This window comes from Aeromonas sp. ASNIH4, assembly GCF_002934425.1.
Lineage (GTDB): Bacteria > Pseudomonadota > Gammaproteobacteria > Enterobacterales > Aeromonadaceae > Aeromonas > Aeromonas hydrophila.
Genome location: NZ_CP026217.1, coordinates 600,664 through 716,006 on the forward strand (window position 1 = coordinate 600,664; position 115,343 = coordinate 716,006).

Consider the following 115,343-nt stretch of genomic DNA (forward strand, 5'->3'; position numbering starts at 1 on the left):
GCCTTCATGGGGGTCACCTTTCCGGTCAGCGCCATGGGGGATTTCGCCCAGTTCTGGCGCAGCCTGCTGCCCATCTCCCACTATGTCGAGCTGCAGATAGGCCAGACCAACTACGGTCAACCGTTGGCGGCGGCGCTGCCCCAGTTTGGCGCCCTACTGCTGTTTCTGCTGCCCCTGCTGTTGGTGGTTCGCCGCTATCAGGCCCAGGCGAGCGCGGCCCCCGTTAATGAGGAGCCCAGGTCATGATGGAATGCTGGGGTTTGCCACGCTTCGAGTGGCGGCCGATTGATCTGTGCCTCTCGCTGGCGCCACAAATCGCTGCCTCCTGGCGGTGGAAGGAGCCAATGGCATGCTAGGTTTCTGGGATCTGCTGCGCCTCGAGCTGCGTACCCTGCTGGCGGACAGGGCCATCATGCTCACCCTGTTCGGCGGCGTCTTCTTCTACTCCTTCCTCTATCCGCAGCCCTATCTGCACCAGCTGCCGCGGGAAGAGGCGGTGGTGGTGGTCAACGAGGATGGCAGTCAGCTCTCGCGCCAGCTGGAGTTCATGGCCGATGCCACGCCGCAGGTAAAACTGGTGGCGCGGGCGGGCAGCCTGGATGAGGCTCGTGCGTTGCTGCTGGCGGGGCAGGGCAGCGGCATTTTGCACATCCCTCGCCACTTCTATCGGGATCTGATGCAGGGCAAGAGCGTCACCTTGGGCTATGCCGGCGATGCCTCCTACTTCCTGGTTTACGGTACCATTGCCGAGGGGCTGGCCCAGGCGGGCGGTACTCTGGCCGCCCAGGTGAAGGTCGCCAGATTGCTGAGCCACGGTGAAGCCCTGCCGCAGGCCGCCATGGGCTGGAATGCGGTGGCGCTCAACGTGCTGCCGGTGTTCAACCCCACCATGGGCTATGTGAACTACGTGGTGCCGGCGGTGTTCGTGCTGATCCTGCACCAGGTGCTGCTGATGGGCACCGGCATCCTGGGGGCGACCCAGAACCAGCGCAGCCAGCGTGGCGAGGCGGGCTACTGGCAGCATGCTCCCATCCTGCCACTGCTGCTGGCCCGCACCCTGGTGGTGGGGGGGCTGTTCGTGCTGCCGGTGAGCTACTTCTTCGGCTTCTGCTTCGATCACTACAACATAGTGCGCACCGCCGAGCCGGCCGCACTCTGGTTGTTCACCCTGCCGTTCCTGCTGGCCACCACCTGGCTGGGAGTGGTGCTGGGGGCACTGTTTACCCGCCGGGATCTGCCGACCCAGGTGGTGCTTGTCTCCTCGCTGCCGCTGGTCTTTCTGGCCGGCTTCATCTGGCCGCTTGAGCTGATCCCGACTCCGCTCAACTGGCTGGCGCAGTGGGTGCCGAGCACCCCGGCCATCGAAGGCTTTTTGCGGCTCAACCAGATGGGGGCCGAGTTTGCTCAGGTCTCCCACTACTGGTGGCAGTTGTGGGGGCTGGCGCTGCTCTACGGTGTACTGGCCTGCCTGCTGTTGCGCTGGCGGCAGCAGTCGTTGCCGGTTGCCAGCCAGCCAGCCTGCCTTGCAGAGTGAAACCACCGCCGGTTGAGCGGGATGGTACCAGCGCGCGTGAGACGGCGTGTGCGGTAAAGCGAAAAGCGGTCAGCCCTTGGGCTGACCGCTTTTGTATGCGCTGGGCTCAGTGAAGCTGGCGCAGCTTTAGCCGCGCTGGAGCTCGGGATCGCCGATGGCGTAGATCTGGCTGTGTGCCGCCTTGTCACTCAGCAGACGCAGCCCGCAGGTGGCGACATCGGCACGGCGTACCAGGCCGTGCACCTCCTCGCCCTGGCTCAGCACAGCCTGACCGGTGGCCTCGCCATCCTGCAAACCTGCCGGACGCAGTATGGTCCACTCGAGCGCACTGGTCTGCAGCCAGCTCTCCGCCAGACTCTTCAATCTGACCTCGTGACCGAAGGCTGCCCGCGCCCGCTGCGGCAGATATTGCCAGCTGTCGCCGCAACCGAGGGAGGTCACCAGCAGCAGGCGTTTGAGCCCGGCCAGCTCCATCTGATCGATCACCTGACGATTGCCCAGATAGTCGACAGGCTCTGCCTGGCGAAAACTGCCGAGGGTGGAGATGACCTGCGCCCCGTCACCGGCCAGCTGGCAGGCCACCGCTACCGTCTGCGGGTCGAGGGCATCACCGTTGACGACCTCGACTCCCAGAGCGCGCAGCTCGGTGGCCATCTCGGGACTGCGGATCAGGGCGATGACCCGCTGGCCCTGCTGCAGGGCTTGTTCGGTGAAGGCGCGGCCCAGCCCGCGGCTGGCTCCGAAGATGAGTGTGGTTGGCATGCTGCTGCTCCCTTTGACGAAAGGGCTAGCCTAGAGGGTTGTGGGGAAGCTGTAAATGAGAGTTGTTTTTATTTGTCTGGAAAAGAGGGAAGCGGCGAGCCAGGGGGGGGGCCTGGCTCGCACGGGGATCAGCCGTTGTAGTGGCCGATATGGGGGCGACGGCTGGGGCCGCTCAGGTGGATATCCACCGGATTGAACGCCTTGATCGCTTCAAAAGCGAAATCACCTATCGCCTGATGCAGGCTCTGGGGATTGTGGTTGGTGATGAGGATGACGCTTTTCGACAGGTTGCGACGGCGGCGCAGCAGGTGGCCGAGGAAGCTGGACTGGCTCTCCGCCATCTTGGCGCGGTTGGCCGAGACCTCGTCGATGATCAGCAGATCCACCTCTTCCAGGGCGCGCCGGTACTGGTTGCGCTCTTCCTGATCCTGGATCACGTTGAAGAACAACCTGTCCACGATGGAGGCCCACTGTTGGAAGATCACCGACTTCTGGTGGCGTGCGATCAACTCGTGCGCCACGGCGCCGGCCAGGGTCGACTTGCCGGTGCCGTAGTCACCGTAGATCAGCATGCAGCCGCCACCGCTCTTCTCCCAGTGCTCGAAACCGCTGATGAAGTAGCGGGCGGTCTCGATGGGATATTGCAGCGCCGGATCGCCGGCATCCATCCGTTCAAACACCCAGTCGGGGTTGAGGTCGGCCTGGGCGATCAGCTTCTGGATCCGCTCCTGGCGCGCCGCCTTCTGTAGCTCGCGTACCTCGGCATTGGCCTTGGCATCGTACTCCTTGCGCAGGGTCTCGTAGTCGTACTGGCTGCCGCCGGTCTCTTGCTGAAGGCGACGAATGCGCTCCAGCAGGCCTCCTACGTGGCGGCTCAACTCCGGGTCGTGAACGCGATGATCCTGCTTGGCCTTGGCGATCTTCTGGCGCTTGGCTTCGATCTCTTCCAGCTCCTGGCGCAGGGGATCGTGCGGGTCAGTCATGGAATGCTCCTTCTGCTCGGTCTGGGGTGGGGACAGGTCTCTGATTTTGCCTGCTGGCAGTGTCTGCTATCAATCATTATCCGGCTCCTGCGGCTGGCCGGCCAACCGCTTGGCCTCTTCGATCATCTCCTGCGCCCGCTTGCTTGGGCCCGCCTCGAGCGGTGCCTGGGTCACCTGCTGGTAGCCCTGCACCTCCATCGGCTTGCGGCGGGTATAGCGGCGGGTCTTGAGGGCGCGGATGAACTTGAGCATCCACTGGTGCTGGGAGTCGAATACTTCGGGTCGCCCCAGCCAGTAGGCGATGAACTCGCCGAGATCCTCTTCGTTGTAGCTGGCATCGATCACCCCGCACAGGCGGGCGAGGGCTGGCAGCTCTGCATCCGGGCGCCATTGCAGGTGCATCTGGAACGGGCGCTCCGGCAGCGGACTGCGCACACGCTGGGTCAGCAGCGGCAGCTGGAACGGGCACTGATGGTAGTGCTCACTGTCGTTTTGTGCCTCGACTTGCAGCAAACCTGCCTCCATCAGCTCATCGAACAGCTCGGTCAGCTGGCGGGCATTGACCTGAAAGGAAAAGCCGCTGGGATCGCCCGGGTCGACCACCGCCAGCGCCCGGCCGAGTTCGGGGTAGTTGAGCCTGGCCAGCTGATTTTCCAGCACCAGTCGGCGCAGCTGCAGGGTATAGAGGCTGCGGGCCGGGTGGGACAATCTGGGATGGGCGAGGGCGCTGTATTCGGCAGGGGTCATGGCATGCTTCATTGACGGACGTGGCGGTATTATCCCCCATGGCGCAGCCTCATACAATTGATGGCATGCCCGGCACCGCCGGCGGGTGGTCGGCTCGCCCGCAATCGGGAATACTTGTTTTCGTATGACACTATTTTTTTGTCGACCAAGCTGCAAAGAGGAGAAAAAGCTGAGTTCCGATGAGCATCATTAGCTGCTTTATTTCAAGCAGTTGGCCGCCAGAATAGCTAGCGGGCATGGATTTTTCGGCGATTATTCAATCATCTGATTGGTCAATGCAGTCGGTTATGGTCTAGGCTTGAGGCTAAATAACTGGTTGACTAATAAGAGCTTTATCAAGATGTCAAAAGCCGGACTACGGATCCTGGTGGTGGAGGACGAAGCCGTTTTTCGCCACTCGCTGGTCAATTATCTCGCTCACGATGGTGCCTGCGTTTTCCAGGCCGAAGACGGCATTGAAGGTCTCTCTGCCGCCGCCCTCTATCACCCCGATGTGGTGTTATGTGATTTGAACATGCCCAACATGGATGGGCATGAGGTGATCGCCTGTCTCACGGCCCGCTATCCTCATATTCCTGTCATCGTCATCTCGGCCCAGAGCAAGATGGAGGCGGTCGAGCGAGCGCTGCGCGCCGGTGCCCGCGATTTCCTGCTCAAGCCCATCTCTGACTTCGGTCAGGTGCGTCGCAGCATAGAGCAGTGCCTGAGCGCCAACCACGGTTATGGACAACAGCTGGAGTTGATGGAGCACATCGACTTCTTTCGCGAACACGACCAGGCGGCGACCCGGCTGCTGGCCTGGTTGAAGCCGCCGGGCCTGCAGGAGTGGGGGCCCTGGCAGGTCACCTTTGAAGGGATGGGCAATCTGTTCATTCCCGATACCTTCAAGGTGGATGACAAGCTGCTGGTGCTGGTGATGGAGCTGCCGATCCTCGGGGTGGATGCCGCCTTCTGCGGCGCCCTGGTGCGCTCTCTGATGAACGCCCCGTATCGCCAGTTTCAGCGTGGCGAGAGTCTGCTGCTGACCCAGCCCCACCGGTTGCTTGATTACCTCAATCTGCAGCTGGTCGAATCCGGTCTGCGCCACTCCTTCGCCATGGCCGCCCTGTTGTTTGATCAGGAGGACGGGCTGGTCTTTGCCAATGCCGGGCTGACTTCGCCCCACTGGCTGGTGCGCTCCGGCGGCCTGCCGCTCGGTCTGCTGCGTACCAGCCACTACGCCTTGCACAGACGCAGCTGGCATGAACCCTTTGACCTGCAGTTTCGCAGTGACAGCGGCAGTGCCCTGCATGTGCAGGTTCGACATCATTGAGGCCGTGTCAGACGGCCACATACAAAGAGGGCGCCCAATGGGCGCCCTCTTTGTTGCTGACAATCTTGACCGCTTAGACGGCGGCAGATTGCAGCTTCTTGTCGTGTTCCTGCGGCTCTTTGGCCGGACCTTCTGCACCGTGCATCCAGTAGACCAGGCGATTGGCCATGGTCAGCAGGATCAGCGCGCTGATCACGGCGGCCAGTGCGATGCCACCGAAGATGGCCATGGCACCGGATTCGCCGACGAAGGAGCCGATGAAACCGGCGGCATAGTTGGCCAGGGCCACGAAGCCGAACCAGGCACCCATCATCAGGGAGGCCAGGCGCAGCGGAGCCAGCTTGGTCACCATGGAGAGGCCGATCGGGGAGAGGCAGAGCTCGCCCAAAGTGTGGAACAGGTAGGCACCGACCAGCCAGAACATGGAGGTCTTGACGGCCTGATCACCACCTTGCTCCAGCACGGCACCGATCATGAACAGGAAGCCCACGGCCAGGAACAGCAGACCCATGGCGAACTTCACCGGGGAGTTCGGCTCTTTCTTGCCGAGCTTGATCCAGATGGCGGCAACGATGGGGGCCAGCGTGATGATGAAGAAGGGGTTCAGGGACTGGAACCAGGCGGTCGGCACTTCGAAGCTGCCGATCATGCGGTCGGTATACTCCTGCGCGTACAGGTTCATCAGACCACCGGCCTGCTCGAAGCCTGCCCAGAAGATGATGGTGAACAGACCCAGCACCAGGATGACCTTAATGCGATCCACTTCTTGCTTGGTCAGCGGAGCCTTCTGCTCCTTGGAGCGCTGCTCGGCGGCGCGCTGGGCGGCCGGCACGCGGCCGATGTCACCCAGGAAACGCTGAGCCATGGTGGCCTGTACCACCAGGGAGAGCAGCATGCCGATACCGGCGCTGACGAAGGCGGCTTGCCAGCCATAGGCGGTTGCGGCAGCGCCACAGATCACGCCGGCCAGCAGGGAGCCCAGGTTGATACCCATGTAGAAGATGGTGAAGGCACCGTCACGACGGTGGTCACCTTCCTGATACAGGTCACCCACCATGGTGGAGATGTTGGGTTTGAACAGACCGTTACCCACGATCAGCAAGCCGAGACCCGAATAGAAGACGGTGTTGACCATGTCCGGGAACATGGCGTGCGGCAGCGCCAGGGTAAATTGGCCGGCGGCCATCAGCACGGCACCAAACAGAATGGCGCGGCGTTGGCCGAGGAAGGTATCTGCCAGCCAGCCGCCGATGATCGGGGTGATGTAGACCAGACCGGTATAGATGCCGTACAGCTTGAGGGCATCGGCCTGAGTCCAGCCCATCCCGCCGTTGGCAGTCATGTCAGTCAGATAGAGCACGAGCACGGCACGCATGCCGTAATAGGAGAATCTCTCCCACAGTTCGGTACTAAAGAGCAAAAAAAGCCCTTTAGGGTGACCTAAAAAGGTCCCTTTGGACGGATTATTCATTGGAACTTCCACCTGTGTCTTATATTTTTTTAGAAATTTTATGCAAGGGCTAGGAACAAGCCATAATCCTTATAGAACAAGCGTGATTAAATTACAATATTATGATTTAGCGATATTTTATCTATCAATGGTTGAATATATGTTTATAAAATGAAAAAGGGCATCGAATGATGCCCAGTGTTTTATTCCATTAATAGGTTAAATATTCAGCTATTACAGCTGCTTGGCAAACTGTTTCAACCAAGTGATAAATTCGCCGTTCAGTTCCGGATGGCGCACTGCATATTCCACATTGGCTTTCATGTAACCAAACTTGCTGCCGCAGTCGTGGCTGCGCCCTTTCATGAAGTAGGCATTCACCTGCTCCTGCTCCATCAGCATGGCGATGGCATCGGTCAGCTGGATCTCGTCACCGGCACCGGCGGGGGTCTTCTCCAGCAACGGCCAGATGTTGGAAGAGAGCACGTAACGGCCGACCACGGCCAGATTGGAGGGGGCCTCGTCACGGGGCGGTTTCTCGACGATGGCCTGCATCGGCAGAGACATGCCCTCGCTCAGCGCTTCTCCCTTGATGTCGGCGATGCCGTATTTGTCCACTTCGCTCTCGGGGACGGCTTCCACCATGATCTGGCTGATGTGATCCTGTTCGAACATGTGCACCATCTCGGCCAGGTTGTCCTGCTTGAGGTCGCTGGCCACCTCGTCGATCAGCACGTCCGGCAGCAGCACCGCAAACGGGTTGTCGCCGATCAGCGGACGGGCGCAGAGCACCGCGTGTCCCAGACCTTTTGCTTCCCCCTGGCGGACGTGCATGATGGTGACGTCTTTCGGGCAGATGTGTTGCACCTCTTCCAGCAGTTGCCGCTTGACCCGCTTCTCGAGGGTCGCTTCCAGCTCGAAGCTCTTGTCGAAGTGGTTTTCGATGGAGTTCTTGCTCGAGTGGGTGACCAGAATGATCTCCTTGATGCCGGCGGCGATGGCTTCGCGCACCACATACTGGATCAGCGGTTTGTCGACGACGGGCAGCATCTCCTTGGGGATGGCCTTGGTGGCTGGCAGCATGCGGGTGCCCAGACCGGCGACGGGAAGAACGGCTTTGCGTACAACGAGCGGTGTCTTTTTCATGGAGAGAGTCCAGAGATACAAAGTGGGCCCATGATACCCGAAGAAAAATAGGGCAGCCACAGGCTGCCCTTATGATGGAAGGGGTATGGATCGGTTACTTGACGATAATCATGTCCCGATTTGCTTCCAGCGTGGCTGGCCCGATGCCGCTCACATCGGCCAGCTGATCCACGGTAGTGAACTTGCCCTGCTTCTCGCGGTAATCGACGATGGCCTGAGCCTTCTTCTCACCAATGCCCTTGAGCGCAGTCAACTCATTGATACTGGCAGTGTTCAGGTTCACCTTGCCGCTCTCCTTGGCGGCGGTGACCGTGGTTGCCGGCTTGGCAGCAGGCTTGTCGGCTGCCAGCAGAGGTTGGCTGAGCAGGGGCAGGCAGCTCAGCAGCAGGGTGGCGGTGAGGGTCTTGTAGTTCATGGCGTCACGTCCTTGTGTTGTGTGGAATGCCTATTGAGAATTAGCCGAGTTGCGCCACTTTTTGTCTGTCAGAAGTAACAGGGTTATAACTCAGCTGAATCGGCTATAACCCACGCCATTCCAAAATAGGTACACTGTGCTAACCATTTGACCAGGATGTCTTTTCTTATGTTTTTTCCCGCGATTTCCGAGCTGGAGCCCATCGCCCGTGCCGCCGGTGACGCCATCATGGCCATCTACAGTCAGCCCTTTGCGGTAGAGTACAAGCAGGATGAAAGCCCCTTGACCGCCGCCGACAAGGGCGCACACGAGGTGATCGTGCAGGCGCTGGCCCGGCTGACGCCCGACATCCCCGTATTGTCCGAGGAGTCCGGGCCCGAGGTGATGGCGGCGCGCCACGGCTGGTCCCGCTACTGGCTGGTGGACCCGCTGGACGGCACCAAGGAGTTCGTCTCCCGCAACGGCGAGTTCACCGTCAATATCGCCCTGATTGAAGAGGGGACTCCGCGCTGGGGACTGGTCTATGCCCCGGTATTGGACCAGCTCTGGTATGGCGGCAAGGGGCTGGGGGCCTGGCGGGTGGCTGATGGCAAGCGTGAGGCCATCCAGAGCCAACCTCATCAGGAAGGTACGCCCTGGCGGGTGGTGGGCAGTCGCAATCACCTCTCCCAGGCCACCCTGGATTACCTGGCGGGCTTTGGTGACATGGCGCGGGGCGAGATTGAGCTGGTCTCCATGGGCAGTTCGCTCAAGTTCTGCATCATCGCCGAAGGGGGGGCCGAGCTTTACCCGCGCCTCGCCCCCACCTGTGAGTGGGATACCGGTGCGGCACAGGCGGTGCTGGAGGGGGCGGGCGGCAGTGTCACCCAGCTCGATGGCTCGCCGCTGTGCTACAACAAGCCAGACATCCTCAACCCCTGGTTCGTGGCCAAGGCATAAAACGGTATATCGGGATAGAAAAAGGCCGGACTGGCGTGAACTGCCAGCCCGGCCTTTTTTATTTCGCTATTCGCGTTGGGTCAGAAGACCTTCTTGAACGGCTTGATGGTCACCTTGGCATAGACACCGGCCGCCACATAGGGATCGGCATCGGCCCAGGCCTTGGCATCCGCCTGTGAGGCGAACTCGGCGATGACGGTGCTGCCGGTAAAGCCGGCATCGGCCGGATCCTCGGCATCGATGGCCGGGTTGGGGCCGGCGGTGAGCAGCCGCCCTTCATCCTGCAGCGCCTGTAGCCTGGCCAGATGGGCCGGGCGCGCCTGCTTGCGCAGCGGCAGGCTGCCCTGGACATCTTCGGAATAGATGAGATACCACATGAGAGGATCCTTTTCTTGATGGCAGTTATTTTTTCATTTCATTTTTCTGCTCGGCGGGCAGGTGGCGATAGAGATAGACACCGCTCAGCAGAGTGAATACCAGGGTCATGCCAAGCAGACCGAACACCTTGAAGTTGACCCACATCTCCTGCGGCAGGTTGAAGGCCACATAGAGGTTGAGCAGGCCGCAGACGGTAAAGAAGCCGACCCAGCCGAGGTTGACCCGATCCCAGACGGGATCCGGTGCCTGCAGCTCCTTGCCCAGCATCTGCTTGATCAGGTTCTTGCCAAAGCCGTAACGGCTGATGAGCAGGCCCAGCGCAAACAGTACGTTGATGACGGTGACTTTCCACTTGATGAAGGTGTCGTCGTGGAAGAAGACGGTGAGGCCGCCAAAGAAGCCGACCAGCAGGAAGGTGAACAGCTGCATCTTCTCGACCTTGCGATAGCGGATCCAGCTGTAGGCGAGTTGCAGACCGGTCACCACCACCAGGGCGCCGGTCGCCATGTAGATGTCGTAGAACTTGTAGACTGCAAAGAAAACGATAAGAGGAATAAATTCAATAAATTGCTTCATGTCTGGCTCGTCGCCCTCAAAAGTGGACCGCAAAATTTGATTCAGTGTACCTGCCCGATGGGCAACGGCAAATGAATAAGACCGCTCATTCGCCAGCCAGTTCCTCAGCCAAATAACTGCCTTGCGATCTCGGCGCCCAGCCGCTGCTGATCCGCCAGCAGATCGCGGATATGGCGCTCTTCGATGAGCGGATTGAGCAGCACGGCCCGCAGCAGGGTGAGCGGCTGGGGGCCGTAGCGACCCACGGCGCGCTGGGTGCGGGAGACAAAACTGTGCCCCTCGGCGCGTTGAGCCTTCTGCAGGGCGACGTTGAAGGCATTGACTTGTTCGTTGGCGGCCTCGTCCAGCAGCTTGCCCTGCAGATGAGGGGGGATGCAGCGATAGGAGAGCAGGTTCATCACCGGGGCTGACATCAGTTCGAAGGCGGGATCCTGGTCGATAAGGCCGGCCATCAGGCGGGCCCGGTCGTAGTTGGCCTCGATGAGCTCGGCATAACCCTGCTGGCCGAACAGCTGGAAGGCGGCATCCAGATAGAGCGCATTGGCCGGGCGGGTGCCCTCCAGGGTGAAACGCCCCTGATCAAAGGAGCTGGCGCGGATGGCGTAGGGGGCCTCCCGCTTGACCGCCATCATCAGGTCCGGCTGGCGGCAGAGCAGCATGCCGGTACCGAGCGGCACCAGCAGTTGCTTGTGGCCATCCAGGGTGACGGTATCGGCTCGCTCGATCCCCGCCAGCAGCGCCTGATAGCGGGGCGAGAACAGGGTCGGGCCGCCCCAGGCGGCATCCACGTGGAAGTGGATCTGCTCGCGCTCGGCGATGTCCGCCAGCTCAGGCAGCGGGTCGATGGAGCCGAAATCGGTGCTGCCGGCCACGCCGACCAGTGCCAGCACCTTGAGCTTCTGCTCCTTGCACTGGGTAAGGGCCTGCTCCAGCGCGGCCATGTCGAGCCGGTTCTGGTCGTCGGTGGGGAGGCGCCAGACGCTGCGCGCCCCCAGCCCCAGCAGATCCATCCCCTTGTCGAAGGAGTAGTGCATCAGCCGCGAGCCCAGGATGACGGCGCCGCGATAGCCCTGCTCATAGAGCGCGAACAGGTTGTCGCCGCAGGCGCGGTTGCGAGCCAGCCAGAGAGCGGTGACGTTGGCGATGGTGCCGCCGCTGGTCATGACGCCAAGGGCGGCATCCTTGGCATGCATCTGCTCCTCATAGAAAGCGTCGTCGGCGCGATAGATGAGACGGTGCAGTTTGGCCAGCACCTCCCGCTCCAGAAAGCTGAGCAGACGGGAGGACTCCATCTTCATCGGGTTCTGGTTGAGCATCACCACCAGGCGGGACAACTCGGCAGTGAAGGCCGGTAACGGGGCCGTCATGTGACCCATGTAGCGTGGCGAGGTGAGGTGAGATGCGCCAGGCACCAGGGTGGCCAGGCGTGCCAGATAGTCATCCATGGCGATGCCGGTGGCCGGCATGCGGGATTGATCGAGCTGGTGGGTGAACTGGTCGCGCTGGTAGGGGGCCTGACTGTCATCCGAGTGGTGGAAGGTCTCCAGCAGATTCGTCATGGCCTGGCCGAAGGCCGGATCCGGTAGTGCAAACAGTTCAGTCAACTTCATCAGGTTCTCCAGACCGGGTTGCCAGGGAGTCACTGGGTGGTGAGCAAGCGCGGTGGCAACAGCTACGTGGGCATCGGCCGCAGAGCATACACCAAAGGCCAGCGGGTGACAGCCATGCTCATCTCCTCAACACATGGCAAATGGCATGAAAATCACTTTAAGCTAACACTTGTACTCTGAAATGACGACGGCTAGAGTGAGCGCAGTTTGGGTAGGAGTATGCAATGAGCAGTGTGACGGATTATTCGCCCCGCGAGGAGCTGGCCAACCGCCTCAGCCACGGCCTGGGGCTGGTGTTGGGGATCCTGGGGTTGGTGTTGTTGTTGAACAAAGGCTGGGCACAGGGCCCTCAGGCGCTGGTCAGTTACAGCCTCTATGGCGGCAGTCTGGTGCTGCTCTATCTGGCCTCTACCCTCTACCACAGCATGGCGGAAGGGCCGGCCAGACGCTGGTGCAAGGTATTCGACCACTGCGCCATCTATCTGCTGATCGCCGGTACCTATACCCCCTTCCTGCTGGTGGCGCTCGACACGCCGCTGGCACAGGGGTTGATGGTGGTGATCTGGGGGCTGGCGCTGGCGGGGGTGGTGTTCAAGCTGCTCTTCATCAACCGCTTCAAGAAGCTGTCGCTGTTTACCTACCTGATGCTGGGCTGGCTGTCGTTGCTGGTGGTCTATCAGCTTTATATCCATCTGGAGGGGGAAGGCTTGCTGCTGCTCGGGCTGGGTGGTCTCATCTACAGCCTGGGGGTGATTTTCTATGTGGCCAAACGTATCCCCTACAACCACGCCATCTGGCATCTGTTCGTGCTGGGGGGCAGCGTTTGTCACTTTATGGCCATTTATGGCTACGTCGCCTAACTAGCCCTTAATTGGTATTTTTTGCTGCTCAAAAGGATAAATTCGTGCGGTATCACACAGTTGGCCGCGACGTTTGCTGACAAGCTAGGGGCAGTTCAATTCGCAAAGGATGCACGAAATGAGTGATATCGCGCTTTCCATCAGCATGTTGTCGCTGGTGGCAGTGCTGGGGCTCTGGCTGGGAAACTGGCGAGTCTATGGCGTCGGTCTCGGGATCGGTGGGGTGCTGTTCGGCGGCATCATAGTGGGCCACTTCGCCGGCCTCTCGGGGCTGGCGCTTGATGAGCAGACCCTGCACTTCATTCAGGAGTTCGGCCTGATCCTGTTTGTCTACACCATCGGCATTCAGGTCGGCCCCGGCTTCTTCTCCTCCCTGCGCAGCTCCGGCCTCAAGCTAAACGGCTTCGCCGCCCTGCTGGTACTGCTTGGCTGCGCCGTGGCAGCAGCCCTGCACCAGCTGTTCGACGTGCCGCTGCCGGTGATCCTGGGGGTCTTCTCCGGTGCCGTGACCAACACCCCTTCTCTCGGTGCCGGCCAGCAGATCCTGGCGGAGCTTGGCGCTGCGCCCGGTTCCACCGGCCTGATGGGGATGGGCTATGCGGTCGCCTATCCGTTCGGCATCTGTGGCATCTTGTTGACCATGTGGCTGATCCGTATGTTCTTTCGCATCAAGATCGACGAAGAAGCTGCCCAGTTTGAACAGCAGGCCGGCAAGACCAAGGAGAGTCTGCAGACCATCAACATCGCGGTGCGCAACCCCAACATCCACGGTCTGATGCTGAGCGAGATCCCGAGTCTCGACGAGGCAGACGTCATCTGCTCGCGCCTCAAGCGCGGCGAGGAGCTGATGGTGCCGCGGCCGGATTCGCGCATCGAACTGGGCGACCTGCTGCACCTGGTGGGTGAGCGGCACGCCCTGCGCAAGGTACTGCTGGTGCTGGGGGAGGAGGTGGAGACCTCGCTCTCCACTCGCGGCACCGATCTGCGGGTAGAACGGGTGGTGGTGACCAACGAGCAGGTGCTCGGTAAGAAGATCCGCGATCTCGACATCAAGCAGAAGTACGACGTGGTGATCTCGCGCCTCAACCGGGCCGGCATCGAGCTGGTCCCGACCAGCCAGACCAGCCTGCAGTTCGGCGACATCCTCAACCTGGTGGGACGGCTCGACGCCATCGAGGCGGTCACCAATGTGGTGGGCAACGTGCAGCAGAAACTGCAGCAGGTGCAGATGCTGCCGGTGTTCATCGGCATCGGCCTTGGCGTGCTGCTCGGCTCCATCCCCTTCTATCTGCCCGGGTTCCCGGCGGCGCTCAAGCTGGGTCTGGCGGGCGGTCCGCTGGTGGTGGCGCTGATCCTGTCGCGCATCGGCAGCATCGGCAAGCTCTACTGGTTCATGCCCCCCAGTGCCAACCTAGCGCTGCGGGAGATCGGCATAGTGCTGTTTCTGGCGGTGGTGGGCTTCAAGTCCGGCGCCGGCTTCATCGATACCCTGATCAACGGCGATGGTCCGGCCTGGATGATGTATGGGGTGGCGATCACCCTGATCCCGCTGCTGGTGGTCGGTGTGCTGGCCCGTCTGTACGGCAAGATGAACTACCTCACCCTGTGCGGCTTGCTGGCCGGCTCCATGACGGATCCTCCCGCCCTGGCGTTTGCCAACGGCATGCACCCCACCAGTGGTGCCAGTGCCCTGTCGTACGCGACCGTTTATCCGCTGGTGATGTTCCTGCGCATCATCTCACCCCAGTTGCTGGCCATCCTGCTGTGGGCTGGCGCCTGATATGAAGCCCCTGACGGGGGCACTCGCAGCGCTCCCGTCATCAAAATGCAACACATTGATCATCTTGATTTTATTTTCCATCCCCGCCGTTGTTGACCCTTCTGTTTAACCGACCGTTCCAGCCTCAAATCAGTCTATCCATTCGAATTTTCTAACTGGTTTCCGGCGCCATTCGCGGGCACATTAGACGGTGGAATATTGCATGCCAATAGAGATTCAGGAGAGAACATGAGCAGCCACAATATCGCATTGGATCAGGACGTCGTCGTTACCCAGTTGAAAGGCAAGGTTTACCTGGTGGCCGCTGATGGCAGCCAGAAGCAGCTCGCCGAAGGCGATATCCTGCCCAAGGATGCGGTGCTGATCACTCCTGAAGGCGCCAGCTTCAAAGGCGGCAACCAGACTTTCACCCTGAGCCCGACCAACGAGCAGCAGGTTGAGGATGAAACGTCTCAAGAGCCGCAGCTTGCCCAGAATGTGCCGTCCGGCAATCCCAATGACATCGCGGCCCTGCAGCAGGCCATCCTGGGCGGCGCCGACCCGACCAAGGCATTTGAAGCATCTGCCGCGGGTGGGGCGCCTGCCGCCGGTGGTGGTGGCATTGGTGGCGTGGCTGGCGCCAGTGGCAACGGTGGTTTCGTTACCATCGATCGTACCGGTGATGCCACCATAGCAGCGGCCGGTTTTGATACGGCCAACCAGACCGATGCCGGCGTGATCGCTGATGCACTGCCGGGTGAAGAGAATCGCCTGATTGATCTCGTCCCGCCGGTGATCACCGTCTCTGCACCTGACAATACCAACGACACGACCCCGACCATTACGGGAACCACGGATGCCACCGCAGGCAGTACCGTGACCCTGCTGGTGACCGATGCCAATGGCAACCAGCAAACCCTGATCACCACCGTCAATCCGGATGGCACCTTCAGCGTGGACGTGACCACTCCGCTGGTTGATGGCTCCTACACAGTGACTGCCAGCGTCACCGATCCGGCCGGCAACACCGGCACCGCGACCGATGACGGCAGCGTGGACAGTACCGCTCCCTCGGCGCCACAAGTGGAAATCCAGGACGGCGCGGACAATGTCATCTCCGCCAACGAGCGCGAAAACGGGGTGGATGTCATCATTCGGCTGCCGGGCGATGCCAAGGCTGGTGATCGTCTCGATGTGGACTGGAACGGTGATGGCGTGCCTGACTCCAGCAGAATTCTGACGACCGACGACATCGGCCGTACCCAGGTCACCCTGACCATCCCTACCACGGATCTGCCGGTCAACGGCCCCATCACTGTGGATGCCACCCTGACCGACCCGGTGGGCAACACTTCGCCAAAGGGGACCGACAACAGCGTGGTGAATGCCGCGCCTCTGCCGGGTGACGACCAGTTCACCGTGGCGGAGGACGGCACCGTCACCATCAATGTGCTTGGCAACGACACGGATGTGGATGGAGATCGTCTCACCATTACCGCCATCAACGGCCAGACCATTGCCGAAGGCGGCACGGTAGCGATCAGCAATGGTTCCGTCACCCTGAGCAATGGCCAGCTGATCTTCACGCCGGCTCCGGATTTCAATGGCAACATCGCGTTTGAATACACCATCACCGATGGCCTGAACAGCGCCACTGGCGGCGTGACCGGGACTGTTACGCCGGTCAACGATGCGGCTGTCATTACCGGCACTGACACCGGCGGCGTGGTGGAAGACGAAACCAACCCGACCCTGACCGAGACCGGCACCCTGAGCGTGACCGACGTGGACGGTGCCGACGAGGCCAAGTTTGTGGCCGGCAACGGCGTGGCCAGCGCGGGCGCACTGGGCAGCCTGACCATTACCGAAGGCGGTGCCTGGACCTACAACGTTGACAACAGCAAGGTGCAGTACCTGGGCGAGGGCGAGACCAAGGTCGAGACCTTCACCGTGGCCTCGGTCGATGGCACCACTCACACCGTCACCATCACCATCACTGGCGTCAACGATGCGGCTGTTATTACTGGCACCGACAGCGGTGCGGTGACGGAAGATGCCAGCCCGGATGTACTGACTGACAGCGGCACTCTGACCGTGACCGATGTGGACGGCGCCGACGAGGCCAAGTTCCTGGCTGGCAACGGCACGCCGAGTGCGGGTGCACTGGGTAGCCTGACCATCACCGAGACCGGTGCCTGGACCTACAACGTCGACAACAGCAAGGTGCAGTACCTGGGCGAAGGTGAGACCAAGGTCGAGACCTTTGTGGTCAAGTCGGTGGATGGCACCGAGCACACCGTGACCATCACCATCACCGGCGTCAACGATGCCGCGGTTATTACCGGTAGCGACACTGGCGCGGTCACCGAAGACGAAACCAACCCGACCCTGACCGAGACCGGCACCCTGAGCGTGACCGACGTGGACGGCGCCGACGAGGCCAAGTTTGTGGCCGGCAACGGCGTGGCCAGCACTGGCGTACTGGGCAGCCTGACCATCACCGAGACCGGTGCCTGGACCTACAACGTCGACAACAGCAAGGTGCAGTACCTGGGCGAGGGCGAGACCAAGGTCGAGACCTTCACTGTGGCCTCAGTCGATGGCACTACTCACACCGTCACCATCACCATCACCGGCGTCAACGACTCTGCCGTGATCGGTGGCACTGACAGCGGTGTGGTCACCGAAGATGAAAGCACCCCGCTGCTGACCGAGACCGGCACCCTGAGCGTGACCGACGTGGATGGGGCGGATGAAGCCAAGTTCCTGGCTGGTAACGGCACCCCGAGCGCGGGCGCACTGGGTAGCCTGACCATCACCGAAGGCGGGGCCTGGACCTACAACGTCGACAACAGCAAGGTGCAGTACCTGGGCGAGGGTGAAACCAAGGTCGAGACCTTTGTGGTCAAGTCCGTGGATGGCACTGAGCACACCGTGACCATCACCATTACCGGCGTCAACGATGCGGCGGTGATCGGTGGCACTGACAGCGGTGCAGTCACCGAAGACGAGACCAACCCGCTGCTGACCGAGACCGGCACCCTGAGCGTGACCGACGTGGACGGGGCCGACGAGGCCAAGTTCCAGGCTGGCAACGGCACCCCGAGCGCCGGTGCACTGGGCAGCCTCTCCATCACCGAAGGCGGTGCCTGGACCTACAACGTTGACAACAGCAAGGTACAGTACCTGGGCGAAGGCGAGACCAAGGTCGAGACCTTTGTGGTCAAGTCCGTGGACGGCACCGAGCACACCGTCACCATCACCATTACCGGCGTCAACGATGCCGCGGTGATCACCGGTAGCGATACTGGCGCAGTCACCGAAGACGAAACCAACCCGACCCTGACCGAGACCGGCACCCTGAGCGTGACCGACGTGGACGGGGCCGACGAGGCCAAGTTCCAGGCCGGCAACGGCACCCCGAGCGCCGGTGCGCTGGGTAGCCTCTCCATCACCGAAGGCGGTGCCTGGACCTACAACGTTGACAACAGCAAGGTACAGTACCTGGGCGAAGGCGAGACCAAGGTCGAGACCTTTGTGGTCAAGTCGGTGGATGGCACCGAGCACACCGTGACCATCACCATCACTGGCGTCAACGATGCCGCGGTGATCACCGGTAGCGATACTGGCGCAGTCACCGAAGACGAGACCAAGCCGCTGCTGACCGAGACCGGCACCCTGAGCGTGACCGACGTGGACGGGGCCGACGAGGCCAAGTTCCAGGCTGGCAACGGCACCCCGAGCGCGGGTGCACTGGGTAGCCTGACCATCGATGCCGATGGCAACTGGACTTACAACGTGGCCAACGGCGACGTGCAGTACCTGGGCGAAGGCGAGACCAAGGTCGAGACCTTCACCGTGGCCTCGGTCGATGGCACCACTCACACCGTCACCATCACCATCACTGGCGTCAACGATGCCGCGGTCATTACCGGTAGCGATACTGGCGCAGTCACCGAAGACGAAACCAACCCGACCCTGACCGAGACCGGCACCCTGAGCGTGACCGACGTGGACGGCGCCGACGAGGCCAAGTTCCAGGCTGGCAACGGCACCCCGAGCGCGGGTGCACTGGGTAGCCTGACCATCGATGCCGATGGCAACTGGACTTACAACGTGGCCAACGGCGACGTGCAGTACCTGGGCGAAGGCGAGACCAAGGTCGAGACCTTTGTGGTCAAGTCGGTGGATGGCACCGAGCACACCGTGACCATCACCATCACCGGCGTCAACGATGCCGCGGTGATCACCGGTAGCGACACTGGCGCAGTCACCGAAGACGAAAGCAACCCGACCCTGACCGAGACCGGCACCCTGAGCGTGACCGACGTGGACGGCGCCGACGAGGCCAAGTTCCAGGCTGGCAACGGCACCCCGAGCGCCGGTGCACTGGGCAGCCTCTCCATCACCGAAGGCGGTGCCTGGACCTACAACGTTGACAACAGCAAGGTACAGTACCTGGGCGAAGGCGAGACCAAGGTCGAGACCTTTGTGGTCAAGTCGGTGGATGGCACCGAGCACACCGTGACCATCACCATCACCGGCGTCAACGATGCCGCGGTGATCACCGGTAGCGATACTGGCGCAGTCACCGAAGACGAGACCAAGCCGCTGCTGACCGAGACCGGCACCCTGAGCGTGACCGACGTGGACGGGGCCGCCGAGGCCAAGTTCCAGGCCGGCAACGGCACCCCGAGCGCGGGTGCACTGGGTAGCCTGACCATCGATGCCGATGGCAACTGGACTTACAACGTGGCCAACGGCGACGTGCAGTACCTGGGCGAAGGCGAGACCAAGGTCGAGACCTTCACCGTGGCCTCGGTCGATGGCACCACTCACACCGTCACCATCACCATCACTGGCGTCAACGATGCCGCGGTCATTACCGGTAGCGACACTGGTGCGGTCACCGAAGACGAAACCAACCCGCAGCTGACCGAGACCGGCACCCTGAGCGTGACCGACGTGGACGGTGCTGACGAGGCCAAGTTTGTGGCCGGCAACGGCGTGGCCAGCACTGGCGCACTGGGCAGCCTCTCCATCACCGAAGGCGGTGCCTGGACCTACAACGTTGACAACAGCAAGGTGCAGTACCTGGGCGAAGGCGAGACCAAGGTCGAGACCTTTGTGGTCAAGTCCGTGGACGGCACCGAGCACACCGTCACCATCACCATTACCGGCGTCAACGATGCGGCGGTCATTACCGGCACTGACACCGGTGGCGTGGTGGAAGACGAGACCAACCCGCTGCTGACCGAGACCGGTACCCTGAGCGTCACCGACGTGGACGGCGCCGACGAGGCCAAGTTCCTGGTCGGCAACGGCACCCCGAGTGCGGGTGCGCTGGGCAGCCTCGCCATCACCGAAGGCGGTGCCTGGACTTACAACGTCGATAACAGCAAGGTACAGTACCTGGGCGAAGGTGAAACCAAGGTCGAGACCTTTGTGGTCAAGTCCGTGGACGGCACCGAGCACACCGTGACCATCACCATCACCGGCGTCAACGATGCCGCGGTGATCACCGGTAGCGATACTGGCGCGGTCACCGAAGACGAGACCAAGCCGCTGCTGACCGAGACCGGCACCCTGAGCGTGACCGACGTGGACGGGGCCGACGAGGCCAAGTTCCAGGCCGGCAACGGCACCCCGAGCGCGGGTGCACTGGGTAGCCTGACCATCGATGCCGATGGCAACTGGACCTACAACGTCGACAACAGCAAGGTACAGTACCTGGGCGAAGGTGAAACCAAGGTCGAGACCTTTGTGGTCAAGTCCGTGGACGGCACTGAGCACACCGTGACCATCACCATTACCGGCGTCAACGATGCGGCGGTGATCGGTGGCACTGACAGCGGTGCAGTCACCGAAGACGAGACCAACCCGCTGCTGACCGAGACCGGCACCCTGAGCGTGACCGACGTGGACGGGGCCGACGAGGCCAAGTTCCAGGCCGGCAACGGCACCCCGAGCGCCGGTGCGCTGGGTAGCCTCTCCATCACCGAAGGCGGTGCCTGGACCTACAACGTTGACAACAGCAAGGTGCAGTACCTGGGCGAAGGTGAGACCAAGGTCGAGACCTTTGTGGTCAAGTCGGTGGATGGCACCGAGCACACCGTGACCATCACCATCACCGGCGTCAACGATGCCGCGGTTATTACCGGTAGCGACACTGGCGCGGTCACCGAAGACGAAACCAACCCGACCCTGACCGAGACCGGCACCCTGAGCGTGACCGACGTGGACGGCGCCGACGAGGCCAAGTTTGTGGCCGGCAACGGCGTGGCCAGCACTGGCGTACTGGGCAGCCTGACCATCACCGAGACCGGTGCCTGGACCTACAACGTCGACAACAGCAAGGTGCAGTACCTGGGCGAGGGCGAGACCAAGGTCGAGACCTTCACTGTGGCCTCAGTCGATGGCACTACTCACACCGTCACCATCACCATCACCGGCGTCAACGACTCTGCCGTGATCGGTGGCACTGACAGCGGTGCGGTCACCGAAGATGAAAGCACCCCGCTGCTGACCGAGACCGGCACCCTGAGCGTGACCGACGTGGATGGGGCGGATGAAGCCAAGTTCCTGGCTGGTAACGGCACCCCGAGCGCGGGCGCACTGGGTAGCCTGACCATCACCGAAGGCGGGGCCTGGACCTACAACGTCGACAACAGCAAGGTGCAGTACCTGGGCGAGGGTGAAACCAAGGTCGAGACCTTTGTGGTCAAGTCCGTGGACGGCACTGAGCACACCGTGACCATCACCATTACCGGCGTCAACGATGCGGCGGTGATCGGTGGCACTGACAGCGGTGCAGTCACCGAAGACGAGACCAACCCGCTGCTGACCGAGACCGGCACCCTGAGCGTGACCGACGTGGACGGGGCCGACGAGGCCAAGTTCCAGGCTGGCAACGGCACCCCGAGCGCCGGTGCACTGGGCAGCCTCTCCATCACCGAAGGCGGTGCCTGGACCTACAACGTTGACAACAGCAAGGTACAGTACCTGGGCGAAGGCGAGACCAAGGTCGAGACCTTTGTGGTCAAGTCCGTGGACGGCACCGAGCACACCGTCACCATCACCATTACCGGCGTCAACGATGCGGCGGTGATCACCGGTAGCGATACCGGTAGCGTGGTGGAAGACGAAACCAACCCGACTCTGACCGAGACCGGTACCCTGAGCGTCACCGACGTGGATGGCGCCGACGAGGCCAAGTTCCTGGTCGGCAACGGCACCCCGAGTGCGGGTGCACTGGGTAGCCTCGCCATCACCGAAGGCGGTGCCTGGACTTACAACGTCGATAACAGCAAGGTACAGTACCTGGGCGAAGGTGAAACCAAGGTCGAGACCTTTGTGGTCAAGTCCGTGGACGGCACCGAGCACACCGTCACCATCACCATTACCGGCGTCAACGATGCCGCGGTGATCACCGGTAGCGATACCGGTAGCGTGGTGGAAGACGAGACCAACCCACTGCTGACCGAGACCGGCACCCTGAGCGTCACCGACGTGGACGGCGCCGACGAGGCCAAGTTCCTGGTCGGCAACGGCACCCCGAGTGCGGGCGCACTGGGTAGCCTCGCCATCACCGAAGGTGGCGCCTGGACCTACAACGTCGACAACAGCAAGGTACAGTACCTGGGCGAGGGTGAAACCAAGGTCGAGACCTTCACCGTGGCCTCAGTCGATGGCACCACTCATACCGTCACCATCACCATCACCGGCGTCAACGATGCGGCGGTCATTACCGGCACCGATACCGGCGGCGTGGTGGAAGACGAGACCAACCCGACCCTGACCGAGACCGGCACCCTGAGCGTGACCGACGTGGACGGCGCCGACGAAGCCAAGTTCCTGGCCGGCAACGGCACCCCGAGCGCGGGTGCACTGGGTAGCCTCGCCATCACCGAAGGCGGTGCCTGGACCTACAACGTCGACAACAGCAAGGTGCAGTACCTGGGTGAGGGCGAGACCAAGGTCGAGACCTTTGTGGTCAAGTCGGTGGATGGCACCGAGCACACCGTGACCATCACCATCACCGGCGTCAACGATGCCGCGGTGATCACCGGTAGCGATACTGGCGCAGTCACCGAAGACGAGACCAAGCCGCTGCTGACCGAGACCGGCACCCTGAGCGTGACCGACGTGGACGGGGCCGACGAGGCCAAGTTTGTGGCCGGCAACGGCACCCCGAGTGCGGGTGCGCTGGGCAGCCTGACCATCACCGAAGGCGGTGCCTGGACCTACAACGTCGACAACAGCAAGGTGCAGTACCTGGGCGAGGGCGAGACCAAGGTCGAGACCTTCACCGTGGCTTCGGTCGATGGCACCACTCACACCGTGACCATCACCATCACCGGCGTCAACGATGCCGCGGTGATCACCGGCACCGACACTGGTGCGGTCACCGAAGATGAAACCAACCCGACTCTGACCGAGACCGGTACTCTGAGCGTGACCGACGTGGACGGGGCCGACGAGGCCAAGTTCCAGGCTGGCAACGGCACCCCGAGCGCGGGTGCACTGGGTAGCCTGACCATCACCGAAGGCGGTGCCTGGACCTACAACGTCGACAACAGCAAGGTGCAGTACCTGGGCGAGGGTGAGACCAAGGTCGAGACCTTTGTGGTCAAGTCCGTGGATGGCACCGAGCACACCGTGACCATCACCATCACTGGCGTCAACGATGCCGCGGTGATCACCGGTAGCGACACTGGTGCGGTCACCGAAGATGAAAGCACCCCGACTCTGACCGAGACCGGTACCCTGAGCGTGACCGACGTGGACGGCGCCGACGAAGCCAAGTTTGTGGCCGGCAACGGCGTGGCCAACACTGGCGCGCTGGGCAGCCTCTCCATCACCGAGACCGGTGCCTGGACCTACAACGTCGACAACAGCAAGGTGCAGTACCTGGGCGAGGGCGAGACCAAGGTCGAGACCTTCACCGTGGCCTCGGTCGATGGCACCACCCACACCGTCACCATCACCATCACCGGCGTCAACGATGCCGCGGTCATTACTGGTAGCGACACCGGCGGCGTGACCGAAGACGAAACCACCCCGACTCTGACCGAGACCGGTACCCTGAGCGTCACCGACGTGGATGGCGCCGACGAGGCCAAGTTCCTGGCCGGCAACGGCACCCCGAGCGCGGGTGCACTGGGCAGCCTCTCCATCACCGAGACCGGTGCCTGGACCTACAACGTCGACAACAGCAAGGTGCAGTACCTGGGCGAAGGCGAGACCAAGGTCGAGACCTTCACCGTGGCCTCGGTCGATGGCACCACTCACACCGTCACCATCACCATCACTGGCGTGAACGACTCTGCCGTGATCGGCGGCACTGACAGCGGTGCAGTTACCGAAGACGAGACCACCCCGATCCTGACCGAGACCGGTACCCTGAGCGTGACCGACGTGGACGGCGCCGACGAGGCCAAGTTCCTGGCCGGCAACGGCGTGGCCAGCACTGGTGCACTGGGCAGCCTGACCATCACCGAAGGCGGTGCCTGGACGTACAACGTCGACAACAGCAAGGTGCAGTACCTGGGCGAAGGTGAGACCAAGGTCGAGACCTTCACCGTGGCTTCAGTCGATGGCACCACCCACACCGTCACCATCACCATCACCGGCGTCAACGATGCGGCGGTCATTACCGGCACCGATACCGGCGGCGTGGTGGAAGACGAAACCAACCCGACTCTGACCGAGACCGGCACCCTGAGCGTGACCGACGTGGACGGCGCCGACGAGGCCAAGTTCCTGGCTGGCAACGGCACCCCGAGTGCGGGTGCGCTGGGTAGCCTGACCATCACCGAAGGCGGTGCCTGGACCTACAACGTCGACAACAGCAAGGTGCAGTACCTGGGCGAGGGCGAGACCAAGGTCGAGACCTTCACCGTGGCTTCAGTCGATGGCACCACTCACACCGTTACCATCACCATCACCGGCGTCAACGATGCGGCTGTCATTACCGGTAGCGACACCGGTAGTGTGGTGGAAGACGAAGCCACCCCGACCCTGACCGAGACCGGTACCCTGAGCGTGACCGACGTGGACGGCGCCGACGAGGCCAAGTTCCTGGCCGGCAACGGCACCCCGAGCGCGGGTGCACTGGGCAGCCTCTCCATCACCGAAGGCGGTGCCTGGACTTACAACGTCGACAACAGCAAGGTGCAGTATCTGGGCGAGGGCGAGACCAAGGTCGAGACCTTTGTGGTCAAGTCCGTGGATGGCACCGAGCACACCGTCACCATCACCATCACTGGCGTGAACGATGGCGCTGTGGTGGCGGGGGATGACCTGGGGGCAGTGACCGAAGATCTGAACGTGGTGGGTGGCAAGCTGAGCGACAGCGGCGTGCTGACCATCAGCGATGCGGACCAGGGTCAGGCCAAGTTCGTGGCCGGCAACGGCACCCCGAGTGCGGGCGCACTGGGCAGCCTCTCCATCACCGAGACCGGTACTTGGAGCTACAACGTCGACAACAGCAAGGTACAGTACCTGGGCCTGGGCGAGACCCGGGTCGAGAGCTTCACCGTCAAGAGTGTCGATGGCACCACCCACACCGTCACCATCACCATCACTGGCGTGAACGATGGCGCTGTGGTAGCGGGGGATGACCTGGGGGCAGTGACCGAAGATCTGAACGTGGTGGGTGGCAAGCTGAGCGACAGCGGCGTGCTGACTATCAGCGATGCGGATCAGGGGCAGGCCAAGTTTGTGGCCGGCAACGGCACCCCGAGTGCGGGCGCACTGGGCAGCCTCTCCATCACCGAGACCGGTACTTGGAGCTACAACGTCGACAACAGCAAGGTACAGTACCTGGGCCTGGGCGAGACCCGGGTCGAGAGCTTCACCGTCAAGAGTGTCGATGGCACCACCCACACCGTCACCATCACCATCACTGGCGTGAACGATGGCGCTGTGGTGGCGGGGGATGACCTGGGGGCAGTGACCGAAGATCTGAACGTGGTGGGTGGCAAGCTGAGCGACAGCGGCGTGCTGACTATCAGCGATGCGGATCAGGGTCAGGCCAAGTTTGTGGCCGGCAACGGCACCCCGAGCGTGGGTGCACTGGGCAGCCTCTCCATCACCGAGACCGGTGCCTGGAGCTACAACGTCGACAACAGCAAGGTGCAGTACCTGGGCCTGGGCGAGACCCGGGTCGAGAGCTTCACCGTCAAGAGTGTGGATGGCACCAGCCATACCGTCTCGGTCACCATCACCGGCACCAACGATGCACCGACCCTGAGTATCGACAAGGGGGCCGTGGTCTCCGAAGAGGGGCTGGCCGGCGGCATTGCCGATACGGCAGGCAGCAGCGATACCACCGACAGCGTGGCCGCCAGCGGCAAGATCACGGTCGGCGATGTCGACAGCCAGGATACGCTTACCATCAGCCTGAACGGGCCTGCAGGCCTGACGGCTGGCGGTGCCGCGGTGCAGTGGAGCTGGAATGCCGCCACCAAGGTATTGACCGGTTATACCGGTACACCGGGCGGCGCCGACTACAAGGCGGTCATGGATGTGAAGCTGACCGCGCCTGCCGGTGGCAGCAAGGGCGACTGGAGTTATGACGTGACGCTCAAGGCTCCGCTTGATCATCCGGTCAAGGGCAGTGAAGACGTACTCAACTTCCAGATCGGTGTGACCGTATCGGATGGCAAGACCACCACCACTGGCAGTCTGCCCATCTCGGTCGAGGATGACTCGCCGGTGGCCGGTGACATGGCGGCCGTCTCCGTCATCAAGACCAACATCCCGGATACTCTGACCGGCCTGTTTGATCTGACCAAGTACAGTGGCAGCAACCAGACGACCCTGAACGTGAGCGGCTTCAGCATCACGGCGTTGGGCTTTACCTCGTCGACCAACTCGGCCCTGATCACCGCCAATGTCAACGGTTCCAGCTCTGGTCTGGGGGTTTCCAGCGTCGGTTCACCGAACCACAACCTCGCCAACGAGGTGGACTTCCGCCACTTTGCAAACGGTACTTCTGCTTCCGAGCAGCTGATCGTCAAGCTGGATGCGGGCAAGGTAGCCTATGGCGCCAACATCAAGTTCAGCCAGATGTTCGGTGGCGAGCTGGAGAGTGGCGTGGTCGAGTTCTACCGCGGCGGCGTGCTGATCGGTACCCAGACCTTCAGCTCCAACGCGGCAGGTGGCGACTATGCCGGCAACTTCCAGGTGCAGCAGGGTGGCTTCGATACCATGGTCATCAAGGCCACCAACAATGGTAACGGCCTCTACGCCGACAACAGCGACTTCACCGTGAAGAGCATCGAGTTCCTCGGTGCCACCACGGCGCCGGCCATCGCCTATGGTTCCGGCACGGTCACCCCACAGTGGGGCGCCGACGGCAAGGGCTACATGCAACTGGTCGGTTCTACCGAGACCGGACTGACCACGGCGACCGGCAAGCTGATCACCACCACGATGGAATCGGCCAATACTCTGGTCGGCAAGGCCAGCGATGGCACCTTGGTGTTCCGTCTGGAATTTACCCCGGCCACCGGCAAGTGGGAGTTCTTCCAGTATCAGAACATGTCCAAGCCGCAGGGAGATGGCGACATCGACTTCCAGATCAAGGTGGTGGATGGCGACGGCGACTACAGCCTGGGCTCTTTCGCAACCAAGCCGCTGTTTACGCCTATCGTACAGTCGGTCTCGAGCGAGAGTGCGGCCGAGGGCGGCAACCTGCTGCACACGGTGACGCTCTCTGATGCGACCCAGGAAGCGACCCAGTATGACTTCGGCATCAAGGGCAGCGGTACCAACCCGGCTTCCAGCCTTGACTGGGGTACTGCCCAGTTCAGCAACGGGGTAACCTACAACAGCGCCACTGGCAAGATCACCGTGCCGGCCGGGGTGTCGGGCTTTACCGTGACCATCCCGACGGTGGACGATCGTCTGGTCGAAGCGAATGAGACCCTGACGGTGACCGTGGGCGGTCAGAACGGCATCGGTACCATCATCGACAACGATCGTGCGCCGGTGACCACGGGTGGCTACAGTGCCGGCAAGGAAGACACGCCGCTGGTGCTGAAGTGGGCCCAGTTTGGTGCCAGCGATGATCAGGCCGCTTCTGACCTGAGCGTGCAGATCAACACCCTGCCGCTGAACGGCAAACTGGAGTATCTGAACGCAGCCGGCCAGTGGATCGCGGTGAAGGTGGGGGATCTTGTCTCCTACGCCGATATCGACAGCGGCCACCTGCGCTTTGTGCCTGGCCTCAATGAGTCGAGCACCAATGCCAGCAACGGCAATGGCCTCGTGACCGGCAACCTGCAGGGCGATTACGCCAGCTTTGGTTACCAGATCAGCGACGGCGCCAACCTGAGCAACAGCGGCAAGCTGGTGATCGATATCACGGCGGTCGCGGACAAGCCGGTGGTCGACATCAGCCTGACGGGCAACGGCGTCCCGCTTTATACCCAGTACCCGTCGTCCGGCATCTCCACCGGGGCGTTCCAGAGCGGCAACTTCAACAAGGGCAACTTTGGCATCACCAGCAGCTTTACCGACAGCACCACGACCCAGGACAGCGTGGTGGGGACCAGCGGCAACGACTACATCGTCAGCGTGAAGGGGGGTGGCGATTACTTCGTCGGCGGTGCGGGCAATGATGTATTGGTCGGCGGCAACTCGGTCTCCGGCGATACCCTCGACGGCGGCACCGGCAACGACATCCTGGTGGCCGGACTGGGTGGCGATACCCTGTATGGCGGCGCCGGTACCGACCTGGCCGTACTGATGGGCTCGCGTGCCAACTATGTCATCGAGCGCAGAAGTGATGGCGGTTTCAACTTCCTGGTGAAGGAGAACGGCGTCACCATCAGCAAGTCGCTCTACGACATCGAGCTGGTACAGTTTGATGACGGCATCTACCAGTTCAACCAGACCGACGGCACCCTGACGGCGGTACAGCCGAGCGTGGTGGATTACCCGTTCGAGATCAGCGCTTCCCTGACCGACCGGGATGGCAGCGAGCAGTTCGACAGCCTGGTACTGACCGGCATGCCGACGGGGTCGACCCTCTATCAGGGCTCCACCGTGCTCGGCACCGTGGGGGCAGATGGCAAGCTGACGCTGACCGGTCTGTGGAACCAGAGCGCGCTGGACGTCAAGCTGACCGGCCTGACCCTGCGGGTTCCGGGCAGCAGTGCCGGCCAGTTCGACCTGAAGGTAGAAGCCATCGCCAAGGAAGTGGCGACCGATCAGACCAGCAGTGCATCGGATCAGGATTCGATCCGCATGAGCTACTTCCTTTCCACCGAAGGGGAGCCGGGCGATCAGAACCGCACCTATGGCAACGAGCACAATATCGTGGTCGGGGATCTGGATGGCAGCGTGGTACTGCCGGGCCAGAACTACAACATCGCCTTCATGGTCGACAGCTCGGGCAGCATCGGCAGCAGCGCCATGAACACCATCAAGAGCCAGCTGGCACAGGTGTTCTCCAGCCTCAAGGCGAGCGCCGGCACCGATGGCGCCGGGACGGTCAACATCTTCCTGGTGGACTTCGACACCATGGCCAACAAGTCGGTCAGCGTGAACCTGAAGGACAGCAACGCCCTGAGCCAGCTGCAAGCCATTCTCGACAGCATGGATGGCAGCACCAACAACGGTGGTGGCACCAATTACGAGGATGTGTTCAAGACCACGGCCAACTGGTTCAACAGCTCGACCGTACAGGGTAATACCAATGCCAAGAACCTGACCTACTTCATTACCGATGGTAAGCCGACTTACTATCTGAGCAATGAAGGCAGCAACCCGCTGGTTGATGACTACACCAACAACAACAAAGACGTATATCTCAATCAGCTGCTGCAAAATGGTTATGTGCCTGGTCAGGTATACAAGAACGGTAACTTCACCGTGATTGATGGCCAGGGCGTCGTGTACAAGAGCGATACCTCAGGCAAGGTCTCCACGATCGGTTATATGCGCCCTGATGGTCTGGGTGGTTATACCTACTCGACCCTGGCAGGTAATGGACAGGATTCCACATCCACCACCATCAGCAATGCCGTTGCCGGCTTTGCCTTGCTGACGGGCATGGGGGTCACGGTGGAAGCGATCGGACTGGGGGCCAATATCTCCTACAACGATCTCAAGTCCTACGACTCTGACGGCGTCATCATGACCGGTGTCAACGCCAGTGACCTGGCCAACGCCATCCTGGGTACCTCGGTGAACAACCTGCCGGGCAGCGACAGGATTGACGGCGGTGCCGGTGACGACATCCTGTTCGGTGATGCCATCCACTTCGCCGGCATCAACGGTGAAGGCTACGCGGCCATCAAGCAGTATGTGGCCGGCAAGCTGAGCGCAGGCTCGGTGACCGATGCCCAGGTCCATGACTACATCACGGACCATGCCAGCGAGTTCGATCAGTCCTCCAACAACGACAAGGCGGACGTGCTGATTGGCGGGGATGGCAACGACATCCTGTTCGGTCAGGGTGGCGATGACTTCCTGTTCGGCGGTGCCGGCAACGACATCCTGTTCGGTGGTGCCGGCAACGACACCCTGTACGGCGAGAGTGGCAACGATACCCTGTACGGCGGTAGCGGCAACGACACCCTGTACGGCGGTAGCGGTGACGATACCCTGAGCGGTGGTCTGGGCAATGACATCCTGGTCGGCGGGCTGGGCAATGACATCCTCAAGGGGGATGGCGGCGCCGATACCTTCACCTGGCTGCAGGGCGATACCGCTGCGGGCAGCGTGGCCAAGGATTACGTGGTCGACTTCTCCAAGGCGGAAGGTGACAAGCTGGATCTGAGCGACCTGCTGGATCACGATGGTTCTCGCAACCAGAACGATCTGAAGAGCCTGCTCTCGGTCTTCCAGGACAGCGAAGGGGTTCACCTGCAGGTCAAGGAGAGCAGCGCCGCCCCCGTGACCCAGGAGATAGTGCTGATGAACCACACGTTCGACAGCCTCACCGGCAGCGCGTCGGCCACCTCGTCCCAGGTGATCGATTACATGCTCAACAACAACATGCTGGATATCGACAAGTAATCCGGTCGACCCCAGGCAACAAGCGGCAGATTCATCTGCCGCTTTTTTTATGTCATGGGATTGAAGGGGGCGCTGATTTTCATCGGATAATCAGGGTCGTATCACCGTCGACAGAGAATTGTGAGCGAATGGTTACTGACAAGCTTGAAGAGAGCCCGGCCGCGAGCCGGGTCTCGCTTTTTTTTATCAAGTTCCTGCATCATCTGGCCGACATAGGATAAGAATACGGGTCGTGTTGGGATTCTGACCCTTCTATACTATGGCGAGACTCGGGCAACGGACGTAAGGGCTTTATATGGCGAGCATATTGGATTCAGTGGACCAACGTACCCAGCTGGTAGGGGAGAACCGCCTGGAGCTGTTGATGTTCCGTTTGGGATCCCAACAGTTGTTTGCTATCAACGTGTTCAAGGTGCGGGAAGTGGTCAAGCTGCCCCATCTCAACAAGATGCCGGGAGCGCACCACAACATCAGTGGGGTGGCCAACATCCGTGGCACCTCCATTCCGGTGATCAACCTGCGCAGCGCCATCGGCATGCGCCCCATGCCCATCGATGCCGAGTCCAACCTCATCATTACCGAATACAACCGCACCATTCAGGGCTTTCTGGTGGGGCAGGTGGCCAACATCGTCAACATGACCTGGAAGGACATACTGCCGCCGCCGCGCTCGGCCGGGCGGGCGAACTACCTGACTGCCATCACCCGCATTCCCGAGGATGGAGTGGATCAGATTGTCGAGATCATCGACGTGGAGAAGGTGCTGGCCGAGATCATCACCTATGACATCCGCATCTCGGAAGAGGTGCTGGATCGAGAGATCCTGCCGGAAATGCATGGCCGCAAGGTACTCATCGTCGACGACTCCAGCACGGCCCGCAATCTGGTGCGCGAAACCCTGGGTCAGCTGGGGCTGGAAGTGATCGAATGCCAGGATGGCCTGCAGGCGCTCAATCTGCTCAAGGGGTGGTGCGATGCGGGCAAGAAGGTGACCGACGAGATCCTGCTGATGATCACCGATGCCGAGATGCCGGAGATGGACGGCTACCGGTTGACCCACGAAATTCGCAGCGATGCCCGCATGTCCGATCTCTTCATCACCCTCAACACCTCGCTGAGCGGCAACTTCAACGAGGCGATGGTCAAGAAGGTGGGCTGTGATCGCTTTATCTCCAAGTTCCAGCCAGACCTGCTGGTCGGGGTGGCCCAGGAGCGGTTGCGCCAGATCCTGGAACGCTGAAACAGGAGCAATAAACATCCCGCCTTGGCGGGATTTTTATTGGGGTTGGAACCCGGAAGATAGGCAAGGCCATGACACCGGGATCACTGGGTCAGCAGCGGCTCGATGAAGCTGGCTACCCGGTCGCGGATCTGCGGCTGGGCGGCGGCGGTAGGGTGGATACCATCGTTCATCATGAGTTCAGGGCGCAGCGCAATATCATCCATGAAGAAGGGCATCAGCGGCAGCTGATTGGCGCTGGCCAGCTCTGGGAAGATCTGCTCGAACTGGCGCAGGTAACGCGCGCCGTAGTTGCGGGGCAGCTGGATCTGGGTCAACACGGTTTTTACCTGTTGCGCCTTGGTCAGCGCCACCATCCTGGTGAGATTGTCCCGGGTGATGGCCGGCGCGAACCCGCGCAGGCCATCGTTGCCACCCAGCTCGATCAGCACCCAGTCCGGTTGATGTTCCTTGAGCAGGGCCGGCAATCTGGCCAGCGCCCCTTGCGTAGTTTCACCACTGATGCTGGCATTGATAAGCTGATGTTTACCCCCCTGCTGCTGCCATTTCTGATTGAGCAGCGCAGGCCAGCTCTGCTCCGCCGGCATCTGATAACCCGCACTCAGGCTGTCGCCCAGTACCAGCAGGGTCTGGGCCTGCACCGATGACACCAGGCAGCACAAGGCAAACAGGAAACGCGTCATGAATTCAACTCCCATTATCAACGTCAAGGGCCTGGGCAAGACAGTGCGCCTGGGCCAGGAAAGCCTCACCATCCTTGAAGGGATCGACCTGCAAGTCAATAGCGGCGAAACGGTGGCGCTGGTCGGCGCTTCCGGCTCCGGCAAGTCCACCCTGCTGGGGCTGCTGGCCGGGCTGGATCTGCCGAGCCAGGGGGATATCGAGATCCTCGGCCAGTCGCTGCTGCAGCTGGACGAGGAGGGGCGTGCCCGGCTGCGGGCCGAGCAGGTCGGCTTTGTGTTCCAGTCCTTCCTGTTGCTGCCCACCCTGAGCGCGCTGGAAAACGTCATGCTGCCTGCCGAGCTGCGTGGCGAGACCCGCTGCGAGCCGCGGGCTCGCGAGCTGCTGGCGGCGGTCGGCCTCGGCGAGCGGCTGCACCATCTGCCGCCGCGCCTCTCCGGCGGTGAACAGCAGCGGGTCGCCATCGCCCGGGCCTTCATGACCCGGCCCAGCCTGCTGCTGGCCGATGAGCCCACCGGCAACCTCGACAGCAAGACCGGGGAGCGGGTGATCGAGCTATTGTTCGAGCTCAATCGCGAGCATGGCACCACGCTCGTGGTGGTGACCCATGATCACGAGCTGGCTCAGCGTTGCCAGCGGCAGCTGGTGATGGCGGCGGGACGACTGGCGGCGGCTGCGTCAGCATCCGAAGCCGCCTCTGCAGCAAGAGTCAGGGAGCTGTCATGAATCAGTGGCGACTGGGATTCAAGTTATGGTGTGGGGAAGGCGTCCATGACAAGGGGCAGCCCGGACTGATGCAGGTGAGGAGTACGTCATGAGTCAGTTGCGACTGGGATTCAAGTTATTGCGCCGGGAAGGATTCAACGGCGAGCTGCGCTGGTTCGTGCTGGCGCTGGCACTGAGCGTGGCCTGCGTGCTGAGCGTGGCCCTGGTGGCGGATCGGCTGGATGCCGGGCTCAAAGCCTCCGGCCGCGACTTTATCGGTGCCGACCGGGTGCTGCGCTCGGCCACGCCGGCGCCGGCCGCCTGGCTCGAGCAGGCGGCAAAAGCGGGTCTGGCAGTGCAGACCACGGTCAGCTTCAACAGCATGCTGTTTCATGGCGATGCCCTGCAACTGGCCTCCATCCGTGCCGTGCCTGAGGATTTCCCCTTCTACGGCAAGCTGGAACTGAGCCCTCAGCGCGCCCCGGCGCCCGGCGAGATCTGGCTCTCCGCCCGGGTGATGCAGCTGCTGGCGGCCAAGCCGGGGGATGAGTTGGAAGTGGGCAATACGGTGCTCAAGGTGGCGGGAGTACTGGGTCAGGAGCCGGATCAGGGCTTCAGCCCCTTCCTGCTGGCGCCGCGGGCGCTGATCCACAGCGCCGATGTGGAGGCGACCGGAGCCCTGCTGCCGGGCAGCCGCCAGCAGTGGCGCTACCTGTTCAAGGGCTCCCGCGAGCAGGTGGCTGACTATGAACGCTGGCTCAAACCCAGACTCAAGGCGGGGCAGAAGCTGATCAAGCCGGACGACCAGGGCTCCCAGGTGGGCCGCTCGCTGGCCAATGCCGAGCGCTTCTTCCGGCTCGCCTCCCTGGCGGGAGTGCTGCTGGGGGCGCTGGCCATGGGCATCGCGGTGCGTCACTTTGCCGAGCGCCAGACCAACATGGTGGCGCTGCTCAAGACGCTCGGCGCGTCGCGGCGCTCGCTCTGGCAGTTGATGGGCACCCTGCTACTGTCGCTGACGCTGGTCGGCGCCCTGCTCGGTCTGGTAGCGGGCAGCGCCATGCAGTGGCTGACCCTGCACCTGCTGGGCAACCTGCTGCCCGCTGATCTACCGTCGCCGTCGTGGCGACCCTTTGCACTGGGGTTGGCGGTGGCCTTCTTCATCACCCTGTTGCTGGCCTTCGTGCCCTTCCTGCGCCTGCTCAAGGTACCGCCGCTGCGGGTACTGAGGCGCGAGCTGGAGGCGGGGATCCCGCCCTGGCTGGCGTTGCCGGTGGCGCTGCTCGGGCTGTTTGGGCTGGTGTGGGGCTTCACCGCCGATGCGACCCTGGCGCTGGGGCTGATCGGCGGCATGGGCCTGCTGATGGGGCTGCTGGCGCTGATCGCCTCCTTGCTGCTGCGGCTGGGTCGCCGGGTGCAGGGGCCCCACGCGCTGCGGCTGGCCATCAGCCATCTCTCCCGCGAGCGGGGCAGCGGCCTGTTCCAGCTGGCGGGCTTTGCGCTGGCACTCATGCTGTTCGGTCTGCTGTGGGCGGCGCGGGTCGACCTGCTCGGCGAGTTCTCGGCCCGGTTGCCGGCGGATGCCCCCAACCGCTTCCTGGTCAACGTGGCAGACGGGGAGCGGGAGGGGATCCTGGCCGATCTGCGTCAGGCGGGGGCCGTGACCTCGGACTTCTACCCCATGGTGCGCGGCCGGCTGGTCAGCATCGCCAGCGAGGCGGTGCGCGACACGGATGAAGATGGCCGCGAAGGGGTCAATCGCGAGCTCAACTTCACCACCACCGCCACCCTGCCGCCGGACAACACCCTGACCGCAGGACGCTGGCTGGATGGCCCCGGCCAGGTATCGGTAGACAAGGATCTGGCCAAACGGCTCGACATCGCTCTCGGCGACACCCTGGGCTTCACCATCGAGGGGCGCAGCTTCAAGGCGCAGGTGACCAGCCTGCGGGCCATCAAGTGGGACAACATGCGGCCCAACTTCTACATGATCTTCTCGCCGGACGTGCTGGCGCCCTTCTCCCAGACCTGGCTCGGCAGCTATCGTCTGCCGGAGCAGGGGCGGGTGGCCGAAGTGGAGTTGATCCGCCGGCACCCCACGGTGAGCCTGATCGATGTGGACGATTTGATCGTGCGGCTGACGGCGGTGTCGGATCAGGTGAGCCGGGCGCTGGGGCTGATGCTGGGACTGGTGACGGTGGCGGCGCTGCTGGTGCTGCTGACCCAGACCCAGGCCAGCATGGCCCATCGGCGCCGGGAGCTGCTGTTGATGCGCACCCTGGGGGCCGGCAGCGAGCTGCTCCGGAAGATGCTGCGCTGGGAGCTGGTTGCCAGCGGCCTGCTGGCGGGTCTGTGTGCCGCCATGGTGGTCGAGCTCTGCTCCCTCGGCCTACAGTGGTGGTGGTTCGAGGGGCAGTGGCAGTTCCACTGGGCCATCTGGGCCGGTCTGCCGCTGCTGGGGGCCGTGCTGGTGACGCTGGCGGGGCAGGGCATGCAGCGCCAGCTGCTGGCGGGCACCCTGAGCGATCGGCTGCGTGGGTTGGGGCAGGGCCTGCTCTGATCACCGCATCTTGTGCGGATGCCGCAAGGCGCCATAACAATCAGCCCGGCCAATGGCCGGGCTGATTGTTATCCGGTTGGCTGAAAAGCCCGGTCAGCGGGCAGTGCTCAGCAGATTGGCAAAAGCCTGGGGTAGCGCCGGGTAGGTGAAGTGGAAGCCTGCCTGCTGCAGACGGGTCGGCAGCACCCTCTGGCCGGTAAGCAGCAGGTCGGCCGCCTCGCCCATCAGCAACTGCAGCAGGGGGGCCGGTACGAAGAAGAGGTGCGGCCGGTGCAAGGTGCCTGCGAGGGTCTGGCTGAACTCTCGGTTGCTGACCGGCTGCGGCGCCGTGCCGTTGAACAGGCCGTCGCACTCGTCGTGCTCCAGCAGGAACAGGATGGCGCGCACCAGATCCTGGATGTGGATCCAGCTCATGATCTGGTGCCCCGTGCCCATGGGGCCACCGAGGCCGACGCGATAGGGAGGCAACATTTTGGGTAGGGCGCCGCCGTCGGTGCCGAGTACCAGCCCGATGCGTACGATGCAGACCCGGGTATGCTTGCTGCGGGCCTCGCGGGCCAGGGTTTCCCACTGCTGACAGAGCTGATGGGTGAATTCGTCGTGAGGGGTCTGGCACTGCTCGTCCAGCGGCTCATCGCCCTGACGGCCATACCAGCCGATGGCGGAGGCGTTGATCAACACCCTGGGCGGCGTATCGGAGAGCTTGACCAGGTCGACCAGCTGTTCGGTCAGCAACCAGCGGCTGTCACACAGCAGCTGCTTGCGCCGCTCGCTCCAGCGGCCGTTGGCGATGGGTTCCCCCGCCAGGTTGATGACCGCGTCCACGTCGTTGAGGTTGTCGAGCCGATCCAGGCTGTCGAGCAGCTTGACGTCGTGGCCGAGCAGATCATAGGCGCGGCTGCCCTGGCGGGTCAGCACCAGCACCTCGTGAGCCACCTTGAGATGGGCCACCAGACGGCGACCGATGAAGCCTGTCCCTCCCGTGATCAATATTTTCATATGCAGACTCCCTGACGCTGTTGGCTCTACTCTAGTGGGCCGGCACCAGATGAACAAGCAGCTGTTTTTGCAAAGATTATAATCGTCACAGCAGGCATCTGGCGCATCGCGCCAGGGGGCGTGCAGCGAACACTGCGCACATGCGAAGGGATGGCTGCGACTGCCGCTGTCGCCCCGCTGCAGACGCGATATAGTGTTGGTCAGAGCGCCCCGCTCTGCCGTCAGAGTTGTCAGAAAGGCTTGTCAGAGAAGGGGATAGGAGTAGACTCGTCCGCTTTTTCACCGTTGCCGCGAGGGTGGGTATGCCGTTTCGTCGTTTGAGGTTGCGCCAGTTTTATACCAGGCTGGGGGCGGCGTTGCTGGCCGGCCTGCTCCCCTTGCTGCTCGGGGTATTGATCGTCTCCTGGCAGACCTTTGCCGGCATGAAGCAGGATGCCGAAGAGCGCCTGCTCCATGCCAGGGAGATGCTGGAGCGTACCCTGGATCACGCCCATCAGGCGGCGGCCATGGTGCAGAGCAGTGTGGGGCGTCCCTGCGAGGAGGTGGTGCAGGGGCTGCGGGATCAGGTAGCGACCGTGCCGGATGTGCGCACCGTCAACCTGGCCAAAGGGGAAGTGGTCTACTGCTCCTCGCTCTACGGCCCCTATCAGGGTCCCTTCACGCTGGCCGATTATGCCAATGGCCAGCTGGATCTGATGCGGGGCAATCCGGTGACGCCGGGGCGGCCTCTGGTGGTCTATCGCCAACCGGTGGGGGAGTACAGCGTGCTGGTCGGCATCGATGGCTACTACCTGCACAATATTCTCGACATGCTCAGCCGCAACTCGCCGCTGACCCTGGTGATCGGGGCGCAGAGCATGCTGGCCGACGGCCAGATCCACGACGAGGTGCCGCCCGTGGCGCTGGGGTCGCTGGAGCAGACCTCCGGCAAGTATCCGTTTCGGGTGGTCACGGAGCTCTCCCACGACGAGTACGGCAGCCATATCTGGAACTACTCTCGGGCCAGTCTCATCATCTACCCATTGCTGGGTCTGCTGGCGGGCTGCCTGGTCTACTGGCTGGCCGGCCGCTCGACTTCGCCTTCCCAAGAGCTGCGGCGGGCGCTGGATCAACGGGAGTTCATCCCCTATCTGCAACCCGTGGTGACCGGTGACGACGCCCACTGGAGCGGCTGCGAGGTGCTGATGCGCTGGCAGCATCCGCGCCAGGGCCTCATCTCGCCGGATCGCTTCATTCCGCTGGCCGAAGACAGCGGCCTCATCGTGCCCATGACCCGGCTGCTGATGGAGCAGGTGCGCGAGCAGTTCGCAGGCCGAGTGCACAGCCTGCCCAGAGGGTTCCACTTCGGCTTCAACATCAGCGCCAGCCACTGCAAGGACATGAGCTTGCTGGAGGATTGCCGCGACTTCATCAACGCGTTTCGGGAGAACCCCATCAAGCTGGTGCTGGAGCTGACCGAGCGGGAACTGATCGTGGCGGACGAGACGACCGACCGCTTGTTTGCCGAGCTGCATCAGCTGGGGGTCTTCATCGCCATCGACGACTTCGGTACCGGCCACTCCAGCCTCACCTATCTGCAGCAGTTCCAGGTGGATTTTCTCAAGATCGACCAGAGCTTCGTCGGCATGATCGGCTCCGATGCCCTCTCCAGCCACATCGTCGAGAACGTCATCGATCTGGCGACCCGGCTCGGTCTGCTGCTGGTTGCCGAAGGGGTGGAGAACGAGGTGCAGGCCGCCTATCTGCGGGCGCGTCAGGTGAACTTCCTGCAGGGCTATCTGTATGGCAGGCCGATGCCGATGAAGGAGTTTGCCGGCCTGCTGGCGCAGGGCTGAGCCAAATTTCGCGCATAAAAAAACCAGCGACCGAGGTCGCTGGTTTTTTTTTCGTCCAGAGGCTGGTCAGAGCATGCGGGCGAGGGCGCGGCACAGACGCTTGACCCCCTCCTCGATGGTGGCTTCATCCACGCAGGAGAAGCTCAGGCGCAGGGTGTTCTGGATCTCGGGGCGCACATAGAAGGGGGCGCCCGGTACGAAGGCCACCTTCTCCTTGATCGCCTCGTCAAACAGCGCCATGGCGCTGACGCTCGAAGGCAGGGTCAGCCAGAGGAACATGCCCCCTTCCGGTCGGGTGTAGCTGACGCCGGGCGGGCAGTGACGGGCCAGGGCGGCCTCCATGGCGGCACGTTGACGGCCATAGACCTCCTTGATCTTCTCCAGATGGGCATCCAGCGAGTTGTCGATCAGGAAGCGGTGCAGCACCTGCTGGCTGAAGGCGTTGCTGTGCAGGTCGGTGGCCTGCTTGGCGATGGTCACCTTCTTGCGCAGCCAGTCCGGTATCAGCATCCAGCCGAGGCGGAAGGCCGGGACGACGGTCTTGGAGAAGGAGCCGAGCAGCACGGTATTGTTCGGCGCCAGCTTGGCGATGGGGGGCAGGTGTTCGCCCTCGAAGCGCAGCTCGCCATAGGGGTCGTCTTCCACCATCAGCAGCTCGTGGCTGACCAGTCGCTGTGCCAGCGCCTCGCGGTTGGCACGGCTGTAGGAGACGCCGCTCGGGTTCTGGAAGTTGGGCACGCCGTACAGCAGCTTGGCGTTGGAGCCGCTCGCCAGCAGCGCATCCAGCGCCGCCAGATCCAGCCCCTCTTCACCCAGGGTGATGGGCTTGAAGGCCGGTTGATAGACGGAGAAGGCCTGGATGGCGCCAAGATAGCCCGGCTCCTCGATGATGAGATCCTGCCCCTCGTCGATCAGCACCTTGCCCAGCAGATCCAGCGCCTGCTGGGAGCCGCTGGTGATGAGGATGTTGTCCGGATTGACCTGCATGCCGTGGCGGGCCAGATAGCGGTCGGCGATGTACTGGCGCAGCGGGGCGAAGCCCTCGGTGGCGGCATACTGCAGGGCTGCGGCGCCCTGTTCGCGCAGCACGTCCTGGCAGGCCTGGTCGATGGCCTTGACCGGGAACAGGTGCGGATTGGGCAGACCGCCGGCGAAGGAGATGATCTCCGGATTGGCGGCGACCTTGAGGATCTCGCGGATGAAGGAAGGCTCTACCTTCTCGAAGCGCTGGGCAAAAAACGGCTGCATAGGATTCTCTCTGGCATGGTGAGCGGTCGCTCCATTCGACCGCCAAGTTATCCGTTTGTATCAGATTTAAAAAATGAGGCAATGGCTGTAACAAAAATCGATAAAAAAGGGCAGGTTTGGCACCTGCCCGAATTTTATCGGTCGGGGACGGCCATGGGGCGCAAAAGCCCCGGCGTGACCCGTTACAGTCCCGGCTCCTTGAGGAAGCGGATCATCAGCTCGGTGTTGGCACCGAGCTGCTGCTGCACCCGGCCCGGGAACAGTTCGGCCATCTTGTCGAGGCGGTCATACTGGGTATGCCAGATCTTGCCCCACTGGGTTTCGCTGTCCCGATCGCAGGCGCTCTTGGTGGCATCGTCGTAGCAGTCCCACAGCGCCGGATTGGTGGTCTGGGAGTAGCCGTCGTAGCCATCCGCCCCGTTGATGGTGAAGTTGGTGGCCTCCACGTAGGCGATGGGCACTCCGAGGCAGGCGAACGGCGCATGATCGGACCAGCTGCCGGTCTCCCCTTCCGGGTAGCCGCTGTAGCTGGGGTGGATGGCAAACGGAGTGGCGGTCTGCTTGGAGATGGCCAGCAGGCGATCCCGCACCTTGGGATCGAAGCTGTAGCGGCTCGGATCGGCGCAGTTGTACTCGGCCACGTCGGAGTGGGCCGAGTGGACGTAGACGATGTCGCCCCCGGCGATGGTGTCGTAGTTCACCATCGCCAGCAGCTTGGCGACGGCGGCGCTGTCGAGGCTGGCGGCATAGGCCTTGGAGCCGTTGAGGCCGTTCTCCTCGGCGCCGAAGAAGGCGAAGCGCACCGTGTAGGGCAGGGTCTGCCCCTTGAGCGCTTCGGCCACCGCCAAGAGGGCTGCGACCCCGGCACCGTTGTCGGTGGCCCCCTCGGAGCCCTTCTTGTCGCCGGTGCTGTCATAGTGGGCACCGATCAGGATCACCTTGTCGCTGCTGCCCTTGAGCTCGGCGACCAGGTTCTGGGAGGTCTTGCTGGCCCCGCTCTTGGTGTAGGTGAAGGGCTGGTTCTGCACCTCGTAGCCCCAGCCGGCCAGGTGGTCCTGGATCCAGGCGGCGGCGCGGGTCTCGGCCTCGCTGCCGGTGGGTCTGGCGCCGATCCCCTCGGCGGTCGAACTCAGCTGCACCAGGTATTCATAGGCCTGCTCGGCGGCGGAGGGGGCCTGTGAATCGTTGCTGGAGGTGTTGCACCCGGCCAGCAGGGCTGTGATGGCAAACGCCAATGCTGTGTGTTTCATACTGCAATCCTTTGTTGTGTATGGTTTTATTTGCGCAGGTCAGCATGCACCCGGCGCCTGGCAGATTCTGTGAAGGGGGTGGCATTTGTCAATCGCAGTGGCGGAATTGGTCAGTGGCGGGGGATTTGTTGCGCGAAACACTTGCGCCCTGAGCCTATCTTGGGATAATTCGCTACCCTGTTTCGCCGAGCGATGAAATGACGAACAATTTCGCGCCTCGTCGGCGAGGTGGAACGATGAAACAACGAGCAATTCATCTCGGTTGTCTGTGACCAGCACGACGAGATAACGAGCAATCCATTTATGTGGTCTGTGACCCAGACCGATGCAATAACGAGCAATTTGATTATGCCAGTTACCCAAGATGTGTTTAACGAAGACGGCAAGTTCATGCGCAAGATCCGCAGCTTTGTCCGTCGCGAAGGCCGCCTGACCAAAGGGCAGGAGAAGGCCCTGGAAGAGCTCTGGCCGGTCATGGGTATCGATTTCGCACCGGAGCCGCTCGATCTGGTTGCCCTGTTTGGCCGCGAGGCCCCGGTGGTGCTGGAAATCGGCTTCGGCATGGGCGCCTCCCTGGTGGAGATGGCCAAGAATGCCCCCGAGAAGAACTTCATCGGCATCGAAGTGCACTCGCCGGGTGTCGGTGCCTGCCTCGGTACCGCCCAGGAGGCGGGAGTCACCAACCTGCGTGTCATCTGCCACGACGCGGTCGAGGTGCTCGAGCACATGATCCCGAACGGCTCGCTGGCCTGCCTGCAGCTGTTCTTCCCGGATCCCTGGCACAAGAGCCGTCACCACAAGCGCCGCATTGTGCAGCCGGCCTTTGCCCAGGACATCCGCCAGAAGCTGGCCATCGGTGGCGTGTTCCACATGGCCACCGACTGGGAAAACTACGCCGAGCACATGCTGGAAGTGATGAGTGCCGCCGAGGGGTATGAGAACACCTCCGCCACCGGCAACTGGGTGCCGCGTCCCGACTGGCGCCCGCTGACCAAATTCGAACAACGTGGCCACCGTCTCGGCCACGGGGTGTGGGATCTGATTTTCAAACGTGTCAACTAACTGAAGGAGCTATCATGGCCAATCGTAGCCGCCGCCTGCGCAAGAAACTGCGCGTCGATGAATTCCAGGAAATGGGCTTCGACATCAGTTTCAACTTCCCGGTCGGTACCGCCGAAGAGACCATCGATGCGGTAGTCGACGCGATGATCGATGAAGTGATCGAACCCCGCAAGCTGGCCTTCGCCGGCTCCGGCCACCTGGCGTGGGAAGGGATGATCTGCACCCAGCAGTTGGGCAAATGCAGCGAAGAAGACCGCGCCGCCGTCAAAGCCTGGCTGGAAGGCAAGGGGATGGAAGCCGTGGTGGTCACCGAGCTGTTCGACCTCTGGTACGGTGAACCGGCCTGATGACAGGCTGGCTGTGGCAGGCGCCCCGGTGTCGACAGCCTGCGACAGCAGATAGACAAATCCCGCCGCTGGCGGGATTTTTGTCGGTGGTGATGGGATCGCCACGTTAGTTATGGAATCGCTTATGGTGTTGTCATCCGAATTACTGGCCAGCATCCTGGATGAGGTGCGCCCGCTGCTCGGACAGGGCAAGGTGGCCGACTACATTCCGGCGCTGGCCCAGGTGCCGGCCGACCGGCTCGGGATCGCCGTCTGTACCGTGGAAGGGGAGCTGTTCACCGCCGGTGACGCCTGCGAGCCCTTCTCCATCCAGAGTATCTCCAAGGCCCTCAGCCTGACGCTGGCGCTCACCCTCTATCAGGAGGAGGAGATCTGGGCCCGGGTCGGCAAGGAGCCCTCCGGCCAGCCCTTCAACTCTCTGGTGCAGCTGGAATTCGAGCAGGGCATTCCCCGCAACCCCTTCATCAATGCCGGTGCCCTGGTGGTGAGCGATCTGCTGGAGACCCGCCTCACCGCGCCGCGTCAGCGTACCCTGGAGCTGGTGCGCCGCCTCTCGGGCAACCCGGCCATCATGGCGGATCAAGTGGTGGCCCGCTCCGAATATCAGCACTCTGCCCGCAACGCGGCCATCGCCTATCTGATGAAGGCGTATGGCAATTTCGAGAACGAAGTGGACAAGGTGCTGCAGAGCTACTTCAATGCCTGTGCGATCCGCATGAGTTGCGTCGATCTGGCGCGGGCATTCATCTATCTGGCCAATCGCGGGGTGCCGCTGGGCGCGACGACCCCCTTGCTGCCGGCTCGCACCACCAAACAGGTCAACGCCCTGCTCGCTACCTGCGGCCTCTATGACGAGGCGGGGGATTTTGCCTATCGGGTCGGTATGCCGGGCAAATCCGGGGTCGGTGGCGGCATCATCGCCCTGATCCCGGGAGAATTGTGCGTCTGTGTCTGGTCGCCCGAGCTCAACAAGGCGGGCAACTCGCTGGCGGGCACGGCTGCGCTGGAACTGCTGGCCGAGCGTCTGGGCCGCTCCATTTTTTAACCTTGTCACTCTGAATCGAGAGATCACCATGAAACGAATAATGAGCTTGTTACGGGCCACCCTGGCAACCTTGCTGCTCTGGCATGCCCTGCCGACCCTGGCTGCCGAGCTGCCACCGCTTTCGCTGACGGATGCCAACGCCAAACAGGCGATCATTCTGGATACCCGCGCCAGCTACTTCTATCAGGGCTGGCCGATGGAGGGCGAGCAGCAGGGCGGCCACGTGGTCGGCGCCGAGAACCTCTCCGCCGAGTGGAAGTACAGCGATGAGGAGTGGCCGGCGGCACTGGCGACCAAGGGGCTGAAGGCCGATCGGCCGGTGGCGCTCTACGGTGCCCCGCGCGAGGTGGCCGAAGTGGCCCGCCTGCTGCGCCAGCAGGGCATCAAGCAGCTGTTCGAGCTGCAGGGCTGGAAAACCGCGCCGCGCGAGCATCTGGCCCGCTGGCAGCAGCTGGTCTACCCGCGTTGGCTGGCCGACCTGCAGGAAGGCAAGCCGGTGGTGGCTGCGCCCAAGGGCGACTGGAAGCTGTTCGAGGTGGCGTGGGGTTCACCCAAGGCCTATCTGCTGAGCCACATCCCGGGGGCCGGCTACATCGACACCAACCGGCTGGAAGAGGAGCCGCTGTGGAACAAGGTCTCTGACGAGGCGCTCAAGGCGCTGCTGCTGGAGAACGGCATCCGCCACGACACCACCGTCATCCTCTACGGCCGCAACACCATGGCGGCGGCCCGTGCGGCCCACCTGATGATGTATGCCGGCGTGCAGGACGTGCGGCTGCTGGACGGCGGCCTGGATGCCTGGTTCGTGCAGCATCTGCGCACCGAGACCGGGCTGGCCAACAAGTTCACTCCGGCCAAGGAGTTCGGCGTCGCCATCCCGGCCCATCCCGAGTACTACACCACCCTGAGCCAGGCCAAGGCGCTGCTCAAGCAGCCCGACGGCGCCCTGGTCAGCGTGCGCACCTGGGACGAGTTCGTCGGCAACACCTCCGGCTACAGCTACATCAAGCCGAAGGGCGACATTCCCGGTGCCAAGTGGGGTCGTGGTGGTGTCGATGCCAACAGCATGAGCGACTTCCACAACCCGGACGGCACCATGAAGCCGGCCCGCGAGATCCTCGCCATGTGGGACGAGTGGAACATAGAACCGACCCAGCAGGCCGCCTTCTACTGCGGTACCGGCTGGCGCGCCTCCGAGGCGTTCTTCTACGCCTGGCTGATGGACTGGAAGCGGATCAGCGTCTACGACGGCGGCTGGTACGAGTGGAGTGCCGATCCCAAGAACCCCATCGTGACCGGCGAGCGCAAGCCCGCCAAGTAATCGACGACGATGACAAAACAGGCCGGACCCATGTCCGGCCTTTTTGTACCCGCTCGGGCCTGCGCCAGCCGGACACTACACTTTGCGAGTGACAATCAGGTCGATGCAAGGAGTGACTGATGAGACGGATATGGCTAGGCCTGCTGGTGGCAGGCGTGCTGGGACAGGGGGCGATGGCCGCCGAGCGGGATCGCTATCTGGTGCAGCTGAAACCGGGGGCGGAGGCGGCAGTGTTGGCCCAGAGCAAGGGAATGGGGGGCGAGCTGGCCCTGGCGCTGCTCGAGCAGCACGCGCTGGCGCTCTGGTTGCCAGCGGCGGCAGCCACGGCGCTGGCGCACAATCCCAACGTGCTCTGGGTGGAGCCGGACGCCAAACGCTATGCCAGCGCCGAGACCCTGCCCTACGGCATTCCCATGGTGCAGGCGCCGCAGCTCAGTGACGCGGCGGCGGGAGAGGTGCTGGTGTGCATCATTGACTCAGGCTACAGCGGCGGCCACCCGGACCTGCCCCACGGGGCCCAGGTGCAGGGCAGCAACGATGCCGGCACCGGCAGCTGGAGCAGCGACGAGAACGGCCACGGCACCCACGTGGCAGGCACCATCGCCGCCGTGGGCGGCAACGATCTGGGGGTCGTCGGGGTGCTGCCGAACCAGAGCGTGCCGCTGCAGATCGTCAAGGTGTTTGGGGCCAACGGCTGGGCCTACTCCTCCAACCTGGTGGGGGCGCTCAATGCCTGCAAGCAGGGGATGAGCAACCGGGGCTTCACCCGCATGGTCATCAACATGAGTCTGGGGGGCAGCGTGCCCAGCAAGACCGAGGAGCAGGCGTTCAATCAGGCCTATGGGCAGAACGTGCTGAGCGTGGCGGCAGCGGGCAATGCGGGCAACACCAGCAAGTCCTATCCCGCCTCCTACAGCAGTGTGGTGAGCGTGGCCGCCATCGATGCCAACAAGCAGCTGGCCTATTTCTCCCAGCGCAACGATCAGGTGGAGCTGGCCGCCCCCGGTGTCTCCGTGCTCTCCACCGTGCCGACCGGCTATGCCTACTACAGCGGCACCTCGATGGCGACGCCGCACGTGGTCGGGGTGGCGGCGCTGGTCTGGTCGCAGCGGCTGGAGTGCAGCAACGATCAGCTGCGCCAGACCCTGCGCAGCAGTGCCCAGGATCTGGGGGCGCTGGGGCGCGACAACAGCTATGGCTACGGGCTGGTGCAGGCGAAGGCGGCGGCAGACAGAATGGCGCTCGGCTGCGGGCCGGGGACCGGTGGCAGTGGCAAGCCGGGTGGGCGCAAGTAGCTGATTGTTGACGTTGATCCCGTTGCTGCAATGGCGGCAAACGGGCTCATCTGGTTGAACTAGGCTTCAGACACCACCCTCGTGGTGAGGGTGAAGCGGGAGGCAAAACAGGCGATGAAGCAACTGATGATGATCCTGGTGTGTGCCCTGGCACTGGTGGCGTGCAGCTCCCAGTACATCATGAGCACCAAGGATGGCAAGATGATCACCACCGACAGCAAACCCAAGCTGGACGAGAGCACCGGCATGTACCGCTATTACGATACCGAAGGGCGGGAGGTGATGATCAAGAAGGATGACGTCACCCAGATCATGGAGCGTTGAGGCTCTCCTCAAGCAACAAGGGCTGCCCGCGGGCAGCCCTTGTCATTTTCGGCCCTCACACCGTCTGGGGCACCTGGCGGTTCACCTGACCCACGAACAGCTGGTGGAAGCGGGAGTGGGAGTTGGCCAGCAGGCTCACCGGCGAGCCCTGCTCCACCACGGTGCCGGCCTCCATCACCACCACCCGGTCCACCGACAGCAGCGGCTCCAGATGGTGGGCGATCACCAGATAGCTGGCCTCGGGCCGGTAGCGATAGAGCAGTTCCGCCATCTTGCGCATGCCGATGTGATCGAGATCCGAGGTGGCCTCGTCCAGCACGATGAGCGGGCGGCGCGACAGCAGGATGCGGGCGATCACCAGCAGCTGGGTCTCGCCGGCGGAGAGCTGCAGCTTGTCGAGCTCCTCGTCCAGCCGGCCGGCGCAGCGCTCGGCCAGCCCCACCCGGGCCAGCGCTTGCTCCAGTGCCGCGTCGTCGTGCTCGGTCAGGGGGGCCAGATTGGCACGCAGGGTACCGAAGAAGGTGAGCGGGATCTGGGAGACGGTGTCGTAGAGATCGCGCACCGCCTCCGGTGCCAGCCGGGATAGCGGCTGCTCGCCGTAGTAGATCTCCCCCTGGGAGGCGGGATACATGGCCTGCAGCACCCCCAGCAGCGAGCTCTTGCCGGCGCCGGTGCGGCCGCACACGCCGACCTTCTCGCCGGGGGCCAGCTCGAAGTTGACCTTGTGCAGCGCCCACTGGCTGGCCTGCGGATAGCGCAGCCCCAGGTTGTCGAAACGCACCGCAGGGTGAGGGGTGGCGAGGGCCTCCCCCTCCTGACGCTCGCTCTCTATTTCGCTGTATTCGCGCACCCGCTCCACCGCGTTCATTACCTGCTCCACCTCGGCGAAGGTGCGGATGAGGGAGTTGAGCATGGCGGAGGCGGTAAAGGCGTAGGTGATGGCCACGGCCCCCAGCAGCGAGCTGTTGCCAAAGGCCACCATCAGCGCCACGGCGCCCACCAGGGCGGCGGAGAGCAGGGTCTGGTGCATGCCGAGCCAGCGGTTGATGGAGGTGGTGGTGTACCAGCTGCGCAGGTTGTTGTCATAGTGCAGCAGCACCTGATCCAGCGCGAAACGCTCGGCCCCGGCCAGGCGCAGGGCGGGGGCGCCGCGGATGGTCTCGCTGATGCTGATGTAGAGCGGCGAGCGCAGCACCGACGCCTGTCGCCGCAGCTTGAGCTGCACCGCCCGGTAGCGGCGCTGCAGCACATAGAGGGCCCAGCCCACCAGGGGGGCGATGAGCAGCAACAGCGGCATGTTGACGCCGATCACCACCACCTGCAGCGCCACCGACACCAGCATGCCGAACAGCCCCATCAGCATCGACAGCAGGATCTCCTGGGCTTCCCCCAGATCCCGATCGAAGCGGTTGAGGATGCGCCCCTGCGGCACCTTGTCGAAGAAGGCCATGGGGGCGCGGCTGATGCGCCCCAGCATGCCGTCGAACAGGGTCCAGGCCAGCTTGAGGCCGAGTTTGTAGTTGATGACCCGCACCACCATGATGCAGGTGAGAGAGCCCGCCCCCAGCAGCACATAGATGCCGAGCAGCTCGCTCACCCCGGTCACCCCAGCCTTGCCGCCGAGCCAGAGATCCGAGGCTATGCGCAGCCCCTCCTGGCCCAGGGTGAGCAGCAGGGCGAGCAGGATGGCGCCGGGGGCGGCCAGGCGCTGCCACATGAAGCCGAACAGCCCCCAGTCCACCTTGCCCTCCACCACCTTCTCCTCGCTGAACTGCTCCGCCTCCTGAGGCGGCACCGACGGGGTGGGGCGGGGATGCTGGATGAGATCCGCCAGCTGGTGGGCATCGAGCTCCACCAGTCGTCCCTGCTCGATGCGGATCACCCGATCGCAGTGGGCCAGCACGTCCGGGTCGTGGCTCACCAGCAGCCGGGTCGGCCCCGGCTTGAAGGCGAGCCCCTGCTCCAGCACCTGGGCCGAGACGATGGGGTCGAGCGCCGAGAGCGGGTTGTCCAGCAGCAGGATGTCGGCCTGGGCGTAGAGGGCGCGGGCCAGCGCGACCCGCTGTTGCTGGCCGCCGGAGAGGCGGGTGCCGAGCTCGCCTACCAGGGTCTGGTCGCCGTGGCTGAGCAGGGTGAGGTCGGCGCCCAGCGCACAGGCCCCCAGCACCCAGCGATAGCGCTCGCCATGCCAGGGCTGGCCGAACAGGATGTTGTTGCGGATGGTGTCGTTCATCAGCCAGGGCTTGTGACCCAGATGGGCGACCCGGCCGTGGCGACGGATGCTGCCCTCGAAGCCGTTGTCGAAGCCGGCGATGAGGTGCAGCAGGCAGCTCTTGCCCGCCCCGGTGGCACCGGTGATCCCCACCAGTTCCCCCGGCTCGATGTGCAGGCTGATCCCCTCCAGCACCGGTTTTTGCTGATGCAGGGCGGTGACGTTGTCGAGCAGCAGGCCGCCCACCGGCAAGCCGGGGTCGGTGAGATCCCGGTGCTGCTCTGGGCTGTTGAGGAACTCGCACAGCCGGTTGAAGCCGGTGTTGAAGTTGATCAGGGTGCGGATGAGGTAGGGCAGCCGCATCATGGGGATGCGCAGCACGGTGAACAGGGCGATGGTGGTGAACACCTGGGGCAGGGTGAGCTCTCTGCCCGAGACCAGATAGGTGGTGAAGGTGGCCAGGGTCACCAGCAGCGGGGTACTCAGCATCAGGCTCTCGTTGATGGCATCGAGCCTGAGCACTCGCCCCAGCACGCCCAGCTCCTGCTGGCGCTTGTGGCCGGCGGCCCGGGTGAAGAAGGCGCCGAGCCCGTTCTGGCGCACCAGCCGCAGCTTCTTGATGTACTCCGCCAGGATGCCGTTGCGCTCGTCCTGCTGACGCTTGAGCTGTTGCTCCTGCTGGTTCATGCGGCGCACCACCCGGGTGGAGATGAGCAGCAGCAGGGTGAGCACGGCGAAGCCGACCAGGCCGGCGCTGCCCACCTGCCACACCAGCAGGGCGATGGTGCCGAGCAGTTGCAGCAGCATGGTGAGCGGCATGGCGGGGTCAGCCAGGATCCAAGTGATGTCCCACACGTCCCGGTTGATGAGGTTCTGCACCCGGCCACCGGCCCGGTCGTCGAAGCTCTTGCCACCCAGCTTCATCACCTTGGCGAGCAGGGACTCGGCCAGCAGGCGGCGGATGGGCACGTGCATCTTGAGCGCCAGTTGCAGCGAGTGCTCCGCCAGCATGCCGGAGGCGAGCACCGAGGCAAACAGGGCGAACGCCAGCAGCAATTTCTGCTCGGTGGGGGCGCCGGCACCCAGCTGGGTCATGCTGTGGTTGAGCAGCCAGGGGCTGGCCAGGGTGGCCAGCATGCCGAGCATTTGCAGCAGGGTGAGCAGGCCAATGCGCCCGCGGTAATGGCGCCAGATGAAGGCGGTGATGGGCCAGGGGCGCACCGGCAGGGCGGCGGTGAGTGCGAGGAAGGCGTCGGCGCGGCCATCGCGCCTGTCTTCCGGCAGCAGGGGATAGAGATCGTCGAGGTTGACCTGGGGCTCGCTCAGCCCCTTGCGCTGCAGCGGGCCGGTCCAGTGATAGAAGAGGCGGCTCAGCCAGCCGGCCGAGATTTCCGGATGATCCAATGGGTGTCCTTATTATTTTGTGCTGCTTCCAGAGGGGCGGGGCGACTCATGGGTCGCCCTCGATATTGTCGTCTTGCTGCGGGCGCGAGCCCGGCGGGATCAGCGATCCCGATTCATGCGGATGAGCCGGTCCAGGATCTGCTCACCATCGACCCGCAGGCCGTTGTGTTCGTATTCGTTGGTGATCCAGGCGCGGCTGTTGCCAAGCCCCTTGAGGGTGTCGCGGCAGTAGTCGAACTCCACGTACATGTCCTCGGCATAGACGGCGCAGGCCACCGGCACGGTGTTGCGGGCCAGCTGCGCCGGGTCGTAGAGGGGGCCCCAGTCCGCTTTCTGGGCCAGCAGGTGAGCGGCCTCCTTCAGCGGGATGAGCTCGCGGAATTGCTCGAACATCCAGGGGAAGATCATCTCGCCGGTGAAGGCGAAGTCCTTGCCCGGTGCCCAGGCCAGGGCCGGGTATTCGCTTCTCACCCGCTCGGCCGCCCAGTTGCTGGCGCTTCCCTCGCAATAGATGGACTCGTGCAGGATGGCGAACACCGGGTTGGTGTTGAACGGCTGCATGGCCTGCACTTGGTAGAGGAAGGCGGGGTTGAGCCGCTCGCCGATGAAGGCGTCTTCCAGCAGGTAGTAGAGCTCCTCGAAGGCGCCGCTGGCACCCAGATCCAGCCCCTGCTGCTGCAACTGCTCCACCGTCAGGCGCTGGCCGTTGGGCAGGCGCACCTCATGGCTGTGCAGGTGGTTGGCCAGCCGGTTGGCGATAGCCTGGGCGTGGGGGAAGCGGGCGAAGAAGGCGCGGTTCTTGTCCGCCACCCGCTGATAGGTGGCGCGGTAGACCTCGTCTGCACGGCGGCCGATGGGGGCCACCCCGCCGGTGAGGTAGACCTCGTGCAGACTGTCCGGGAACAGGGAGAGGTAGGTGAGGCTGCAAAAGCCGCCGAAGCTCTGGCCGAGCAGGCTCCAGGGGCGCCCCGGGCTCAGCACTTCGCGAATGTATTCGGCGTCGCGCACTATGCTGTCGGCGCGAAAATGGCCGAGGTACTCCGCCTGCTGTGGGGCAGTGAGCTGGGCCAGCGCCTCGGCGCTGATGGGGCTGGAGTGGCCGGTGCCGCGCTGATCGAGCAGCAGCACCCGAAACTCCTGCAGGGCCCGTTTGATCCAGCCGCTGTCGGCGGTCGGGCGCGGGGCGCCAAAGCCGGGCCCACCCTGCAGGAACAGCAGCCAGGGCAGATCGTCGTGCAGCCGGTCCTGGCGACAGAGGGTGCGGCCGAACAGGGTGAGGGTCTCCTCGTCATCCGGTCGCTGGTGGTCGAGGGGCACGGTGAAGAAGCGGGGCTCGCAATGGATGCCATCCAGCACGTAACGCAACGGGCTGCTCATCTGGGGTCTCCCTGAGGGTAGGAAAATCGTCGGCCTCATCATAGCCCCGGCGTGGGAACGGGTCACGCCGGTTTTCCAAATTGTTAACATTGTCACGAAGGGAAAACGGGCGGTGGCAGCGTGATGAATTTATTGTCGGCAAGGGAGTTGACGGCGGCGGGCGGCTGCACAAAGATGGCTCGCCTGCCGACGGGGCAGGGGTCGTAACAGGACGAGGTGGGCTTGATGAAGCCTAAGTGGATACGATTTCGCAAAAAAGAGAAACGGGTAAACCCGGAGGGTGTGCTGCAGACCGGCTTGCTGCTGTTCAGTGCCACCTGCGGAGCGACCCTGCTGCTGGCAACCTGCAACGGCAGCTGACCGAAATGAAAAAAGCCCGCTCGATGAGCGGGCTTTTAAAATTTGGCTCCTCCTACTGGACTTGAACCAGTGACATACGGATTAACAGTCCGCCGTTCTACCGACTGAACTAAGGAGGAATTGTGGTGCCCAGAGACGGAATCGAACCGCCGACACGGGGATTTTCAATCCCCTGCTCTACCGACTGAGCTATCTGGGCAACGGCGCGCATTAAACCCTTTCTGGACTGGGGTGTCAACCTTGCAGCCCCAGTTTCTGGCATGTTTTTGCATAGGGTGAACCAAGTGGCGAGATACTGTGCAAGGAGTCCCTGACTCTAGACCGGGATCCGGTTGTCGGCAGGTTCTGCTATCGAGGTTTTTTCCCTTTATAGAATTGCCTTTTCGCTCTCTCACCCATTCGGTTCCTCCAACAAGTGAGCCCATTTTCTGTCAAAAAACGGATGAACTAACCTGCATGTTTTTTGTGCGCTGCAAAGTTACCAGAAATTGACCAGACAGGGTTTGCTGTGTCGCTGCCTCTGTACCTCCGGTCGTCAGCTCCTCAGCGTCCCTGTGAAGAAGAGAATTGATGGTGTTTCGGCGGGGGAACTCAAATTTATCGTGATCAAAGTCACAAAATAGAATCTTGGTCACACCTTACAAAAGGACTCAATTGACAATCCTTTTTCGGGGTGGCAAATCACGATCCCCCCAGCAAATCAGGCGAGTTTGCTATGAGATGCAAAAGTCGCTCTCCAGAAGGCGATCTGATGTTCGCCTCAGAATCGGCTTAAATGACTGCCTTTAGAATCCTCAACCAAGAAAAATTCATTAAATATCAATATCATGGGTGCATTTGAAGCTATTGTGATTTGAGGGGGGATATGCAAAATGCCCATAACCGTCAATCCCGGCGGTTATGGTTAGAGAGGTAGTTGTGAGCAGCGAAGTGTCAACGCCAACTGCTAAAAGTAGGCAGGAGTCGTGTGGAGAACACGTCTCCAAACAAAAAGAGGTAAAAGACGAGTACGTACCTAGGCTCATATGGATTACTTATAAATCTGGTACCAAGGTCGGCTACTTCGATACGCACAGAAAAAAGCATCGTCGGAAAAGGATTGCGAGCACCAGTGAGGCTAGCCTCAAAGTGATACGCGACAAAGCACGTAAACTGTTGGCGGAGTTCATCATTGATCCAGATGGATTCGAGCAAACCTATTACGCTAGTTTATCGGTAGAGCGCTTCATTTATGATGATTACCTACCCGCAGTGCAGGAAACTCATCTTTCTATCAGGACTATTAAGTCCCGTATAAAGCCAATCGTGGCAGCTTTTGGGCACAAGCCACTGAACCGCGTCACCCGTGATGACATCGAGCGCTTTCAAGCGGAGCAAGCTAAAACCAAATCGGTTGCTACGGTGAATCGCTACGTCGCTCAGATCAAAGCCATAGCGACCTTCGCAGTGGAGCGCGGCATACTCAAATCGTCTCCCGCAGCAGGTATACCCGCCAAATACGAGCCTGTTCTGCCTCCCAAGGGCTTACCCGATGAGGCAGTCAATAAGCTGGTCGCTCGCTTGATGGAAGACATTGACGAAGAAAAGGCTCGTCTGTTGCTCTTCCTGTTTGCAACTGGCTCCCGTATGGGAGAAGCAAGAGCTCTAAAGCTGCAAGATTGTGATCTCAATCGACAAATAGCGTACCTACCTACCAGTAAGTCTGGTCGGGAAAGGCTAATACCGCTTAATCAATTCGCGCTGGAGTTAATTCGACTTCAACTCCAGCGCCATGGCACGACTGGTCTGCTGTTTCGAGGCCAGGACTGTGTCTCTCCAATTTCAGAACCACGTCGGTATTGGTACCGAGTCTGCAATGATTGTGGGCTATCGGGGGTACGCATCCACGATAGTCGCCACTCAGTCGCGACCTCACTGCTGAACAAGGGCTGTTCGCTCGATGTACTGCAGAAGGTCTTGGGCCACAGCTCGCCTAGAATGACCGAACGCTATGCCAGATTTTATGACGCGACTTTGGTCAAGGCCGTCGACGCACTTCACACCGTCTGGGACCTCCCTAACCTCACCTGCTAACCAACTTTAGGAGATGGGGGAGGGAGACTCCCCCATTGAGAATTATGCATGAACCATTAAAAAATAGTGATGGCACTCTAAAACGTTTTCTCCGTCATCCACCCAATCAGGTACGTAGACCGACGCGTCCTAGCCAGGAGGCATCTGCGCCAGAATCGCTCCCTACGGTCGCTCTTGAATCGCAGCCGCTACTGTTGGAAAACACGAGCCTTGACGCGTCCCATGATGAAACTCATCGAGCGAATATTGCCCCCGATGCTGTGAGCCCATTGTCCGAACAGCACGAATGCTGTCAGCCACACCCTGATAGTGAGACTCAATATGAGCTTCTCGTTCGGCGTGAACTTCTTATGCTGGATCGATGTTTAGCAGAATACACGTTGTACAAGGAGGGGCGTTGCTCGATTGCCCCTGATGGGACTGTGTGTGACCCAGATGGCGTGGTGCTTTCCAGATCTGAGCCGGAGATGAAAAAACCGGTTCATTCGAACCTCATTTCTGATGGCTTTGCGATGTTCCCGTGGGGGAAATTGGCTAGCGATCATGGCAAGCCAAAAACGATACTCGGTAAGCCATTGCTGCCGGTATCAATACTCCGAGCTGACAGTGCAGCCGTTAGTGGCATTCGTTTCATGTATCTGGATGAGCGAAAGCAATGCCAGCGCATCGACCTATTCTTCGATAGGGTGATTCATGAATACAAAGCAGTGAAGGCCGAGCTATACCAAGCTGGGATTGAATGCCCTGGGGCACGGGAAGATGGGCTGCTGTCATACATGCACGCCAGCATCAGTATCCAAGGTCTTTGCGTGGTACGTCTGCATCAACAAGCAGGGTTTGATAGTGAAGATCTCTGCTATCTCTGGCCTGGTCAGTCAATTTACAAAGCTGGCTATAGTGGTCCTCAGCACGAACTGGTGTCTGCTCTTGGTGAGCATGACGCTATCCACTCGAATGGAACGTTGCTGGAGTGGAAAGAGAACGTCGCGCTTCCTGTCAAAGAGTCACCAACTATGCTCGTTGCAATCATGGTATCTCTAGCCAATGTATTCATGACGTTATCGAATATTGGGACCATGATTTGTCACTTTTTTGGTGCAAGTTCTTGTGGCAAAACGACCCTTCTACAAGTGGCGCAAAGCGTGTCGGGCGTTGCATCCGATCCTAGTGGTGGACCGGCAACGGCCATTGTGAAATGGGATGCAACGTTGGTTGGGCTTATCGCCAAGTTTCAGCAACGGACTGGTATTGGTATCTGTCTGGATGAGGTAGGTTCGTTGTCTAGCCGCGATCTACTTCAGTTCGTCTATGCGGCGACCGGGGGGCAGTCCAGACTGCGTAGTAACATTAATGGGACATGCAATCAGAGCCCATTAAGTTCTGTGGTTTGCGGTCTTTCTTCGGGGGAAGAGTCCATGAAGGAGAAGCTTGAGCGGAGCAAGGAGGGCACCAAGGGAGGGATTTTTGTCAGAGTGATGGATATTGAGATGATGGCGGAGGATGTCGCGCTGGCGGATGAAAGCCTTGAGCTGACTCGTCGCCGGGTGAATGGCTTAAAAGCCGCAGCCTCTCAGTACTACGGTACGGCGATGCCTGCATATATTCAGGCTCTGTTGAATATGCCAGACATCGATACCCCTGCTGATTTAGCGGTTATCTTTGCTGCTAAGCGTGAAGAGTGCCAAGAGTGGCTGATGAGTCGCTCGGGATTAGAAACCCCTCCGCCTCTTGCTGATCGTGGTGCTGGTTGCTTCGCAAACGTCATGGCAGCGGGGCGATTGGCCGTTGAGCTAGGTATTCTGCCGTTTGATGTGGCGTATGCAGATAATGCAGTTTTGGTATGCTTCCGACGGTGGCTCATGTCGATGGAAGGCATCATGGATGATGTCACCAGAGGAGCATTGCAGTTTATGGGTAAGGTGGCCAAGAACCAACATAAACTGCATCAAGGACGGATCGCTCTCGTGACAAAAGAGTTCTGGGGGTTCACCGAAAACGGTAGATGTTACATTCGCAAGGCCGACTTTGATGATCTAGTGGTAACCAACCGCGTAAAGGTCGTTAAGTGGTTGTATGAAAACAACTATATTGAACGATATGCAAAAGATCGCTATGTCAAAAACTTCACCATAGGCGATGCGGATGTTCCTTGCTATTCGTTCGACTTGAATAAGTTGTTTAGTGGTGATTCGCATTCCTCGCAGCCCTCAAACGATGGTGGAGTGTGTGAGACGGAGTCATCAGCAGCATCCGAACCTCCTGCTCCGAGTTTCACCCGTAGCGCTACGAGCGAGACGGGGTGCGTGATGGTTAAGTCATCACCAGACATGTCAGAGATATCGGTGGAAGTCGAAAAATTCTAAAAAATGAAAGGGGGCCAGTGCGAACTGGCCCCTTTGCTTTATGGGATTCGGTGGTAAAAGCAGGCAGCAAGGGGAGGCTCGTTTTAGCAGGCAGAGAAGGCCAAGATGATCTTGTTGCGGGGGTTTGGAGGGCGGTGCAGCCAAAACGGCTCATTGGGTCGCTAAACCGCGATACAGGTGCCTCGCCATGCGGAGATTACAGCCTGTGCTGTCGAACGGTCCAAAAAAAGAGGCCAGTAGAACTGGCCGCTTTGTCGTTACGAGCGTTTCGTGGCAGATATCGCTCACAGGAGTCAACTAATGACCAACCAACATGTACGCGTTGACGTTATCGATACACTTCATATCCGGCAGGAACGCGGTCTTCATTATCGACTTCTTCTCGGGATTCACCGATCACCCGGTTCACCCGATCCCAGAAAGCCTGGCCATCCGTTTCGGTCAGGCCGTATTCCTGCTTCACCTCGCGCTTTGCGGTGGACTCTTTCATCTGGATCATTTTACTCATGCATCACTCCTTGGATTGCTACTGCTTGATGGTTGACGACAATGTGAAACAGCGGCGACAGGTGGTGTCGCGGCATGTCAGGCGCTGTCGCCAGATGTATAAACTGCGATCTTTGTCACACATGGGTCAGGGCGGAGCATGACTCATTAGGGCCAATAAACGGCGTAAATCATAAACGATTTGCTCATGGATAAATCCGGGTGAGATCACGGTGAGCTCAGGCATCCAAGACTTGATGACAGGCAGAATTTGGTTGGCATCGAGCACACGACTGCTCAATAACAGCGCACCGTCATCCAGGGTTTTGACAATCTCTTGCTCAGGCAGCAACGGGCGGTGCTGAAAGTTGATGGCGATGGCGGCACTGGCCTTGAGGAGCACCTCGATCATGCCGGAGCGCCAGAGCGTCGGGTCGGTATCGATCTGTCGTTGAATGTACGCGTCACGGGTGAAGGTCTGTTGCGATAGCTCAACCAGTGTGATGTTGCTCAACGGATAGGCTTGCAACCGCCCCTCGCTGACGCCGACCAAGTGCCAGGTGCCCTTGTAGTTGACGAGCTGATAGGGGCTAAACAGCTGCTTGCGCTGGTCTTTGGTGATGAGCCAGCATTGCAGATGGTGGGTCAGTGCCTGCTCTAATACCGGTATCTGGTGGACTAGTAAGTCGGCTGATTGACCATCGAACCCCTTGATAGCGAAGAGACTGGGGTTGCCTCTGTCCAGCAGTTGACCCAGACGATGTTCACTGGCGCGGGGGAACAGGTCGGTGATACCAAGCTGTTCGGCCAGCTTTCGCAGTTTTTTGTCGTTCTTGTGATTGAGAAACTCAGGCTCCAGCCAGTATTGCTGGTTGCGATGCTCTATCGGTAGATAACTGAGGCGTTGATTGAAATCCCGCTGCAGGGTGCGCACGGTGACGTTGTACTCGGTGGCCAGATCACTCAGGTGCAGCTTCTCACCGCTGTACAGGCGGGTGAGGAGCATACCGAGGCGCTGAGCAATCTTGTCGTGTTCGTGCATACCATCAAGCAAGGGGAATAACCGTGTCGCGGATTATCCAAACAGGCCGCGACACGGCGTGACGAATTGGATGGCAGGCAGTTTTTCGCAAAACCCATCATCGGCGATGGGCTTTTGTCATCAGGTGAGGGGTTTTGTTATCAACCGGCGAGAAGCGGTTGAGAAGGCTCATAAGCCCCGACAGATTTTGTGTAGCGGTTTGTCGGGACGGTCGCTGAAAACGGATCATTGGGCTGCTAAACAGCGATATCGGTATCTCACCACTGGATGAGATACCGATATACCTAGCTGGCCTGAACCCACTCGCCTTCTTCGGGAAGCGGCAGCGGCTTGGATGGTACAGAACTGGTCAGGGCATCATGGATGCAGTTGGCTATTTTCTGGCTGGTCTGCTGCATCCGTGTGTTATGCAGGTGAGCATAACGCAGTGATGTTTGACTGCTCCGGTGCCCGAGCTGGGATTGCACATCAAACAAGGTGCCGCCGTTGGAGACAATCAGCGCCGCAACCGAATGGCGACAGGTGTGCAAGCAAACCCCCTCCTTATCTATACCGGCTCGCGCCAGCATCCGCTGAAAACCCTTGGTGGGATTTTGCAATGGCTGCCCTTGCCGCTTGCCTGGAAACAGGTAGGGATTTCCCTGTGTTACCGGTAAGTAGTTCAACAGCTCCACCGCCATATGGTTCAGGTGCAACACACGGCTATGGCCGTTCTTGGTGTGGGGAATATATAGGGTCTTGTCCTCCTTGTTGTAGTGCTGCCATTTGGCCCTTGCCAGCTCGGCCCGGCGCAAGCCGGTGAGCAGCAACATCTTGACATACTGACCGGTATAGAAACTCTCATGCTGATCAGCAGCCCGGAACAGGCGGCGGATTTCATCTGGAGTGAAGTAGCGTTCGCGCCGATTGTTCTCTCGCAGCAATGACACCAAGGCGGCGGGATTGTCCTTGATCAGTCCGGCACGGGCTGCCCAGGTCATGATGGCCTTGAGCAATGCTAATACTCGATTGCAGGTGGCCGGGGTGAGGCGTTTGAGCAACATCTGTTGCATGTTCTGGATGCGGGTAACGGTGATCTCTTCCGGGATCAGGTTGCCGAAGATTGGCCGTAGGTGATTACGGAAGCGATGTTCATCCGTCTTCCAACTGCGATTTCGAGATTGCAGATAGGGGAGATAGTCCTCCTGAAACAAATTGCTCAGGGTCTTCTGGTTGCGCTTGTCCTCCTTGGCCTGTTGCGGATCAACGCCTTCTGCGATCTTGCGCTTGTAGTCGAGCGCGAGCTTGCGAGCCGCGCTGACATCCAACGCGGGATAGTGCCCCAGGGCAATGGCCCGCTTGCGCCCGTGTATCTGATAACGCAGCAGGAACTTGCGGCGACCTTCCCCTTTGCCTACCAGACAGCGCAGACCGGTCACGTCAGTATCTGAATACTCCGCCTCGGTGCTGCGAGCGTCATCTGGGTTAGGGGGTAGATCGGCAATTCGCCGGTTGGTAAATTTAAATCGGGTGGGTGTTTCGTTCATGGTTCGCTCCTCAAAATGTGAGCTGATGCAACAGGGCATAAGCCCCCTTCACAGTGGAAAGGAGGTCTAATCCTTGTTCCTGGCTTGGCTGTCGAGGTGGTCGTTGCTCATCGCACCTTGGCTTGCATGGCCCGGCGCGACGACAACGCGCAAACAGTGACGGGTGACATGGCCGCTCCGGTCGATATCCGGTGCGCCCCCGTAAAAACCCGACCGCGCCCCGTGTCTGCCCCGCAAAAATGGGGAGTCACGGGGCTGGTTTTTCCCTTGGAGTGATTGGGCTTCTCCATCTCAACCCCGTGAACCCGCGAAATTTGCGGGAATAGTGGGTGGGATATTGATGTGACCGGGTTGCCCCGTGAATTCAGATTGCGCCCCGAGTCCTCCCCGCACGAACGGGGAGTAACGGGGCCGGTGTTTCCCTTGGAGTGATTGGGCTTTTCCATCTCAACCCCGTGAACCCGTGAATTTTGCGGGAATAACAGGGAGGTTATTCACACGAGAGGGTGAGGGTGTAGACGCCCAGTGACAGGTAACTCAGGAAATTGCTCTCCCATAGCTCATAGAACTCATGCAACTCAAACAACGGCACGATATGAACATGAGCAACCAACCCCTCCTGGCTTGAGAAGTCAAAATCTACCTCCTTGGCCAGCTCTGCATAATCCCCCATGCCGACATAGGAAAAGTCCGTCATATAGACCAGGGACCATAGATTTCCTCGGCGTTGCAGACGGATTTCCACGGGATGAAAACCACCACTCTCCGGGCCATAGCTCGGGTCACGAAAGTTCATCGTCACAGCACGAGCTTGCCGCCATGTGGGCTTGTGGGTGTCCAGCAGCTCAGTCAGACATACCGCGAACTTCAATGAAACTGGCAGGGGCAACCCCTGCCAGTTCAGTGCTATGTCTTGGTTATTGATTGGGTCACGGTGATTCATTCGTGAGCCTCCTCGCTGGTCGCCGTGTCACCGGTTTCGGTTTCAACATCGACCCCGGCCTCATCCATCTTGTCTGACAAACTGGCCTCGTCATTGGCTGTTTCCAAAAACGGGGCCTCATCGCATGGTTCGTTACCCGTGGCACCGTCCGGGGTCTCTTGCCCCTTCTGGCCCTTGGCCTTTCCCTTGCGAGTTGGTTTGTCCATAGACACCGGTTCACCCAACTGAGCTAACCAGTCACTCAGTGACAACCCAATCCGATGGAAGGGGGAGTTAGGCTCGGCAGCAAGCAACAGCTTCTCAGTTCGCAGAACGGCAGCCAGGAAACCGTGGTTGTTGGCACTGCCACGAACAAACAACGCCTTGAGGGCTACCGATTTAAAGGGCGCATCCTTGAGTAAATCCAACAGCGCCAGAATGTCATCCAGGGATATCCAGTGCTTGCTGAACAGGCCTCCGGTGTCGTTGGCGGTAATGCGCAATGCATAACGACCCTCGTCGTTCTTGCCGACCTCGTAGTGCAAGAGACCATTGGCCCGAGAACTCATCTTCGGAGCCTTGGCCGATTTAATAACAGTCCAGACCGGAGCAGCCGCCGCTGCCGGTTGAGTGGCTTTAGTCATGATGATTTTCCTTGTGAATGGATTACTTGAAGAAGTCAGCCGCTTTGCTGCGATGACCTTGATGGATGTGACTACCTAGCGAGGCAATGGCACCGCTGATTACCCCTAAGTCATCGGTGAGACCGACACCGGGTAGAAAGTCCGGTATCGCATCGACCGGGCACAACAGGTAGGCGAGGGCGCTGACCACAATCGTCTTGACCCACATTGGCGTCTGCTCGTCGGTCATCAACAGGTAAAGCAGGACAGCCTGCTCAACCAGTAACTTCATGCCCTTGATATGCTTGAGCTTGGCGAGCAACGAGGAGCGATTGATATCGGTCATGCGGCCCACTCCCCATCCCATTCAGACTCCAGCGCCAGGCTCACCACGCCGTCACTGATATCAACGACCGGACCGGAGTCGCGACCGGTAACGTGCAACAGCTTGAACACTGGATGAGCCTTGTCACTCAACACCGACTGCGAACCGTCCAGAGCAATCCAGCTCTCCGGTAACGGCAACCAGTACACTGCCTGCTCGGCGCTGTCGGTGGTAAAACTGCTGGCCCCCATGTTCCAGACCTCCTCAAACACCCCGGACTCGACATCATGGGTGGCTTGACCGGAGAACGAGGCAATGGACAACACCAATTGCCCTATCTGAGCGGAGGGGAGTTGGTGCAAGGCATAGATATTGGTGTGGTTAAACACGGCGACCAGCACCGGTAAACCGGGCATGGGCAGGGACTCCGGTACATAACGACCGTAGATGCGAATGGCTTTGACCAGTTGATGATGACGCTGCAAAGCCCGAGACAGAGTATCGAGATAATCCTGCGTTGCTGTTTTGCCTTCACCAACCGCATCGAACAATGACAATTCAGACATAGATATATTCTCCTTGGATTGCCCAGACCTGCATGGTCATGGGGGATCAAGGAATTCATATATGTTTGAGAAAGGGGCTTTTACGGCAAGGGGAGGGCTGCAAATCAGGATTACCAGCAAGCGATAGCGGGTAAAAAGTGGTTTTGAAAAAGGCCAGTCAGATAAAGGGGTTTGGCGTTTGAACATACATATAGGGGCAAATTTTCATGCCCTCTAATCCCACCCTGATGAACAAGGAGTCATCATGCATTACCCACATTACTATCATCCCACCATTGACGACTATCAAGCCAATGAGCTAGTGAGTTGTGACTATCGCGAACAATTAGATTTGCGTCGGTTTGACGACAAGATAAACGGCGCATTGATGTTTGTTTTCGGCGAAGATCTTGAACATGTCCACATCGGCCCAGGATTCTACGCGTACAAACTCAATGGACGATTGGCAACGCGCCAGGAGAAGGCCCGGTTAGGACGGTTGATTGTACGGCGGATCCCCGAGCTCATCCCGGCCATTAAGAGCTATCCCCTCAGCGAACCGGAACAGCTGCGACCCTGTCGTAAACTGTTCCAGAGCGTGAAGGCCAAGAAGCGATTGACTGAGATTGAGGCGCTGATTGCAGCACTGTTTAGATGATGTAAACCCCCTAGCCTTGGTTGGCTAGGGGGGTCCGTTCGTGGTTACTCATTAGTTTATCTTGCGTATGGAAAGCGAATGTAGTGGTCTAATCATATCTGACATCACTAAGCAATTACTCAAGTAGGCTACGTAGCATCCAAGCCGTCTTCTCGTGTAATTGGATACGTTGTGTCAACAAGTCAGCGGTCGCTTCATCATTTGTGCGGCCTCAACCAGAGGAAATAAGGACCGAGCTGTTTTAACAACGGCCTCCTGGCCCATAACAAGGTTTGCAATCATCACCATGGCAGCAGGAACTGACATCACTGGATTGTCAGAACATGGAACTCACCTGATTCAGGAGCGCTTGCTGCTCATAATTCAGCGCCACCCTAAGCAATTAGGATGATTGTGCCAATCGTGGCAACTCAGCCTTCAAGATCCGGCGTCGGAAGATAGGGGAAGAATTTTCTGTCCTCGCCCATGATATGCTGAACGATGACGTCGTGGGCTAGGAAGCCAAACAACTCACTGATCGAGAGCTCGTCGTGGTCAAAGCGCTCGGACATTTTAACGACTTTTCCTAGAAGCGCTTGATGGCATCGGCGGTGATGATCGATATCAGGAAAGGGCGTGGTGGCGATGAGTTCGATCTCATCCCTGAAATGACCGGCAATGATCTCCATTGCCCGATCCAGAAGAACCCGGCACTCCGCCTTGGTTTTTCCGTCCACGATGGCTGAAAGCAGAAGGTTTGCTTGATCGAAAAGAGCCTTGTGTTCTTCGTCGAGTCGGGGATGACCACTCTCGGCCATATCATTCCAGAGCAAGCGCACGAACCCTGGCCTCTTGCCGACTTCATCCTCTTGCCGGAGCCGGATCTGCGTCTGGTTTCGTCCGGAATGCTTAGCCTGATATAGTGCCTGATCTGCGAGCTCGACAAGGCTTTCGGGGGTTTCGAGTTCGCTCGCATAGCGGGTTGCGACGCCCAAACTAGCCGTCACATGAGGGGCGGCCGTATTGTCTTCATGGGGAATCTCCAATCTGGTGACAGCATGGCGAATGCGTTCTGCCAGAGCCAGTGCTCCATTGGCGCCCGTTTCGGGCGCGATGACCACGAACTCCTCGCCACCGAACCGGGCCGCGAGATCAGGGGGCCGGTGGACGGAAGCCTTGATCGCCTGGCCGATAGCCCTCAGACACTCGTCCCCTTGGACATGTCCGTAGCGGTCGTTGAAATGCTTGAAGTAGTCCACGTCTAGGATGATCAGGGAGAGCGGCGCCCCGGATCGCTTGAGCCGGAAAAACTCGGTGTTCAAAACCTCGTTGAACCGTCGCCGGTTTGCGAGTCCGGTGAGCGCGTCCGTCGTAGCCGCTAGTCGGAGGGCCTTGTTCGCAGCCTCGTGCATCAAGAGCATGAAACCTATACCGCAAACGATAGTCGCGATGAGGATGGCAACAAAGGTCAGTGATTGGATCAATCCCGGTGTGAAAATGTTCATTCCATGGGCAAATGATGGATGGAGACGGCCAAGGAAACACAGCGCCAGGACGATAAAGATCGCACCTAGCCCTTTCCGTAGCCGCGACGAACACGTGGCGCCGAACAAGCTCAACCCTCCCAGAGCATACAGGCTACTAATCACGAGACTGGAGACGAGAACATACCGTGTTTTGGCGACCGCTTGATCCGGATACAGGAAATCGATGCTCGCAAACAGCAGTGCTCCTGTCACGACGACCGCGATGAGTGGCTCTGTGAGGCGAAAGCGCGAGGGGCTGATCAGTGTGAAGGCGAATATTTCGAGTGCGATTCCGATATAGACGAGGATATTACCGACATGGGCTGATAGCAGCAGCGGAATAATGCCCCGAAAGCTGATAAGCGACATCCCGAGCGCTCTCAGGAACTGGCCGGAGACAAAGAAAGAGAGCGCGCGTTTTGATCCCCCCTCATAGCGATATAGCCACAACAGTGCAACTATCGAGAGGTCGGCCATCGAGCACAGTTTGATTGCAGTTGGTATATCGATGTCAAAGAAGGCCAATTGTCTAGCTCCTCGGATACAACAAGTAAGTGCAAAACCGTCCGCAAGGGGATGGCAGGCATACCAAGAATATAGTCTCATTGTTCTGGCAGGAGGAGTTGCGAGCAAGATCTTGATAACTAGTACCTGTCATATGTCCTTGTCCATCAAAATGGGAAGCGGTTCCATCCTGATGTTCCATTGTTCGCTCAACCGGGGATGCTTCAAAAGGCGCATAAGTAATACTGCCCATACCATATGCATTCGGACACGTTAAGCCAATTAATTGGCCATTACTGTAAAAACTCTGCGTACCAAAACGAGTTGCCATCTTGATAAATGCCATATCATTGGCTCCTTATGCCTACTCTATATCTATGTAAACAGTATGGATTAACGCTAACAAGATTCGGCACATAACTCAATGAGGGCCATGGGGTCCACAGTATCTTCCATGACTGTCCGGGAAGCAGCCCCTCTGCGATAACCGGGATTCGGCTCACGACACAACCAGTATAACGTAGAGTTGGCAGGGAGGGCACGTGTTGTTTGTAAGAAGTGGGAGTCATTTCAGGGGAGGGAGGCGTACTTTGCTATCGGTTGTCAGATGAAGCAGCGGAGCAGGAGGCGGGGATTATTAATCCCGAGCTCGGTGAGCAACCTTGCCAGAGATTGACCAGAGACGCATAACAAAAAGGCCTCGCATTGAAAGCGAAGCCTTGTGGGGTGTGCTATCCAGAGCTGTGGTATGGAAACTGTCATGGGGATTTTCAATCCCCTGCTCTACCGACTGAGCTATCTGGGCAACGGCGCGCATTAAACCCTTTCTGAACGGATGTGTCAACCGCAGGGCGCAGATAGTCGGACTGTTCGCTCGACAAGTGAGCAATCAGGGTGTTTGTTGGGCGGTTTGGCCCGTTTTCATCCTGGGCGGCAGGTCAGCAGATAAAAAAGGGGGCCTGAGGCCCCCTGGTCACAACTGTGGTACTCCTCAGTGGCGGCTGACGATGATCCGCCCGGTGCTCATGTCCCGGGCCTGGCCGGTGACGCTGATCTTGAGCCCGTATTCTGGCAGCAGGCGACCGGCATCCGGGATCTCCTTGCTCTGGTAGCTGCGGGAATCCTTGAACACCCGGTTCGGGGTGATCCAGAAGTCGCGCAGCAGGGAGCCGCTCGGGTGCTTGAGGTTGAGCGGCTGCTGGAAGCCCAGGCTGAAGGTGGCGTCGTGGATCTGGTAGCGGGTGCCGGCCACGGCGCCATCGCTCCACTTGAGGGTGCGCTGATCCGCATCCACCACCCCGAGGAAGCCCTCACCCGGGTGGACACCCACCCAGTTGTTGGCCTGGCTGTTGTCCACGTACCAGAGCAGCATGCCCGGCTCGTAGCGCATCAGCTGGTCGGCCACGTTGATGTGGGCCAGCCCCTTGTCCACCCCGGCGTGGTTGCGCCACTCGGCCAGGTAGTAGTGATCCTTGGCCTCGTTGCCGTTGCTCTTCACAAAGCCGGCCAGGGTGAAGGCAGAGCTGCCCTCGGCCCCGTCGCTCAGCAGGGTGTCGCCATCGGCGAGGATCTGCAGCTCGTCCACGAACAACCCGTTTTCGGCCACGCCGCCATCGCTCTGGTATTGCAGGGTGAGGGTGACCTGCTGACCAGCCCAGGGGGTGAGATCGAACTCGGCATCGGTCCAGCCGTTGGAGTTGCCGGTGATGCCGATCCCGAAGCCCACCCCGTTGGGATCGTCGCTGGTGGTCAGGTTGCCTGCGATGGGCTGGCCATTGACCAGCACCCGGGCGTAGTCGTACCCCTCTTCAATCTGATACCAGGCCTTGAAGCCGAGGCTGGCGCTCTGTTTGCCGCTCAGATCCAGCTTGAGGCTCATGCGGTTGTCGAGGTTGTTGCCCTTGCCGCTGTGGTATTGGTACTGGCCGGCGTAGGGCGGGTTGAGCGGGATCTGCTTGGCCGGCAGGTTGATGCGCACCACGTCGTCGTTGCGCCCCTTGTCGTTGGCCTGATCCAGCATGTAGACGTTGCCGCGGGGGCTGAGATCGGCGAGCTGCACGTTGCTGCCGTGCAGCCAGTTGCCGCCGAGGGAGGCCTGCAGGAACTCCTTGGCCCAGGCGGAGAACCCGGTTGGCTCGGTGCCGCCGATGACCCCGGCCCAGGAGCCGGAGGACATGATGGACCAGGTCGCCACCGGTTCACCCTTGCCGGTGTACTTGGTGTCGTACTCGTCCGGCAGCCCCAGGTCATGGCCATATTCGTGGGCACAGACCCCGGCCGCCGCATCGATGGGCTGGATGGTGTAGTCGTAGGCGGCAAACTGGCCGCCGAAGTTCTGGCTCGGGCTGCTGGTGCCGGGGATGGGGTAGGGGGCACCCAGGTTCCAGCGATGGGCCCAGATGGCGTCTTCGCCGAGATCGCCGCCACCGGCCTCCTCGCCGACGCTGGAGTGGAAGATCATCAGGTGGTCGATGAGCCCGTCCGGCTCGTTGCGGTTGCCGTTGCCGTTGAGATCGTAGCGATCCTCCTGGTCAAACTGCGCCAGATCGATGGCAGGGTCGTTCGCCACCTGGATCAGCGCCTCTTTCACCAGTTCCCGGATGGTGTTCGGGGTGGCATTGGCGCCGTAGTAGGCAGCGTTCTTGTCGGCGGTATACCAGCCCGCCACCTGACCGCGCACGCTGTAGCTCTGGCCGGACTGCTGCTCGTAGAACTGGCGCATGGAGATGAACCGCTCGCCGTTCGGGCCGGCATAGCCCTTGGACGAGAACAGCAGATCGTTGTAGTGCGCCGGGGTGTAATCCGGGTAGTACATCTTGGTGAGCTCGGGGCGCACGCTGTTCTTCGGGTAATCGGGGAAGTCCACCAGGATGGCGAGGATCTTGTCCTTGCGCATCTGGCCCTGGTAGTGCTCCCGCTCGATGGCCTTGAGCAGCAGGGTGGGTACCCGATCGCCGGGACGGGCGGTGCCGTTGAGGCGGATCTTCTTGAGGATGGTTTCGCGCACCTTGCCCTCTTTCACCGCCAGAGTGCCGCTGTTGCCCTGATAGGCTCGCGATTTCTCGCGATAGTAGCTGGCGAGGGCCGCCTGCTCCTGCTCGGGGGAGGCCAGGGTGGGGATGCGGCCGCTTTTTTTAAGCATCTCCAGCACCTTCACCTCGTCGGCCAAGGGGGCATCGAACGGACCGTGGACCGGGGCGGCCATGGCCTGGTTTCCAATCATAAGGGTTGAGCCGACAAGCAGGCTCATTATTGTTTTTTTAGGCATTATCTATGTGCTCCTTCACATGATAAAAAGGGAGCCTGGCTGGCTCCTCTTTCCGTACGGGCAGTGCTCCGCCCGCGTCCCTTGATACACCTCGTCCATGGCCTTTGTCACCGGGGCGGTGCTGGTGGATCCTGCTGATTTCAAACGGCTTGTTGCGGGGGTTGTGCGGTTTTCCCGTGTCTCGTTGAAGCTCCATATGGAGCAATTCATTCCTGACAAAAGATTACGCTTTATTAACCTTTTGTGATGGCACCCCATTTGGGGTGGCCGCCGCCAGCTGCTTATCTTGGCTTGCCGCATTGAGCCAAGGTGGCTGTGCGGGTATGCTTTGCCGCAACCATGCCTGCCGGGCAGGGGCGCAGCCGATACGGCGCTCGCCCGCGCGGGCATTTGATACCAACACAGTCGCATCTGGGGTTAATATGAGTCTTGATATGCAAGAGTGGCGCGAAGAGACCACCGCCATCGTCAACGAGTTGCTGGCCGATGGCAGCAACCCGGATCTGGAATACGAGATTGAGCACCACTTTGCCTGCCAGGATTTCGATCTGCTGGAGAAGGCGGCGGTCGACCTGTTCAAGGCCGGTTTCGAAGTGACCGATGCCGAAGAGATGGAGCTGGATGACGGCGCCACCATCTTCTGCTTCGATGCCACCACCGAGTGCAAGCTGGACATCGAGACCATAGTCGCCGATATCGAAAAAATGCTGCCTATCCTTCAGAAATACGGCGTGGACTACGACGGCTGGGGTACCTACTTCCAGGAGTAAGGTACCCGCTCACGCACGCGTTGCAAAAACAACAAGGCCACCCTCGGGTGGCCTTGTTGTTGCTGGCTTATTGCTCCGGCAGCTGGTAACTGCGGGCAAACTCGGCGGGGGGCAGGGGGCGGCTGAACAGGTAGCCCTGCAGCCGATCGCAGCCGGCCTGCACCAGCCACGCTTGCTGCTCCTGCGTCTCCACCCCTTCGGCGGTGATCTTGATGCCGAGCTCGTGGCCCAGCCCGATGACGGAGCGCACGATGGCGGTGGTCGCCTGGTTGGTGGCCAGCCCCTGAGTGAAGCTGCGGTCCAGCTTGAGGGTGGCCACCTGCAGCCTGGGCAGATAGGCCAGCGAGCAGTAACCGGTGCCGAAGTCATCGATGGCGAGCTGAAAGCCGGCCTCGATCAGGTTGGCCAGGTTGCTCTCAATCTCGTCGGCATTCTCCATCAGCACCCCTTCGGTGATCTCCAGCTCCAGCTGCCAGGGGGCGAGCCCGTGGCGTTCGATGCAGGCGAAGATCTGCGGGCAGAGCTCGGGGTCGCGAAATTGCAGCGGCGACAGGTTGATGGAGAGCACCAGATCCGGCGCCGCCACCTGCCAGCGGGCCAGCTGGGCACAGCCCTGCTCCAGCATGTGGCTGCCGAGCAGACCGATGAGACCCAGCTCCTCCGCCAGCGGGATGAACTCGTCCGGCGAGATCATGCCGAGCTCGGGATGGGGCCAGCGGCAGAGCAGCTCGGCCCCGTGCAACTGGCTGGTGCGGGTGCTGATGATGGGCTGGTAGACGGCGGTCAGCTGGCCGGACTTGATAGCCAGCGGCAGTTGGGCGGCGATCAGCTGGCGGCGCTTGAGCTTGGCATCGAGTTCGGGATCGAACAGGGTGCAGTGCTGCTGCTGGCGCTTGCCCTGGGCCAGCGCGGCTTCGGCGTGGCTCAGCAGGCGCTCGGCGTCATTGGCCTTGCCGTGGGCGATGCCGAGAAACACCGGGATCTGGATCCTGTGCTCTTCCACCTGGTAGGGCACCATCAGCGCCCCTTGCAGGCGGCGGCTCCAGCTGGTCAGCGGCTCGCTCAGCTCGGGCAGCAGCATGGCAAAGTCGTCGGCGGCGACCCGGCACACCAGCGACTGGGGCGGGGCCAGCTGTTGCAGGCGGCGGGCCACCTGATTGAGCAGCCGGTCGGCGACCCGGATGCCGAAGCCGTCGTTGATCTCGCGAAAGTGCTGCAAATCGACCAGCACCAGGCTCGCCTTGCGGGCGCCGAGATGGCGGCTGGTCTGCAGAAAGTGGGAGAGCTTGAGCAGGCCGGTCAGGCTGTCGTAGTGCTGCTCCTGCTGCAGTTGGGCCTGGGTGGTGCGCAGTCCGGTGATGTCGCGGCTCAGGGTGAGGATGCCGAGGGAGTTGCCCTCGTCGTCCGGCACATCGACCCGGGTGACTTCCAGATGGCGGCCCTGGCCGTTGGCGTCCACCAGGCAGTATTCACCGCGCCCCATCGGCAGTTCGGTGGAGAGGCGGTGGGCGACCCGCTGGCCGAGCGCCTCGCTCGCCACCATGCCCATGAAGTCGAGAAAGGCTTGGTTGCAGTCGATCAGCAGCCCCTGGTGGTCTTCCAGCCGGATCGGATCCGGGATGGCGTCCAGCAGGCGGCGTTGCAGCAGTTGCTGCTGGCGAAAGGTCTGCTCCAGCTCCTTGCGCTGATCAATCTCGTTGACCATGCCAAACAGGGCCACCGGTTTGCCGTGCACGTCGTAGAGCGGGATCTTGTGGATCTCCATCCAGCTGGTGGCATCGCCGCTGCTGCAGTGCAACTGCTGATAGAGCAGCGGTTTGCCCTCCGCCAGCAGGCGCAGATCCTCTTCCCGAAAGATGTCGCCCCAGGGCATGTCGGCATCGGTCTTGCCGATGAGATCCGCCGGTTGCGACAGGCCCGCCTGCTCCGTGAAGGCGCGGTTGGCAAACAGGTAGCGCCCATCCGTATCCCGGCAGAAGATATTCATGGGTAGCTGGTCGATGATCTGCTGCAGCAGGGGCAGGGTGAGCAAGGAGTTCACACAGACACTCACGGGGGAAATTTCGAGCAAATCTATGATAGCAGGCTGGTTTTGTAAAGCTTGGGTTAAGGCTGACTCATTTCTGCCGATCCCTGCTGACAGTCTGTGTCGCTGACGCCATAATAGCCGCCGGTCGGCCGATGGCCGGATTATATGGATGAGAGAAGCAGCATGAAAAAGATTGTGGGAGTAGCACTGGCCCTGTTGATGGCCGGTTGTGCCAGCGACAACAATGGCGGCGAACAGTACCGCTATACCCCGCCGGTAGCCAAGGCGACCAACAACACCCAGGAGATGCAGATCCCGGTGGATCTGGTGTGGGCCCGTGCCGAAAAGTGGTTTGGCGATCACGGTCTTAACATCGAGAACAGCCAGCGCGGCTCCGGCCTGATGACCGCCAACGTCGAGAATTCGGCCGACGGTCTGGAGTGGCTGGATTGCGGTACCATGGGTTCCAAGGTCGCACTGGGCAACCCCAACCTGCAGATCAACCTGATCATCACCCAGAGCGGCAACAACAGCGTGGCGACCGTCAACGTCAAGGGCAACACCCAGCTCTACTTCGTCGAGTCCTCCGGCGAGCGGGTACTGGCTCCTTCCATTACCCCGGTGTGCGTCTCCCGCGGCAGCCTGGAACAGAGCCTGTTCTCCACCCTCGGCAATTAAGTCGCGCCGAGTGTCAGCAAAAACCCCGTTGCTTGCAACGGGGTTTTTTGTTTCCGGCCTGGCGACAAGGTACATGTGGCCGTTGTCGATAACCGCAAAAAACAACCCCCGGCAGTGCCGGGGGTTGAATAGATACGGGTGGCTTAGCGGGCGACGTCGCCGTGAAACAGCGTCTGCTCGCCAACTTTGAGCACATAGCCCTTCCAGGGGAAGAGGGTGTAGCCGCTGCCTTGCCACGACCAGTTGCCTTCCGCCCCCTGGCGGGTGAGCAGGTGCTGCTCGCCGCTCGGCAGGGTCAGCTCGGCCTGGCTCTGATCGGCGTTGAACAGCACGAAGGCGCTACCGGTCTCGCCAGCCTCGAGGGACTGCAGCCGCACCGCCTGCTCGAACAGCCGCACGCACTGCTTGGTCAGTGCCGACCACTGATAGCCCGCACTGCCGATGCAGCCGTGGCTGTCGCGATCACCGCCAACCAGATGTTGTTCCGGGGTACTGCAGGCCGCCAGCAGCAGGGAGGCGGCCATCAGGGTCAGGGTGCGCATGCTTACTCCTTGGCGTCCCGCTCGATGACGATGTTGGAGAAGCCCAGCTCCTTGAAGTAGTTCTCCCGGTAATCCTTCACGCTCTTCTTGTCGCGCCGGCACACCTGGGCCAGCTGCTCTTCCATGGCGTGGAAGCTGGCCAGGTTGATCCCCTCGGCAGCGGCAATGGCATCGTAGATGCTGTTGAACTTGTCGTTGGCGTAGCCAATCTCTTTGGTTTTTTTGCCGTAGGTGTAGGTAATCTTGAACGCCATGGCGTTATTCCTTTGATTTGGCCTGCTTGCGCTGGACGTACAGATAGAGGCTCTCGACCTTCTCTCTGGCCCAGGGGGTCTTGCGCAAGAACTTCAGGCTGGACTTGATGCTGGGGTTATCGGTGAAGCAACGGATATTGATCTGCTGCCCGAGCTCTTCCCAGCCATAGTGCGCGACCAGGGCGGTGACGATGGCTTCCAGCGTCAGCCCGTGCAGCGGGTTGTTCTTCTGCGAGGAGACGGGCTGCTCGCTCATGCCTGCGCCGCCAGCTTGGCAAAGGGCTGACCCATGCGGGTGGTGACCCCGTTGGCCAGATGGGGCTCGAAACCGGCCAGCATGCCCGGGCCAAACAGGCAGACCACGGTACTGCCCAGTTTGAACAGGCCCATCTCGGCGCCTTTTTGCAGGGTGATGGCTTCGTCGCCGCTGTAATCCCAGCGCACGACGCGCTTCTCTTTGGTCGGCGCTATGTTGCCGGCCCAGATGGTCTCGATGCTGGCTACGATAGTGGCACCGACCAGCACCAGCGCCATGGGGCCGTGGGGGGTGCGGAAAGTGGCGACCACCCGCTCGTTGCGGGCAAACAGGTTGGGCACGTTCTCGGCGGTGAGCGGGTTGACGGAGAAGAGATCCCCCGGCACGAACACCATGCTCTCCAGCACGCCGTCCAGCGGCATGTGGATGCGGTGGTAATCCTTGGGCGCCAGGTAGATGGTGGCGAAGTCGCCATCCTTGAACGGCGCCACCAGATCCTCATAACCGCCCAGCAGCTCACGGGCGCTGTAGTCGTGGCCCTTGGCCTGGATGATGCGGCCCTGCTGGATCGGACCGAGCTGGCTGACGGTACCATCCACTGGCAGCGCCAGGGTCATGGCATCCTCGACCAGGGGGCGGATCCCCGGCTTGAGTTCACGGGTGAAGAATTCGTTGAAGCTCTTGTAGTGGGCCGGACTCTCGTGCAGCGCCTCGCTCATGTCGACCTGGTACTGCTTGATAAAGGCCTCGATCACCCTGGTGGTGAGGTTGCCTGCTTCGGCAGCCGCAAGTTTGCCGACCAGGCGGGAGAGGGCGTGTTTGGGCAGACAGTATTGACCGGCAATTTTCAGGTTGTCAGTAATGCTCATGTTCATCATCAAGGTAGGTTGAATAGGGTCACAGCCGCGCCTGTTGGCGACCGTGACGGGCTTCCTGCATTGTTTCCAGGATGCGGTGATAGTTGTGGAAGCGATCGGCGCTGATGGCGCCACTGTCGACGGCGGCCCGCAGGGCGCAGCCGGGATCGTCCTTGTGGGTGCAGTCGCGGAACTTGCAGCCACCCAGGTAGTCGCGAAACTCGACGAAGCACCAGGTGATGCGGTCGGCTTCCAGATGCCAGAGGGCGAACTCGCGGATCCCGGGGGAGTCGATCAGATCGCCGCCGCTCGGGAAGTGGTAGAGTCGCGCCGTGGTGGTGGTGTGCTGGCCGAGCCCCGAGTTCTCGGAGATCTCACCGGTGAGCACGTCCAGCCCCGGCATCAGGGCATTGGTGAGCGACGACTTGCCCACCCCGGACTGGCCGACGAAGATGCTGATCTTGTCGGTCAGGGCGGCTTTCAGCTCATCGAGCCCTTCGCCGCTCTCGCAGCTTACCAGCAACACCTCGTAACCGAGCTTGCGGTAGGTTTCGAGCTGGCGCTCGATACGGGCACGGGCCGAGTCATCGAGCATGTCGACCTTGTTCAGCACGATCAGGGGGCGGATCTCCACATCCTCGGCGGCCACCAGATAGCGGTCGACGATGTTGGTGGAGAACTCGGGCATCACCGCCGAGACGATGATGATCTGGTCGATGTTGGCGGCGATGGGTTTGACCCCGTCGTAGAAGTCCGGCCGGGTCAGTACCGAGTGACGCGGATGCACCGCCTCGATGACGCCGGCGGTTGCGGCATTGAGGCCGGGACGCCACACCACCTTGTCGCCGCACACCAGGCTGCTGATGCTGCTGCGGCGCAGGTTGCTGCGGTGGATGGCGCCATCGCTCGCCTCGACGTCTGCGTGCTGACCAAAACGGCTGATCACTACCCCTTCGATGGCCGGGCCAAACAGGGTGTCATCCACGACCGTGGTGTGCTCTTTTTGCAGCCGCCGCTCGCGGTTGGCCTGGACGCGCCTTTGTTGACCCAGATTGAGTTTTGCTTTCTTTGCCACTCGATTCGCCAGTTTATGAACAGATCCAAAGCCAGTATGATACATGCAAATTGGCAAAATTCCGCCATTCCTCCCAATAGAGAGAGCAATCATGACAGTCAGCGCGCAGAACCTGGTATGGATCGACATGGAGATGACGGGTCTGGACCCCGAACAGAATGTGGTACTGGAGATCGCCACCATCGTCACCGACAAGGACCTGAACGTGCTGGCCGAAGGGCCGGTCATCGCCATTCACCAGAGCGACGAAGAGCTGGCCAAGATGGACGACTGGAACGTCAACACCCATACCAACAGCGGTCTGGTGGCCCGGGTCAAGGCGAGCCAGCACGATGAGGCGAAAGCCGTCGCCGAGACCCTCGAGTTCATTCGCCAGTGGGTGCCGGAGCGTACCAGCCCGCTGTGCGGCAACAGCATCGGTCAGGATCGTCGCTTCATGGTCAAGCACATGAGCGAGCTGGAAGCCTTCTTCCACTATCGCAATGTCGACGTCAGCACCATCAAGGAGCTGGTGCGCCGCTGGGAACCGGCGCTGCTGGACCAGTTCAAGAAGAGCGGTACCCATCAGGCGCTGGATGACATCCGCGAATCCATTGCCGAACTGCAGTTTTACCGTAACCACGTCTTCAAGATCTGAGTCTGCGGCAAGGGCTTGTGCTCTCCCGGTTGCTAAAATCGACAGTTCGACCAGCTTTTGAGCGAACGCGCGCAACCAGACAAAAAAGCCCTTGCAATTGGAATGTCTGCTCTTATAATTCGGCTCCCGTACAGTAGCGCAAGCAACCAAATGCTGTACGGCCGTTTTAAGGTAGTTGCGGGAATAGCTCAGTTGGTAGAGCACGACCTTGCCAAGGTCGGGGTCGCGAGTTCGAGTCTCGTTTCCCGCTCCAAAAAGTTTGCTGATGACGTTCCGATGCGGGAATAGCTCAGTTGGTAGAGCACGACCTTGCCAAGGTCGGGGTCGCGAGTTCGAGTCTCGTTTCCCGCTCCAATCATCAGCACAGCCTCAAGACAACCTAATGTTGCGGGAATAGCTCAGTTGGTAGAGCACGACCTTGCCAAGGTCGGGGTCGCGAGTTCGAGTCTCGTTTCCCGCTCCAAAAATTTGTAAGTGATATTCCGATGCGGGAATAGCTCAGTTGGTAGAGCACGACCTTGCCAAGGTCGGGGTCGCGAGTTCGAGTCTCGTTTCCCGCTCCAATCACTTGCAGATGACATCCTGTTGCGGGAATAGCTCAGTTGGTAGAGCACGACCTTGCCAAGGTCGGGGTCGCGAGTTCGAGTCTCGTTTCCCGCTCCAAAAATTTGTAAGTGACATTCCGTTGCGGGAATAGCTCAGTTGGTAGAGCACGACCTTGCCAAGGTCGGGGTCGCGAGTTCGAGTCTCGTTTCCCGCTCCAATCACTTGCAGATAACATCCTGTTGCGGGAATAGCTCAGTTGGTAGAGCACGACCTTGCCAAGGTCGGGGTCGCGAGTTCGAGTCTCGTTTCCCGCTCCAATCTCTCTTCAAAGTCCTCACAATCCATTTGTATTGTCCATTACATCGCGCCGCGATGATTTGTCGTATCCGGCGTTCAGCCAGATCGGGCCCATGTCTTCTGTAGCCGCTTCGTGCGCAGGGGCTGGGGAGGGCTGTGGTTATAGGCAAGCTTGTGAGCGTGGCGGGGAAGGGGAAACAGCGGGCAAAAAAATAGGAGGGCCGATGGCTCCTCCTACAGGCTCACTGGCGTGGCTTAGAGCAGGGTAACGTTCTCAGCCTGAGGGCCTTTTTTGCCCTGGGTCACAGTGAACTGGACTTTTTGACCTTCAGCCAGGGTCTTGAAACCGGCGCTCTGGATGGAGGAGAAGTGAACGAAAACGTCCGGTCCCTGGGATTGCTCGATGAAGCCAAAACCCTTGGTCTCATTGAACCATTTTACTTGGCCGGTGCGAATGTCAGACATGTGGTAAGTCCTATCTATAACAAAATGAAACTAAGCCTTGTTGGGCAGCATTTGCCTAGAAATCAGGGGTTGAAGCATGACTGACCACGTCAATTTGTCCCAGTAGCATGTAGAACAATCCCTGTCTAAAGCACAAACGATTGTACGTGAGCGCGATCCCTTGTCAATTTGGCACTTTTCATTTTTTGAGCAAGCTAAAAATATTGTGAACTCAGCGGCTTATTTCATGGATTCAGGTCAAAAAAACGGGAGGCACCAGGCCTCCCGTTGTTTCATTCCTTGAGGGCGAATCCTTCACCCTGTCGGTCGTAGCGGTAGATGGCCTGACCGTAGGAGCGGATCTCGACCCGCTGGATGCGGCGGGTGTCATCGATCAGGATGAACACGGCCCGGCCCGATTGCAGGCGGGTCAGCGGCCGATCAGGCCCTTCGATGGCGATCAGGCGGCTGAGCTCGGCGCCCGGTAGCTCGAACTTGCGGAAGATGGAGTAGAGGGTCTCGCCGGCTTGCACGTCGTGCTGCAGCCAGGTGCCATCCACCTTCTCTTCCACCGGTTTGGCAGCAGCCGGTGCACTGCCTGCGGCACCATTACCGACGGTGAGGGCCTGCGCCGGTACGGCGATGGGGACCGCCAGCGAACCGGACGGAGCGGCTTTGGGCGCGGGGTCGGCCGGCACCCAGGCCAGCACCAGCAACCAGAGCGGGATCAGGATCAGCAGCCCTATGGTGTGCTTGCGCGGCAGCGGGCTCGCCAGCTTGAACTTGCCTGTTTTGGCTTCCTGGCCGCGTTGGCCAAGTCCGCTCATGCCCTGGCCGATGCGTTGACGCAGGGGCAGGGTGGCGGCATTGATACGATGGAGCAGGGATCCTTGTGATTCGTCTTGGCGACGCTGCTGGGCTCGTCTGTTGTGGCCACGGGGGCGACGGTCCGGGGTGGGCACGGCATTTACCTCTCACTACATTGCCTGCCATCAGGCAAATTCGTGCCTATGGTAAACGGACTCGCCCCCGAGGGGGAGAGTCCTGAGGTGGAAAATTATCAGCTGAGACGAAATTGTCCCAGTAATTGCTGTAAACGCTCGGCCGCCTGGCGCAACGCCTGGCTGGCTTTGGCCGTTTCGGTCGCATCCAGTGCGATGTCGTTGGCCAGTGCGTTGGTTTTTGACAGGTTGCCGGAGACGGTCTCGGAAACCGAGCTTTGCTCTTCGGCGGCGGAGGCGATCTGGTAGGTCATGTCGTTGATGGTGGAGATGGCCTGATAGATGCTGCCGAGCGCCTCTTCCGCCAGATCCGCCTCGCCCACCGCCTGATGGGTCAGCTGCTGGCTCTGGTTGATGGCGTTGACCGCGTTGGCCGAGCTGTGGCGGATCTTCTCGATCAGCTCCTGGGTATTCTGCACCGCCTGCTGGGTGTTGCCCGCCAGCTTGCGTACCTCGTCGGCCACCACCGCAAAGCCGCGGCCCTGCTCGCCGGCCCGGGCCGCCTCGATGGCGGCGTTCAGCGCCAGCAGGTTGGTCTGATCGGCGATCCCCTGAATGACAGTGAGGATGCTGGTGATCTGCTCGCTGTCGTGGGCCAGCCCCTCGACTACCTCGGCCCCCTTGCCGGCCTCGGCGGCCACCTTGTGCATCGACTGGATCACCTGCTGGAAGCGTACCTTGCCCTGATCCGCCGCCCCCTGGGCCTGCTTGGCCGAGTCGGCGGTGTTGTTGGCGTGGGTCGCTACCTCCTGGCTGACGTAGGACATCTCCTGCACCGCGGTCAGCATCTGCTCCATCTCTGCCTGGTGGTGCTGCAGGTTGGTGTCGGTCTGGCCGGCGATGCGATCCGTGTCGCCGGCGTGACGGTTGACCTCGCTGGCGGTCTTGAGCACATCCCCCAGCAGCACCTGCAGCTTGTCGATAAAGCGGTTGATGCCCTTGGCCAAATCCCCCAATTCATCGCGGGACTGGGTACTGAGCCGCTTGGTGAGATCCCCTTCGCCATCGGCGATGTCATCCACCAGGCTGACCATCTGGCGGATGGGGCCGGTGATGCTGCGGGCAATCACCAGCATGGTGGCCAGCGCCAGCACCAGCACGACGACGGCGCCCACCAGTTGCTGGGTCATGGCGGCCCGGTTCATGTCGCTCAGCTGGGCTTCCAGCTGGTCGGCCCCGGCCAGCACCACCTTGTAGGGCAGGGTGACGATGATGGCCCAGTTGCGGCTCATGCCAGGCACCGCGATGGGCACCGAGATACGAAACGCATCGTCGAGCTCCTGGCGCTGTACCTCGGGTTTGAGGTACTGCTGCCAGCCGTTGCCAAGCAGTTTGTCGGCGCGGCTGCCGAGCAGGCTGGCATCACCGCTGGTGCCGGTGATGACGCCGGCAGCGCTGACGATCAGGGTCTCGCCCTTGCCGTCATAGATGTTGCTGTTGAGGGACTGGGCCTGACGGCTGATGGAGTCCACCGCCAGATCGAGCGCGGCGATCCCCTTGAACTGGCCGCCCACCATGATGGGGGTGGTGATGGTGCTCACCAGCACCTGCTGGCCGTTGATGTCCACCTTGAAGGGGTCGATGAGGCAGGAGCGTCCCTCCCGTTTCGGGCAGGCGTAGTAGTCGTTGGCCGGATTGCCGAACTCATCCGGATCGCTCTTCTCGATGGAGAGCAGCAGGTCGGTGCCGATGCTCTCCTTGTCGCGATAGAAATAGGGCACGAAGCGCCCCTTGCTGTCACTGCCCAGCGCCGTCTGGCCGGCGAAGCTGGCATCCTGGCCGTCGAAGCCGTTGGGCTCGAAGCCGGCGAAGGCGCCGTAGAGCTGGGGTTCGAGGGTGAGCTGGGCCTTGAGCAGATCGGTGGCCTGCTGGCGATCCAGCGGCAGCTTGCCCTCCTGCTGCAGGGCGAGGGCGCTGGCCATCTGCTGGGTATAGGAGAGCCCCTTTTGCAGCAACTGGGTGATGGTGGCTGCTTCAGCACGGGCGTTGGCGCTGACCTTCTGCCATGCCTCCTGCTGCAGGGCGGCGCGGCTGGAGCTGATGGTCAGCTTCTGGGTCTGTTGACCCGAGTACTGGTTGAGCAGGATCAGGATGACCAGGGCGGCGGTCATAGCGATCCCGGCCATCACCAGAATGCGATTCTGGATAGAACGGAACTGCATCGTCTCTTCCTTGTTGGTGAGCGTTATTTGGATATCGGCCGGAGGAGGCAGCTCTCCAACACTTGTCATAGCAAAACGGAAACCGGGATTTTGTTTTGCGATCCCCTTCAAATATCAGGCGGCAAGCGGCCGGGACGCCTGTGCAACCCCCTACTTTTGCCCGCTGCGGCTGCATGGTTTTCCCATCCGTCATTGTCGGTGCTAAAATGCGACGGTTTTTTTAACGAATTGGCCCAAGGCCCTCTACACAAGGCTTAAAGATGAAAGTCAAAACCCGTTTTGCTCCCAGCCCGACCGGCTTTTTGCATGTCGGCGGTGCCCGTACCGCACTCTATTCCTGGTTGTTTGCAAAGAACCAGGGCGGTGAGTTCGTGCTGCGTATCGAGGATACCGACCTGGAACGTTCCACTCAGGAGGCGATCGACGCCATCATTGAGGGCATGGAATGGCTGGAGCTGAACTGGGATGAGGGCCCCTACTACCAGACCAAGCGCTTCGATCGCTACAACGGCCTGATCGACGAGATGCTGGCTGACGGCCGTGCCTACAAGTGCTACTGCTCCAAGGAGCGGCTGGAAGCGCTGCGTGAAGGCCAGATGGCCAACGGCGAGAAGCCCCGTTATGACGGCAAGTGCCGCGACCACGCCCACGATCACCCGGCCGATGCGCCGCACGTGATCCGCTTCCGCAACCCGACCGAAGGCTCCGTGGTGTTCGATGACCACGTCCGTGGCCGCATCGAGTTCGCCAACACCGAGCTCGACGATCTGATCATTCGCCGTACCGACGGCGCGCCGACCTACAACTTCTGTGTTGTAGTCGATGACTGGGACATGGAGATCACCCACGTGGTGCGTGGCGAAGACCACATCAACAACACCCCGCGCCAGATCAACATCTACAAGGCGCTGAACGCGCCGGTACCGGAGTTTGCCCACGTCTCCATGATCCTGGGTGATGACGGCGCCAAGCTCTCCAAGCGCCACGGTGCTGTCTCCGTGATGCAGTACCGCGACGACGGCTACCTGCCGGAAGCGCTGCTGAACTATCTGGTGCGTCTGGGCTGGTCCCACGGCGATCAGGAGATCTTCAGCCTGGACGAGATGATCAAGCTGTTCAGCCTGGATGCCATCTCCAAGTCTGCCTCAGCTTTTAACACCGACAAGCTGCTGTGGCTGAATAACCACTACATGCGCAGCCTGGATCCGGTCTATGTGGCCAAGCATCTGGCATGGCACATGGAAAACCAGAAGATTGACACCAGCAAGGGCCCGGCCCTGGCCGATGTGGTGACCCTGCTGGCCGAGCGCTGCAACACCCTGGTCGAGATGGCCGCCCAGAGCCGCTACCTGTTCGAAGAGTACGAGGCCATCGACGAAGCGGCTGCCAAGAAGCATCTGCGCGGCGTGGCTGCCGAGCCGCTGACCCTGGCCAAGGCCAAGCTGGCGGCACTGGATAGCTGGACCACCGAAGCGCTGCACGAGCTGATTGAAGCGACCGCCGCCGAACTGGGTCAGGGCATGGGCAAGGTCGGCATGCCGCTGCGCGTGGCCGTGACCGGTCTGGGTCAATCTCCTGGCATCGACGCCGTGATGGCGCTGGTGGGCAAGGAGCGGGTACTTGCGCGTATCGACCGCGCCCTGGCGTACATCGAAGCGCGCATGGCTGCCGAATAAGCTTGCCGTCGCACATTGCCGTCACCGGTCTGGGGTAATCTCTCCCCCGCCATCGACGCCGTGATGACGCTGGTGGGCAAGGCGCGGGTACTGGCCCGCATCGACCGCGCCCTGGCGTATATCGAAGCGCGCATCGCCGCCGAGTAAGCGCCAGCCAGTGCTTGCGAAAGGGCTCCCGTACGGGGGCCCTTTGTTTTTGGCCAAAGGCCGGTTTTGTGACATAAAACAGCGAGATAGCTGTGTCACTGCCGGTTAAATCGGCTAACTGCTTGAATTTTGACTAAACGCGCGAATCGGCGTTATTTTTGGGTTGACAGCAAAGCGGTCGGTGCCTATCATGCGCCTCCGTTGCCGGAGATAACTTTGGTAGCGCCGAGGTGAGTTGGGGTTATAGCTCAGCTGGGAGAGCGCTTGCATGGCATGCAAGAGGTCCGCGGTTCGATCCCGCGTAGCTCCACCAAATTCTCCTCGAACAATCTGGAATCCAAGGGGTTATAGCTCAGCTGGGAGAGCGCTTGCATGGCATGCAAGAGGTCCGCGGTTCGATCCCGCGTAGCTCCACCAGGTTCCTGATTGAAATGAAGTACCCAGGGCAGTGCGGTGTGTATCACCCAGGCCGACCTTTGTGGGGTTATAGCTCAGCTGGGAGAGCGCTTGCATGGCATGCAAGAGGTCCGCGGTTCGATCCCGCGTAGCTCCACCATTATTGAGGATGAATGGCCGCCAGAACCATTCATTCAGTACCGAATTTGGGGTTATAGCTCAGCTGGGAGAGCGCTTGCATGGCATGCAAGAGGTCCGCGGTTCGATCCCGCGTAGCTCCACCAAATTCAGAGTGACTCAGCGTCACTCACACACATCGGGGTTATAGCTCAGCTGGGAGAGCGCTTGCATGGCATGCAAGAGGTCCGCGGTTCGATCCCGCGTAGCTCCACCATCTTTCGTAACGAAAGTAGAAAAGGCCACCGCACTGCGGTGGCCTTTTTGTTTTGCGCTCCGTTCACCGGGCGTGCCGGCCGGCCCATAAAAAAGCCCGCATCGCTGCGGGCTTTTGGTTTGATGGCGATGGGTCATCAGCCGTGGCGACGACGCCAGGCCAGCGGCAGCAGCGCCAGCAGCAGGGCGCCCATGGCACCGCCACCGCTGTTGCTCTCCTCTTTCAGCTTGAGGTCGACGATGATTGGGTCGTGGTCGGAGGCGCTGAACGGGTTGTCCGACTTGATCATGTCGCCGGTGAAGTCCCGGCCGTACTCGAACAGGTTGCTCTCGAACGAGTTGATGTGCCAGTCGGCCACGGCGATCACCTTGCCGGCCAGCGCCGGGTTGGCGAGGGCATAGTCCAGGGTGCCGAGCTCGGCCTCGTAGCTGTAGGAGATGGCCTTCTCCTTGTTGAACTTGACGTTCATGTCCACCAGGCCGTAGCTCTTGGCCACTTCGCTGCCGGTCTGCTCAAAGACCTGGTCGCCGAGGAAGGTCTGGGAGGCGGAGACTATCTTGCGCTGGCCGTCGGTCGGCACATAGTCGGTCAGCACCCGGATCGCATCTTCCCGGGCGTAGGAGTTGAAGTCGCCCACCAGCAGCACCTGGCCGGGCAGCTTGCTCACCGCCTCGCCCAGCACCTTGGCGGCACTGACCCGGAACTCGGTACACTTGCCCTGCAGATCGGCCGGCTCCTTGCCGTCCAGGTTCTCGAGGCAGCCAGAGCCCTTGGACTTCAGGTGGTTGACCACCAGGGTCAGCGGATCCTTGCTGCCCTCGACGGTGAAGGTCTGCACCAGGGAGTCACGCTGGGAGGCCTGTTTCTCGACCCCTTTGGCATCCAGGTATTTCTGCACCGGCAGGGTGATGACGTTGGCGTCCCCTTGCGGTGCCAGCTTGGCCGGCCGGTAGATCATGGCCACCATGATGGCGTCGCCACCGAAGTAGTGCTCGCCCTGCAGCAGCGCCTTGGGCAGGGTGACGAAGGCGTACTGCTTGCCCGCCTCTTTCTGCTGGGCGTTGAGAGCCTGTACCAGGTCGCTGATGGCGGAGTGGCTGTCAAAGCCGTTGTTCTCCATCTCCATCAGGCCGAGCAGGTCGGCATCCATCTCGGTGATGGCGTTGACGATCTTGGCGCGCTGCTTCTGGAAATCTTCCAGGTTCTTGGCGCCGCGGTTGCAGCCCTTGGCGCTGTCCGCATCCGCCTGATCCTTGCACAGCACGTTGAGGGCACCGCCCACGCTGGAGTGGCTGGTGAAGTAGTTGAGCACGTTGAAGCTGCCGACGCGCAGATCGGTGCCGTCGGCACGGGCCGGGGCGCTCTGGCGGTCGTTGTCGCTGGTGCGCAGCAGATCGCCGGCGGTGATCACCTGATCCTGCGGCACGATCAGCCGGTACTCGTTGTAGCTGTAGCCCACCATGGCGTCCAGATTGACCGGGGCATCGCCGATGCGCAGGTAACCCTGTTCCGGCTCCCAGGCCGGCAGCCAGGGCAGTTTGCCGTCGGCGCCCTTGAAGTCCGATTCGAGGAACACCCGGTTGCCGGCGTTGGCCTTGGCCAGCGCCTTGGCAGCCTTGCTGTCGGCGTCGTGCAGCTGGGTCGGTTTCATCAGCGGCGCCTGGTGGGAGAGCACCAGGTTGTTGCGCCGGGCGGCGTAGTCATAGCTGAAGTTGCGGCTGATTTTGAGCGCGCTGTCGGCATCGAGCCGTACCCGCATCCCTTCGTGGCGCTCCAGCGCCCGGGCCAGGGTCTCGTTTTCCAGCACCCGCAGCGGGATGGCGGCCGGGACCGAGCCCTGGGCGACGACCTGCAGGCGCGGGGTGCCGCTGTCAAACACCGGCTTGAGCTGGGTGTGGTTGTAATACTCCTCGACCTTGGCCTCCAGGCAGACTTCGGCACCCGGCTTGATGTCCGGGTACTTGCTGGCGAAGTTCTTGTCGTTCAGGAAGACGAAGATGCCGTCCGAGGTCTGGGGGTTGCCGTCGCCCTGCACATCCAGCAGGTAGAACCCCTTGTTGAGGCTCTCGCCAAGGCCAGAGACCACCGCCTTGACCATGACGCTCTGGGGGCTTTCGAACTTGTCGGCGGGAATGAGCGGGCTCTTGTCGCCGCTGCCCTGAATGACCGGGATCGGGGTGAGGGCGCTGTCGGCCGGGCAGCTGAAGCCGGCGGCATAGACGGACGGGGAGGCGAGCGCAAGCCCCACGGCCAGCGACAGCAGGGTACGTGTTCCTTTCATAACTGTTCCTTTTTTATTTTTTGCCAGTGTTTCCATAGCCTTGGCGCATCGGCCAAGGGCGCGCATTGTCACATTTCTGGCATGTCATACCAGTGAGCCAACGCACATTACGGGGATACAAATGAGGGCAATGCCGTTTTTTTTGACTTGGCTAACAGTATGAAATTAATGACAAAACAGTTATTTCGTCACGCCAGTGAAAATGTGATCTGGCTGGCATCCACATATTTTTCCTCGAGAATGAAGATTGAGACTCGGCTGGTTGATTCCTATACTCAGCTTGTTCCTCACGGAACCCAGGTAAAGGGCAAACCGGTCGAGATGCCGGGACGCAATGCCTCCGGTCTTCAGATCGTGCGATCCAGATAGCGGGGCTTCCCAGGGTGAGGGTGACGTTTGTGGCAGGTCCATTGCCAGTTGTCTGCGCCCATCACGCAGGTTGCGCTTGTTCTTTGCCTTGGTGACCAATGCCAAGACAAAACAAGGAAGATAACAATATGCAACAGACCCTAAGGCCCAGCAGGCTTGCCATGCTGGTGGCTTTGGCTGCCATGCCCGCCTGGGCACAGGCCGCCTATCCCGCCTATCAGGCCGGTACCGCCTACAAGGCCGGCGACATCGTCAGCAACGTCGGCAATCTCTATGAGTGCAAAGAATTTCCCTACTCCGGCTGGTGCGGGGCCTCGCCCTATCACTACGCCCCCGGGGTGGGGGTGGTCTGGGCCGATGCCTGGAAACTCTATGGCGGGGACGTGCCGCCTCCGGCGATCGGCGTAGCCGTCAGCTCGCCGGCTGCCGGCGCCAGTTTCAACGAGGGGGCCAGCGTCGCGCTGGCGGTGACCCTGAGCGGCCCGGTGACGGCGCTGGTTCGGGTGGAATACCTCATCGACGGCAAGCTGGTGGCCACGGCGAGCGCCTCGCCCTGGAACGGCAGCTGGAGTGCCGCCGGTGTCGGCGCCCACGCCCTCAAGGCTCGGGCATTGGATAAAGATGGCAAGGTGCTGAGCGAGGCGGATTCGAGCTTCAAGGTCGCCGCCGTGGTGGCGCCGGAGGCGCCCAAGGTGAGCATCAGCAGCCCGGCCAGCGGCGCCAAGGTGACCCTGGGTCGCAGCGTGGCGGTGAGCGGCAACGTCACCGATGCCAACAACGACGTCGCCAAGGTCGAGCTGTTCGTCGATGGCAAGAAAGTGGGCGAAGACACCAGTGCCCCCTGGCAGGTGAACTGGACGCCCCAGAGCAAGGGGCTGGCCGGCCTCAAGCTGGTGGCGACCGACAAGGAGAACCTGAGCGGCGAATCGAGCCAGGTCGACGTGCAGGTGGAAGAGGCAGCCCTGCCGCCCACCGGCGGCAACCTCTCCTGCGATATCCGTCAGATCTACCGCCCGGACGGTTACGAGTGCATGGGGGATGACCACGCCCGTCGGGTCATCGGCTACTTCACCTCCTGGCGTACCGGCAAGAACGGCTTGCCCTCCTATCTGGTGAGCGACATTCCCTGGGACAAGATCACCCACATCAACTATGCCTTCGCGGCGGTGGACGAGCAGAGCCACACCATCAAGGTGGACGACTCGGCGACCAAGATGACCTGGGACGGCGTGCCGGGTGCCGAGATGGATCCGGAGTTTGCCTACAAGGGCCACTTCAACCTGCTGTCGAAGTACAAGAAGCAGTATCCGGACGTGAAGACCCTGATCTCGGTGGGGGGCTGGGCCGATACCCGCGGCTTCTATACCGCCACTACCAAGGGTGACTGCTCGGTCAACAGCGACGGCATCAACGCCTTTGCCAACTCGGCGGTGAGCTTCATCCGTCAGTACGGCTTTGACGGGGTCGACGTCGACTATGAGTACCCCACCTCCATGAAGGATGCGGGCAACCCCAACGACTTCCCGCTCTCCAACCAGTGCCGCGGCAAGCTGTTTGCCAACTACAAGGTGCTGATGCAGACCCTGCGCAGCAAGCTCGACAGCGCCGGCAGCGAGGATGGTCGCAAGTACATGCTGACCATCGCCTCGCCGGCCTCGGCCTACCTGCTGCGCGGCATGGAGAACTTCCAGGTCACCCAGTACCTCGACTACGTCAACCTGATGACTTACGACTTCCACGGCGCCTGGAACAACTTCGTCGGTCACAACGCCGCCCTGTTCGACAACAAGGCGGATGCCGAACTTGCCCACTGGGGCGTCTATACCCAGAGCCAGTTTGGCGGTATCGGCTACCTCAATGCGGCCTGGTCTGCCCACTACTTCCGTGGCGCCCTGGCGGCCGGCAAGATCAACGTGGGCGTGCCTTACTACACCCGCGGCTGGCAAGGGGTCAGCGGTGGCACTCACGGCCTGGCCGGCAAGGCAGCCCTGCCGAGCCAGAGCGATTGTCAGCCGGGTACCGGTGGCAGCACCATTCCGTGCGGCAACGGGGCGGTCGGCATCGACAACATTTGGCACGATCTCGACAAGAACGGCAAGGAGATCGGCGGTGGCGCCGTGCCCATGTGGCATGCCAAGAACCTGGAGAACGCCGCCAGCCTGGGTATCACCACCATGCCGAGCTACGGCCAGGCCTGGGGTCTGGATCCCAACAACCCGGCTCACGTGATGCAGGGCAAGTACGTGCGTTACTACGATGACAAGGCGCAGGCACCTTGGCTGTGGAACGAAGAGAAGAAGGTGTTCCTCTCCACCGAAGATGAAGAGTCCATGGGCCACAAGCTCGACTACATCATCAAGCGGGGTCTGGGTGGGGTCATGTTCTGGGAGATGGCGGGTGACTACGCCTTCGATCCGGCCAAGAACGAGTATGGCATGGGCAGCACGCTGACCACGCTCGCCTACGAGAAGTTCGCCAAGGCAGCCAAGTACAACACCAAGCAGAACGATCTGGCGGCGCCAACCGCCCAGCTCGACATCGCGGTGAGCCTCTCCGGCTTCAAGGAGGGGGATTCCAACTACCCGATCAACCCGACCCTGAAGCTCACCAACAACTCGACCCAGACCATTCCGGGCGGTACTCGCATCGAGTTCCTGGTGCCCACTTCCACCTCCGATACCATCACCGACCAGAGCGGGATGGGGCTGAAAGTGGTGGAGAGCGGCGGCAACCAGAACTCCGACGGCATCGCCAACGAGAAGGACTTCCACAAGGCGGCCTTTACGCTGCCGACCTGGAAGGCGTGGGCACCGGGCAGCGACGTGGAAGTGGCGATGACCTACTATCTGCCGGCCGCCGGTGTGCCGAGCGGTATCCGCATCATCAGCGGCACCCAGACCGCCGGCCTCAAGGCCGAGTTCCCGACCCTGCCGGAGGCCGTATTGGGCAGCAGTGGTGGCGGCGAGAACCCGGGCGGCGCCACCTGCAGCAGCCAGAACGTCAACCCGGCCGCCTACAAGGCCTATCCGACCTGGCCGCAGGGGGATCACGCCAACGGCGGTGACCGGATGACCAACAACAAGGCGGTGTGGCAGGCCAACTGGTGGACCAGCAGCGAGCCCAAGGCGGGCGATGGCAGCTGGAAACTGGTATGCAGCTACTGATGATCGCTTGAGGGGCAGGCCGGCACTCTGCATGGCCTGTCCTCTCGCAAGGCAATGATCCAATCCGGAGCCCAGGCTCCGGATTTTTTTATGGCGGGATAATAAATGCAGGGACATAAAAAAGACCGCTCCGGGGAGCGGCCAATTGCCACCAAGGCAATCTGCGGGGTGACCCCCTTGTTGTTGACCGGCAGGGCGGGGAGGGTGCCCGTCCTGCCGGGTGTCATTGCGTGCCATGCCGGGAACAAATCGCCCAGGCCGGCACGCCTGGGTTGCTTATTGGGTGACGGCGCCGCCCTGCTGCTCTTTCAAGAAGCTGATCCAGGGCGACGCGCGGCCACTGACGTTGCCGTTCTGGGCAGCCTGCGTGAAGGCGGAGAGCGCCTCCTTCGGTTTTTGCTGCTCAAAATAGGCGACCCCGGTCAGGAACTTCAGATCCGCCCGCTGCTCGCCGCTGGCATTGGCGGCGGGCTTGGCGGCGAAGGCCACCAGATCCTGGTAGCGCTTGCTCTGGATCATCATGCGCGCCATCTTGAGCTGCAGCTCGGCATTGGGGGCCAGCTTGTAGGACTTGGCCAGGGTATCGATGGCCGGGTCCAGCTCCTTGGCCTGGTGCCAGTAGTTGGCCAGCGCCTTGTAGTTGGCCGCGTTGCTCTCGATGGTCCCTTCCTTCATCGCCTTCTCCATCACACGGGCGGCGCGGTGGGGAATGCCGGCGAAAGCCAGGTAGTTGGCCAGACGCTGCAACTCGGCCGCCTCGGTCAGCATGCCGAGGTTGTAGGCCCCCTCCAGCGCGGCCAGCGCCTTGCCATCGTTGCCCGCCTGCATGTGCATGGCGGAGAGCTGGGTCCAGTACTTCTTCTTCTCCGGATAGCGGTCGACCAGCGCGGTCAGCACCTCGGTGGCCGGCTTGTACTGCTTCAGCTCGTAGTGGGCCGCCATCTTCAGCAGATACCAGGACTCTGGCGCCTTGCCGGCGGAGAGCTTGATCGCGTTGTCCACTGCCGGTATGGCTTCCCGATACTGCTTGAGCTGCACATGGGCGTTGGCCAGCGTGATGTAGGCGTGCGGGGTCGGCTTCTCGTCCTTGCCCAGGCTCGCAAACCACTGGTTCATGGTGCTGATGGAGGCCTTGAAGTTGCCCTCCGCCATGTAGAGCTGGGCCAGGTTGTAGCGCACCTGCTGGGCCACCGGCTGGGGCAGCCCGCCGGTAGCGATGGCGTCGGCGAAGTACTTGGTCGCCTGACCGTACTTCTCCTGCTGCGCCGCCACGAAGCCCAGGGTCTGCAGAATGACCCCCTTGTCGTAGACCCGCTCGCCGGCGCCGGACAGCGCCTCCTGCAGCTTGGCATTGGCCTCGCCGTATTTTTTCTCGGTGATCAGTGCCTGCGCCTTGTTGACCGCGCGGTAGGCGCGATCAGAGAGAGCAGGCTGCTCGGCGGCCCAGCCGGCGGTGCTGAGTAGCACCGCCATGGCGACCGGGGCGAGGATCAGGGTATGTAACTTTTTCATCGCCACCTTCCTTAGTTGGTCGCAAACTCGATCTCTTGCTGCATGCGGGTGGCCTGCGGCTTGCCATCCACCATGGCCGGCTTGAACGTCCATTTGGCGATGGTCTGGCGCGCTGCCTTGCCGAGGTCGTAGCTGCGGGGATCCTCTTTGACGATCCGCACGTTGCTGACGGTGCCGCGCTCGGTGACGGTGAACTCCACCAGCACCTTGCCGGAGGCGAGGCCGGCCAGCGCCGCCTTGCGGGGCATCATGGGCTCGAAAGTCGCCAGCGGAATGGCGCCGTTGTTGCCGCCCATGCCGCCACCACCGCTGCCGGTGCTGTAGGCACCGAGGGCGTTGCCGCCACCGATGTTGACCGGGATGTCGAGTTTGGGCATGTCCATCGGCGAACTCTCCATCTGCGGCCGATCCGTGCTGGCCACTTCCATCTCGGGAGGGGGAGGGGGCCGGTTCGGGGGCGGCGGCTTGGGCAGCTCGCGTTGTCTCTCTTGCAGGGTCTCCTGAGGCTTGATGCGGATGAAGTCGGTCATGCTGACGTCCTCCTTCTCCACCAACTCCCGGTGATCCGGTGTGATGAGCTTGTTCATTCCCAGAAACAGGAAGAACACCACCACACAGGAGACCGCCAACGATATCAGGTATCTCATGGTGCTCGCTCCGGCATCAGCTGCTCTTGCTCGCCGCGATGGAGATGTTCTGGACACCGGCCATGCGGATCTGATCCATGACCTGGACCACCAGACCTGAACGGGATTCGGTATCGGCCTGGATCACCACGGCACTCTCCGGGTTTTCGGCCCGCAGCCGCTCGATGTTGGCGCGCACGGCACCCACTTCGACGATGCGCTTGTCGACCCAGACCTGGCCGTTCTCACGGACCGCGACCATGATGTTCCCCTTCTTCACCGTCTCGGCCGTGCTGGCGCTCGGGCGGTTGATCTCCACGCCGGACTCCTTGACGAACGAGGTGGTGACGATGAAGAAGATCAGCATGATGAACACTATGTCCAGCATGGGGGTCAAATCGATGGCCGCCTCATCAGCACTGCTGTCGCTGTGACGTTTTCTCATGGCAAAAACTCCTTGCTTGTTCTGTGCCCCCGCCAGAGCCGGGCCCGGCGGGGGAGTGCATCCTGCATCAACCGTGTTTCAGGTTGTCTTCCAGCTTCTCGACCGCCAGCTTGGCCTTGTGATCGAGCTGGTTGACAAAAAACAGGCCGGAAAGGGCGGCAATCATGCCCGCCATGGTCGGTACCGTCGCCTTGGAGATCCCCGAGGCCATCGCCCGCGGTGAGCCGGTGCCGGTGATGGCCAGGGTGTCGAACACCTGCACCATGCCGACCACGGTCCCGAGCAGCCCCATCAGCGGGCAGAGGGCGATCAGCACCTTGATGACCGGCATCCCCTTGTCCACCGCCATGGCCACCCGGGAGACCAGCTCGCGCCGGATCTGCTTGGCGGACCAGGAGAGGTGATCGCTGCGGGCCAGCCAGGCGGCCTTGGTCTGCTTCACCTGCTTGGGGTAGACCGCCATGAAGTAGAACCAGCGCTCCAGCAGCAGGGCCCACATCATCAGGGTCAGGAAGAACAGGGCGACCAGTACGTCGCCCCCCAATCCCAGAAACCGGCGGACCGACTCGACTTCTTCAATCAACCAGAACCACATGGGTGACTCCTTACGCTGCGGCTTTGGAGGCGTGCAGACGTTCCTGGTAGCGGGCGACGAAACCGGCGCTCTGCTCTTCCAGCACCTGGATCAGACGACGGCTCTGGGTCTGTACGATGGTGTAGAGGAACAGCATGGGCACGGCGACCACCAGACCCTGCATGGTGGTGACCAGGGCTTCGGAGATACCGCCTGCCATCAGCTTGGGATCGCCGGTACCGAACAGGGTGATGGCCTGGAAGGTGGCGATCATGCCGACCACGGTACCCAGCAGACCCAGCAGCGGCGCGACCGAGGCGATCAGCTTGATGATGCTGATGCCCTTCTCGAACTTGGGCACGTTGCGCAGGATGATCTCGTCGAGCTTGGACTCCAGATCCTCGATGTTGTCGCCACGATGGCTCTGGTAGGCCCCCAGCATCTCGCCGATGGGATTGCCCTTGATGATCTGATCGGATTTGAGCTGCTTGCGCATGGATCCGCCGATGAGGGAGAGGCGAGCGCCGCAGAACAGCGCCAGCAGGGTGCCGAGTACGCCGAGCACCATGATGACGTAGCCCACTTCACCACCCTGGTCGATCCGCTCCTTCAGGGTCGGCGACTGCACCAGCAGGGAGAGGATCACGCCGCGGGACGGGTCGACGAAGATCGGCTTGACGCCGCCGCCACCCTGTTCAAAGTCGGCGATGGGCTCCAGCACCCCCTTGTCGGGTTGGCGGGGCAGCTGTTCGAACTTGCCGGTCTCCGGCACGAAGGTCAGGTACTTGCCTTCGGAGACGGTGTTGAACTCGCCGATCTGGGTGACGGTCTTCTCGGCCTGGTTGCCTTCGCCATAGACCACGGTGGCCGGGATCTGGCTCACCTTGCCACCGTCGACCATGCGGCTGAGGGTGGTGGTCCAGAAGGCGGTCAGGTCATCGCTGGAGGGCAGCTCCTTGCTCTCGGCCAGGCGGGTCAGCAGGGCGGTCTGCTCCGGATGCTCGACCCGGCGGGCAGAGGCGTTGAAGATCCCCTTGAACTCGCCGGCGAACTGGCGCAGCACCCCGAACATCTCGCCCATGTTGCCGGCACGCTGGCGCAGAGTCTCGGTCAGCTCGGTCAGCTGCTTGTCGTTGGCATCGAAGGTGGCCTTGAGCCGCTCACCCTTGGCTGTTTCGGCGGCCAGTTCGGCCTTGGCCTTGGCCAGCAGGGCGGCCTGCTCGTTCTTGTCGGCCAGGAAGCGGGCTTCCCGCTCCTTGTTGAGCTGGGATTCGGTGGTGCTGGCGGCCTTGACCTGATTGAGCAGGGCGTTCAGATCCACCGGTTTCTCGGCGGCGGTCACCGGCAGGGTGATCAGGGTAGCGCCCGCGATCAGCGAGGCGATGGCAAGTTTGATTCCTTTCATGATGCTTTCTCCGCAGTTTGAACCGGCAGCTTGATGAGGGCGGGGGGCGCCTGCTTCTTGGCGATGCGAAGGCCCTGTTCCACTGCACTGCGATACTCCTGGGGCAACTCTTCCCACTGACGGGTCTTCTTGTTCCACATGCCGGTCTCATTGCCGTCCGGGGACTGGTAGAGCAGGGCGATGCGGCCGACGCGCAGGAACTCATAGGTCTTCTCGCCGCCATCCTTGGCCAGGCTGGCCTTGTAGGATTCGATGGTGCGGCTGAAGCCCTCCTCGATCTGGTAGGCCTCCAGGATCTTGCGGTACTTCTCGGAGATGGTGACATCGGCCCGGTTCATCAGGTCGGTCAGGGCCGCGACGCGATCCTCCCGCTCGACCTTCTGGAACGGCAGATCCAGCGCCACGAACTGCTCGAGGGAGTCGATCATCTTGAGCATCAGCGGCACCACTTCGGTGCTGGTCTGATCGATCTGGGCGATCTGGCGCTGCATCGAGGCCAGTTCGCTGCTCTGGGAGTCGACCATCTTGCCCACCTGCTCGTTGTAGGTACGCAGGCTGTCGACCTGACGCAGGGCGGCCTTGTACTGGGCGAGGGCGGATTCGGCAGAGTCGGCGTAGTTGTCGATCTTCTGCTGGGACACTTTGGATGCATTGTCGGTGGCGGCTTGAGCGTCCACTGCCTGGCTGGCAGAGGCGGCACTCAGATTGAAGCTGGTCAGCAAGGCAGCGGAAACCAGGCTGCCGAGGAGCGCTTTCTTCATTGTAATTGTCCTTGTTTTCATAGGATTACCCTATCTCCGTAACTTCCTTGGACGTTGGGCAAAGCCGGCCCGACCGGGCCGGCTTGGGTTTATATCTCAACGGGAGTTGATTAGAACTTCTGGGTGTAGTCGAGGTAGACGATGCGCCCGTCGATGCTGTAGAGATCGTCGTCGTAGGTGAAGCCGTCGCTGGAGAGCGAGGGGCCTACGTTGAACATGTTCTTCACACCGGCTTGCAGCTTGCCGTTCCAGGGGGTGTCCACACCGACGTTCAGGTTCCAGGTGGTCTGGGAGGCGATATGGCCCTCTGTCTGACCGTCCACGTAGTCCTGGCTCTGGGAGTCGATGTAGTTGGCACTCAGGTAGGCATCCATGTTCCACCACTGCGGTACATTGACCCCGACACCGGAGTTGAAGCGCAGTTCAGGCTTGGCGTTCCAGCCCTTCTTGTCGACCATGGGACCGCCGGCAAACAGACCCTCTTCGTATTTCAGAATGTAGGTGCTGCCGAAGTCGTAGCGCACGGTCACGACGTCGAAGTCGTACTTGTAGTCAGCCTTGAAGTCCAGACCGCTGGTCTTGAGCTGGCCCAGGTTGACCATGCCGGCGTAAACCTGCTCGACATCGCCGTTGGCATCGCGGATGACGTTCGGGTTGCTGCCGGTGTTCAGCTCCTGATAGAACTGGGTCTGGGTGGTGGCCAGCTGGATCACGTCATCAATCTTGATGTAGTAGTAGTCCAGCGAGAGGTTGAGATCGTCGATCGGGCTGTAGGCCGCGCCGATGCCGAAGGTGTCAGCCGTCTCTTCCTTCAGGTTCTTGTTGGATTGACGCACCGTGGAGTACTGCTCTTCCGGGCAGTTGGCGACACCGTTGGCCTGGCAGGAGACATAGTCCTTGGCGAAGTCGGCGGAGTCGGCATCGGCTGCATACAGATCTTCCAGGCCCGGGGCGCGGAAGGACTGTGACCAGGAGGTGCGCAGCAACAGGTTGTCCAGCGGCTGGTAACGCAGGCTCGCCTTGGGCGAGAAGGCGCTGCCAAAGTCGCTGTACTTGTCGAAACGACCGGCCAGGTTCAGCTCGATCTGTTCGGTGATGGGGATCAGGCTCTCGATGTAGGCGGCGAAGACGTCACGCACGCCACCGCCCGAGTTGCCGGAAGAACCGATGACGTTGCCGGCCGCTGACTGGCTGTCATAGGTGTCGGAGTAGACCCAGTCGTTGTACTCGGCCCCCAGGTACCAGCCGATGGGGCCGGCCGGCAGTTCACCCATGCTCCAGCCCAGACCGCCGTACCACTGGAAGAAGTCCATCTTGGAGGTGCGGCTGGTGTCGTAGGAGAGGCTGTTGGTGGCGTCACTGGAGAACTCGCCGTTCTTGAAGTTGCCGCTGTCGACCTCCTGCTGGACAGCCGGGTTCAGCACATAGCCGGTGCCGCGGCTCTTGTTGTCGGTCTTGGAATACATGTAACCCGCATTCCACTCCACATCGCCCACCGCTTCGGTCGGCAGCGTGCCTTCGAAGCCCAGGTTCATGCTGCCGGTCAGGTCGGTGACGTCGTTGTCACGGGGACCGACGTTGCTGAAGCGGTAGTAGACGGTGGCCTTCTCGCCGATGAAGCCGTTGTCGGCCAGCAGCTGGGCGCCGCCCGGAGTGGTGCCGTCGATGGAGAAGGGGCCGGCGGCCGGAGCGAAGCGGCCAAAGCTGGTGACCCGCGAGCCGATCAGCTGGGGAACGAAGTCGACGCTGTCGTTGATGTGATAGCGGCCGTTGACGTAGACGGTGTCCCGGGTGCGGGAAGCTGTCTTGGCTGCGACCTGGGCAAAGTCGAAGCGACAGGCGCTACCGACCGGTACGAAGCCGGGACCGGTATTGGCACAGTCGATGCCTTCCAGGGTACGGGTAACTGTCTTGCCGGTGGCGGCATCGATGCCCTTGATGTTGCGGCCATACAGGCTGGGGGCAGAGGCACCTTCACGAGCCAGGTAGTCGCGATCCTTGTAGTAGATCTCGTCCTTGACGTCGTGCTCGTAGACCATCATCAGGGCGCCTTTCTCCCCGGTGATGCCGCTGACGATGGAGCCGCTCTTCTCGTCGCCACCCTCTTCGGTGGGAGAGCCGATACGGCCCTGGAATTCCAAGCCTTCATAGTCCTGTTTCAGGATGACGTTGATGACGCCGCCGATGGCATCGGAACCATACAGGGCAGAGCCGCCGTCCAAGTTCACTTCCACCCGCTCCACCGCCGCCATGGGGATGGAGTTGAGGTTGATGGAGCTACCCCCCATGGAGGGAGAGCCGGCGACCCGCTTGCCGTTGAGCAGCACCAGGGTGCGCTCGGAGCCAAGGCCGCGCAGGCTGACGGTGGCCTGGGATTGGGCTGAGCTGCCGGAAGAGGGGGAGATACTGCCGAAGGAGTTGTAGGAGGCCTGCTTCAGGTAGTCGGCCACGGTCTGCTGACCGGATTGCTCGATCTTGGCCTTGCTGATGGCGACGACCGGGGTGGCGCCCTCCACGTCGACGCGCGAGATACGGGAGCCGGTAACCTTGATCTTCTGGAGTTTTTCGACGTTTTGGCCCTCTTCGGCCAAGACAGGGGTGGCCACTACTGCCGCGCTCGCCAAGGCAAACGCTACGGCAGCAGAGAGTCTGCTTTTCCTAAGCATCGCTTATATCCTTCCTGGTTGTTTTTTTGTTTGCTTCCATACCGCCCTCGTTGGAGCGATGCGTAAGGCTTATCAAGCTTTGACGGTTGACGTCAATTGAGGCGGTGTGGATGGGGAAGGGGGGCGCAATAAGCTGACTATGTTTTAATACTTCCGGTTTCGCAGCGGTTTATTCTGACTTGATGATATTTTACGATGTGAAATCGATGTTAAAATGAGTGGTTTCCATTTTATTGATTAATTTTGAACTTATCGATAAGGGGGATGTCCCGCTAGTTTTTATATTGTTAACCAAGACTTTTTTAGCATTATTTTCTGTTTTGGTAGCGTGTTCGGCTGAGGTTCAGATTGCATTGTCGAGCCGGATTTCAGCTTGCCCATATAGAGAAGGGTGATTTAATTCTGATTTGTCATATCTTGTTGTTTTATATGCTAAAGATGTTTTCGTGATGCTGTTTTTGTAGGTTTGATTGAAAATTTAAACGTTATTTAAATTGTTCATGTCGCAGTTTTTTATCTTGAAGTTGGCTTTTTCATAAAAAACTCACAGTAAATTCCACGGTTTGCCAAAGGGGCATGTCATGCCCTTCGTTCTACTTGATTTTTGTTGCAGAGCTTTTACAGTGACCGAGCGGATAGTCTGTCAATAACCGGCTATCCAGTGAGTAATGCCAGGAAGGACAGGCCCGTCACCGGATGTGACTGGCCATAAAAGAACAACAAGGACGAGGTTCCACCATGCTGTCGTATTTCTTACGTCGGATGCTTTTGATCATCCCGACGTTTCTCGGTATCACCCTGCTCGTCTTCACCATCACCCGCTTCGTGCCGGGCGGCCCGGTCGAACGCATGTTGCTGCAAGCCCAGGTTTCTCAGAACGAATCGGGCCGCTCCAGCGGCAGTAAGGGGGCGCAGGCGCTCTCTGACGAGCAGATCGAGGAGCTCAAGGCCTTTTACGGGCTCGACAAGCCCATGCTGGTCGCCTATTGGGAGTGGCTGCAGAAGCTGGCGGTGCTGGATCTTGGTGAATCGACCCGCTATTACGAGCCGGTGTGGGGCCTCATCAAGGACAGGTTGCCGGTGACCGCCTTCTTCGGGCTGGCGACCTTTCTGCTCAGTTATGCCGTTTCCATTCCGCTCGGGGTGGCCAAGGCGCTCAGGCACAACAGCCGCTTCGATTCGTTCAGCTCCATGCTCATCTACATGGCCTATGCGCTGCCCGCCTACGTGGTGGGCATCTTCCTCATCACTGTGTTCGCGTTCCATCTGGAGTGGCTGCCCATGGGGGGCTTCCCGGGGGACGAGTTCGACGGCATGGAGAGCAGCTGGGATCAGATCCGCACCGTGTTCGCCCATGCCCTGCTGCCGCTCATCGCCTACGCCATCGGTGATTTCGCCATCCTCACCATGACCATGAAGAACAGCCTGATGGAGAACTTGTCGGCGGATTACGTGCGCACCGCCGTGGCCAAGGGGCTGCCGTTTCGCAAGGCGGTGACCGATCATGCCATGCGCAACAGCCTGATCCCCATCGCCAGTCACTTGGGGTCGGTGCTCACCGTCTTCTTCGGCGGCTCTTTTCTCATCGAGACCATCTTCAACATCGACGGCATCGGTCTGCTCGGCTACGAGGCCATCGTCGAGCGGGATTACCCCACCGTGATGGGCATTCTGGCCATCACCTCCATGCTGATGCTGGTGGGCAATATCGTCTCCGACATCTGCGTTGCCCTGGTAGACCCCCGCGTGCGGTTTGGAGAGTGAGCATGAACCCTGTCACCTTAAAAAAACTCAAGCGTTTCAAATCGATCAAGCGCGGTTACTACTCCTTCATCATCTTCACCACCCTGGTGCTGCTCTCCCTGCTGGCGGAGCTTTTGGTCAACAGCCGGGCACTGATGGTGAGCTATCAGGGGGAGCTCTATTTTCCCACCTATGGCGACGTGATCCCGGGTCAGCAGTTCGGACTCGATTACGAGTACGAGACCAATTATCGCCAGCTCAAAGCCAAATTCGCCACCGATGGCAAGGGGGATTGGGTGGTGTTGCCACCGGTACCCTGGAACCCCTATGAGCAGGATTTCAAGCAGGATGCCTACCCTCCCTATGCGCCGAGCCTGGCCGAGCGTCACCTGCTTGGCACCGACACCAGCGGTCGCGACGTACTGGCACGGCTGGTCTACGGCTTTCGCATCGCCATCGGTTTCGCCTTCATCGCGCTGGTGGCCAGCTATGCCATCGGGGTCACCATCGGCTGCATGATGGGTTTCCTCGGCGGGCGGTTTGATCTGGTGCTGCAGCGCTTTATCGAGATCTGGTCCCAGGTGCCGTTCCTCTACGTCATCATGATCCTGGTGTCGCTGGCCAAGCCCAATTTCGGCCTGTTCGTGGCCATCAACGTGCTGTTCGGCTGGATGGGCATCACTTGGTACATGCGCACCCTCACCTACAAGGAGCGGGCGCGGGACTATGTGATGGCGGCGCGGGCCCAGGGGGCCGGCACCGGGCGGATCATCTTCCACCACATTCTGCCCAACACCCTGATGATGATCGTGACCCTGGCGCCGTTTGCCGTAGTGGGCAACATCTCCACCCTGACGGCGCTGGACTATCTGGGCTTCGGCCTGGCTCCGCCCACCCCGAGCTGGGGGGAGCTGCTCTCCCAGGGCATCAACAACCTGGATGCCATCTGGATCGTGAGCTCGGTGGTGGCAGCGGTGAGTCTGGTGCTGATCATGGTCTCCTTCATCGGCGAGGCGATCCGCGAGGCGTTCGATCCGCGCAAATTTACCCGTTATCAGTGACCAGGGGCGGGCTTATGGCCCCGGGTTGCTCACCCTTGAATCGACAAGCCCCCAGTGCAGGGGTATGACCTGGAAGTCAAACATGAAAAATAAAATCAAATGGATAGGTGCTCTCTTTGTGCTGGTGAACGGCTCCTGGGTGTGGGCGGCCAGCCTGCCTGCGGATCTCAAGTGGGAGACCAATGACACCGACCCCGTGTTCGCCTCGCCCAAGGCGCTGCCGGGTGGCAGCATCACCATGTTCGTGGACAGTTTTCCACTGACGTTTCGCACAGTGGGTCCCGACTCCAACGGCGCGTTCCGCTCCTTCATCATGGACAACCAGCTGAGGCTCATCAGCTTCCACCCCAATACCGGCAACCCCATTCCGTCGCTCGCGACCCACTGGGCCATCGCGCCGGACAACCAGACCGTCTACTTCAAGCTGGATCCGCGCGCCAAGTGGTCGGACGGCAAGCCGGTGGTCGCCGATGACTACACCTTTGGCTACGAGATGATGCGCTCCAAGGACATCAAGGGGCCCTGGTTCAACAACTACTACACCACCGAAGTGGTGGCGGTGGAGAAGGTTGACGATCATACCATCCTGGTCAAGGCGGGTACCCGCAAGGCCAAGCTGGCCCTGCTCAACACCACCGAGTTGTGGCCCCAGCCCAAGCACTACTACAAGCTCACCCCCAACTGGGTGAAGCAGTACAACTGGGCCGTGGTGCCCAACACCGGCCCCTACGTGATGAGCGACGTGAAGAAGGGCAAGTCCATCACCTTCAGCAAGCAGAAGGAGTGGTGGGCAAAGGACGATCGCTACAACCAGCACAGGTTCAACCTCGACACCATCAAGGTGCAGGTGATCCGCGATCACAACATCGCCTTCCGTCACTTCCTGAAAGGGGAGCTCGATACCTTCGAGATGATCCTGCCCAACTGGTGGCATGAAAAAGCGGTCACTCCCGAATACAAGCAGGGATACGTGCAGAAGGTGATGGCCATGACCGACACCAAGCAAGGCGGGCAGGGAGTTCACCTCAATGTCGCCAATCCCAAGCTGGCTGACCTCAACGTGCGGCTCGGCATCCAGCACGCCTTCAACATCGACAAGATGATCAAGACGGTGCTGCGCGGCGACTATGACAGAGCCACCACCTTCGGCTCGGGTTTTGGCGAGTTCACCGACATGCAACTGCCGGAGCGGGCCTATGACATCGCCAAGGCGCGCGACTACTTTGCCAAGGGCGGCTATACCAAGCCGGGGCCGGACGGCATCCTGCAAAACGACAAGGGGGAGCGGCTGACCCTGGCGCTCACCTACACCAGTCAGGAGCACTCCAAGCGGTTGACCGTGCTCAAAGAAGAGGCCAAGAAGGCGGGGCTGGATCTGGAGCTCAACCTAGTGGACGGCGCCACCGGCTTCAAGGCGATGCTGGAGAAGAAACACGAGGCGGCCTGGATGGGCTGGGCCGGCGGCGGTCTCTATCCGCAGTATTGGGAGTCGTTCCACTCGGCCAACGCCAACAAGCCGCAGACCAACAACCTGTTCAACGTGGCCGACAAAGAGCTCGATGGGCTGATCGACGCCTACAACGTCGAGTTCGACATGGCCAAGCGGGCCGAGCTCTCTCGCCAGATCCAGCAGCGTATCTATGATCTCGCCATCTTCGTGCCCGGGGTGCAGCTCAACTACGTGCGGGCCAGCAGCTGGCGCTACGTGATGCTGCCCGAGGTGCCCGCCACCAAGAACACGCCGGACCTGCTCTACTGGCCCATGGATGGCTACCCTCACAGCAGCGGCGGCCTGCTCTGGCTCGATCCCAAGGTGAAGGAAGAGACCCTGAAGGCCAAGGAGGCAGGGGAGGCGCTGACGCCCATCAACCTGCTCGACAAGACTTATGCACGTCATTGATATGACGCAGAAGGGAGCAGCAGTCATGTCCAACACACAGGCTCCTCACCCCGAAACCCGGGATCATGGGGGGCAGCTCGGCGTTGATGATGACCAGAGCAAGACCCCCATTCTGGAGGTGCGCGATCTGGCGGTGGAGTTTGCCGTCGACGACGGCAAGATCAAGGTGCTCGACGGGGCCAGCTTCCAGGTGGCCCCCGGCCAGACCCTGGGGGTGGTCGGCGAGTCCGGCTGCGGCAAGAGCGTCACCTCGCTCGCCATCATGGGGCTGTTGCCCAAACCCCATGGCCAGGTGGTGGCGGGCTCCATCCGCTTTCAGGGGGAGGAGCTGCTGTCGCTTGCGCCGGATCAGATGTACAAGGTGCGCGGCAACCGCATCTCGATGATCTTTCAGGAGCCGATGACGGCGCTCAACCCGGTGCAGACGGTTGGCGATCAGCTGATGGAGGTGTTCCACCTTCATCGTCCCGATTACAGCAAGGCCCAGCGCAGGGAGGCGGCCATCGCCATGCTGCAGAAGGTGGGGATCCCCGAACCCGCCCAGCGCTTTGCCGTCTATCCCCACAACCTCTCCGGCGGCATGCGCCAGCGGGTGATGATCGCCATGGCGCTCGCCTGCGAGCCGGCGCTGCTCATCTGCGACGAGCCGACCACGGCGCTCGATGTGACCATTCAGGCCCAGATCCTGGAGTTGATGAAGGAGCTGCAGGCCCAGACCGGCATGGCCATCATCTTCATCACCCATGATCTCGGGGTGGTGGCGGAGCTGTGCGACGAGGTGGTGGTGATGTATGCCGGCCGGGCGGTGGAGCAGGCCGATGTGTTCGAGCTGTTTGACCACCCGCGCCATCCCTATACTCATGGTCTGATGAGCTCGATCCCGCGGCTCGAAGATGAGCCAAAGAGCCTGCTCAAGACCATCAAGGGGCAGGTGCCCGCCCTGCACGAGATGCCGGCCGGATGCCGTTTCTCCAACCGTTGTCCCCATGCCACCGAGATCTGCGTGAGCGCCATTCCGGCCACCGAGCAGCTCGCCGAGCGGCATGGGGTGGCCTGCCACCACTGGAGGGAGCTAGCCGTATGAAGACGCTTTTATCGGTGCGCGACGTGAAGCAGCACTTCCAGCTGGGCGGCGGCTTGTTGCGCAAGAAGTATCATGTCTACGCGGTGGACGGCATCAGCTTCGATCTCAAGCAGGGGGAGACGCTGGGGCTGGTGGGCGAGTCCGGCTGCGGCAAGTCGACCCTGGGGCGCACCCTGCTCAAGCTGTTCGAGCCGACCGCCGGCACTATCACCTTCGAGGGGCGCGACATCACCCACCTCCCGCCCAAGGAGATGCGATCTTTGCGCCAGGAGATGCAGATCGTGTTTCAGGATCCTGCGGAATCCCTCAACAGCCGCCACACGGTGGGGCAGATCCTGGAGGAGCCTTTCGTCATCCACGGCAAGGGCAACGCCGAACAGCGGCGCGTCTGGGTGCAGGAGCTGCTGGAGAAGGTGGGGCTGCCCGGCAGCGCGGTGGATCGCTATCCCCATGAGTTTTCGGGCGGCCAGCGCCAGCGCATCGGCATCGCCCGGGCCATCGCCCTCAAGCCCAAGCTGCTGGTCTGTGACGAGGCGGTGTCGGCGCTGGATGTGTCGGTGCAGTCCCAAATAGTCAACCTGCTGCTCACCCTGCAGCGGGAGATGAACCTCGCCCTCATCTTCATCGCCCACGACCTGTCGGTGGTCAAGCACATCTCGGATCGGATTGCGGTGATGTATCTGGGCCGGATCGTCGAGCTGGCCGAGGCCCAGTCGCTCTATCTGGCCCCCCGCCACCCCTATACCCAGGCGCTGATTTCGGCCATTCCGGTGCCGGACCCGCGCCGGCGCAGCCAGCGCATCCTGCTGACGGGGGATGTACCGTCTCCCATCTCGCCGCCGAGCGGCTGCCACTTTCATCAGCGCTGCCCCTATGCTGGCGAGCTGTGCCGCACCAAGGCGCCGAGCCTGCAGCCGTGTGACGGGGCCGATCATCAGGTGGCCTGCCACACGCCGTTGCCGCTGGCCGAGGTCATCCCTCTGGGAAAGGCGGTATGATGCCGGTGCCCGCATCGCAGCAAGATGGCACGGGAAACAGCGAATAAAAAATGGGGCCTGCGGGCCCCATCTTCATGGTTGGAGTTCAGGTTTGGCCGTGGAACATCTGGCCAGGGCAGGACAGCTCCCCCGCAAGGGGATGGCTGCTGTGTGGATTGTTGTTTCTTGTAATTTTACTACTTAAATGTTCGATCACGCTTTCACGAAATTGCCCGCTGGCGGCATCAGGCGCCATAGCGGAAGTAGTAGTTGCGGGTTGCCGGCGCATAGGTATCTTTCTCTACGACGCCTTTCTTGCTGGTTACACCCTTCAGGTGGAACAGAACTGCCAGATTCTCAAACATATATTCACCTCATTGCACTGTCGTTGATTTGTTATCTGTGACCTGGGTCACGCTTTGATCCTATGGCCTTCTGTGAGCTGGATCAACTTTTTGTGTTGTAAATTTACATAAATCATAGAAAGGGTTTTCAAATCCAAGGTTGCTTATGGAGACGGTTTCAGCAGGCTCTCAGATTGATACCCGTGGTCTGGCTGAGCCACGGATGGGGGCGGCAGAGCAGTCCGGCGGTTTCGAGGGTAAACATGCCAAGGGTGAGAGCAGGCAAAAAAATACCCCGCACCTGGCGGGGTATGTGGTGTGGCCGGTCGGCCTTGACCTGCGGGCTTATTTGGCCGGGATCTGTTCCAGCACGTGAACCAGCAGCTGCCAGAACCGCTCGACCGCCGGAATGTGCACCTTCTCGCCCGGGGCGTGGGCGCCGCGGATGGTCGGGCCGAAGGAGACCATGTCCCACTCCGGGTAGGCGCTCTTGAACAGACCGCACTCGAGGCCGGCGTGGATCACCATGACGTTCGGCATCTCGCCGAACAGGGTCTGGTAGCTGTTGCGTACCAGTGCCATTACCGGGGAGTCCACGTTCGGTGCCCAGCCCGGGTAGGCGCCGGTAAACTCGCAGCTGGCGCCAGCCAGATTGAACAGGGAGCGGGTCATCTGTTCGACGCTCTCGCGACCGGAGTCGATGAGGGAGCGGATCAGGCACTGTACGTACACTTCACCATCCTGGGTCTTGATGACACCCAGGTTGGTGGAGGTCTCGGTCACGCCCGGGATGGCATCGCTCATGCGGATGACGCCGTTCGGGCAGGCCATCAGGGAGTCCAGCAGGCGGGCCTGCAGGGACTCGCTCATCAGCTGGGCCGGTTTTTCCTGGGTGGTGAGCAGCACGGTCAGGTTGACTTCGGTGGCGGCGAGCTCGCTCTGGTAGATGCCGGTATAACGGTCAACCAGGGCCTTGAATTCGTTGACGCTGGCGGCGGGCACCAGCAGCTTGGCACGGGCCTCGCGCGGGATGGCGTTGCGCAGGGTGCCGCCATGGATCTCGGCCAGACGCACGCCCAGCGGCTCGGCGGCCTTGAGCAGACGCACCAGCAGCTTGTTGGCGTTGCCGCGGCCGCGATGGATGTCGACCCCGGAGTGACCGCCGCGCAGGCCCTTGACCTGCAGCTCGAAACCTTCACCCTCGGTGGCGGCAACCAGCTCCAGCGGGAAGCGGATATTGGCATCCACCCCGCCGGCGCAGCCCATGTAGACCTCGCCATCCTCTTCGGAGTCGGTGTTGAGCAGGATCTCGCCTTCCAGCCAGCCCGCTTCCAGACCGAAGGCGCCGGTCATGCCGGTCTCTTCGTCGGTGGTCAGCAGCACTTCCAGCGGACCGTGCTTGATGGTCTTGTCGGCCAGCACGGCCAGGCAGCCAGCCATGCCCATGCCGTTGTCGGCGCCCAGGGTGGTGCCGCGGGCAGTGACCCATTCACCGTCGATGTAGGCATCGATGGGATCCTTGGTGAAGTCGTGCTGGGTGTCGGCGTTGGCCTGCGGCACCATGTCGATGTGCGCCTGCAGCACCACGGCCTTGCGGTTTTCCATCCCCGGCGTGGCCGGTTTCTTGATGATGATGTTGCCGACGGCATCTTGCTTGACCGCCAGACCTTCCCCTTGTGCCCATTGGACGATCCAGGCGCTCAGCTGGGCTTCGTGCTTGGAAGGGTGGGGGATGGAGCAGATCTGTTCGAAGAAATGCCAAATCAGTTTGGGAGAGAGAGAACTAAGCTGTGCCACGTCGGGACTCCTTACCAGCACGGAAGATGACAGGGCCCCGGTAGCGGGGCGAGCAAGAGGATAACGATAATACAGTCAATCACACAAAAATGTGAGCGATCAGCGCAAATTGCGGGCGGCTTGTGCTGGCAAGCGGGGGAATGGCAGCGTACAGCTCCGGTATGGACGAAACGAACCAGCACAAAAGAAAATTTGTGACTCGCATCACAAAAATATTGAGTTTATGGCGCCGGCTGGTAAATTAACGACCGTGGTTCGCCACCCGTCAGGATGACGATGAATGCCTCCAGGGAACCGAAGCAAAGCAAGTGCGCCTCCATGGAACCGAGTGTCCGTTCAAGGATCTGAACCCGCATTAAGGTACGTAACTTGTTAAGCAATCAGGAGTTTATGATGTCAGGCAGCAATTCAACCTATTGGTTCGCCCAGTCTCTTTATACCCAGGGTTTCAACTATCCGAACCCCTACGCCAGCCGCCGTTAAGGCAGGTTGCCGGCCGGGCTGACAGGCAGATCGAAAACAGCAGGCGAGTGAGGAATCCATCCTCCCCCTGCTATTTTTTTATCTGCTGCTCGGCGAGCGTCGCCCGTGAGAGGGAAAAGAGGGAGTCAGCCGGACTTGCTTCGATTTTTTTCCTGCATTTCGCATACGTTTGCCAGTCAATTTATCCGCGAACGATGGTATCATGCCCGCCCAACAGCCTGTCTGCGGTCCTGCCCCCTCTGTGACATGACCGCCAGCTCTGCCCATCCTGCTTCCATTGCATCTGTTTTCGCTGCCGAGGGTCTTCTCCCGAGGCGGTCGTAGTGCAAGCCGAATTTGGGAAAAAGGGCCGTCAGCATTAACGAAATCACGTGCGTCAGCACGGGTTTTTAAGTCGTAAGTGATTGTTTTTATAACTCGTTGAGATCGATAGCATGCCAAAAAAATTCTACGTATCGTGGGACAACCTGCAACGTGAAGCGCGCCGTCTGGCCCGCCGTCAACTGCCCGTCAGCCAGTGGAAAGGGATCATCGCGGTCAGCCGCGGCGGCTTGGTTCCGGCTGCACTGATGGCGCGTGAACTTGGCATCCGCAACGTCGAAACCCTGTGCATCTCCAGCTATGACCACAACAGCCAGCGTGATCTGGTGGTGGTGAAGGCCGCCACCACCGCGGGTGACGGCGAAGGCTGGCTGGTGGTGGAAGATCTGGTGGACACTGGCACCACCGCCAAGGCAATCCGCGAGCTCTACCCCAAGGCCAAGTTCATCGCGATCTTCGCCAAGCCGATGGGTGAGCAACTGCTGGATGACTTCGAAGTCGCCATCCCGCAAGACACCTGGATCGAACAGCCGTGGGATATGGCGCTGGAGTTTGCCACGCCGATCTGCGACGAAGAGTAAGCAGCGAATCAGCTTCACAGGGCTCCTATATGGAGCCCTGTTTTTTTGTGGTGCAACTGGCTGCCGGGCGGGAAAAGTGGTTAAGATGGAGCCATTGCATGACAGTATGAGTAATAGCTTTGGACTTGAACGACGACCTTAACCTGACCGAGAAGCTCTTTACCCGGGTGAAAAAGGTGCTGGAGACCTCGGAAGTCTCCAACTCCAGCCCGGTCGCGGAGCAGGATGACAATGTCGATGAGACCTTCATCGACGGTTCCATGTCATCGCGCTGGTATCGTCTGCTGCGCCGGCCGACCTGGGCCTGGCAAGGGGCGGACCCGGTCGAGGTGGAGCAGACCCTGGCCTGCATCGCCATGGGAGAGGGCGAGCGTACCCACGAGCGCTTCCTGGATACCATCAAGGGTTATGTGCCCGGCAACTGGGTCTATGAGTGGAGCCAGCTGGCCGGCCGCTACTTCAACCGGGGTCGCGAGCTGGTGGCACAGGGCGAGCGGGCCGCTGCCCTGAAAAGCCTGCTCAAGGCGGTGCGTTACTACTCCATCGCCAGCTATCCCCATCTGAAGAATGACGAGCTGGCGGATCAGGCCCAACTGCTCGGCAACATGGCCTACCGCGAGGCGGGACGCCTGTTCAAGGTGCCGCTCAAGGAGCTGCAGGTGCCGTTTCGCGGCAAGCACATTCAGGGCTACCTGCACCTGCCGACCACCGACAAGCCGGTACCCCTGGTCATCGTCAGCGGCGGCATCGACTCGCTGCAGGTCGACTTCCTCAATTTCTATCTCAAGTGCCTGGAGCCCAACGGCATCGGCATGTTGTCGCTCGATATGCCGGGCATCGGCTATGCCGAGCATTGGCCGCTGGTGCAGGACACCAGCCGGCTACATCAGGCGGTATTGAATCATCTGTCCGAAGTGGCCTGGGTCGATCACCAGCGCATCGCCATGGTGGGCTTTCGCCTGGCGGGCAATGTGGCGGCACGGCTGGCCTTCATCGAGCCGTTCAAGCTCAGGACCGTGGTCTGCATCGGCGCCGGCGTCAATCAGGTGTTTACCAATCAGGAGATGTTTGCCCGCTGCCCGCGCATGATGCGCGACGGGCTGGCCAACCGGCTGGGGGCCGATGCGGCCCAGTGGGAGTCGCTGCGTACCAAGTGCCAGGTATTTTCACTCAAGACGCAAGGATTGCTGGGGACTCGCACTTCCGTGCCGATATTGAGTATTGGACACAAGAAAGATTTTATTTGTCCCGAGCAGGATGTCCGGGCATTGGCGTCCGCCAGCCGCAACGGCAAGGCGGTGGTGTTCGACAAGCAACCCTTGCTGGAGGTATACGACGAGGCGTTGAAAGAGATGGTCGACTGGCTCAAGAAGCACCTATGTACATGATATAGCGCTAAAATATAACGTCATCCCAGGGTGATGTGGCTTGTTCAACAGGGAGGTTAACATGTCAGAAAGAGTGACCTACAAGCGACTGCTGAGGCAGTTTGCCGCGATTGGCCCCTATTTACGTGAGGACCTGTGTGAAGAGGGGCGTTACCGTTTCGACTGCCTTTCCGTCTGTGTCAGTGCCAAGCCGGCGCCGGACAAACGGGAATTCTGGGGCTGGTGGCTGGTGCTGGAGCAGCAGGATCACAGCTTCAGCTATCACTATCAGGTCGGCTTCTACAACGCCGAAGGGGAGTGGCTCAACAAGCCGCTGCCCAAGAAGCATCAGGCTGAAGTCGAACGTACCCTCAACCACTTCTACAAGCTCATCAGTGACAAACTGCATCAGCTTGGTTGCCAGCTCGCTCCCGCCGAGCAGGTCACCAACGAACTGACCGTCACCGCCGCTTGATGACCCGCCGCCCCGCCAGCCACCCATCGGCTGGCGGGGCGTTTCTTTGCCGCGTGCTCCGCTTTGCCTGCCCCCGCCGCAGCCCTGGTGTTAATTGCCTTGCAGGGCAACAGGGCCGTGGGTATAAAGGGATTCCTTATATTTCAGCCTTTTTGCTCCCATGGAAAACAGAACCATAGTCGTCAAACTGGGCACCAGCGTGCTCACCGGGGGATCTGCCCAGCTCAATCGTGCCCACATGGTCGAGCTGGTCAGACAGTGTGCAGCCTTGCACCGTCACGGCCACAGGGTCGTGGTGGTCACCTCGGGGGCCATTGCGGCCGGCCGTGAGCATCTGGGCCACCCTCCATTGGCGCCAACCCTGCCCAACAAGCAGATGCTGGCGGCCGTCGGCCAGACCCAGCTGATCCGGGTATGGCAGGATCTGTTCAACCTCTATGGGCTGCACATCGGTCAGATGCTGCTGACCCGCGCCGATCTTGAAGATCGCGAGCGTTACCTCAATGCCCGCGACACCCTGCGTACCCTGCTCGATCACCGCATCATCCCGGTCATCAACGAGAACGACGCGGTGGCGACAGCCGAGATCAAGGTGGGGGACAACGACAACCTCTCCGCTCGCGCCGCCATCCTGGCCGATGCGGATCTGCTGATCCTGCTCACCGACCAGAAGGGGCTGTTTACCGCCGATCCCCGTACCAACCCGGATGCCCAGCTCATCGAAGAGGTGCAGACCATCGACGACACCCTGCGCAAGCTGGCGGGTGACAGCGTCAGCGGGCTCGGTACCGGCGGCATGGCCACCAAGCTGCAGGCCGCCGACGTGGCGCGCCGCGCCGGCGTCAACGTGGTGATCGCCACCGGCCAGATGCCGGAAGTGGTCGGCCGTCTCGCCAAGGGCGAGCGCATCGGCACCCTGTTCCCGGCGCTGGCGTCACCGCTGGAAGGGCGCAAGAGCTGGATCCTGGCAGGGCCTCCTCCCCACGGCGAAGTGCAGGTGGATCAGGGCGCCGTGGCCGCCATGCAGGAGAAGGGCTCCAGCCTGCTGCCCAAGGGCATAGTGGCGGTGAAGGGCGATTTTGTGCGTGGCGACGTGGTGCGCATTCTCGACCCCAAGGGGGCCGAGCTGGCGCGTGGCATCTGCCGTTACAATCATCTGGAGCTGGACAAGCTGCGCGGCGTCCATTCGGACAACATCGAACAGGTGCTGGGTTACGGCTATGGTGCCGTGGCCATCCACCGCGACGACATGGTGCTGCTGTGAGCCGCCAGCCGCTGCCATGCAAGGGCAGCGGCACATCAAGATAAAGGGGGACGCCGCCATCGGGCGGCCCCGCAAGAACCAAAGGGAAGAGAGATGAGTCTGGAGAAAATGGGGCAGGCGGCCCGTGAAGCCGCCTATCAGCTGGCTACCGTCAGCACGGCGCAGAAGAACCGGGCGCTGGCCGCCATCGCCGACGAGCTGGAGGCGCGCAGCCACCAGATCCTGGCCGCCAACGAGAAAGACATCGCCGCCGGCCGTGCGGCTGGCTTGTCAGACGCCATGCTGGATCGGCTGCTGCTCAACCCGGCCCGGCTGGCCGGTATCGTGGCGGACGTGCGCAAGGTGATCTCTCTGGACGATCCGGTCGGGGCCGAAATCGACAGCCGGGTGCTGGAGAACGGCCTGCGCCTCTCCCGCCGCCGGGTGCCCATCGGCGTTATCGGTGTCATCTACGAGGCGCGTCCCAACGTCACCATCGATATCGCCAGCCTCTGCCTCAAGACCGGCAACGCCAGCATACTGCGTGGCGGCCGCGAAACCTTCCACTCCAACCTGGAGCTGGTGCGGGTGATCCAGAGCGCGCTGGCGGCCTCCGGCCTGCCGCGCGATGCGGTGCAATACATCGACAACCCGGATCGGGCGCTGGTGGGCGAGTTGCTGCGCCTCGACCGCTACGTGGACATGATCATCCCCCGCGGTGGCGCCGGGCTGCACAAGATGTGCAAGGAGAACAGCTCCATTCCGGTGATCATCGGCGGTTTTGGCATCAGCCACATCTTTGTGGACGAGAGCGCCGATCTGGCGCGCTCCCTGGCGGTCATCGACAACGCCAAGGTGCAGCGCCCCTCCGCCTGCAATGCCCTCGACAGCTTGCTGGTGCATGAGAAGGTCGCCGCAACCCTGCTGCCGCAGCTGGTGGGTCTGATGAACGAGCGCAAGGTGGCCCTGGTCGCGACCCCCGAGGCCATGCCGCTGCTGGCGGGCGCCGACAGCCTGCGTGGCGCCGGCCCGGAAGACTTCGATACCGAGTGGCTCTCGCTGACCCTGGGGGTCAAGCTGGTGGCGGATGTGAACGAAGCGCTGGCCCACATGCGCGAGCACAACGCCGGCCACTCCGATGCCATCCTCACCAACGATCTGGCCAATGCCGAGCGTTTCGTCAACGGGGCAGGTTCGGCGGCGGTCTACGTCAACGCCTCCACCCGCTTCACCGACGGCGGCCAGTTCGGGCTGGGGGCCGAGGTGGCGGTCTCGACCCAGATGCTGCATGCCCGTGGCCCCATGGGGCTGACCGAGCTCACCAGCTACAAGTGGGTGGGATTGGCGGACTATCTGAGTCGCGCCTGACGCCTTTTGGGGCCTGTGTGAAGATGCCGACTCAGGTCGGCATTTTTTTGCTTTTTTCTTGCCTGCTATCAGGGGCTTGCATATAACTATCCAGCGAGGTGTGGCGATATTTTGAGCGCTGCGCTAGCCACAAAAACGGGAGCAGATTCAAGGATGAAGCAAACAGATTGGATGAAGCGCTGGGGTGCGCTCTGGCTGGGGTTGCCGCTGCTGCTGGGGGCACTCTGCTTCAGCAGCAACAGCCACGCCAGCTGGGATCAGGATCTCTACCGCCAGTTGGGGCTGGCCGGCAAGCTCGACAAACAGGTATTTCGCAAGGCCATCAATAGCTACCAGAGCGTGCGCCACAAGCGCAAACCCATTCTCACCATCATCGACTACAGCAAACCCTCGACCATGCGCCGGCTGTTCGTCATCGACGTGAAACGCCACAAGCTGCTCTACCACACCTGGGTCAGCCATGGCCGCAACTCGGGCGAGCTGGCCGCCAACCAGTTTTCCAACCAGTTCAACTCCATGAAGAGCTCGCTCGGGGTCTATCGCACCGCCGAGACCTATCAGGGCAAGCACGGCTATTCGCTGCGCCTCGACGGCCTCAGCCCAGGCCAGAACAGCAATGCCCGCAAGCGGGCCATCGTGGTGCACGGCGCCGACTATGCCAGCCCGCGCCATCTGCGCAAATATGACAAGCTGGGCCGCAGCTGGGGCTGCCCCGCACTGCCCAAGGAGCAGTCCAGGGCCATCATCGACATCATCAAGGGGGGCAGCGTCATCTACGCCCACGGCTGAGGCCGGCCCGCGAGCCCAAATATAAAAGGCCAGCGAATGCTGGCCTTTTGCAGTGAGTCTGGCGTTGCGGCTACTTGCGTACCACCAGCACGGGGCAGGGGGCATGGCGCACCACGGACTCGGCCACGCTGCCTACCAGCAGATGGCTGATGCCGGAGCGGCCGTGGCTGCCCATCACCACCAGGTCGGCTTTCTCTTCCTTGGCCTGCACGACGATCTCGTCGGCGGCGCGACCGAAGCGCACCTCGAAGGTGGCCGGAATCGGCAGGCTGGCGATCAGCTCCTTCATCTGGCTCTTGGCTTGACGTTCCATCTCGTGGGTGATCTCGATGGCGGTCATGTGCAGGATCTTGTAGCTGTCGAAGCCGTGCAGTTGATCCACCACATGGACCAGTTTGAGTTCGGCCTTGTGGCTCTGGGCCATGAATACGGCATAGTCGAGCACGGCCTGTGACATCTGGGAAAAATCGACCGGACAGAGCAGGGTTTTAATGGATGGCATATGAAGGCTCCCCTATGTTGGGTTACTAATGAATCTTATTGTCAATAATACCGATTCAGCGGGCAATAACCCTCGACTCGCTCGCAAAACCGGGAAAAAGAGGTGCGTTGCCGGCAGATCTTCATATCATGGGGAATGGCTTGGGCGCGGCTGCAAACGGCATCGCCTGCGGAGAAACGGTAAGACATGATTCGTTTGTTGCTTTCATTGACGTTGCTGATTTGCTGGCCGGGTCGGGCCGATCCCCTCTATGTCTATTGCGATGACTGGCCGGGCTTCTGCCAGCCGGATGGCAGGGGCGTCTATCTGGACATAGTGCGGGCCATCTATCAGCCCAACGGCTACCAGGTCATGCCGCGCATCGTGCCCTACAAGCGGGCCCTGGCGGTGATCGCCCAGAAAGGGGGCGATATGGCGATGGGGGTCTATCGGGATGAGGTGAGCGGCGTGCTGCAACCCCGCCATCCCGCCTCGGCCGATGATCTGACGGTGCTGATGCTCAAGAAGTGGCGGCCCCAGTGGCAAGGGGAGCACAGTCTGAGCGGGCAGGGGGTGGTGTGGCTGCGGGGCTGGGCCTTTGACAAGTACATACCGGTCTCCATGCGCTGGCACGAGATCGACAGCCACGACATGGCGCTGCAGCTGCTGGCCAAGGAGCGCTATCGCTACTACCTGACCGCCGGGGTGCTCTACTCGGCGGACTCCATTCCCGCCAACATGCAGCGCATCTTCCTGCGCTGGGTCCCGACCTATCCCATCTTTGCCGATACCGAGAAGGGGCGCAGCCTGCAACAGCTCTGGGATCAAGGCATGGTCAACCTGGTGCGACACGGCACCCTGGCCGAGATCTACCGGCGCTACCAGCTCTACGACTATTACCGCGATTTCATCAAACAGCAGGAGCAGAGGCTAACCCCTGGCAACTAAAGCGCCCTGCGCCGAGGGCTGGTTACCTGTTCAGGCGCTTTTTTGTCAGCGTCTCAGCTGCTTGGCCAGCCGGTCATAGAGGATTACGTTGACCGAAGCCGCCAGGTTCATGCAACCACGTGTCGGGACGTAGATAACCTCCTGCACCGCCTTGAAGCGGGCGGGATCCAGGGTACCGTCCTCCGGGCCGAAGATGTAGAAGGCGCGCGCCGGGTGCACATAGTCCGGCAGCGAGGTGGCCCCCTCGATCAGATCCACCAGCACCGGCGTGCAGCCGGCCGGCACCATCTCCATCAGATCGTCGACCCCGAGCAGGGGGATCTTCTCCACCATCTGCTTGGTATCGGTGGTGAAGCGGCGTGCCAGTTCGAAGCGGTTGCCGGTGTAGTAGACCTCGTCCGCCCCGTAGCAGCCGGCGGCCCGCATCACGGCCCCCACGTTCTCCGGTGACTTGGGGTTGACCAGCCCGATGCAGCAATAGCCTGCGTCGCCATGCGGTGCTGACTCGTCCCCCTGTGGTGGCAGGCATTCGTGATCTGACTCTCTCATCTCGCTCTCCTCTGTGGCGGCCGCATTATAAGCCGTGCCCGCCGGCAAACGCAGAAAAAGTAACAGATAAAGGTCGAGAGTCGCTTGCTTCCTATCGTCGAATTTTTGTGCGCAAGCCGACAATTTTTGCACGAGGCGATGGCGGGTAAACGTTTTTCGGAAATAATGGACAAACGTTTGTAACTGGATTTTTGTCTATGACGGAACGTGAGCAAGAGATCCTCGCCCTGCTGCGCCAGGACCCCATGATTGCCCAGCAGGAGCTGGCAGACAGGCTCGGCATCAGCCGCTCGGCGCTGGCGAGCCATATCTCCAGCCTGATGCGCCAGGGCTATGTGCAGGGGCGCGGTTATGTGCTGCGGGAAGGGCCCTACGCCGTGGTGATCGGCGGCGCCAACATGGATATCTGCGGCTGCAGCCACGACAACCTGCGCATCGGCGACTCCAACCCCGGCAAGGTACGCACCTCGGCCGGCGGGGTGGGGCGCAACATCGCCGAGAACCTGGCGCGCCTCGGCACCGACACCCGGCTGCTGAGCGCGGTGGGCAACGATCAATACGGCCATCACTTGCTGGACGTGACCCAGCGTGCCGGCGTCGACGTGCGCCAGGTGCTGATGCTGGATGGCCAGGCAACCTCCTGTTACCTCAGCCTGCACGATGGCAGCGGCGAGATGAGCTGCGCCGTCAACGACATGGCGATCATCGAGCAGCTCACCCCGGCCAGGCTCACCCCCTTGAGCGGTTTTCTCGGTGCGGCCCGGCTCTGGGTGCTCGACACCAACCTCGCCACTCACACCCTCGACTGGCTGTTCGAGCGCCAGGGTGAGCACATCATCTTCGTCGACACCGTCTCGGTGGCCAAGGTGGAGAAGATCCGCCCCTGGCTGCACCGCATCCACACCCTCAAGCCCAACCGCAGCGAGGCGGAGCAGCTGTGCGGCTTCACCATCGCCGGGCCCGACACCTGGCCCATGGCGGCGGCCTGGTTCCACCGCGCCGGGGTGCAGCGGCTGTTCCTGAGCCTCGGCGATCAGGGAATTTTCTATAGCGACGGGGAGTGCCAGGGCCATCTGCCCGTGCTCGGCAGCCCGGTCGTCAACGTGACCGGCGGCGGCGATGCCTTCATGGCAGGGCTGGCCCACGCCTGGTTGCAGGAGCAGGGCATCATGGAGACAACCCGGTTCGCCCTCGGTTGCGCCGCCCTCACAGTCAATTGTTCCGATACCGTCTTTTCCGGCCTATCCAAGGCCGCCGTTGAACGCATGCTGGAGGAGTACCCATGTTGAACGCTTACCTCGATATCCAACCTGAAGTCGCCGCCGCGCTGGCCGCCGGCAAGCCGGTGGTGGCCCTGGAGTCCACCATCATCTCCCACGGCATGCCCTATCCGCAGAACGTGGAGACGGCGCGCCAGGTCGAGCAGGTGGTGCGCGACAACGGCGCCGTGCCGGCCACCATCGCCATCATCGATGGCCGCCTCAAGGTGGGTCTGGATGAGGGGGCGCTGGAGGCGCTGGGCCGGGCCGGTCATGCCGCCACCAAGTGCAGCCGCCGCGACATTCCCTTCGTGCTGGCCAACAAGGGGTTGGGGGCGACCACGGTGGCCTCCACCATGATCATTGCCGCCATGGCGGGGATCCGGGTGTTCGCCACCGGCGGTATCGGCGGCGTGCACCGCGGTGCCCAGGAGACCTTCGATATCTCGGCCGATCTGCAGGAATTTGCCCAGACCCCGGTGGCCGTGGTCTGCGCCGGTGCCAAGTCGATCCTCGACATCGGTCTGACCCTGGAGTACCTGGAGACCCAGGGCGTGCCGGTGATCGGCTACCAGACCGAGGAGCTGCCCGCCTTCTACACCCGCGAGAGCGGCTTCAAGGTGGATTACCGCCTCGAGAGCCCGGCGGCGATCGCCGAGGCGCTGCGCCTCAAGTGGGAGCTGGGGCTGGCCGGCGGTGCCGTGGTGGCCAACCCGATCCCGACCCAGTTTGCCATGCCCAAGGCCGACATCGACGCCGCCATTGCCCAGGCACTGCGAGAGGCGGACGAGCAGGGGGTGAAGGGCAAGGAGTCCACCCCCTTCCTGCTGGCCCGGGTGTGCGAACTGACCGGCGGCAACTCGCTGGCGGCCAACATCCAGCTGGTGTTGAACAATGCCGCGCTGGGGGCGCGCATCGCCGCCAGCCTTTGATCCGCTGTTGCAACAAAAAAAGAGGGCCCGTGGGCCCTCTTTTTTTCATCTCGGCTTTGTGAGTGGCCGGGG

General features: G+C 61.3%; 86 protein-coding genes, 14 tRNA genes and 1 riboswitch (1 of these 101 running past the window's edge). Of the genes, 53 read left to right on the forward strand and 47 right to left on the reverse strand.

Annotated features, from left to right (window positions below; all coding sequences use genetic code 11):
- Together C2U40_RS02860 and C2U40_RS02865 are read left to right on the forward strand one after the other, a co-directional pair.
- A protein-coding gene (locus C2U40_RS02860; RefSeq protein WP_103829017.1) for an ABC transporter permease crosses the window boundary here: on the forward strand, positions 1-246 show its 3' end. 891 nt of this gene lie to the left of the window's left edge; 246 of the gene's 1,137 nt are visible here — the last part of the coding sequence; the start codon falls outside the window, past its left edge; its stop codon occupies positions 244-246.
- A 103-nt stretch (positions 247-349) separates the two neighbouring features.
- Complete coding sequence (locus C2U40_RS02865) at positions 350-1,534, forward strand: ABC transporter permease (protein WP_103829018.1); 1,185 nt, start codon at positions 350-352, stop codon at positions 1,532-1,534.
- A gap of 126 nt (positions 1,535-1,660) precedes the next feature.
- Here the strand turns inward: C2U40_RS02865 and C2U40_RS02870 are convergent, their stop codons facing one another.
- The 3 genes from C2U40_RS02870 to C2U40_RS02880 form a co-directional block, all read right to left on the reverse strand.
- Positions 1,661-2,296 (reverse strand): SDR family oxidoreductase, encoded by a 636-nt coding sequence (locus C2U40_RS02870; RefSeq protein ID WP_103829019.1) that lies wholly within the window; start codon positions 2,294-2,296, stop codon positions 1,661-1,663.
- 128 nt (positions 2,297-2,424) lie between these two features.
- A complete protein-coding gene (locus C2U40_RS02875; protein ID WP_011707253.1) occupies positions 2,425-3,279 on the reverse strand; it encodes a DnaA ATPase domain-containing protein in 855 nt (284 codons plus the stop codon).
- Between the two features lie 69 nt (positions 3,280-3,348).
- Positions 3,349-4,026, reverse strand: coding sequence for a DnaT-like ssDNA-binding domain-containing protein (locus C2U40_RS02880; protein ID WP_103829020.1), 678 nt, complete (start codon positions 4,024-4,026; stop codon positions 3,349-3,351).
- A 340-nt stretch (positions 4,027-4,366) separates the two neighbouring features.
- Here C2U40_RS02880 and C2U40_RS02885 point away from each other — a divergent pair, with 340 nt between their 5' ends.
- The gene (locus C2U40_RS02885) at positions 4,367-5,338 is read left to right on the forward strand and encodes a response regulator (protein ID WP_017410997.1); all 972 of its coding nucleotides are present in this window, start codon (positions 4,367-4,369) and stop codon (positions 5,336-5,338) included.
- 73 nt (positions 5,339-5,411) lie between these two features.
- Here C2U40_RS02885 and C2U40_RS02890 read toward each other — a convergent pair whose 3' ends face one another.
- The 3 genes from C2U40_RS02890 to C2U40_RS02900 form a co-directional block, all read right to left on the reverse strand.
- Positions 5,412-6,809, reverse strand: coding sequence for a peptide MFS transporter (locus tag C2U40_RS02890; RefSeq protein WP_011707249.1), 1,398 nt, complete (start codon positions 6,807-6,809; stop codon positions 5,412-5,414).
- A gap of 213 nt (positions 6,810-7,022) precedes the next feature.
- Positions 7,023-7,934, reverse strand: coding sequence for a UTP--glucose-1-phosphate uridylyltransferase GalU (gene galU, locus C2U40_RS02895; protein WP_029305299.1), 912 nt, complete (start codon positions 7,932-7,934; stop codon positions 7,023-7,025).
- A gap of 94 nt (positions 7,935-8,028) precedes the next feature.
- On the reverse strand, positions 8,029-8,349 hold the full coding sequence (locus tag C2U40_RS02900; RefSeq protein ID WP_011707247.1) for a ComEA family DNA-binding protein: 321 nt from the start codon (positions 8,347-8,349) through the stop codon (positions 8,029-8,031).
- A 168-nt stretch (positions 8,350-8,517) separates the two neighbouring features.
- Between C2U40_RS02900 and cysQ the strand changes: the two genes are divergently transcribed.
- Complete coding sequence (gene cysQ, locus C2U40_RS02905; protein ID WP_181014945.1) at positions 8,518-9,288, forward strand: 3'(2'),5'-bisphosphate nucleotidase CysQ; 771 nt, start codon at positions 8,518-8,520, stop codon at positions 9,286-9,288.
- An 80-nt stretch (positions 9,289-9,368) separates the two neighbouring features.
- Here cysQ and C2U40_RS02910 read toward each other — a convergent pair whose 3' ends face one another.
- The 3 genes from C2U40_RS02910 to C2U40_RS02920 form a co-directional block, all read right to left on the reverse strand.
- A complete protein-coding gene (locus tag C2U40_RS02910) occupies positions 9,369-9,665 on the reverse strand; it encodes a YciI family protein (protein WP_005309589.1) in 297 nt (98 codons plus the stop codon).
- A gap of 25 nt (positions 9,666-9,690) precedes the next feature.
- Complete coding sequence (locus tag C2U40_RS02915) at positions 9,691-10,242, reverse strand: septation protein A (protein WP_024946223.1); 552 nt, start codon at positions 10,240-10,242, stop codon at positions 9,691-9,693.
- Positions 10,243-10,346: 104 nt separating this feature from the next.
- Positions 10,347-11,852: an aminotransferase class V-fold PLP-dependent enzyme gene (locus C2U40_RS02920; protein ID WP_103829022.1), complete on the reverse strand. Its 1,506-nt coding sequence runs from the start codon at positions 11,850-11,852 to the stop codon at positions 10,347-10,349.
- A 224-nt stretch (positions 11,853-12,076) separates the two neighbouring features.
- On the opposite strand from C2U40_RS02920, the gene trhA reads away from it, so the two are divergent.
- The 4 genes from trhA to C2U40_RS02940 all read left to right on the forward strand — a co-directional run bounded on the left by trhA (position 12,077) and on the right by C2U40_RS02940 (position 31,743).
- Positions 12,077-12,712: a PAQR family membrane homeostasis protein TrhA gene (trhA, locus tag C2U40_RS02925; protein ID WP_016351856.1), complete on the forward strand. Its 636-nt coding sequence runs from the start codon at positions 12,077-12,079 to the stop codon at positions 12,710-12,712.
- Between the two features lie 118 nt (positions 12,713-12,830).
- Positions 12,831-14,492 carry a putative transporter gene (locus tag C2U40_RS02930; protein ID WP_017411002.1) on the forward strand — a complete coding sequence of 554 codons (1,662 nt, stop codon included), beginning with the start codon at positions 12,831-12,833 and terminating at the stop codon, positions 14,490-14,492.
- 228 nt (positions 14,493-14,720) lie between these two features.
- Complete coding sequence (locus C2U40_RS02935; RefSeq protein ID WP_104467476.1) at positions 14,721-30,503, forward strand: VCBS domain-containing protein; 15,783 nt, start codon at positions 14,721-14,723, stop codon at positions 30,501-30,503.
- 295 nt (positions 30,504-30,798) lie between these two features.
- Positions 30,799-31,743: a chemotaxis protein CheV gene (locus C2U40_RS02940; protein WP_017410908.1), complete on the forward strand. Its 945-nt coding sequence runs from the start codon at positions 30,799-30,801 to the stop codon at positions 31,741-31,743.
- Between the two features lie 83 nt (positions 31,744-31,826).
- Here C2U40_RS02940 and C2U40_RS02945 read toward each other — a convergent pair whose 3' ends face one another.
- Entirely contained in the window at positions 31,827-32,426 is a 600-nt protein-coding gene (locus tag C2U40_RS02945) for an arylesterase (RefSeq protein WP_011707238.1), read from the reverse strand.
- Here C2U40_RS02945 and C2U40_RS02950 point away from each other — a divergent pair.
- Positions 32,425-33,150 carry an ABC transporter ATP-binding protein gene (locus tag C2U40_RS02950; protein ID WP_045526114.1) on the forward strand — a complete coding sequence of 242 codons (726 nt, stop codon included), beginning with the start codon at positions 32,425-32,427 and terminating at the stop codon, positions 33,148-33,150. The genes C2U40_RS02945 and C2U40_RS02950 overlap by 2 nt on opposite strands.
- An 88-nt stretch (positions 33,151-33,238) precedes the next feature.
- Entirely contained in the window at positions 33,239-35,686 is a 2,448-nt protein-coding gene (locus C2U40_RS02955) for an ABC transporter permease (protein ID WP_103828187.1), read from the forward strand.
- A 93-nt stretch (positions 35,687-35,779) separates the two neighbouring features.
- Here C2U40_RS02955 and C2U40_RS02960 read toward each other — a convergent pair whose 3' ends face one another.
- Positions 35,780-36,685, reverse strand: coding sequence for a TIGR01777 family oxidoreductase (locus C2U40_RS02960; RefSeq protein WP_103828188.1), 906 nt, complete (start codon positions 36,683-36,685; stop codon positions 35,780-35,782).
- A 302-nt stretch (positions 36,686-36,987) separates the two neighbouring features.
- On the opposite strand from C2U40_RS02960, the gene C2U40_RS02965 reads away from it, so the two are divergent.
- Positions 36,988-38,520 (forward strand): EAL domain-containing protein, encoded by a 1,533-nt coding sequence (locus tag C2U40_RS02965; RefSeq protein ID WP_103828189.1) that lies wholly within the window; start codon positions 36,988-36,990, stop codon positions 38,518-38,520.
- A gap of 66 nt (positions 38,521-38,586) precedes the next feature.
- Here the strand turns inward: C2U40_RS02965 and C2U40_RS02970 are convergent, their stop codons facing one another.
- Both C2U40_RS02970 and C2U40_RS02975 read right to left on the reverse strand, forming a co-directional pair.
- The gene (locus tag C2U40_RS02970) at positions 38,587-39,768 is read right to left on the reverse strand and encodes an aminotransferase-like domain-containing protein (protein ID WP_103828190.1); all 1,182 of its coding nucleotides are present in this window, start codon (positions 39,766-39,768) and stop codon (positions 38,587-38,589) included.
- A gap of 182 nt (positions 39,769-39,950) precedes the next feature.
- Positions 39,951-41,018 (reverse strand): M28 family metallopeptidase, encoded by a 1,068-nt coding sequence (locus C2U40_RS02975; protein ID WP_017410915.1) that lies wholly within the window; start codon positions 41,016-41,018, stop codon positions 39,951-39,953.
- A 348-nt stretch (positions 41,019-41,366) separates the two neighbouring features.
- On the opposite strand from C2U40_RS02975, the gene trmB reads away from it, so the two are divergent.
- The 6 genes from trmB to C2U40_RS03005 all read left to right on the forward strand — a co-directional run bounded on the left by trmB (position 41,367) and on the right by C2U40_RS03005 (position 46,412).
- A complete protein-coding gene (gene trmB / locus C2U40_RS02980; protein WP_017410916.1) occupies positions 41,367-42,080 on the forward strand; it encodes a tRNA (guanosine(46)-N7)-methyltransferase TrmB in 714 nt (237 codons plus the stop codon).
- Positions 42,081-42,094: 14 nt separating this feature from the next.
- A complete protein-coding gene (locus C2U40_RS02985; RefSeq protein ID WP_011707230.1) occupies positions 42,095-42,427 on the forward strand; it encodes a YggL family protein in 333 nt (110 codons plus the stop codon).
- A 124-nt stretch (positions 42,428-42,551) separates the two neighbouring features.
- The gene (gene glsB / locus C2U40_RS02990) at positions 42,552-43,472 is read left to right on the forward strand and encodes a glutaminase B (RefSeq protein WP_162517028.1); all 921 of its coding nucleotides are present in this window, start codon (positions 42,552-42,554) and stop codon (positions 43,470-43,472) included.
- A gap of 28 nt (positions 43,473-43,500) precedes the next feature.
- The gene (locus tag C2U40_RS02995; RefSeq protein ID WP_103828192.1) at positions 43,501-44,793 is read left to right on the forward strand and encodes a sulfurtransferase; all 1,293 of its coding nucleotides are present in this window, start codon (positions 43,501-43,503) and stop codon (positions 44,791-44,793) included.
- Between the two features lie 119 nt (positions 44,794-44,912).
- On the forward strand, positions 44,913-46,088 hold the full coding sequence (locus tag C2U40_RS03000; protein ID WP_103828193.1) for a S8 family peptidase: 1,176 nt from the start codon (positions 44,913-44,915) through the stop codon (positions 46,086-46,088).
- A gap of 114 nt (positions 46,089-46,202) precedes the next feature.
- A complete protein-coding gene (locus C2U40_RS03005; protein WP_016351843.1) occupies positions 46,203-46,412 on the forward strand; it encodes a YgdI/YgdR family lipoprotein in 210 nt (69 codons plus the stop codon).
- A 55-nt stretch (positions 46,413-46,467) separates the two neighbouring features.
- Here C2U40_RS03005 and C2U40_RS03010 read toward each other — a convergent pair whose 3' ends face one another.
- Both C2U40_RS03010 and C2U40_RS03015 read right to left on the reverse strand, forming a co-directional pair.
- The gene (locus C2U40_RS03010; protein ID WP_103828194.1) at positions 46,468-50,028 is read right to left on the reverse strand and encodes an ATP-binding cassette domain-containing protein; all 3,561 of its coding nucleotides are present in this window, start codon (positions 50,026-50,028) and stop codon (positions 46,468-46,470) included.
- A gap of 99 nt (positions 50,029-50,127) precedes the next feature.
- Positions 50,128-51,405, reverse strand: a complete 1,278-nt coding sequence (locus C2U40_RS03015) for an alpha/beta hydrolase (protein WP_043167562.1) — start codon at positions 51,403-51,405, stop codon at positions 50,128-50,130.
- 225 nt (positions 51,406-51,630) lie between these two features.
- Between C2U40_RS03015 and C2U40_RS26815 the strand changes: the two genes are divergently transcribed.
- On the forward strand, positions 51,631-51,765 hold the full coding sequence (locus C2U40_RS26815) for a hypothetical protein (protein WP_011707223.1): 135 nt from the start codon (positions 51,631-51,633) through the stop codon (positions 51,763-51,765).
- Between the two features lie 43 nt (positions 51,766-51,808).
- On the opposite strand, the gene C2U40_RS03025 is transcribed toward C2U40_RS26815, so the two are convergent.
- Together C2U40_RS03025 and C2U40_RS03030 are read right to left on the reverse strand one after the other, a co-directional pair.
- Positions 51,809-51,884 (reverse strand) — tRNA-Asn (locus tag C2U40_RS03025).
- A 4-nt stretch (positions 51,885-51,888) separates the two neighbouring features.
- Positions 51,889-51,964: transfer RNA gene (locus C2U40_RS03030), tRNA-Phe, on the reverse strand.
- Between the two features lie 719 nt (positions 51,965-52,683).
- On the opposite strand from C2U40_RS03030, the gene C2U40_RS03035 reads away from it, so the two are divergent.
- The gene (locus C2U40_RS03035) at positions 52,684-53,838 is read left to right on the forward strand and encodes a tyrosine-type recombinase/integrase (RefSeq protein WP_158656424.1); all 1,155 of its coding nucleotides are present in this window, start codon (positions 52,684-52,686) and stop codon (positions 53,836-53,838) included.
- Positions 53,839-54,305: 467 nt separating this feature from the next.
- The gene (locus C2U40_RS03040) at positions 54,306-56,201 is read left to right on the forward strand and encodes a DUF927 domain-containing protein (protein ID WP_158656425.1); all 1,896 of its coding nucleotides are present in this window, start codon (positions 54,306-54,308) and stop codon (positions 56,199-56,201) included.
- 328 nt (positions 56,202-56,529) lie between these two features.
- Here the strand turns inward: C2U40_RS03040 and C2U40_RS03045 are convergent, their stop codons facing one another.
- From C2U40_RS03045 to C2U40_RS03075, 7 genes are all read right to left on the reverse strand, one after another.
- The gene (locus C2U40_RS03045) at positions 56,530-56,709 is read right to left on the reverse strand and encodes a hypothetical protein (protein WP_029304370.1); all 180 of its coding nucleotides are present in this window, start codon (positions 56,707-56,709) and stop codon (positions 56,530-56,532) included.
- Positions 56,710-56,835: 126 nt separating this feature from the next.
- Positions 56,836-57,729, reverse strand: a complete 894-nt coding sequence (locus C2U40_RS03050) for a helix-turn-helix transcriptional regulator (protein ID WP_103828197.1) — start codon at positions 57,727-57,729, stop codon at positions 56,836-56,838.
- 284 nt (positions 57,730-58,013) lie between these two features.
- Positions 58,014-59,255, reverse strand: coding sequence for a tyrosine-type recombinase/integrase (locus C2U40_RS03055; RefSeq protein WP_103259623.1), 1,242 nt, complete (start codon positions 59,253-59,255; stop codon positions 58,014-58,016).
- Positions 59,256-59,745: 490 nt separating this feature from the next.
- The gene (locus C2U40_RS03060) at positions 59,746-60,198 is read right to left on the reverse strand and encodes a DUF2787 family protein (RefSeq protein ID WP_103828198.1); all 453 of its coding nucleotides are present in this window, start codon (positions 60,196-60,198) and stop codon (positions 59,746-59,748) included.
- On the reverse strand, positions 60,195-60,821 hold the full coding sequence (locus C2U40_RS03065) for a hypothetical protein (protein WP_103828199.1): 627 nt from the start codon (positions 60,819-60,821) through the stop codon (positions 60,195-60,197). The genes C2U40_RS03060 and C2U40_RS03065 overlap by 4 nt, the downstream gene beginning before the upstream one ends.
- 22 nt (positions 60,822-60,843) lie before the next feature.
- Entirely contained in the window at positions 60,844-61,146 is a 303-nt protein-coding gene (locus tag C2U40_RS03070; protein ID WP_052497052.1) for a YkvA family protein, read from the reverse strand.
- Positions 61,143-61,691 (reverse strand): hypothetical protein, encoded by a 549-nt coding sequence (locus C2U40_RS03075; protein ID WP_043850297.1) that lies wholly within the window; start codon positions 61,689-61,691, stop codon positions 61,143-61,145. The genes C2U40_RS03070 and C2U40_RS03075 overlap by 4 nt, the downstream gene beginning before the upstream one ends.
- A gap of 244 nt (positions 61,692-61,935) precedes the next feature.
- Between C2U40_RS03075 and C2U40_RS03080 the strand changes: the two genes are divergently transcribed.
- Entirely contained in the window at positions 61,936-62,328 is a 393-nt protein-coding gene (locus C2U40_RS03080; protein WP_103259628.1) for a hypothetical protein, read from the forward strand.
- Positions 62,329-62,738: 410 nt separating this feature from the next.
- Here C2U40_RS03080 and C2U40_RS03090 read toward each other — a convergent pair whose 3' ends face one another.
- The 3 genes from C2U40_RS03090 to C2U40_RS03095 all read right to left on the reverse strand — a co-directional run bounded on the left by C2U40_RS03090 (position 62,739) and on the right by C2U40_RS03095 (position 67,542).
- A complete protein-coding gene (locus tag C2U40_RS03090; RefSeq protein WP_158656426.1) occupies positions 62,739-64,358 on the reverse strand; it encodes a diguanylate cyclase in 1,620 nt (539 codons plus the stop codon).
- A gap of 4 nt (positions 64,359-64,362) precedes the next feature.
- Positions 64,363-64,683, reverse strand: coding sequence for a hypothetical protein (locus C2U40_RS25990; RefSeq protein ID WP_158656427.1), 321 nt, complete (start codon positions 64,681-64,683; stop codon positions 64,363-64,365).
- Between the two features lie 645 nt (positions 64,684-65,328).
- Positions 65,329-67,542 carry an immune inhibitor A domain-containing protein gene (locus C2U40_RS03095; protein ID WP_233768817.1) on the reverse strand — a complete coding sequence of 738 codons (2,214 nt, stop codon included), beginning with the start codon at positions 67,540-67,542 and terminating at the stop codon, positions 65,329-65,331.
- Between the two features lie 497 nt (positions 67,543-68,039).
- On the opposite strand from C2U40_RS03095, the gene rraB reads away from it, so the two are divergent.
- Positions 68,040-68,375, forward strand: a complete 336-nt coding sequence (rraB, locus tag C2U40_RS03105) for a ribonuclease E inhibitor RraB (protein WP_016351838.1) — start codon at positions 68,040-68,042, stop codon at positions 68,373-68,375.
- A 67-nt stretch (positions 68,376-68,442) separates the two neighbouring features.
- On the opposite strand, the gene C2U40_RS03110 is transcribed toward rraB, so the two are convergent.
- Entirely contained in the window at positions 68,443-70,416 is a 1,974-nt protein-coding gene (locus tag C2U40_RS03110) for a putative bifunctional diguanylate cyclase/phosphodiesterase (protein WP_103828203.1), read from the reverse strand.
- Positions 70,417-70,587: 171 nt separating this feature from the next.
- On the opposite strand from C2U40_RS03110, the gene C2U40_RS03115 reads away from it, so the two are divergent.
- Positions 70,588-71,082, forward strand: coding sequence for a hypothetical protein (locus C2U40_RS03115; RefSeq protein WP_017410927.1), 495 nt, complete (start codon positions 70,588-70,590; stop codon positions 71,080-71,082).
- Positions 71,083-71,225: 143 nt separating this feature from the next.
- On the opposite strand, the gene C2U40_RS03120 is transcribed toward C2U40_RS03115, so the two are convergent.
- Genes C2U40_RS03120 through rsgA form a run of 5 tightly spaced genes read right to left on the reverse strand, consistent with a single transcriptional unit; the run spans position 71,226 to position 74,066 of the window.
- A complete protein-coding gene (locus C2U40_RS03120; protein ID WP_103828204.1) occupies positions 71,226-71,624 on the reverse strand; it encodes a hypothetical protein in 399 nt (132 codons plus the stop codon).
- A 2-nt stretch (positions 71,625-71,626) separates the two neighbouring features.
- Entirely contained in the window at positions 71,627-71,878 is a 252-nt protein-coding gene (locus C2U40_RS03125; protein WP_011707214.1) for a DUF2960 domain-containing protein, read from the reverse strand.
- Between the two features lie 4 nt (positions 71,879-71,882).
- Entirely contained in the window at positions 71,883-72,134 is a 252-nt protein-coding gene (locus tag C2U40_RS03130) for a VF530 family DNA-binding protein (protein WP_011707213.1), read from the reverse strand.
- Entirely contained in the window at positions 72,131-73,003 is an 873-nt protein-coding gene (gene asd, locus C2U40_RS03135; RefSeq protein WP_017410933.1) for an archaetidylserine decarboxylase, read from the reverse strand. Before asd ends, C2U40_RS03130 begins: the two co-directional genes overlap by 4 nt.
- A 28-nt stretch (positions 73,004-73,031) precedes the next feature.
- On the reverse strand, positions 73,032-74,066 hold the full coding sequence (gene rsgA, locus C2U40_RS03140; protein ID WP_199773236.1) for a small ribosomal subunit biogenesis GTPase RsgA: 1,035 nt from the start codon (positions 74,064-74,066) through the stop codon (positions 73,032-73,034).
- Positions 74,067-74,157: 91 nt separating this feature from the next.
- On the opposite strand from rsgA, the gene orn reads away from it, so the two are divergent.
- The 8 genes from orn to C2U40_RS03180 all read left to right on the forward strand — a co-directional run bounded on the left by orn (position 74,158) and on the right by C2U40_RS03180 (position 75,566).
- Complete coding sequence (gene orn / locus C2U40_RS03145) at positions 74,158-74,703, forward strand: oligoribonuclease (RefSeq protein ID WP_103828207.1); 546 nt, start codon at positions 74,158-74,160, stop codon at positions 74,701-74,703.
- A gap of 177 nt (positions 74,704-74,880) precedes the next feature.
- Positions 74,881-74,956: transfer RNA gene (locus C2U40_RS03150), tRNA-Gly, on the forward strand.
- Positions 74,957-74,981: 25 nt separating this feature from the next.
- Positions 74,982-75,057 (forward strand) — tRNA-Gly (locus C2U40_RS03155).
- Positions 75,058-75,090: 33 nt separating this feature from the next.
- A tRNA-Gly gene (locus C2U40_RS03160) sits at positions 75,091-75,166 on the forward strand.
- Positions 75,167-75,190: 24 nt separating this feature from the next.
- Positions 75,191-75,266 (forward strand) — tRNA-Gly (locus C2U40_RS03165).
- A 24-nt stretch (positions 75,267-75,290) separates the two neighbouring features.
- A tRNA-Gly gene (locus tag C2U40_RS03170) sits at positions 75,291-75,366 on the forward strand.
- A 24-nt stretch (positions 75,367-75,390) separates the two neighbouring features.
- Positions 75,391-75,466 (forward strand) — tRNA-Gly (locus tag C2U40_RS03175).
- Positions 75,467-75,490: 24 nt separating this feature from the next.
- Positions 75,491-75,566, forward strand: a tRNA-Gly gene (locus tag C2U40_RS03180).
- 235 nt (positions 75,567-75,801) lie between these two features.
- On the opposite strand, the gene C2U40_RS03185 is transcribed toward C2U40_RS03180, so the two are convergent.
- The 3 genes from C2U40_RS03185 to C2U40_RS03195 all read right to left on the reverse strand — a co-directional run bounded on the left by C2U40_RS03185 (position 75,802) and on the right by C2U40_RS03195 (position 79,153).
- Entirely contained in the window at positions 75,802-76,011 is a 210-nt protein-coding gene (locus C2U40_RS03185) for a cold-shock protein (protein ID WP_011707209.1), read from the reverse strand.
- A gap of 272 nt (positions 76,012-76,283) precedes the next feature.
- A complete protein-coding gene (locus C2U40_RS03190; RefSeq protein WP_103828208.1) occupies positions 76,284-76,952 on the reverse strand; it encodes a LysM-like peptidoglycan-binding domain-containing protein in 669 nt (222 codons plus the stop codon).
- 98 nt (positions 76,953-77,050) lie between these two features.
- Complete coding sequence (locus C2U40_RS03195) at positions 77,051-79,153, reverse strand: methyl-accepting chemotaxis protein (RefSeq protein WP_181014844.1); 2,103 nt, start codon at positions 79,151-79,153, stop codon at positions 77,051-77,053.
- Positions 79,154-79,413: 260 nt separating this feature from the next.
- Between C2U40_RS03195 and gltX the strand changes: the two genes are divergently transcribed.
- The 7 genes from gltX to C2U40_RS03230 all read left to right on the forward strand — a co-directional run bounded on the left by gltX (position 79,414) and on the right by C2U40_RS03230 (position 81,766).
- The gene (gltX, locus tag C2U40_RS03200; RefSeq protein ID WP_103828210.1) at positions 79,414-80,829 is read left to right on the forward strand and encodes a glutamate--tRNA ligase; all 1,416 of its coding nucleotides are present in this window, start codon (positions 79,414-79,416) and stop codon (positions 80,827-80,829) included.
- A gap of 15 nt (positions 80,830-80,844) precedes the next feature.
- On the forward strand, positions 80,845-80,976 hold the full coding sequence (locus C2U40_RS26675) for a glutamyl-tRNA synthetase (protein ID WP_233768818.1): 132 nt from the start codon (positions 80,845-80,847) through the stop codon (positions 80,974-80,976).
- 237 nt (positions 80,977-81,213) lie between these two features.
- Positions 81,214-81,289 (forward strand) — tRNA-Ala (locus tag C2U40_RS03210).
- Between the two features lie 28 nt (positions 81,290-81,317).
- A tRNA-Ala gene (locus tag C2U40_RS03215) sits at positions 81,318-81,393 on the forward strand.
- A gap of 63 nt (positions 81,394-81,456) precedes the next feature.
- Positions 81,457-81,532, forward strand: a tRNA-Ala gene (locus C2U40_RS03220).
- A gap of 48 nt (positions 81,533-81,580) precedes the next feature.
- Positions 81,581-81,656: transfer RNA gene (locus C2U40_RS03225), tRNA-Ala, on the forward strand.
- 34 nt (positions 81,657-81,690) lie between these two features.
- Positions 81,691-81,766 (forward strand) — tRNA-Ala (locus tag C2U40_RS03230).
- 136 nt (positions 81,767-81,902) lie between these two features.
- Here C2U40_RS03230 and C2U40_RS03235 read toward each other — a convergent pair.
- Positions 81,903-84,047, reverse strand: coding sequence for an ExeM/NucH family extracellular endonuclease (locus C2U40_RS03235; protein WP_103828212.1), 2,145 nt, complete (start codon positions 84,045-84,047; stop codon positions 81,903-81,905).
- 296 nt (positions 84,048-84,343) lie between these two features.
- Positions 84,344-84,429: riboswitch (cyclic di-GMP riboswitch) on the forward strand.
- 115 nt (positions 84,430-84,544) lie between these two features.
- Between C2U40_RS03235 and C2U40_RS03240 the strand changes: the two genes are divergently transcribed.
- Positions 84,545-87,580, forward strand: coding sequence for a glycosyl hydrolase family 18 protein (locus C2U40_RS03240; protein ID WP_373366257.1), 3,036 nt, complete (start codon positions 84,545-84,547; stop codon positions 87,578-87,580).
- 276 nt (positions 87,581-87,856) lie between these two features.
- Here the strand turns inward: C2U40_RS03240 and C2U40_RS03245 are convergent, their stop codons facing one another.
- The 7 genes from C2U40_RS03245 to C2U40_RS03275 all read right to left on the reverse strand — a co-directional run bounded on the left by C2U40_RS03245 (position 87,857) and on the right by C2U40_RS03275 (position 95,569).
- Positions 87,857-89,092: a tetratricopeptide repeat protein gene (locus C2U40_RS03245; RefSeq protein ID WP_024943513.1), complete on the reverse strand. Its 1,236-nt coding sequence runs from the start codon at positions 89,090-89,092 to the stop codon at positions 87,857-87,859.
- Between the two features lie 11 nt (positions 89,093-89,103).
- Positions 89,104-89,739, reverse strand: coding sequence for an energy transducer TonB (locus C2U40_RS03250; protein WP_104467477.1), 636 nt, complete (start codon positions 89,737-89,739; stop codon positions 89,104-89,106).
- A 16-nt stretch (positions 89,740-89,755) separates the two neighbouring features.
- Positions 89,756-90,163 carry an ExbD/TolR family protein gene (locus tag C2U40_RS03255; protein ID WP_010633018.1) on the reverse strand — a complete coding sequence of 136 codons (408 nt, stop codon included), beginning with the start codon at positions 90,161-90,163 and terminating at the stop codon, positions 89,756-89,758.
- A gap of 67 nt (positions 90,164-90,230) precedes the next feature.
- The gene (locus C2U40_RS03260; RefSeq protein ID WP_010633019.1) at positions 90,231-90,758 is read right to left on the reverse strand and encodes a MotA/TolQ/ExbB proton channel family protein; all 528 of its coding nucleotides are present in this window, start codon (positions 90,756-90,758) and stop codon (positions 90,231-90,233) included.
- A gap of 10 nt (positions 90,759-90,768) precedes the next feature.
- Positions 90,769-92,142, reverse strand: a complete 1,374-nt coding sequence (locus tag C2U40_RS03265) for a MotA/TolQ/ExbB proton channel family protein (RefSeq protein WP_017410944.1) — start codon at positions 92,140-92,142, stop codon at positions 90,769-90,771.
- Positions 92,139-92,903 (reverse strand): DUF3450 domain-containing protein, encoded by a 765-nt coding sequence (locus C2U40_RS03270; protein ID WP_016351821.1) that lies wholly within the window; start codon positions 92,901-92,903, stop codon positions 92,139-92,141. Before C2U40_RS03270 ends, C2U40_RS03265 begins: the two co-directional genes overlap by 4 nt.
- A 110-nt stretch (positions 92,904-93,013) precedes the next feature.
- On the reverse strand, positions 93,014-95,569 hold the full coding sequence (locus C2U40_RS03275; RefSeq protein ID WP_045526065.1) for a TonB-dependent receptor: 2,556 nt from the start codon (positions 95,567-95,569) through the stop codon (positions 93,014-93,016).
- 738 nt (positions 95,570-96,307) lie between these two features.
- Here C2U40_RS03275 and C2U40_RS03280 point away from each other — a divergent pair.
- From C2U40_RS03280 to C2U40_RS03300, 5 genes are all read left to right on the forward strand, one after another.
- Entirely contained in the window at positions 96,308-97,333 is a 1,026-nt protein-coding gene (locus C2U40_RS03280; protein ID WP_024943518.1) for an ABC transporter permease subunit, read from the forward strand.
- Complete coding sequence (locus C2U40_RS03285) at positions 97,330-98,373, forward strand: ABC transporter permease (RefSeq protein ID WP_181014829.1); 1,044 nt, start codon at positions 97,330-97,332, stop codon at positions 98,371-98,373. Before C2U40_RS03280 ends, C2U40_RS03285 begins: the two co-directional genes overlap by 4 nt.
- An 82-nt stretch (positions 98,374-98,455) precedes the next feature.
- On the forward strand, positions 98,456-100,273 hold the full coding sequence (locus C2U40_RS03290) for an extracellular solute-binding protein (protein WP_103828062.1): 1,818 nt from the start codon (positions 98,456-98,458) through the stop codon (positions 100,271-100,273).
- Between the two features lie 25 nt (positions 100,274-100,298).
- The gene (locus C2U40_RS03295; protein WP_103828063.1) at positions 100,299-101,357 is read left to right on the forward strand and encodes an ABC transporter ATP-binding protein; all 1,059 of its coding nucleotides are present in this window, start codon (positions 100,299-100,301) and stop codon (positions 101,355-101,357) included.
- Positions 101,354-102,355, forward strand: coding sequence for an ABC transporter ATP-binding protein (locus C2U40_RS03300; protein ID WP_103828064.1), 1,002 nt, complete (start codon positions 101,354-101,356; stop codon positions 102,353-102,355). Before C2U40_RS03295 ends, C2U40_RS03300 begins: the two co-directional genes overlap by 4 nt.
- Before the next feature lie 668 nt (positions 102,356-103,023).
- Here C2U40_RS03300 and C2U40_RS03310 read toward each other — a convergent pair.
- Positions 103,024-104,475 (reverse strand): aminoacyl-histidine dipeptidase, encoded by a 1,452-nt coding sequence (locus tag C2U40_RS03310; protein ID WP_103828065.1) that lies wholly within the window; start codon positions 104,473-104,475, stop codon positions 103,024-103,026.
- A 917-nt stretch (positions 104,476-105,392) separates the two neighbouring features.
- On the opposite strand from C2U40_RS03310, the gene gpt reads away from it, so the two are divergent.
- The 6 genes from gpt (at position 105,393) to C2U40_RS03345 (ending at position 111,102) form a co-directional block, all read left to right on the forward strand.
- A complete protein-coding gene (gene gpt, locus C2U40_RS03320) occupies positions 105,393-105,860 on the forward strand; it encodes a xanthine phosphoribosyltransferase (protein WP_016351815.1) in 468 nt (155 codons plus the stop codon).
- A gap of 119 nt (positions 105,861-105,979) precedes the next feature.
- A complete protein-coding gene (gene frsA / locus C2U40_RS03325; RefSeq protein WP_011707188.1) occupies positions 105,980-107,248 on the forward strand; it encodes an esterase FrsA in 1,269 nt (422 codons plus the stop codon).
- 61 nt (positions 107,249-107,309) lie between these two features.
- Positions 107,310-107,702, forward strand: coding sequence for a sigma factor-binding protein Crl (crl, locus tag C2U40_RS03330; protein ID WP_011707187.1), 393 nt, complete (start codon positions 107,310-107,312; stop codon positions 107,700-107,702).
- Between the two features lie 160 nt (positions 107,703-107,862).
- Positions 107,863-108,966, forward strand: coding sequence for a glutamate 5-kinase (gene proB, locus C2U40_RS03335; protein ID WP_103828066.1), 1,104 nt, complete (start codon positions 107,863-107,865; stop codon positions 108,964-108,966).
- A 93-nt stretch (positions 108,967-109,059) separates the two neighbouring features.
- On the forward strand, positions 109,060-110,313 hold the full coding sequence (locus C2U40_RS03340) for a glutamate-5-semialdehyde dehydrogenase (RefSeq protein WP_103828067.1): 1,254 nt from the start codon (positions 109,060-109,062) through the stop codon (positions 110,311-110,313).
- A gap of 153 nt (positions 110,314-110,466) precedes the next feature.
- Positions 110,467-111,102, forward strand: a complete 636-nt coding sequence (locus C2U40_RS03345; RefSeq protein ID WP_011707184.1) for a murein L,D-transpeptidase catalytic domain family protein — start codon at positions 110,467-110,469, stop codon at positions 111,100-111,102.
- 70 nt (positions 111,103-111,172) lie between these two features.
- On the opposite strand, the gene C2U40_RS03350 is transcribed toward C2U40_RS03345, so the two are convergent.
- Complete coding sequence (locus C2U40_RS03350) at positions 111,173-111,604, reverse strand: universal stress protein (RefSeq protein ID WP_011707183.1); 432 nt, start codon at positions 111,602-111,604, stop codon at positions 111,173-111,175.
- Between the two features lie 186 nt (positions 111,605-111,790).
- Between C2U40_RS03350 and C2U40_RS03355 the strand changes: the two genes are divergently transcribed.
- On the forward strand, positions 111,791-112,531 hold the full coding sequence (locus C2U40_RS03355; protein ID WP_011707182.1) for a hypothetical protein: 741 nt from the start codon (positions 111,791-111,793) through the stop codon (positions 112,529-112,531).
- Positions 112,532-112,576: 45 nt separating this feature from the next.
- On the opposite strand, the gene C2U40_RS03360 is transcribed toward C2U40_RS03355, so the two are convergent.
- Positions 112,577-113,080, reverse strand: a complete 504-nt coding sequence (locus C2U40_RS03360) for an RNA methyltransferase (RefSeq protein WP_103828068.1) — start codon at positions 113,078-113,080, stop codon at positions 112,577-112,579.
- A 197-nt stretch (positions 113,081-113,277) separates the two neighbouring features.
- On the opposite strand from C2U40_RS03360, the gene C2U40_RS03365 reads away from it, so the two are divergent.
- Both C2U40_RS03365 and C2U40_RS03370 read left to right on the forward strand, forming a co-directional pair.
- Positions 113,278-114,369 (forward strand): PfkB family carbohydrate kinase, encoded by a 1,092-nt coding sequence (locus tag C2U40_RS03365; protein WP_024943589.1) that lies wholly within the window; start codon positions 113,278-113,280, stop codon positions 114,367-114,369.
- Positions 114,363-115,271, forward strand: coding sequence for a pseudouridine-5'-phosphate glycosidase (locus tag C2U40_RS03370; RefSeq protein WP_101149942.1), 909 nt, complete (start codon positions 114,363-114,365; stop codon positions 115,269-115,271). The genes C2U40_RS03365 and C2U40_RS03370 overlap by 7 nt, the downstream gene beginning before the upstream one ends.
- The last annotated feature ends 72 nt before the right edge of the window (positions 115,272-115,343 follow it).

Coding starts and splice junctions, on each gene's coding strand:
- C2U40_RS02920 (WP_103829022.1), bottom strand. CDS start 11,852: ATGAAGTTGACTGAACTGTTTGCACTACCGGATCCGGCCTTCGGCCAG.
- C2U40_RS02865 (WP_103829018.1), top strand. CDS start 350: ATGCTAGGTTTCTGGGATCTGCTGCGCCTCGAGCTGCGTACCCTGCTG.
- C2U40_RS03250 (WP_104467477.1), bottom strand. CDS start 89,739: ATGAGATACCTGATATCGTTGGCGGTCTCCTGTGTGGTGGTGTTCTTC.
- C2U40_RS03070 (WP_052497052.1), bottom strand. CDS start 61,146: ATGACCGATATCAATCGCTCCTCGTTGCTCGCCAAGCTCAAGCATATC.
- C2U40_RS03300 (WP_103828064.1), top strand. CDS start 101,354: ATGAAGACGCTTTTATCGGTGCGCGACGTGAAGCAGCACTTCCAGCTG.
- C2U40_RS02910 (WP_005309589.1), bottom strand. CDS start 9,665: ATGTGGTATCTCATCTATTCCGAAGATGTCCAGGGCAGCCTGCCGCTG.
- C2U40_RS03290 (WP_103828062.1), top strand. CDS start 98,456: ATGAAAAATAAAATCAAATGGATAGGTGCTCTCTTTGTGCTGGTGAAC.
- C2U40_RS02975 (WP_017410915.1), bottom strand. CDS start 41,018: ATGAAACACACAGCATTGGCGTTTGCCATCACAGCCCTGCTGGCCGGG.
- crl (WP_011707187.1), top strand. CDS start 107,310: ATGTCAGAAAGAGTGACCTACAAGCGACTGCTGAGGCAGTTTGCCGCG.
- C2U40_RS02945 (WP_011707238.1), bottom strand. CDS start 32,426: ATGACGCGTTTCCTGTTTGCCTTGTGCTGCCTGGTGTCATCGGTGCAG.
- C2U40_RS26815 (WP_011707223.1), top strand. CDS start 51,631: ATGAAGCCTAAGTGGATACGATTTCGCAAAAAAGAGAAACGGGTAAAC.
- C2U40_RS03050 (WP_103828197.1), bottom strand. CDS start 57,729: ATGCACGAACACGACAAGATTGCTCAGCGCCTCGGTATGCTCCTCACC.
- C2U40_RS02900 (WP_011707247.1), bottom strand. CDS start 8,349: ATGAACTACAAGACCCTCACCGCCACCCTGCTGCTGAGCTGCCTGCCC.
- C2U40_RS03080 (WP_103259628.1), top strand. CDS start 61,936: ATGCATTACCCACATTACTATCATCCCACCATTGACGACTATCAAGCC.
- C2U40_RS03045 (WP_029304370.1), bottom strand. CDS start 56,709: ATGAGTAAAATGATCCAGATGAAAGAGTCCACCGCAAAGCGCGAGGTG.
- gpt (WP_016351815.1), top strand. CDS start 105,393: ATGCCAAAAAAATTCTACGTATCGTGGGACAACCTGCAACGTGAAGCG.
- C2U40_RS02935 (WP_104467476.1), top strand. CDS start 14,721: ATGAGCAGCCACAATATCGCATTGGATCAGGACGTCGTCGTTACCCAG.
- C2U40_RS03270 (WP_016351821.1), bottom strand. CDS start 92,903: ATGAAGAAAGCGCTCCTCGGCAGCCTGGTTTCCGCTGCCTTGCTGACC.
- C2U40_RS03355 (WP_011707182.1), top strand. CDS start 111,791: ATGATTCGTTTGTTGCTTTCATTGACGTTGCTGATTTGCTGGCCGGGT.
- C2U40_RS03340 (WP_103828067.1), top strand. CDS start 109,060: ATGAGTCTGGAGAAAATGGGGCAGGCGGCCCGTGAAGCCGCCTATCAG.
- C2U40_RS03370 (WP_101149942.1), top strand. CDS start 114,363: ATGTTGAACGCTTACCTCGATATCCAACCTGAAGTCGCCGCCGCGCTG.
- C2U40_RS03235 (WP_103828212.1), bottom strand. CDS start 84,047: ATGAAAGGAACACGTACCCTGCTGTCGCTGGCCGTGGGGCTTGCGCTC.
- trhA (WP_016351856.1), top strand. CDS start 12,077: ATGAGCAGTGTGACGGATTATTCGCCCCGCGAGGAGCTGGCCAACCGC.
- C2U40_RS03185 (WP_011707209.1), bottom strand. CDS start 76,011: ATGTCTGACATTCGCACCGGCCAAGTAAAATGGTTCAATGAGACCAAG.
- C2U40_RS03060 (WP_103828198.1), bottom strand. CDS start 60,198: ATGAATCACCGTGACCCAATCAATAACCAAGACATAGCACTGAACTGG.
- C2U40_RS03245 (WP_024943513.1), bottom strand. CDS start 89,092: ATGAAAAAGTTACATACCCTGATCCTCGCCCCGGTCGCCATGGCGGTG.
- C2U40_RS02950 (WP_045526114.1), top strand. CDS start 32,425: ATGAATTCAACTCCCATTATCAACGTCAAGGGCCTGGGCAAGACAGTG.
- rraB (WP_016351838.1), top strand. CDS start 68,040: ATGCAAGAGTGGCGCGAAGAGACCACCGCCATCGTCAACGAGTTGCTG.
- orn (WP_103828207.1), top strand. CDS start 74,158: ATGACAGTCAGCGCGCAGAACCTGGTATGGATCGACATGGAGATGACG.
- C2U40_RS03015 (WP_043167562.1), bottom strand. CDS start 51,405: ATGAGCAGCCCGTTGCGTTACGTGCTGGATGGCATCCATTGCGAGCCC.
- gltX (WP_103828210.1), top strand. CDS start 79,414: ATGAAAGTCAAAACCCGTTTTGCTCCCAGCCCGACCGGCTTTTTGCAT.
- C2U40_RS02940 (WP_017410908.1), top strand. CDS start 30,799: ATGGCGAGCATATTGGATTCAGTGGACCAACGTACCCAGCTGGTAGGG.
- C2U40_RS03040 (WP_158656425.1), top strand. CDS start 54,306: ATGAAAAAACCGGTTCATTCGAACCTCATTTCTGATGGCTTTGCGATG.
- C2U40_RS02955 (WP_103828187.1), top strand. CDS start 33,239: ATGAGTCAGTTGCGACTGGGATTCAAGTTATTGCGCCGGGAAGGATTC.
- cysQ (WP_181014945.1), top strand. CDS start 8,518: ATGTTTTTTCCCGCGATTTCCGAGCTGGAGCCCATCGCCCGTGCCGCC.
- proB (WP_103828066.1), top strand. CDS start 107,863: ATGGAAAACAGAACCATAGTCGTCAAACTGGGCACCAGCGTGCTCACC.
- C2U40_RS02870 (WP_103829019.1), bottom strand. CDS start 2,296: ATGCCAACCACACTCATCTTCGGAGCCAGCCGCGGGCTGGGCCGCGCC.
- C2U40_RS02965 (WP_103828189.1), top strand. CDS start 36,988: ATGCCGTTTCGTCGTTTGAGGTTGCGCCAGTTTTATACCAGGCTGGGG.
- trmB (WP_017410916.1), top strand. CDS start 41,367: ATGCCAGTTACCCAAGATGTGTTTAACGAAGACGGCAAGTTCATGCGC.
- C2U40_RS03345 (WP_011707184.1), top strand. CDS start 110,467: ATGAAGCAAACAGATTGGATGAAGCGCTGGGGTGCGCTCTGGCTGGGG.
- C2U40_RS03360 (WP_103828068.1), bottom strand. CDS start 113,080: ATGAGAGAGTCAGATCACGAATGCCTGCCACCACAGGGGGACGAGTCA.
- C2U40_RS03280 (WP_024943518.1), top strand. CDS start 96,308: ATGCTGTCGTATTTCTTACGTCGGATGCTTTTGATCATCCCGACGTTT.
- C2U40_RS03000 (WP_103828193.1), top strand. CDS start 44,913: ATGAGACGGATATGGCTAGGCCTGCTGGTGGCAGGCGTGCTGGGACAG.
- C2U40_RS03130 (WP_011707213.1), bottom strand. CDS start 72,134: ATGAGCGAGCAGCCCGTCTCCTCGCAGAAGAACAACCCGCTGCACGGG.
- C2U40_RS02930 (WP_017411002.1), top strand. CDS start 12,831: ATGAGTGATATCGCGCTTTCCATCAGCATGTTGTCGCTGGTGGCAGTG.
- C2U40_RS03065 (WP_103828199.1), bottom strand. CDS start 60,821: ATGACTAAAGCCACTCAACCGGCAGCGGCGGCTGCTCCGGTCTGGACT.
- C2U40_RS02890 (WP_011707249.1), bottom strand. CDS start 6,809: ATGAATAATCCGTCCAAAGGGACCTTTTTAGGTCACCCTAAAGGGCTT.
- C2U40_RS03005 (WP_016351843.1), top strand. CDS start 46,203: ATGAAGCAACTGATGATGATCCTGGTGTGTGCCCTGGCACTGGTGGCG.
- C2U40_RS02995 (WP_103828192.1), top strand. CDS start 43,501: ATGAAACGAATAATGAGCTTGTTACGGGCCACCCTGGCAACCTTGCTG.
- C2U40_RS03265 (WP_017410944.1), bottom strand. CDS start 92,142: ATGAAAGGAATCAAACTTGCCATCGCCTCGCTGATCGCGGGCGCTACC.
- C2U40_RS03275 (WP_045526065.1), bottom strand. CDS start 95,569: ATGCTTAGGAAAAGCAGACTCTCTGCTGCCGTAGCGTTTGCCTTGGCG.
- C2U40_RS03350 (WP_011707183.1), bottom strand. CDS start 111,604: ATGCCATCCATTAAAACCCTGCTCTGTCCGGTCGATTTTTCCCAGATG.
- C2U40_RS03295 (WP_103828063.1), top strand. CDS start 100,299: ATGTCCAACACACAGGCTCCTCACCCCGAAACCCGGGATCATGGGGGG.
- C2U40_RS03260 (WP_010633019.1), bottom strand. CDS start 90,758: ATGTGGTTCTGGTTGATTGAAGAAGTCGAGTCGGTCCGCCGGTTTCTG.
- C2U40_RS02970 (WP_103828190.1), bottom strand. CDS start 39,768: ATGCAGCCGTTTTTTGCCCAGCGCTTCGAGAAGGTAGAGCCTTCCTTC.
- asd (WP_017410933.1), bottom strand. CDS start 73,003: ATGAGCATTACTGACAACCTGAAAATTGCCGGTCAATACTGTCTGCCC.
- C2U40_RS03255 (WP_010633018.1), bottom strand. CDS start 90,163: ATGAGAAAACGTCACAGCGACAGCAGTGCTGATGAGGCGGCCATCGAT.
- C2U40_RS03055 (WP_103259623.1), bottom strand. CDS start 59,255: ATGAACGAAACACCCACCCGATTTAAATTTACCAACCGGCGAATTGCC.
- C2U40_RS03240 (WP_373366257.1), top strand. CDS start 84,545: ATGCAACAGACCCTAAGGCCCAGCAGGCTTGCCATGCTGGTGGCTTTG.
- C2U40_RS03120 (WP_103828204.1), bottom strand. CDS start 71,624: ATGCGCACCCTGACCCTGATGGCCGCCTCCCTGCTGCTGGCGGCCTGC.
- C2U40_RS02915 (WP_024946223.1), bottom strand. CDS start 10,242: ATGAAGCAATTTATTGAATTTATTCCTCTTATCGTTTTCTTTGCAGTC.
- C2U40_RS02985 (WP_011707230.1), top strand. CDS start 42,095: ATGGCCAATCGTAGCCGCCGCCTGCGCAAGAAACTGCGCGTCGATGAA.
- C2U40_RS03195 (WP_181014844.1), bottom strand. CDS start 79,153: ATGCAGTTCCGTTCTATCCAGAATCGCATTCTGGTGATGGCCGGGATC.
- C2U40_RS03125 (WP_011707214.1), bottom strand. CDS start 71,878: ATGGCGTTCAAGATTACCTACACCTACGGCAAAAAAACCAAAGAGATT.
- C2U40_RS02880 (WP_103829020.1), bottom strand. CDS start 4,026: ATGACCCCTGCCGAATACAGCGCCCTCGCCCATCCCAGATTGTCCCAC.
- glsB (WP_162517028.1), top strand. CDS start 42,552: ATGGTGTTGTCATCCGAATTACTGGCCAGCATCCTGGATGAGGTGCGC.
- C2U40_RS03365 (WP_024943589.1), top strand. CDS start 113,278: ATGACGGAACGTGAGCAAGAGATCCTCGCCCTGCTGCGCCAGGACCCC.
- C2U40_RS03095 (WP_233768817.1), bottom strand. CDS start 67,542: ATGGCCGCCCCGGTCCACGGTCCGTTCGATGCCCCCTTGGCCGACGAG.
- C2U40_RS03075 (WP_043850297.1), bottom strand. CDS start 61,691: ATGTCTGAATTGTCATTGTTCGATGCGGTTGGTGAAGGCAAAACAGCA.
- galU (WP_029305299.1), bottom strand. CDS start 7,934: ATGAAAAAGACACCGCTCGTTGTACGCAAAGCCGTTCTTCCCGTCGCC.
- C2U40_RS25990 (WP_158656427.1), bottom strand. CDS start 64,683: ATGGCATTTATCAAGATGGCAACTCGTTTTGGTACGCAGAGTTTTTAC.
- C2U40_RS03115 (WP_017410927.1), top strand. CDS start 70,588: ATGAAAAAGATTGTGGGAGTAGCACTGGCCCTGTTGATGGCCGGTTGT.
- C2U40_RS02960 (WP_103828188.1), bottom strand. CDS start 36,685: ATGAAAATATTGATCACGGGAGGGACAGGCTTCATCGGTCGCCGTCTG.
- C2U40_RS02885 (WP_017410997.1), top strand. CDS start 4,367: ATGTCAAAAGCCGGACTACGGATCCTGGTGGTGGAGGACGAAGCCGTT.
- C2U40_RS02875 (WP_011707253.1), bottom strand. CDS start 3,279: ATGACTGACCCGCACGATCCCCTGCGCCAGGAGCTGGAAGAGATCGAA.